Below are 110,994 nucleotides of genomic sequence, written 5' to 3'. Positions count from 1 at the left end.
GAGAAGGGGCGGCACGTTGTGATCGGCACGTCGGGGCTGGGTGCGACCGATTTCGGCGAGATCGACGCTGCAGCACGCGCCAATCGTGTCGGCGTCATTGCAGCCGGCAATTTTTCGATCACCGCCACCCTGATGAAGCGGTTTGCCCTGATGGCGGCGAAATACGTGCCGGATGTCGAGGTGATCGACTATGCCAGTGCCAAGAAACCCGACGCGCCATCCGGCACCGCGCGCGAGCTTGCCGAAGCGCTGGCCGATGTTCGCAAGGCTTCGACCGCGAGGCCGGTCTCGGAAGTCTCGGGTGTGCCGGGAACCCGCGGTGCGGCGGTCGGTACGGGCGAGGGGGTGCAGGTGCATGCGCTTCGCCTGCCTTCCTACATTCTGTCCTGCGAGGCGCTGTTCGGCCTGCCCGACGAGCGGCTGACCATTCGTCACGACGCCGGCTCGTCCGCTGCTCCTTACGTGGCCGGCACGCTGCTCGCTATCAGGCGGGTACAGGAGATCACAGGGCTGGTGCGCGGTCTCGATGCCCTGATGGACTGATCCAAATTGGCAGGAATCGGGTGGGAGACGCTGGCGCAGCGGCGTAATTTCCGGTCGACGACACCGGAGATTTCGCCATGACCATCCAGTTCAAAGCCTTGCCCACGGAAGATGTCAGAGCCTTGCAGCGCGGCGCGCCAGACGCCTATGGCCTGATACCAGAGCGGAAAATATCCGACGGCGACGGCGTGCCTTGCCGCCACTGCCTGAAGAACGTGGCCGCCGGCGACGCCTATCTCATCCTGGCCTACCGGCCATTCCCGGAATTGCATCCTTATGCCGAGACGGGGCCGATCTTCCTGCACGCCGAGGAATGCGAGCGCGCTGCCGAAGCCGAGGCGCTTCCCGAAATGCTCGAAAGCACCGACTACATCGTGCGCGGCTACGGCAAGGACGACCGCATCGTCTATGGCAGCGGCGGCGTCATCCCGACGGGTGCCATCGCGGCGCGGGCCGAAACCTTGTTCGAGCGCGACGATATCGCCTATGTGCATGTCCGCTCGGCGCGCAACAATTGCTACCAGTGCCGTATCGAGCGCGCGTGACGATCCGGGCGGTATTCATCGGTCGCAGCTGTCGTACGCCTGTCGCATTGTCGCGTTACGGAATGATTGTCGATCGATTTGCCGACCGCGGATGAACCGGCGGGAAGTCTCGATATCAGAGGAAGCGGGGCTTTGGCTCCGCTTTTTGTTGCCCGCCCTGTCCGCCACGCATTTCTTCCGCCCCAAAAGAAAAAGCCCGCCGGAATGACCGGCGGGCTTTTACTGTTGTCTGGACGGTTTTAGTTGAACTTGTACTTCGCGCCGATGCGGACGGTATGGAACGAAGGCGTGGAGGTGAGAGTGTCGTCCGGCAGCCCAAGTTCCGACGAAAAATCCTTCTCGGAGAACTGCGAATAGCGGTATTCGAGGCCGACGGTCACGTTGCTGGACATGGCCGTTTCCAGACCACCACCCACCGAGAAGCCGCTGGAGTCCCAATCGAGGATATCGCCGATGGGTGAAGACGCGTTCAGATCGAAGTGCTGCCAGCTGTAACCACCGAGCACGTAGGCGAGGGTTGATTCGTTGACTTTCATACCGACACGGCCAAGCACGTCGAATCCGTAATCAGTATCCAGATTGATCGACCCGCCCGGGACCTCAAGTTCCGAAGTCATGCCGGAGTAACCGGCATCCACCATGACGCCTGCGACCCAACTGCCGAAATCATGGTCGTAGCCGACGTTCAATTCGCCGAACACGCCTTCGCCGCCGATCCCGTTGAACTCGAGGTCGCCAGCCGGCGGAACGTCGATCTGATGGACCGATGCACCCGCACCGCCGGCGCCGCCGACGTAGAAGCCGGTCCAGTTGTAGGCAGGAGCCTCAAAAGAGGCGATGCCACCATTCTGGGCGCCAAAGCGATAGTTGGCCGCAACCTGGAACGTATGCCGCGACGTGTCGAGGTTGAGGGTGCCATCCGGCACACCGAAATCGGAAAGGAGATCATCATTAGTACCGAAGCGGGTATAGCGATATTCTGACTTGATGGTCCAGTTGCTGTTGATGGCCGTTTCAACGCCAGCTCCGACGAAATAGCCGCTCTGGTCCCAATCGAAATCAAAACCAGCGTTCGTGTCGAGTTTGTATTTCTGCCAGGAATAGCCGCCCAGCACATAGCCCAAAGTGTTTGGCGTGAAGAGATAACCAAGCCGCAATCCAGCGTCGAAACCGTAGGTCTCGCGGACCGAAGCATCAAAGCCAGCAACATCGAGCGTGGTTTCAATGTTGCCGGCATGGGCATCCAGAAGTCCGCCGATCAGGAATCGCGGCGAGACCATATAGTCGTACCCAACGGTCAGTTCACCGTATACGCCTTCACCACCAATGCCGTTGAACGAGAAGCCAGGAACCAAATCGCTGCTGATCTCGTGGACATTGGCGCCGGCGCCAACACCAAAGCCGACATAGAGGCCACTCCAGTTGAAGGCCGACGTCTCGACGACCGGCACAACCGCGTCGGCGGCATGGGAAACCGATCCGAGCGCCAGAACGGAAACTGCGCCAAGAAGAAGAGATTTTGCTAATCGTTTGCTGGTCATTGCCCCTACCTTTTGAAAACCCAGCAACCGTCTAGCACCCGCCCATGCTGGCGGCTGTAACAAAAAAGCCACAGGAAAGACACATTGCAAGCATGACGGGCAAAGCCGGTCAGCCAATCGCAAACCGGGAAATTTGCTTGTGGAAAAAAGAGCCGCCGAGGGCGTCGGCGGCTCTGTCGGGAGAGGATTGAGCGGCGGTTCAGGCGGCGAGAACGGCCTTCGGCTCGACCAACTCATAGCCGAGTGCTTCGGCCACCGCGCGGTTGGTGATCTTGCCCTTGTGGACGTTCAGGCCGTTGCGCAAATGATGATCGTCGATCAGCGCCTTCAGGCCCTTGTCGGCGAGCTGCAGGCCGTAATGCAGCGTTGCGTTGTTGAGGGCGTGGGCCGAAGTGACCGGCACCGCACCCGGCATATTGGCGACGCAATAGTGAATGACGCCGTCGACCTCATAGGTCGGCGCGGCATGAGTTGTGGCGTGCGAGGTCTCGAAGCAGCCGCCTTGGTCGATGGCGACGTCGACAAGCACCGAGCCTTTCTTCATGCCCGACAGCATCTCGCGCGAAACGAGTTTCGGCGCGGCAGCACCCGGAATCAGCACGGCGCCGACGACGATGTCGGCCGAAAAACATTCCTCTTCCAGTGCCTCGACGGTCGAATAGCGGGTGTGGACGCGACCGCCGAAGATATCGTCGAGCTGGCGCAGGCGCGGGATCGAGCGGTCGATGATAGTGACGTCAGCGCCAAGGCCGGCCGCCATCCGGGCGGCATGCAGGCCGACGACGCCACCGCCGAGCACAGTGACCTTGCCGGGCAGCACACCGGGCACGCCGCCGAGCAGCACGCCGCGGCCGCCATTGGCCTTCTGCAACGCGGTGGCGCCGGCCTGGATCGACAGGCGGCCGGCGACTTCCGACATCGGCGCCAGCAGCGGCAGGCCGCCACGGTCGTCGGTGACCGTCTCGTACGCGATGGCCGTCACACCCGAGGCCAGCAGGCCCTTGGTCTGCTCGGGGTCCGGAGCGAGATGGAGATAGGTGTAGAGGATCTGGCCGTCACGGAGCTGAACCCATTCGCCGGGCTGCGGCTCCTTGACCTTGATGACCATGTCGGACTTGGCGAACACGTCGGCGGCCGTCTTGGCGATGGTGGCGCCGGCTGCGCGATAGGCGTTGTCATCGGCGCCGATGCCGGCGCCTGCGCCGGTCTCGACCAGCACTTCGTGGCCATGCGCGACATATTCGCGGACCGATCCCGGCGTCAGGCCGACGCGGTATTCGTGGTTCTTGATTTCCCGGGGGCAGCCGACGCGCATCTTCTTCTCCTCCTGATCCGGCCCTTTGAGGCACATTCCCTGTTTCGAGATAGTGAACCACGAATCATCCCGTAAGTGTTTGCGAATGCGCTTGCGCAGAAGGGCACGGCTCGGTAATTGTTGCGCAAGACAGCTGGATTGTCGTAGGAATCCCGAAAAATGCCGCTCGACAGGATCGATCTCGCCATTCTCGAGACCTTGCAGAAGGATGGGCGGATACCCAACGCGGCGCTTGCCGAGAAAGTCGGCCTGTCGCAGTCGGCCTGCTCGCGGCGGTTGGACAATCTGGAGAAATCCGGAACCATCCGCGGCTATCACGCCCGGCTTTCCAATGCCGCTCTTGGCCACCAGATGACGGCGATCGTGCATATATCGCTGTCGGGGCAATTCGAGAAGACGCTCTCGGATTTCGAGGCGGCGATAAAGCGTTGCCCGAATGTCCTGTCCTGCCACCTGATGTCGGGCGAATACGATTATATCCTGCGCATCGCGGCAAAGGACCTCGTCGACTATGAGCGCATCCACAAGGAATGGCTGTCGGCGATGCCGCATGTGACGAAGATCAATTCATCCTTCGCCTTGCGCGAGATCGTCGACCGGACGGCGGTGGGGATGAAGCCGGAACTTGCTTAGGCCTTAAAGGCCTCCGTCACCACTCGGTCCATCGGGATGTCGTGCGACTGCGGATAGATGGTGGCAATGCGCTGCAGTTCATAGCCGACACCCATGACCAGCGGCTTGAACGGCATCGCCGCCAGTGTGCGGTCGAAGAAGCCACCGCCATAGCCGAGCCGATACTGTCCCGGATCGATGCCGACGATCGGCGAGATGACGATGTCGGGCAGCACCGGATCGCCTTCAGCCGGGATCGGGATTTTCCAGACGCCCTTCTCCAGTCGGTCGCCCGGTGTGTAGGCGCGAAAGACAAGCGGCCGGCCTTTCTCGATCACAACAGGCAGTGCGGTACGGCCGCCGCGCTCATTGACGGAAGCCATCCATGGCCGCAGATCCGGCTCGCCGCGGAACGGCCAGTAGAGGCTGACCACGCGGCCGGCGACGTCGCCGATAACCGCGTCGAGGCTTTCGCCGATGCGCTGCGACATTGCCGTTCGCGCGTCAGCCGAGACAGCGAGGCGCGCCGCAATCAGCCGCTCGCGCTCGGCCTTGCGCCATCGTTTCACGTCGGTCCAGTTGGATAGGGGCGCCCGGAATTCCGGGTCGAGCTCGTGCATGAAGCAAGGCGGCGAGGAATATTGCCCCGGACCTTCATCGTCATGATCGCTATCCAAGTTCCACTCCTGTCGTCAGTTTCAATGAAATTATACTCGGCGGCAGGATAGGGCATGTACATTCGCGACATCTTGGGGCGGGCAATCGGCAAAGTCGGATGTTGTTGCAGTGCACAAAAGTCTCTACATCAGCCTTGGGCGAAATTGCTGTCCAACCTGCTCTCCCGCCAACCTGCTCTCCCGGCCAACCTGTTCTCCCGGAGTGAATGAGATGAACGGATCCAGCCATCATGTCGTCGTCGTCGGGGCGGGCTTTGGGGGGCTCGAATTCACCCGCGCGCTTGACGGTGCGCCGGTGCGCATCACCATGATCGACAAGCGCAACCATCATCTCTTCCAGCCGCTGCTCTACCAGGTGGCGACCACGGCGCTGGCGACCTCGGAAGTCGCCTGGCCAATCCGCCATCTCCTGCGCAAGCGCAAGGACGTGACGACGCTGCTCGCCACCGTCAGCGGCGTCGACCGCGTCGGCAAGCGCGTGCTGTTCGATGATGGCGGCGCGGTCGCCTACGACACGCTGCTGCTGGCCACCGGCGCCCGCCACGCCTATTTCGGCCATGACGAATGGGAGCCTTTCGCGCCAGGGTTGAAGACGCTGGAGGATGCCACCACCATTCGACGGCGCATTCTGCTGGCCTTCGAGCAGGCCGAGCGGGAAACCGATCCCGCCAAGCGCCAAGCGCTGCTGACGCTGGCGATCGTTGGTGGCGGACCAACCGGTGTGGAACTGGCCGGCACCATTGTCGAACTGGCGCACGACATGCTGCGCGATGAGTTCCGCAATATCGATACGCGGCAGACGCGCGTGGTTCTGATTGAGGCCGGTGACCGCATCCTTCCCAATTTCGCGCAAGAACTCTCCGACTATGCCAGCAAGGCGCTTGAGCGGCTTGGCGTGACGGTCGAACTCGGCCGGCCCGTTACACGCTGCGATGCCGAGGGCGTCGTCTTTGGCGACACGCACCTGCCGGCCAGGACTATCCTGTGGGCAGCAGGCGTCGCCGCTTCGCCGGCCGCCGAATGGCTGGGGGCGGCAGCGGACCGCGCGGGCAGGGTGCTGGTCGAGCCCGATCTGACGGTGCCGGGCAGCCCGGAGATTTTCGTCGTCGGCGACGCAGCACACGTCCTGCGCCCAGATGGCCGCATGGTGCCCGGCGTAGCACCCGCTGCCAAGCAGCAGGGCCGGCATGTCGCCGCGACGATCAAGGCCCGGCTTGCCGGCGACATGACCCCGCAGCCTTTCCGCTACAAGCATGACGGCGATCTGGCGACGGTCGGCAAGCGCGCCGCCGCGATCGATTTCGGCTGGATCAAGCTCACCGGCCGGCTGGCCTGGTGGCTGTGGGGCCTGGCGCACATCTATTTCCTGATCGGCTTCCGTAACCGGCTTGCGGTTTCGCTGAGCTGGTTATGGATTTACGCGACAGGTCAGCGCAGCGCGCGGCTGATCACCCAAGGCGACGACGACAGGAACTGACGTCTCCGCCCGCGCACATTCATCCGTATGTCATGCTCCTGATGGACTCGACTGGATTTCAGCGCGAAGCTTTGCTTCGGGCAGGACTTGGGCACGTCGTCGAAGCTTAGCACATCGTTGAACAGGAGGCCGGTTCGAACCGCGTCCTTGACTTGATGTTCGACGGCGAACCAATTGATCCCATGCGAAAATTCGTCGTCGCGACCAACAATTACCGCGCTGGCGGCGGCGGCAATTTCCCGGAGGTCAACGCATCGAAGATCATCTACGAGGCGCCGGACACCAACTGTGCGTGATCGTGCGCTACCCCATCAGCCAAAGGCACGATCAATCCGTCGGCGGACGCCAACTGGTCATTTGCACCGCTGCCCGGAACCAGCGCCGTGTTCGAGACCGACGCCAAAGCGAAGGATTTTATTGCGCAGGTGAAGTCGCTGAAGATCGAACCGGCGGGTGAGGGCGAATCAGGCTTTGCCAAGTATCGCATCACCCTCTGAAAATCGTCTCGCGAGAACGAGGCTCGCGCATCCGTTGAAACCCACGCGCCTAAAGGCGGCGTGGGTTTGGCGTTTCAAGCTGGCGGCGCGAAACGCCGCTTGATCACGGGCATGACCAGATCCAGCGCATCCGTGGAAATGCCGCCGGAATAACCGTCGGACAACTAGTCGATCAGTTCGGGATCGTCGAGCCCTTGCGAAAAGCCGCCGCCGGCATAGGGGCCGAGCAGGTAGATGCGGGTATCGACGCTATCCATGCGGTCCAGAAAACGGTCGGGCCAGCCCCATGGGGCGACGTTGATCGGGATGAGCAGGGTGCCCTGCCGGCACGCCTCCGGAACGTAGCCGCTCCAGCCGAGCGCTGCGTAGCGCAGGATGCATCGGGTCAGAGATGCGCGGCTCAGCGTATGCATGTCCGGCAGCACCGCCTTGACCGCCGCGATCGGCCTGTCGCCACCATACACTGTCAAGCCGGCACGCTCGGCTGGCGCCAGCGTGGCGAGCCAACCGGCCAACATCTCGCCTTCTTTGGGATCGTTGCTTTTGATGTTGATGTTGAAACGGCTGTTCTGGAAGTGCTGCAGGACCTCGTCCAGCGACGGCATCATGCCGATCCCTTTGCCGCGAAACGGAAAGGTCTTGCCGCCATCCGGCGTGTAGCCATAGCCGACATCGAGCGTCCTCAACTCGGACATGGCATGCGCGCGTGTTTCTCCCTTGCCTTCAGTGCGGCAATCCAGCGTCCAGTCGTGGAAGACCGCTAACTTGCCGTCCGTGGTTGGGTGGACATCGAGTTCGAGCGCGTCCGCGCCAAGGGCGAAGGCGGCCTCCATCGAGGGGATCGTGTTTTCAAGGAAAGGATGGCGTGGCGGCAGCATGCGTTCGGCCGTGCAGGTGTCGGGGCCAATATCCTTGCGGTCGAAATCCTGGGCCATGCCGCGGTGGGCGAGCACCGCCGGCGTGCCGGCCGGACGGCTCGACAGCAGCGAACTGTTGTTGAGCCAGATGCCGCCCGCAGCGACAAGAATGGCAACGAGGAAGACGGTCCGTTTGCGCATGATGTGATTCCGCTTCTTTCTTGCGGCCGCATCTTGCGTCGGGACCGGACTTTTCACGGCGCCAGATGATGTGACGGACCCAGGAGATTCAAACAACACCACGCTGTCAGCCATGATCGCATGGCTGCAAAATCAAGCGATGATGTCGCCGGACTGACCTAAGAGATCGTTTGAAAACGGGGTGGCGGTTTGAGGGCGGTCCATGATTCAAGCTTCTGATGTGGACAGCAGCGAATCGGGCCCCGGATGGCCGCCATCGAAGAGTAGTAACGCGGTCATACCCACATGTAGACAGGCCTCAATCAGAAACCCTACCCCCAGGGTCACGATGCTGTCGGCCGGTGGCTATCACTGCTCGCAGAATTGTAGACATGTGGACACGACCGCACGTCCACATGTCTACATCTATCGGTGTTGGGGGGCACCTCAAGCGTCCGTTGTTAGACTAGGCGACACCTTGTAGATTGGAACGACACCTTGGAGATTGGAAACATGGCGCTCAAGCGGATGGACAACGTAGGAATCGTCGTCGAAGACCTCGGAGGGACGATTGATTTCTTTCGTGAACTCGGCCTTGAGCTCGAAGGGCGGGCCACGATCGAAGGAGAGTGGGCCGGACGTGTCACTGGACTGGGCGATCAGCGTGTCGAGATTGCCATGATGCGCACACCGGACGGCCACAGCCGGCTCGAGCTCTCCCGCTTCGTCACGCCGCCTGTCGTCGCAGATCACCGGAACGCCCCGGTCAACGCCCTAGGCTACCTCCGCGTCATGTTCGCCGTGGACGACATCGACGAGACGCTTGAAAGGCTCCGCACGCGCGGCGTGCAGCTCGTAGGCGAAGTAGTCCAGTATAAAGACGCGTATCGGCTCTGCTACATCCGTGGGCCTGAAGGGCTTCTCATCGGACTCGCCCAAGAACTCAGCTGAGCGCAATACGAAGACAAATGGCGAAGAGTGACCAATGTCAGCGAGCGCGTCCGAGTTCGACCCGCCTGTTCGAGGTCCATCCCTCCACGGTCGGCCGCGTTCTCGCTAAGCACGATTAGGTCGTCAACCCGGGCCGGGTCGCCCGCGAAAGCCGCCGTCAGCAGCCCTAAGCCCTGTAAACTACCTGGCGGACATCGATGTAGCTGGCGCGGAAGCCAGCTTCGCAATAATGCAGATAAAATTCCCAGAGCTTCTTAAAACGGTCATCGAAACCGAGCGGGACGATCTTTACCCATGACCCCCAAAAGCGGTGGCGCCATTCGGCGAGCGTGCGGGCATAATCGTCCGGGAAAATGCGCTTGCGCAGATGAGCAAGGCCATGGTCCTTGCCGAGCGTTTTCAGGATCGACGGCGTCGGCAGCATGCCGCCCGGGAAGACGTAACGCTGGATGAAATCCGGCCGGGCGCGATAGGTGTCGTAGGCTTTCTCGTTGATGGTGATGATCTGCAGGCCGGCGGTGCCGCCTAGCCGGAGGCAATCCTTCATCTTGCCGAAAAACACCGGCCAGTATTTTTCGCCGACAGCCTCGAACATCGATCGAGGCGATGCGGTCGTAGGATCCGGTTTCGTCGCGGTAGTCCTGCAGCTTGATGTCGACCTTGTCGGCAAAGCCAGCCTTCTGGACGCGTGCTCTGGCGAAATCATGTTGCTCGCGGCTGATTGTCAGCCCGGTGACGCGGCAGCCGATCTTGCGTGCGGCGAACTCGGCAAAGCCGCCCCAGCCACAACCGATTTCAAGCACGTGGTCTTTCGCGCCGATGCCCGTGTCCTTGGCCAGCGCGCGATATTTGGCGGCTTGCGCGCTTTTCAGATTGTTGGCGCCAGCCGCATAGAGCGCCGACGAATAGGTCATGCTCGGATCCAGCCATTCCTTGTAAAAGGAGCCGAGATCGTAATGCGCCGAAATGTTGCGCTTCGAGCCGGTGCGGGTGTTTTGGTTGAACCAGTGGCGGACACGCTGGACGGCGTTGATCAGCCAGCTGGCGCCGGCGATGCGCTCTCCGATTTCTGAATTGACTACGAACAGTTCCAGGAAACTGGTCACATCGGGACTGTCCCAATCGCCGTCCATGTAGGATTCGGCGATGCCGATGGTGCCGCCGGTGAAAGCGCGGCCGGGCAAGCGCCAGTTCTTGAGCACTAGTTCGGCGTCCGGACCCGGGCCCTTGCCGCCGACGAGGACGGCGCGGCCGTCCGGCATCCTCACCTTGAGCGAGCCTCGCGGCAGGTTCATCGCCGCCGACAGCACCATGCGCGCCTTGGCCGGCAGGCCTTTGGCGGTCTCGGCGAAATTGAATTCGTCCAATCTGACCGCGTCGCCCGACGCGACGCCGGTGTCTTCCTTGTGAGCCATGTCACGCCCCCGGGACTTCTGCGGCGCCGGCGCAAAATGGCCGGTTTCCACTCTCTCGCAGTTCATTCGCCAGGGCGCGAACGCCGCTTCCCGATGAATCCTCGCAGCAATTTTTCACGTCATCAAGGGGAACTTCAGGAGCCAAGGCAAGCGTACACGGATCAATGGATGGATTTTGGAGGGCGCTGCTCAACGCCGGAATCACTATGGTTGCAGCCACCCAGATGCAGTAGTTTCACGCATGCGTTATGTCATCGTCATCTGCGCCGTCACGTTCTTCCTGATCTGGGACGGACTCTACAATCAGGGCAGCTATCTCGACACCACGGTCAGGGAGATAACGCGCATCGTGCGCTACATCACCAGTTTGGTGTAGGTTTCTTTCCCCACCCAACGCGTTGTCGCCGCGACATCGTTGCCGGTTGACGCGACCGTTTTGCCCACACAAAACACGCTTGCACATCGATCGAGGAGGCTGGGGTTGATCCGGCATATCGTTTTCTTCAGCGCGCGGCACAAAGAGGATGTCGAGGCCGTACGCACAGGCTTGCTGGCGCTGGGCAACATCCCCCATTCCTGTCTTTTCGAGGTGACGCTCAACAGCAAGGTCGACCCGCTTTCGGACGAGATCGACGTGGTCGTTTATGCCGAGTTCGAGGATGATGCCGCTCTGGCCGCCTACAAGGCGCATCCGCTCTATGCCGAGACGACCAGCCAGGTCAAACCGCTGCGCGAATTGCGATATTCGGCGGATGTTGTGGCTGCAACCTGAAGAGAAAGTGACCGAAAGAGGAGCAACGTTACTCCGTCTGAGCGGCGGTCGGTTCAGTCGGGTCGGCGCCCGGCCGCTTTGGCGCATCCCAGACCAGCATGGCGACAACAGCCATCGCGACGACCGCTGCCGTTATGAACAGGATCTTTCTCATTTGGATCACGTAGGTTGGTTTCCAGCAGCGGCAAGTATTCGGAGGTTCGCCTAATGCGGCCACGCCATCCTTCGGCGTCAGGTGAGGCTCTTGAACCAAATTCCGGAATGATGCACACCGCGCCGGCATGACCGAGACGATGACAGCAGGCTCTTATCCGCCAGGCCCCTATCCGCTTGACCATCTTGTGCTGCCGACCGCGAGCCTCGATGTGGCGCGGGCGCGGCTGGTTTCGCTTGGCTTTGTTGTGGCGCCGACCGGCATCCACCCTTTCGGGACGGAAAACTGCTGCGTCTTCCTTGAGGACGGCACCTATCTCGAGCCGCTGGCGGTGGGCAACTGGCAAGCGGTGGCGAAAGCGATTGCGGACGGCAACGTCTTCGTCGCGCGCGATCGTGCCTATCGCGACAGGTGCGGCAATGAGGGATTTTCCGCCCTTGTCTTGGGCACCGAAAATGCGGATGCCGATCACGCGCGCTACATCGAAGCCGGCCTGTCTGCCGGAGACATGCTGAGCTTTTCGCGCGCCTTCACCGACGCGGCGGGAAAGAGCGACGCGGCATCGTTCAAACTGGCCTTCGCCTCCGGCACCGGGGCGACGGACGCATTCCTGTTCGCCTGCGAGCGGATCAATGCGCCGAAAGTAGACCGCACCGCGTTGCAGATCCATGCCAATGGCGCAACCGGCATCATCGAAGTCGTGGCGGTCAGCGACGAGCCATCTAAACAGCACCGATTGATTTCGATCGCGACGCGCAGCCCGGCTGCCGGACAAGAGAGCAGCACTGCGTTTGGCCTGCCGAACGCAACCTTGACCCTGCTTGACCCCGTCGCTTTCGAAACGCGGTTCGGCATCCCTGCCGGCGCGCCATCGGAACTCCGTTTCGCCGGGATAGTGTTTTCGGTTCGTTTCGCAGACACGGTCGCCAAGCTGTTTGCAGCCGATTCCGTCAAACACGAAATACGCGGCGCTGATATTGTCGTACGGCCGGCATCCGGGCAGGGTGCGACCTTCATTTTCCGGGAGATAGCATGAGCAAGCCCAATTCCTCCGTGACCGTCGGCAATGTCGTCTTCGGCAACACCGCGCCGCTGTCGCTGATTGCCGGCCCGTGCCAGCTTGAATCGCGCCAGCACGCCTTCGACATGGCTGGCGCGCTTAAGGAACTGACCGAGAAGTTGGGGCTGGGCCTCGTCTACAAGACCAGTTACGACAAGGCCAACCGCACCTCGCTTGGCGGCACGCGCGGCGCCGGGCTCGATGCGGCATTGCCCGTCTTCGACGATTTGCGCAAGACGTTTTCGCTGCCGATCCTGACCGATATCCACACCGAGGAACAGTGCGCGCTTGTGGCGCCGCATGTCGATATCCTGCAGATTCCAGCTTTTCTCAGCCGCCAGACCGATCTGCTGATCGCGGCGGCAAGAACCGGCAAGGTCGTCAACGTGAAGAAGGGCCAGTTCCTCGCACCGTGGGACATGAAGAACGTTGTCGCCAAGATCACCGGTTCCGGCAACGCCAATGTGCTGGTCACCGAGCGCGGCGCGTCCTTCGGCTACAACACGCTGGTGTCCGATATGCGCGCCCTGCCGATCATGGCCGAGATCGGCGCGCCGGTGATTTTCGACGCCACGCATTCGGTGCAGCAGCCGGGCGGCCAGGGCGGCTCCTCGGGTGGCGATCGGCGCTTCGTCGAGACGCTGGCGCGCGCCGCGGTTGCGGTCGGTGTCGCCGGCGTCTTCATCGAGACGCATCAGGATCCCGACAACGCCCCCTCCGATGGTCCTAACATGGTGCCGCTGAAGGACCTTCGGGCGCTGCTTGAAAGGCTGATGGCATTCGATCGCGTCGCCAAGGGCTGAGCAAGTTCAGGGGTCCCGACCTAAACTTGTGGTCAACAGGTGCCGGTTTACGCTTGCCCAGGCAACCGAGTGCCTTGGAGGAGGAAGCCATGTCCGTCGCCTGCGTCACCGAAATCACATCATCGTCGATTAAGAGCTTTCAGGACGCCATCGAAGTGCGGATTGCGCGCGCCGCAAAAACCCTAAAGAACGTCGAAGGCGCCTGGATACAGGACCAGAAGGTCGTCGTCGAGGAGGGAAAGATCTCCGCCTACCGCGTCAACATGAAGGTCACCTTCATCCTCGCTGAGTGATCGATTAGCGTCGAAAAGTCTGGAACCTTCATCCGCGCCCCTCATTGTCAGGCATAGCGTCAACGACAACGAGGAGTACACAATGACAACCCAGACAGGACACACTGAAGCCATCGCTGCCTCGCGGGTCATCGGCACATCCGTCTACAACACGGAAGGCACGCACATCGGCGACATCGAGGATGTCATGCTCGACAAGTTGTCGAATGGAATCATGTTTGCCGTGATCGGCTTTGGCGGATTTCTCGGCATCGGCGAGAAGTACCACGCCGTTCCGTGGGCGAGCCTCGACTATGACGAGGACAAGGGCGGCTACGTCGTGCCGTTCACGAAGGAGCAACTGAAGGCTGCTCCCGCCTATTCGATCAACGAATTGACGGGTGCCGACGGCGAGGCCGCGCGTGATGCTTCATACAGTTACTACAAGGTCGAGCCTTATTGGCATTGACCTTGCTCTGCCGGAATCAAAAAGGCCCCCGGTTGAACCGGGGGCCTTTTCTGCAGGATATCTACTCCGCTGCAAGGGTCGACAACTCTACCGCGCCCTGCTGAGGCTGCTGAGTGTCACACGACGTCAAAAACGCCGCCGCGATCAGGAACAAACTCACAATACCGCTCAACTGAGACATGGCGAAACTCCTCCTGTTTCGCCCCGCGCAGCGCGAGCATAAACCAGAAAGCCGCATGCCGCCAAGACTTATGACTGACATGACTTACGATGACAGCAATTTGTGCTTCGTGAATCGATGTCGCGGAGGTGGCGGCAATATTTGCGGACGCCCCGATTGCGTTTTGCAGCACTTTGGCTAAGACGTGCCCGACGCTTCGTCAGATCAATCGGGGACATCGCAATGACTGCCATCATCGACATTGTCGGGCGTGAAATCCTGGACAGCCGCGGAAACCCGACCGTCGAGGTCGACGTCGTGCTCGAAGACGGCTCGATGGGCCGCGCTGCGGTGCCCTCCGGCGCCTCGACCGGCGCGCATGAGGCGGTCGAACTGCGCGACGGCGGCGCCCGCTACCTCGGCAAGGGCGTCCTGCGGGCGGTAGAGGCCGTCAATGGCGAGCTGTTCGAGGCGATCGGCGGTATGGAAGCCGAGAACCAGATCCACATCGACCAGACGATGATCGAGCTCGACGGCACGCCCAACAAGAGCCGGCTCGGTGCCAACGCCATCCTCGGCGTCTCGCTGGCTGTCGCCAAGGCTGCGGCGGAAGCGGCCGGCCTGCCGCTCTACCGCTATGTCGGTGGCACCAAGGCCCATGTGCTTCCAGTGCCGATGATGAACATCATCAACGGTGGCGCCCATGCCGACAACCCGATCGACTTCCAGGAATTCATGATCCTGCCGATCGGTGCGCCGACGCTGCGTGACGGGGTGCGCTGGGGCTCGGAAATCTTCCATACGTTGAGGAAGCGGCTGAAGGACGCCGGCCACAACACCAATGTCGGCGACGAGGGCGGCTTCGCCCCTAACTTGAAAAGCGCGCCCGCTGCGCTCGATTTCATCATGGAATCCATCGAGCAGGCTGGCTTCAAGCCGGGCGAAGAGGTTGCGCTCGGCCTCGATTGCGCCGCGACCGAATTCTTCAAGGACGGCAACTACGTCTATGAAGGCGAGAACAAGACCCGCGATCCGAAGACCCAGGCCAAATATCTGGCCAAGCTCGCGGCGGACTATCCGATCATCACGATCGAGGATGGGCTAGCCGAAGACGACTGGGACGGCTGGAAATCGCTGACCGACCTCATCGGCAAGAAAACCCAGCTGGTCGGCGACGATCTGTTCGTCACCAATACGGCGCGGCTGCGCGACGGCATCCGCATGGGCGTCGCAAATTCTATCCTGGTCAAGCTCAACCAGATCGGCTCATTGACCGAAACGCTCGACGCCGTCGAGACCGCGCACAAGGCCGGCTACACCGCGGTAATGTCGCACCGCTCGGGCGAAACCGAAGATTCGACCATCGCCGATCTTGCCGTCGCCACCAATTGCGGGCAGATCAAGACAGGGTCATTGTCGCGCTCGGATCGGATGGCCAAGTACAACCAGCTCATCCGCATTGAGGAAGAGCTCGGCAAGCAGGCGCTCTACGCCGGCAAGTCGATCGTGAAAGGCTGAGCCCACCGAAAATATCCGGAATGAAAAGGGCGGGGCATTCCTCGCCCTTTTTGTTTCAACACCGCCAAATCCGGTCCTCCGTAACCGTCCATTAAGCACAATCGGGCGAGAAAGGGCTAGGTCGCAGAGTGTTAGAGCGTTCTTTGGGCGTCCAAGGGGACGCGCGGCACTCTAAGGGATTTGGATCATGTGGACACGTCAGCACAAGCAGAGAAACACCGGTCGGCTGATCATTCCCTCGCTCTGCGTGGCATTCCTGGCCTATTTCGGCTTCCACGCCTATCACGGCGAATTCGGCATCTATTCCAAGTATAGATTGGAAGCCGAAGCCGTCGATCTGCAAAGTAGGCTCGATGCCGTCAAGGCGCGCCGGATCGAGCTCCAGCGGCGCGTTCAGCTGATGCATCAGGGCACGCTGGAGAAGGACATGCTCGACGAGCAGGCGCGCAGGGCGCTCAATATGTCCCATGCCGACGAAATCACCATCATGTTACCGGCCACAGCAAGGTAACCAATTTCAAGTTAATCGCCGATATTTTCAATGATTTTAGCCGCTTAGACGCATGTCAGCCATGCATTTTTCAGCATGGCGAAACGCTTTCCCGCGTGTTAGCCTTTCCCAAATCGGTGGGGAGAACTGATCTCCCTCAGTGTCCGCAAGAGACGCCAACAGGGAGTGATGCATGGCCACCGCCGCCAGAAAAGCGCCTGCCAAATCCAGATCCGACGGCAAATCGACGGGGCTTTCAGCCCCCAAGCCTGTCGACTTCACCAAGGACGAGGAGCTTGACGCCTACCGGCGCATGCTGCTTATCCGCCGCTTCGAGGAAAAGGCCGGCCAGCTCTACGGCATGGGCTTCATCGGCGGCTTCTGCCATCTTTATATCGGCCAGGAAGCGGTTGTCACCGGCATGAAGATGGCGCTGATCGATGGCGACCAGATGATCACCGCCTACCGCGACCATGGTCACATGCTGGCGATGGAACTGTCGCCGCGCGGCGTAATGGCCGAGTTGACCGGGCGCCGCGGTGGCTTGTCCAGGGGCAAGGGCGGCTCCATGCACATGTTCTCCAAGGAGAAGCATTTTTACGGCGGCCACGGCATTGTCGGCGCGCAGGTTTCGCTCGGCACCGGCCTCGCCTTCGCCAATCGCTATCGCGGCAACAACAATGTGACGTTGACCTATTTCGGCGACGGCGCCGCCAATCAGGGCCAGGTCTATGAAAGCTTCAACATGGCCTCGCTGTGGAAGCTGCCGGTGATCTACATCATCGAGAACAACCGCTACGCCATGGGCACCTCGGTTTCACGATCGTCGGCCGAGACGGATTTTTCGCACCGCGGCGCCTCCTTCAAAATCCCCGGCATCCAGGTCGACGGCATGGACGTCCGCGCGGTCAAGGCAGCCGGCGATCTCGCCACCGAATGGTGCCGCGCCGGCAAGGGGCCGCTGATTCTCGAAATGCAGACCTACCGCTATCGCGGCCACTCGATGTCCGATCCGGCAAAGTACCGCTCCAAGGAAGAAGTGCAGAAGATGCGCTCCGAGCGTGACCCGATCGAACAGGTCAAGGCGCGCCTGCTCGACAAAAAGTGGGCTGATGAGGACGAGCTCAAGACCGTCGACAAGGAGGTTCGCGACATTGTCGCCGACGCCGCCGAATTTGCCCAGAACGACGCAGAGCCGGACCCGTCCGAGCTCTGGACCGACATCGTATTGTAGCGAGAGGGCAAGGACATGCCGATCGAAATTCTCATGCCCGCTCTCTCGCCGACTATGGAAGAGGGCAATGTTTCCAAATGGTTGAAGAAAGAGGGCGATAAGGTCGTCGCCGGTGACGTCATCGCCGAGATCGAGACCGACAAGGCAACGATGGAAGTTGAGGCCGTCGACGAAGGCACGCTAGCCAAGATCGTGGTTCCTGCCGGCACCGAAGGCGTCAAGGTCAACGCGCTGATCGCTGTGCTCGCCGTTGACGGTGAAGACATCGACAAGGCAGGCGAAGGCATCGGCGAGGAACCTGCCAAGGCTGAAGCAGCAGCGCCAGCGGCTGCTCCGGCTAAGAGCGAGGCGGCAGCACCTGTCGCCGCGACGCCGAGAACCGAAATCGCCGCCGATCCCGACATCCCGGCCGGCACGGAAATGGTCTCGACCACGGTGCGCGAAGCGCTGCGTGACGCGATGGCCGAGGAAATGCGCCGTGACGGCGACGTCTTCGTGATGGGCGAGGAGGTCGCCGAGTACCAGGGCGCTTACAAGATCACGCAAGGGCTCCTGCAGGAATTCGGGCCGCGGCGCGTCGTCGACACGCCGATCACCGAGCATGGTTTTGCCGGCGTCGGCGTCGGCGCGGCGATGGCCGGCCTGAAACCGATCGTCGAGTTCATGACCTTCAACTTCGCCATGCAGGCGATCGACCAGATCATCAACTCCGCCGCCAAGACGCTCTATATGTCCGGCGGCCAGATGGGCGCGCCCATCGTGTTTCGCGGGCCGAACGGCGCGGCTGCCCGCGTCGCCGCCCAGCATTCGCAGTGCTATGCCGCCTGGTACAGCCACATCCCCGGCCTGAAAGTGGTGATGCCTTACACCGCCGCCGACGCCAAGGGGTTGCTGAAGGCCGCGATCCGCGACCCGAACCCGATCATCTTCCTCGAGAACGAAATCCTCTACGGCCAATCCTTCGACGTGCCGAAGATGGACGATTTCGTGCTGCCGATCGGCAAGGCGCGCATCCACAAGTCAGGTAAGGATGTCACCATCGTCTCCTTCGGCATCGGCATGACCTACGCGGTAAAGGCCGAGGCCGAATTGCGCGGCATGGGCATCGATGCCGAGATCATCGATCTCAGGACCATCCGTCCGCTCGATTTCGATACCATCATCGCCTCGGTCAAGAAGACCAATCGGCTGGTGGTGGTGGAGGAAGGATTTCCGCAGAGCTCGGTCGGCGACCATATCGCCAACCAGGTGTCGCAGCGCGCCTTTGATTTCCTCGACGCGCCGGTCATCACCATTGCCGGCAAGGACGTGCCGATGCCCTATGCAGCAAACCTCGAAAAGCTGGCGCTGCCCAATGTCGGCGAGGTCGTCGAGGCGGTCAAAGCCGTCACATATCGCTGAGCAGGGCGGGAGGACAACATGCCGATCAACATCACCATGCCGGCCCTGTCGCCTACGATGGAAGAAGGCAATCTTTCCAAGTGGCTGGTCAAGGAGGGCGACAAGGTTTCGCCGGGCGACGTGATCGCCGAGATCGAGACCGACAAGGCGACGATGGAAGTCGAAGCCGTCGATGAGGGCACGGTGGCCAAGCTGGTCGTTCCGGCCGGCACCGAAGGCGTCAAGGTCAATGCGCTGATCGCCGTGCTCGCGGCCGAAGGCGAGGATGCGGCGGTTGCCGCGAAGAGCGGTGACGGTGCTGCGCCGGCAAAGGCCGATGCTCCGAAAGCGGATGCCCCCAAAGCTGAAACACCAAAGGCAGAAGCGCCGAAGCCGGAACCTGCCGCCGCACCTGCGCCCAAGGCGGAAGCGGCTCCGGTTGCCAACGGCCATGCAAGCGGTGAGCGCACCTTCGCCTCGCCGCTTGCCCGGCGCATCGCCAGGGAAGCCGGCGTCGATGTGTCGGCGGTGACCGGCTCCGGCCCGCATGGCCGCGTGGTCAAGGCCGATGTCCACGCAGCGATTTCCAGCGGCGGCGCCAAGCCGGCACCAGCCGCGAAAGCGGCACCTGCCAGCGCTCCGGCATCTGCAGCGGCGGCCAAGCCAATGTCGGACGACCAGGTGCTGAAACTGTTTGCCGAAGGCTCCTACGAGCTTGTCTCGCACGACAACATGCGCAAGACCATTGCACGCCGGCTGGTCGAGGCCACGACCACGATCCCGCATTTCTACCTGACGCTCGACTGCGAGCTCGACGCGCTTCTGGCCCTGCGCACGCAGATCAATGCGGCCGCCCCGGCGAAGAAGACCGACAAGGGTGAGGCGCCGGCCTACAAGCTGTCGGTCAACGACATGGTCATCAAAGCGATGGCGATGGCGCTGATGGCGGTGCCGGATGCCAATGCCTCGTGGACCGAGAGCGCCATGGTCAAGCACAAGCATGCCGATGTCGGCGTCGCCGTGTCGATCCCCGGCGGGCTGATTACGCCGATCATCCGGCGTGCCGATGAAAAGACGCTGTCGGTCATCTCCAACGAGATGAAGGATCTTGCCAGCCGTGCCCGCAGCCGCAAGCTAAAGCCGGAAGAATACCAGGGCGGCACCACGGCGGTGTCCAATCTCGGCATGTTCGGCATCAAGGACTTTGCCGCCGTCATCAACCCGCCGCATGCGACGATCCTGGCGGTCGGCGCCGGCGAGGAGCGCGCGGTGGTCAGGAACGGCGAGATCAAGATCGCGACCATCATGTCGGTGACGCTGTCGACTGATCACCGCGCCGTCGACGGCGCGCTCGGCGCCGAACTGCTCGTAGCCTTCAAGCGCATGATCGAAAACCCGATGGGCATGCTGGTCTAGAAGGAAGAAGGCGGTGCGGAGAGTCTTCACCAGCCTTTTTCCCTTCAGCTTTCCAGGCATCGCAACGATCATCGTGCAATGCTGTTCGTGGGCTGGCGGGTGAGGCACGCGCGGACAGACTTTGGCAGGAGCGGGGTAAGCGCATGAAGACGGTCCTTTGCTACGGCGACTCGCTGACCTGGGGCTATGATGCGGCAAGTCTGGATCGCCACCCGCTCAAGGACCGCTGGCCCAGTGTGCTGCAGGCGACGTTGGGGGACGGTATCGAGGTCATCGCCGAAGGTCTGAACGGTCGCACGACGGCTTTCGACGACGATCTGGCCGGCGCCGACCGGAACGGCGCCAAAATGCTGCCGACGATCCTGATGACGCATGCGCCGATCGACCTGATCATCATCATGCTCGGCGCCAACGACATGAAGCCGTGGATCCATGGCAATCCGGTGGCTGCCAAGCAAGGCATGCAGCGACTGATCGATATCGTGCGCGGCCACGACTACCCGTTCGACTGGCCGGCGCCGCAGATCCTTATCGTCGCGCCGCCCGCGGTCAGCCGTACGGAAAATGCCGAATTCAAGGAAATGTTCGCCGGCGGCGATGAAGCGTCGAAGCGGCTGGCGCCGCAATATTCCGCCCTTGCCGACGAGGCCGGCTGCGGCTTTTTCGATGCCGGCACGGTGGCCACGACCACGCCGCTCGACGGCGTCCATCTTGATGCGGAAAACACGCGCAGCATTGGCGAGGCGCTGGCACCGCTGGTGCGCGTGATGTTAGCGACATGTTAGTCGACGCAGGTCTGATCATTGGCCTTTGGTTGGCTGTGCGTTGGCAAGACCGTCGAAGTCGGCTTCTTGCAGGTTACGCATTTCTGGGGCTCTGGGTATCCGACGCCGCTTCGATCCTGATGCACGAGCCAGCTTTCGCGCCTCCAACACGGAGGTACGAGCCAATTTCGATACCGAAGCCTTCTTTCGGTGAAGCCTCGCTTCAATAAGGACCACATAATGGCTGAGAACTACGACGTCATCATCATCGGCTCCGGCCCCGGCGGCTATGTCACGGCGGTGCGTTCCGCCCAACTCGGCTTCAAGACGGCGATCGTCGAGCGCGAGCATCTCGGCGGCATCTGCCTCAACTGGGGCTGCATCCCGACCAAGGCGCTGCTGCGTTCGGCCGAGATTATGCACTATTCCGATCATCTGAAGGACTACGGCTTGAAGATCGACGGCAAGGTCAGCGTCGATACCGCTGCCGTGGTCGACCGCTCGCGAAAGGTCTCGCTGCGGCTCAACGGCGGCGTCGCCTTCCTGATGAAGAAGAATAAAGTCGACGTCATCTGGGGCGAAGCCAAGCTCTCCAAGGTGGCTTCCGGCGATAAACCGGGCGAGATCGTCGTGTCGAAAACGTCGAAGAAGCCGATGGAGCCGCAGCCGCCGGCACCCAAGGGCGTCAAGGGTGAGGGCACTTATACCGCCAAGCACATAATCCTGGCGACCGGCGCCAGGCCGCGCGCGCTGCCCGGCATCGAGCCCGACGGCAAACTGATCTGGACCTATTTCGAGGCGATGGTGCCGAAGGAGATGCCGAAATCGCTGCTGGTGATGGGTTCGGGCGCCATCGGCATCGAGTTCGCCTCGTTCTACCGCACCATGGGCGCCGAGGTGACGGTGGTCGAGCTGCTGCCGGCGGTAATGCCGGTCGAGGACGCCGAGGTCTCGAAATTCGCGCAGAAGCAGTTCGAGAAGCAAGGCATGAAGATCATTCTCGAAGCCAAGGTGACCAAGGTCGAGAAGGGCGCGAATTCGGTCACCGCGCATGTCGAGATGAAGGACGGCAAGGTTGAGAAGATCACCGCCGACCGGATGATCTCGGCCGTCGGCGTGCAGGGCAATATCGAGAACCTCGGCCTCGAAACGCTCGGCGTGAAGACCGAACGCGGCTGCGTCGTCGTCGACGGCTACGGCAACACCAATGTGCCCGGCATCTATGCCATCGGCGACGTTGCCGGCCCCCCTATGCTCGCCCACAAGGCCGAACATGAAGGCGTGGTGTGCGTGGAGAAGATCGCCAATTTCCCCGGCGGGCATGCCACTGACAAGCTGAAGATTCCGGGCTGCACCTATTGCAACCCGCAGGTTGCCTCTGTCGGGTTGACCGAAGCGAAAGCCAAGGCCGAGGGCAAGGACATCCGCGTCGGCCGCTTTCAATTCGCCGCCAACGGCAAGGCCATCGCCCTCGGCGAGGACCAGGGTTTCGTCAAGACCATCTTCGACAAGAGGACCGGGCAGTTGCTCGGCGCGCATATGGTCGGGGCCGAAGTGACCGAGCTGATCCAGGGTTTTGTCGTGGCGATGAACCTGGAGACCACCGAGGAAGAGCTGATGCATACGATCTTCCCGCATCCGACGCTGTCGGAGATGATGAAAGAAAGCGTGCTCGACGCCTATGGCCGTGCGCTGAACGCATGATAAATTGACCGCGTGAGACTCGACACGTAAGGAACTCAACGGCAAGGTAACTCGTTTCCGGAGGCATTCATCACACAAGGAGAGGGCATATGGACGTGAATGGCGTGGGCTGGATCGCAGCCATCATCATCGGCGGTTTGGCGGGCTGGCTTGCCGAGATGTTCATGAAAAGCAACATGGGCGTCTTGATGAACATCGTTCTGGGCATCGTCGGCGCGATCGTGCTGAATGCCATCCTGCAGGCGCTCAACATTGGCCCGTTCGGCGCGGGCTGGATCGCCTATCTGATCACCGGTTTCATTGGCGCCTGCCTGCTGATCTTGGTAGGGCGCATGGTGCGCCGTTAGTTGCTGAATTCTTGCCATGCGAAAACGGCTGTGGGGGCATACGCCGCCGCGGCCTTTTTCTTTGCAGCGAAAAGTCCTAGATGACTTGTGAAAGCGAACGCCGGAAGGCGATCGCGAATGAGCTGGATTTCTGATGGTCACCGTCCTCGACACGATCGCCAATGCGCCGCGCCTGCGGCATCCTGAAAAGGCGCACAAGCCTGACCAGGATGTGCTGCGCAAGCCCGACTGGATCCGCGTCAAGGCACCGATGTCGAAAGGCTATGCCGAGACGCGCGAAATCGTGAAATCGCACAGACTGGTGACGGTCTGCGAAGAGGCCGGTTGCCCGAATATCGGTGAGTGCTGGGAGAAAAAGCACGCCACTTTCATGATCATGGGTGAGATCTGCACGCGCGCCTGTGCCTTCTGCAACGTCGCCACCGGCATTCCGACAGCGCTCGATCCCGATGAACCGGCGCGCATCGCCCATGCGGTCAAGCAAATGGGTCTGAGCCATGTCGTCATCACCTCAGTCGACCGCGACGATCTCGCCGATGGCGGAGCTCAGCACTTTGCCGAGGTCATCCGCGCCATCAGGGCGGCAACGCCTTCGACGACGATCGAAATCCTGACGCCCGACTTCCTGCGCAAGGAAGGTGCGCTGGAGATCGTGGTGGCGGCGAAGCCGGACGTGTTCAACCACAATCTGGAGACCGTACCGTCGAACTATCTGACGGTCCGGCCCGGCGCCCGCTATTTTCATTCGATCAGGCTCCTGCAGCGGGTCAAGGAACTCGACCCGTCGATCTTCACCAAATCCGGCATCATGGTTGGCCTCGGTGAGGAGCGGAACGAGATCCTGCAGTTGATGGACGATCTGCGTTCGGCCAATGTCGACTTCATGACCATCGGCCAATATCTGCAGCCGTCGAAGAAACACCACCCTGTGATCCGTTTCGTCACGCCGGAGGAATTCAAGTCCTTCGAGACGATCGGCAAGACCAAGGGCTTCCTGCTGGTGGCATCGAGCCCGCTGACGCGTTCGTCGCATCACGCCGGCGACGATTTCGCCAAGCTGCGCGCGGCACGGGAAGCGTTTCTCAGGAAGTCCGCCTAACACACTGGTTTCATGCCACAATTCGAAGCCCATCGCCGCGTTGCGCATACGCCGGAGCAGATGTTTGCTCTGGTTGCCGATGTCGAATCCTACCCGCAATTCCTGCCGCTTTGCGAGGCGCTGACGGTTCGCTCGCGCAAGGAACGCAACGGCCGCACACTGCTCATCGCCGACATGAGCATCGGCTACAAGGCGATCCGCGAGACTTTTACCACGCAGGTGCTGCTAAAGCCTGACGAGAACGCCATCGACGTCAAATACATCGACGGTCCGTTCAAATATCTGAGCAATGTCTGGCGCTTCGAGTCGGCCGCCGGCGGTTGCAATGTCTGCTTCTTCATCGACTACGAATTCAAGAGCCGTATCCTGGGTGCGGTGATGGGAGCGATGTTCGATCGCGCCTTCCGCATGTTTTCCGAGGCGTTCGAGAAGCGCGCTGACGTCATCTATGGCGCAGCGCCGGCAGCCTGATCCGCGGCGAGTGCGCGCAAGCCCAGTTCAAGCGCATGCCTGACCGTCTCCTGGCGGATGAAATTGCGGCCTTTGTCGGCGAACAACTGGCATTCGCTGACGACCGGCCGGCCAGTCAAGGCGATACCGAACCAGACCAGGCCGACGGGCTTTTCCGCCGAGCCGCCGCCCGGACCGGCGATGCCGGTCACCGCAAGGGTGAGTCCGGCGCGCGAATGGGCCAAGGCGCCGGCCGCCATCTCGATTGCCGTTTCCCGCGAGACCGCGCCGTGCGCCTCAAGCGTGGCGGCGGAAACGCCGAGCATCTCAGTCTTGGCCTCGTTAGAATAGGTGACGAAACCCCGATCGACCACCGTGGAAGAGCCGGCGATGTCGGTAAGGGCGGCGATGATCATGCCGCCGGTGCAGCTCTCGGCCGTCGCCAGCATGATGCCGCGCTGCTGGCAGGCTCGAAGCAGGGCATCTGCGAGATCGCTGTTGCTCATTCGGGGACATCCCCTGGAAACACGACACTGGCGGTCGCGATGGCGGCTATGCCTTCCTCGCGGCCGATAAAGCCGAGCTTTTCGTTGGTTGTCGCCTTGATCGAGACACGGTCTGCGGAAATTCCCAGCATTGCCGAAAGGGTTTCGGTCATTGCTTCGCGATGTGGGCCGACGCGCGGCGCCTCGCAGATCAGCGTGATGTCGGCATTGGCGATGCGCCCGCCACGCGTGCGCACCAATTTTGCCGCATGTTCGACGAAGATCCGCGAGGCCACGCCTTTCCACTGCGGATCCGACGGCGGGAAATGCGTGCCGATGTCACCGGCGCCGCAGGTGGCGAGCAGCGCGTCGGTCAATGCGTGCAGGCCGACATCGGCGTCCGAATGGCCGGACAGTTTCTTGTCGTGCGGGATGGAGACGCCGCACAGGACAACATGATCGCCGGGCTCGAAGGAATGAACGTCATAGCCATTGCCGGTGCGGCTGTCCGGAAAGCGCGACCGCTCGCCAGAAAGCCGCTGATCCGCCATCGAGATATCCCTTGCCCAGGTGAGTTTGACATTATCCGGCGAGCCCGGAACGATGTTCACCGGAATATGCGCCCATTCGGCAATCGCGGCATCGTCGGTGAAGTCCGCCTTGCCTAGATGATGGGCCTTTTCGTGGGCAGCCAGGATCGGCCAGAACGGAAAGCCTTGCGGCGTCTGTGCGGCATGAAGCCCGTTCCTGGAAACCGTCTCGCCGATCATGCCGGCAGCCGATTCACGTTTCAGCGTGTCGGCGACGGGCAGGGTAGGCAGCGCTCCCTGGCGCTCGCCGATGGCGGCGATCGTACGGTCTATCAATTCCGCGTCGACGAACGGGCGGACGGCATCATGGATCAGAACCTGGCGCGGCGCATGGCCTCTCAGCGCAAGCAGCCCGAGCCGAACGGAGTCCTGCCTGGACGCGCCGCCGGTCACCGTGACGACCCGATCGGCGTTGGCCCCCGCGGCGCTGCGAAAAAGCACGCTATCCTCGGCGTGGATGGCCACGACGACAGGACCGATTCTCGGATGCGTCAAAAACACGTCCAATGTGCGCGCGATGACGGCACGGCCACCGATCCTTTGGTATTGCTTCGGCCCGTCGGCCTGACCGGCGCGCGCGCCGCGGCCGGCGGCGACAATAACCACGGCAACCTTGTCGTCCGCAGCCAAAGCTTGCTCTTCGCTTGCATCTGTCATGCCGAGACGCTTAGCGCATGAACCCGAAAAGTGGAATCGCTTTTGAGAGAATCATGCGCAGATGCAAAGTGCCAAGGCGTGCTTCCCCAAGGACGCATAGCGATTTGGGCGCGGGTATGGGCCGAAGGCCAGCATTTTCCCAAATGCGCCTTATTGTGACGTCATTGCGCGTTGCACATCGCTGTCATTCTGGCTAGAGAATGTGCAGCAATAAAAAATGCTTGGTTTTTGTGCATGCTTGACCTGACCAAATTGGCTTCGCCGCTGGACGTGGGTAGTGTGAGAATCCGCAATCGCGCTTTTCTCGCGCCCATGTCGGGCATAACAGATGAGCCGTTCCGGCAGCGTGCCTATGCGCATGGCGCCGGATTGGTGGTGTCGGAGATGGTGGCGAGCGGCGAGCTTGCCAGGGGCAGAGCCGGTTGCGGCCTGCGCATCCGCCATTCCGGGCTGCCGGTGCACATGGTCCAGCTTGCCGGCCGTGAGGCAGCGCATATGGCAGAGGGCGCCCGTATAGCCGCGGGCGAGGGCGCCGACATCATCGACATCAACATGGGCTGCCCGGCCAAGAAGGTAACGGGCGGCTATGCCGGTTCGGCGCTGATGCGCGATCTCGATCATGCTTTGTCGCTGATTGAGGCGGCGGTCGGCGCCGTCGAGGTGCCGGTCACGGTGAAGATGCGGCTCGGCTGGGACGAAAGCGCGCTCAACGCCCCGCTGCTGGCGCGCCGCGCCGAGCAGGCGGGCGTCAAGATGGTGACGGTGCATGGCCGCACGCGTTGCCAGTTCTACCAAGGCAAGGCGGACTGGCGCGCCATCGCGCGCATAAAGCAGGCTGTGTCGATCCCGGTCGTCGCCAATGGCGATGTGGGCTCGCCGGCGGAGGCAGCAATGATCCTCGACCAGTCGGGCGCCGACGCGGTGATGATCGGCCGCGCGCATTATGGCGCGCCCTGGACGGCAGGCAGCATCGCGGCAGCCGCGGCAAAAGAGACGACGCTCGGCGGGCCCGAAAGTCCGCCAGCGCTGGCCGACTACATCGTTGCCCACTACGAGGACATGCTAACGCTCTACGGCATCGAAAGCGGCGTGCGCCAGGCGCGAAAGCATCTTGGCTGGTATCTCGACCGCCACGCCGTTGGCGTCGTTGATGAGCAGCGAAAGGCCATCCTCACCTCCTTCGAGCCCGTCCGCGTCCTTGCCGCGTTGCGTGAGGTGTTTTCACGCGCTGCCGAGGCGATGAACCTGCGGAGCGCAGCATGAATGCCACCGTTGCACAGAGCATGGATATGGCGGACGCCGCCCACATCGTACTCAACACCATCCGCCGCCCGGTGATCATGGTCGATGCTGAAGGGGTCATCACCTTCGCCAATGCCGATGCCGAAGATTTCTTCCGCTTGAGCGCGACCATGCTCGCCCGCAACACATTACCCAAGCTCATTCCCTTTGGCAGCCCACTGCTGACGCTTGTCGACCAGGTGCGCGAGCGCCGGGCACCCGTCAACGAATACCGGGTCGACGTATCCTCGCCGCGCCTCGGCATCGAGAAGGTCGTTGATCTCTATGTCGCGCCGGTGTCGGAATTTCCGGGCTCTGTCGTGGTGATGTTTCAGGAACGGTCGATGGCCGACAAGATCGACCGGCAGATGACGCATCGCGGTGCGGCACGCTCGGTGACCGGCCTTGCCGCGATGCTCGCCCACGAGATCAAGAACCCGCTATCCGGCATCCGGGGTGCTGCCCAACTGCTCGAACTGTCCGCTTCCGACGAAGACCGCGCGCTGACCCGGCTGATCACCGACGAGACCGACCGCATCGTCTCGCTGGTCGATCGCATGGAGGTGTTTTCCGACGAGCGGCCCATCGACCGCTATCCGGTCAACATCCATGTCGTGCTCGACCATGTGAAGGCGATTGCCAAGAACGGTTTTGCCAAGCGGATCAAGATATTGGAGGATTATGATCCCTCATTGCCTCCGGTTTTCGCCAACCGCGACCAGCTCATCCAGGTGTTCCTCAACCTAGTCAAGAATGCGGCCGAGGCCATTGGCGGCGATCCGCAAGGCGAGATCACTCTGTCGACCGCGTTCCGGCCGGGCATCCGTGTTTCCGTTCCGGGAACGCAGGGCCGCGTGTCGCTGCCGCTGGAATTCTGCGTGCGCGACAACGGCTCTGGCGTTTCCGAGGATATCCTGCCGATCCTGTTTGATCCCTTCATCACCACCAAGCCTAACGGGTCGGGGCTTGGTCTGGCGCTGGTCGCGAAAATCGTCGGCGAGCATGGCGGCATCATCGAATGCGATTCAACGCCGCGCGCAACCACCTTCCGCATCCTGATGCCAGCCTGGAAAGAAACGCCGTTCGGCACAGACGACGATGGCGAAGGAGACCGCAAATGACGGTTCGCGGCAATATTCTCGTCGCCGACGACGATGCGGCCATCCGCACGGTCCTCAATCAGGCGCTTTCGCGCGTCGGCCATGAGGTGCGCGTGACGTCCAACGCCTCGACGCTGTGGCGCTGGGTGGCGGCGGGGGAGGGCGATCTCGTCATCACCGACGTGGTCATGCCGGACGAGAACGCTTTCGACATGCTGCCGCGCATCAAGAAGGCACGGCCGGAACTGCCCGTCATCGTCATGAGTGCCCAGAACACGTTCATGACCGCGATTCGCGCCTCCGAGACCGGCGCCTACGAATATCTGCCGAAACCGTTCGACCTGACCGAGCTTCTCAACATCGTCAACCGGGCGCTTTCCGAGCCCCGACGGCCGAAGATCGACGCGCGGGCGGACGAGCCGCCGGAAACGATGCCGCTGGTCGGCCGCTCGGCCGCCATGCAGGATATCTACCGGATGCTGGCGCGCATGATGCAGACCGACCTGACGGTGATGATTTCAGGCGAATCGGGCACCGGCAAGGAACTGGTGGCGCGCGCGCTGCACGAATACGGCCGCCGCCGCGGCGGCCCGTTCGTCGCGATCAACATGGCGGCAATTCCACGCGACCTGATCGAATCGGAACTGTTCGGGCACGAGAAGGGCGCCTTCACCGGCGCGCAGAACCGCTCCACCGGCCGTTTCGAGCAGGCCGAAGGCGGCACGCTCTTCCTCGACGAGATCGGCGACATGCCGATGGAAGCGCAAACGCGCCTGTTGCGTGTCCTGCAGCAGGGCGAATACACCACCGTCGGCGGCCGTACGCCGATCAAGACCGACGTGCGCATCGTCGCCGCCACCAACAAGGATCTGCGCACGCTGATCAATCAGGGGCTTTTCCGCGAGGATCTGTTCTATCGCCTGAATGTCGTCCCGCTAAGGCTGCCGGCGCTGCGCGAGCGGTCCGAGGACGTTCCGGATCTCGTCCGGCACTTCTTCAAGCTCGGCGCCAGCGAAGGCCTGCAGACCAAGCGCATTTCCACAGGCGGCATCGAACTGATGAAGCGCTATCCGTGGCCAGGCAACGTGCGCGAGCTCGAAAATCTTGTCCGCAGGCTGGCCGCGCTCTATTCGCAGGATGAGATTTCCGCCGAAGTCATCGAGGCGGAACTGAAGACCGGCGAGAGGCCGGTCGTTCCTGGTGGCGGCAACCTCATTCCCGACGATCTCTCCATCGGCCAGGCAGTGGAACATTTCCTGCAGCGCTATTTTGCTTCGTTCGCCGGCGATTTGCCGCCCGCCGGCCTCTATCAGCGTATTCTCTCCGAGGTCGAATATCCGCTGGTCCTGGCCTCGATGACGGCAACACGCGGCAACCAGATCAAGGCTGCGGAGCTCCTTGGGCTCAACCGCAACACGCTGCGCAAGAAAATTCGCGAACTCGGCGTCAACGTCTACAAATCGACCAGGCAGGCTTAAAGCGACATCCGTCCGTTCGGACGTGCAAAGTTCGCACTAACACTTTGAGCTTGCGCATCGTGCTTTTCGAAAAAATCGATTCCGATTTTTCGGGCTGGTGCGACAGAGCGAAGTCTTTTCGGGGGATCGATCGCCGAAACAGTTCCGTCCAGGTCACACTTGTTGCATAATCGCCACAATGCGTTGCATACATCCGACGCAATCACTGGCTCTAGACGGCGACATGGCTTCACAGGCACCGACACCGAGCGAAACGCTTTTCAGCGAACCTGGCACACGGGACGGGCGCCGGCTGCTTGCGCTGCCGGGCGTGGTGGCAATTGCCGGTGCGCTGGTTACGGCAGCGATCTCCTTTGCCATTCTCGTCGGCGCTACGCCGATCACGCCGGACGAGAGGACGACGCTGGCGCTTATCGCTCTCAATGCGGCGTTCATCCTGTTCCTGATCGCGCTGGTCGGCCGCGAAGTGCATCGCATTTTGATGGCGCGCCGGCGCGGCAAGGCGGCGTCGCGGCTGCATGTGCGGATCGTCGCCATGTTCGCGCTGGTCGCCGCGATTCCCGCCATCATGGTGGCGATCATCGCCTCGATCACGCTCGATATCGGTCTTGATCGCTGGTTCGAGATCCGCACCAAGACAATCGTCAATTCGTCGCTGTCGATCGCCGATGCCTATGTGCAGGAGAACGCGCGCAATCTCCAGGGGACAACCCTGTCGATGGCTTACGATCTCGACGCCTCCCGCACACTCTACGGCCTCGATCGAACCGGCTTCCTCGATCTCATGAACAAGGAAGCAGTCGGACGCTCGCTGGCCCATGCCGCACTGGTCAGGCCCGACGGTTCATTCGTCATGAGCGCCAAGACCGACGCCGATTTTGCCATGCCGGAGCCGCCGGAAGGCGCCATGAGCAGTGCCGCCGACGGCAGGCCGGTGCTGATCGAGCCGAAGACGCGCAACATCATGGGCGCAATCGTTAAGCTGCGCGAGATCGAAGGGCTCTATCTCTACACCATCCGGCTCGTCGATCCCGAGGTGATCAAGGCGCGGCAGATTGTCAGATCCAACACCGACGAATATCGCGGTCTGGAAGCCAATCGCCGCACCTCTCAGGTGGCCTTCGCACTTCCCTACCTGTCGCTGACGCTGATCATCATTCTGTCCGCCATCTGGACCGGCATTGCCGTGGCCGACCGCCTGGTGCGGCCGATCCGCCAACTCATCGGCGCAGCCGACGAGGTCGCGACCGGCAATCTCGACGTTGCGGTGCCGGTTCGGCCCTCCGACGGCGACGTCGCCTCGCTCGGCGACACCTTCAACAAGATGCTGCTGGAACTGAAATCGCAGCGTAACGAGATTCTGTCCGCCAAGGATTTGATCGACGAGCGGCGGCGTTTTTCGGAAGCCGTGCTTGCCGGTGTCACCGCCGGCGTCATCGGCGTCGATCCGTATGGCATCGTCACCATCGTCAACCGCTCGGCCGAAACGATGCTGGCCATATCCGCCACCGCCGCACTCGGGCAAAACCTCTCCGCCGTGCTGCCGCATGTCGGCCGCGTCTTCGAGATCGGCCGCAAGTCGGGCAAGCCTGTCCACCGCGAGCAGGTGACATTCTATCGCGCCGGCACGGAGCGCACCTTCAACGTGCAGATCACGGTCGAGGCCGACGACGATGGTTCGGAGGAGAAATCCTATGTCGTGACGGTCGATGACATCACCGATCTGGTCCAGGCCCAGCGTTCCTCGGCCTGGGCGGATGTGGCGCGGCGCATCGCCCACGAGATCAAGAACCCGCTGACACCGATCCAGCTTTCCGCCGAGCGCATCAAGCGCCGCTACGGCAAGGTCATCACCGAAGACCGCGAGGTTTTCGATCAGTGTACCGACACGATCATCAGGCAAGTGGAGGACATCGGCCGCATGGTCGACGAGTTCTCCGCTTTCGCACGCATGCCCAAGCCCGAAATGAAGGCCCTCGATTTGCGCGAATCGTTGCGCGAAGCCTCATTCCTCGTCGAAGTGAGCCGCTCCGATATCACCTTCGAGCGCGTGTTCGGCAACGAACCGCTCAAAGGCACTTTCGACAGCCGCCTGATGGCGCAGGCTTTTGGCAATGTCATCAAGAACGCGGCCGAGGCGATTGACGGACTTGATCAAAAGGACCGCTCGCACGGCATAATTCGGATTCAAGCCGGGCGCCAGAATGGTGCGATTCGCATCGACGTCATCGACAACGGCAAGGGCTTGCCGCGCGAGAATCGCCAGCGATTGCTCGAGCCTTACATGACGACACGCGAGAAGGGCACGGGGCTTGGCCTCGCTATCGTCAAGAAGATAGTGGAGGACCATGGCGGCCGGCTCGAACTGCATGACGCGCCGGCGGACTTCCACGGCGGGCGAGGCGCGATGATCAGCATCATCCTGCCGCTTGCCGCCACTGTGCCGTCGCTCGGCGAAGGCAAGACGGAACACGAAAGAGAAACTGAAAAGGTCGGTAATGGCGTCTGACATTCTCATCGTCGATGACGAGGAAGACATCCGCGAACTTGTCGCCGGTATCCTGAGCGACGAAGGTCACGAAACCCGCACGGCATTCGATGCCGACAGCGCCCTGGCGGCAATCGCCGACCGGGCGCCGAGGCTGATTTTCCTCGATATCTGGCTGCAAGGCTCACGTCTGGACGGACTGGCGCTGCTGGACGAGATCAAGACAATGCACCCGAGCCTGCCTGTGGTGATGATCTCGGGCCACGGCAACATCGAGACGGCGGTCTCGGCCATCCGCCGCGGCGCCTATGACTTCATCGAAAAACCGTTCAAGGCCGACAGGCTGATCCTCATCGCCGAACGTGCAATTGAAACCTCGAAACTAAGACGCGAGGTTTCGGATCTCAAGCTGCGCAGCGGCGAAACCTTCGACCTGATCGGCATGTCGTCGGCGATGAGCCAACTGCGCCAGACCATCGAGCGCGTCGCGCCGACCAACAGCCGCGTCATGATCATCGGCCCGTCCGGCTCGGGCAAGGAACTCGCGGCGCGCGCCATCCACACGCTGTCGGCGCGCAAGAGCGCACCATTTGTCACGCTGAGCGCTGCCAACATCACGCCCGAACGCATGGAGGTCGAGCTGTTCGGCACCGAATCAAACGGTGTCGAACGCAAGGTCGGCGCGCTTGAGGAAGCCCATCGCGGCATTCTCTACATCGACGAAGTGGCCGACATGCCGCGCGAAACGCAAAACAAGATCCTGCGCGTGCTGGTCGAACAGCAGTTCGAGCGGGTAGGGGGGACCAAACGGGTCAAGGTCGATGTCCGTATCATCTCGTCGACCTCGCAGAACCTGGAGGCGATGATCGCCGACGGTCGTTTCCGGGAGGATCTCTATCATCGGCTGGCGGTGGTTCCGGTCATGGTGCCGGGATTGGCCGAGCGGCGGGAGGACATCCCCTATCTTGTCGACAATTTCATGAAGCAGATCGCCCGCCAGGCCGGCATCCGGCCGCGGCGCATCGGCGACGACGCGCTGGCGGTACTGCAGGCGCACAACTGGCCAGGCAACGTCCGCCAGTTGCGCAACAACGTCGAGCGACTGATGATCCTGGCGCGCGGCGATGATATCGATGCACCGATCACCGCCGATCTCTTGCCTGCCGAGATCGGCGATGTCATGCCGCGCACGCCCAACCAGTCCGATCAGCACATCATGGCGCTGCCGTTGCGTGAAGCGCGCGAACAGTTCGAGAAGGACTATCTGATCGCCCAGATCAACCGTTTTGGCGGCAACATCTCGAAGACGGCCGAGTTCATCGGCATGGAGCGCTCGGCGCTTCATCGCAAGCTGAAGTCGCTGGGCGTCTAATAGCCAATCCAATGGTGGCCTACGCAATTATCGGTTACGGCGCCGGTGGAATCGCATAAGAAAGCGCCGCGCGTCTTTTGGCACGGGCAAAGGACGCTGTAGCATTTTTGATTTTTGCGCATGACCCGGAAAATCGATTCCGATTTTCGGGGTCATGCGCTGACTTCTCCAGGGGTGACCTCATGCCGCGCATTGCCTATGTGAACGGGCGCTATGTCGCTCACGCCGACGCTTTCGTGCATATTGAGGACCGTGGCTATCAGTTCGCCGATGGCGTCTACGAGGTCTGCGAGGTGGCGCGCGGCTTCATCGTCGATATGCCTCGACATCTCGGACGGCTGAACCGCTCGCTGACCGAATTGTCGATCGACTGGCCGGTCACGCCGGGCGTGTTGCCGATTATTTTGCGCGAGGTGGTCCGCCGCAACCATGTCACCGATGGCCTGGTCTATCTCCAGGTGACGCGTGGCGTCGCCAGCCGTGACTTTATTTTCCCGGCGGCGGGCACGAAGCCGTCGCTGGTGGTGACCGCCAGGAAAGCCGACCCCGCTGCTGCCGCGAAGAGGGCCGAAAGCGGAATCAAGGTTATCACCGTGCCGGAGAATCGTTGGGACCGGGTCGATATCAAATCGGTCGGTCTGCTGCCAAATGTGCTCGCCAAGCAGAAGGCCAAGGAAGCCGGCGCCCAGGAGGCATGGTTCGTCGATACCGACGGCACCGTCAAGGAAGGTGGATCGTCGAACGCCTGGATTATCACCAGGAATGGCGTGCTGGTCACGCGTCCGGCCGAGCACGGCATCCTGCGCGGGATCACCCGCACCACGCTGTTTGAAGTGGCCGCCAAGCTCGGCCTGAAAATCGAGGAGCGCGGCTTTTCGGTCGCCGAGGCCAAGGCCGCGCGCGAGGTTTTCATCAGCTCCGCGACCACGATCGCCATGCCAATCGTGGCGATCGACGGTGCACCCGTCGCCAATGGCCATCCGGGCTCGATAACACTTTCCTTGCGGCAAGCCTTTTTTGACGTTGCGGAAAAAAGTCCAGCCTGATAACCGCACAGGTGGAATGAACATCAATATATCTCGTTCTGCTTGTCGTTATTGACGGCAAGATGGTGTTTGCGTGCTTGACACGTGCCGGGTAATTTGGCGCATTGGCTTGCAAACCGAAGGGGATCGGCGAAAGACAAGAACAATGGCGGAACGATCGCAAAATCTTCAGGACCTGTTCCTGAATTCAGTTCGCAAAAGCAAAAACCCACTCACCATCTTTCTCATCAACGGCGTGAAGCTGACCGGTGTGGTCACTTCGTTTGACAATTTCTGTGTTCTGCTGCGTCGAGACGGCCATTCCCAGCTCGTCTACAAGCACGCCATTTCCACGATCATGCCGAGCCAGCCGGTTCAGATGTTCGATGGTGAGGAAAGCCAGGGCGCCTGATTGGCACGTAAGAAAGACGCGGACCGCAGCGTTCGCGAAAAACCATCACATCAGCCGGGGACGGAAGCCGAAGGCCGGACTCGGGCCGTGGTTATTGTGCCCGTGCTTACCCGCCAGCCGCGCGGCGACGAAGAGACGAATCGTCCGCGCCTGACGCGGTCCGCCGAAGCTCGCCACGACGAAGCGGTTGGCCTTGCCCAAGCCATTGACCTCGACCCGATCCATACCGCGGTGGTGACCGTCAACGATCCGCGCCCGGCGACCTTGCTCGGCAGCGGCAAGGTTGCGGAGTTCGCCGAGATCGTCAAACAGGGCCATGCCGAACTGGTCATTGTCGACCATCCGCTGACGCCGGTGCAGCAGCGTAACCTGGAAAAGGAATTAAACGCCAAGGTGCTGGACCGCACCGGGCTGATCCTGGAGATTTTCGGCGAGCGTGCGCGCACCAAGGAAGGCACGCTGCAGGTCGATCTCGCGCACCTCAACTATCAGAAGGGCCGGCTCGTGCGAAGCTGGACCCACCTCGAGCGCCAGCGCGGCGGCGCCGGGTTTCTCGGCGGCCCTGGCGAAACGCAGATCGAATCGGATCGCCGTGCCCTGCAGGATAAGATCAAGAAACTGAAACACGAGCTGGAAACAGTGCGGCGCACCCGCGACCTGCACCGCGCCAAGCGCAAGAAGGTGCCTTTCCCGGTGGTGGCGATCGTCGGCTATACCAACGCCGGCAAGTCGACGCTGTTCAACAGGCTGACCGGAGCAGGGGTGCTGGCCGAGGACATGCTGTTTGCCACGCTCGACCCGACACTGCGTCGGGTGCGACTGCCGCACGGCACGCCTGTCATCCTTTCGGACACGGTCGGTTTCATTTCGGACCTGCCGACGCATCTGATCGCAGCCTTCCGGGCCACCCTGGAAGAAGTGGTCGAGGCCGATCTCGTCCTCCATCTGCGCGATATTTCGGACCCCGACACCGCCGCCCAGGTCGAGGATGTTGAGCGCATCCTTGCCGATCTCGGTGTCGATGCCGGCGACAGCAAGCGCGTCATCGAAGTGTGGAACAAGATCGACCTGCTCGACGAAGGCAACAGGGCTCGGCTTCTTGCCGATGGCGCCGATGGCAACAAGACGCCGCCGATTGCCATATCGGCCGCCACCGGCGAGGGCATCGATGTGCTGAAGGCGATCATCGAGACAAGAGTTTCAGGCGAACTGGAAACGCTGACTGTCACGCTCAAGGCTAACCAGCTCGGGCTCGTCGACTGGCTCTACCGCAATGGCGACGTCGTCTCGCGCACCGACAATGAAGACGGCGGCGTGACCGTCGCGCTCAAGGCGACGCAAAGCGCGCATGAAGAGATAGAAAGCAGATTACGCCGTAAAAACAACGGGTAATCGCTGTTACTTCGCGCTCTTGGCTTGCTGCCAAAGCGCCTCCATCTCGTCGAGCGTCGCCTTTTCCAGCGTGTTTCCGGACGCTTCCAGCGCTTGCTCGACATAGTGGAACCGCGACCGGAATTTCTCGTTGGTGCCGCTGAGCGCCGCTTCGGAATCAACCTTGAGATGACGCCCGAGATTCACGACGGCAAACAGCATGTCGCCGAACTCGTCCTTGATCGAAGCCGTATCGCCCTTCGCAAGGGCCTGGCGCAACTCGCCGATCTCTTCCTCGATCTTGTCGAGGATCGGCGTGGCCTCGCTCCAGTCGAAGCCGACGCGGGCCGCTTTTTCCTGCAGCTTGAGCGCCCGGGTCAAAGCGGGCAGGGCGACCGGTACGCTGTCAAGAAAACCGTTGCCATGATCCTCAGGATCGTGCCCGCGGGTGAGGCGGGCGTTTCGCTTTTCCGCTTTTTCCTCGGCCTTGATCTTCTCCCACATGCCCTTGGCCATGCCGGCGCTGCGCGCCTTCTCGTCGCCGAAGACATGCGGATGGCGGCGGATCATTTTTGTGGTGATGGCCTGGACCACGTCGCCAAAGGCGAATTCACCGGCCTCCTCGGCCATCTGCGCATGGTAGACGACCTGCAGAAGGAGGTCGCCGAGCTCGTCGCGCAGATCGTCCAGGTCGCCGCGCGCGATCGCGTCCGCCACCTCGTAGGCTTCCTCGATCGTGTAGGGCGCGATGGTCGAGAAATCCTGCTCGATATCCCACGGGCAGCCGGTTTCCGGCGCCCGCAGCGCCGCCATGATTTCGATCAGCCGGGAAATGTCTTTCGAGGGTTTCATCTGTCGAATGCTATCGTGCACCGATCACTCGGCAAACGCTGTCAGCCGGCAAGGGCGCATTCTCCACAGTTGCGTAGCGACGGTCGGCTCAATCGAGCACTGAGACAATCGCCTTGGCGAGCGCGTCCATGCCGTCCTCCGGCAGGCCGGCGACGTTGATGCGGCTGTCGCCGACCATATAGACGCCGTGCTCGGCGCGCAGCCGCTCGACCTGCGCTTCGGACAGGCCAAGCCGGGAAAACATGCCGCGATGGCTGGCGACGAAATCGAAGCGATCGGAATTGGACTGCCGCCGGAGCGCTTCGGCGAACTGCACCCGAAGCCGCAGCATACGTAGGCGCATCTCCTCGAGCTCCGCTTCCCAGTCGGCGCGCAGCGCGGCGTCTTCAAGCACGATGCGCACCGCGGCAGCGCCATGGTCCGGCGGCATCGAGTACATGGCGCGCGCCGCCGACAGCATCTGGCTCATTGCCACATCCGCCTGCGCGCTGTCTTTGGCCAGGATCATCGCCGCGCCGACGCGGTCGCGGTAGACCGCGAAATTCTTGGAGCAGCTCGAGGCAACGACCATTTCCGGAACTTTTGCCGCCAGCAGGCGCAAGCCGACGGCGTCGGCGTCGAGGCCCTCACCAAAACCCTGATAGGCAATGTCGACAAAGGGCAGCAGGCCGCGCTCGACCACAAGGTTGGCTGTTTCAGCCCACTGCGCGGTATCCAGATTGGCGCCTGTCGGATTGTGGCAGCAACCATGCAGCAGCACCACGTCGCCGCTCTTGGCGGTCGCCAGCGCACTCATCATGTCCGCGAAGCGAACAGCACCTGAGGCGGCATCGAAGTAGGGATATTCGCGTATCTGCAGGCCGGCGGCGCGCACCACCGGCATGTGGTTCGGCCATGTCGGGTCCGACAGCCAGATCGTCGCGTCGGATCGCGTCCTCTTGAGCAGTTCGGCCACCAGCCGTAGCGCGCCGGAGCCGCCGGGTGCCTGAGCCGCGCGGATGCGCGAAAACTCGGCCGCAGGGCCAAAGACCAGCTTCGCCATCGCTGTGTTGAAGCCGGTATCGCCAGCAAGGCCGAGATAGGTCTTGGTATCCTGGCTATGCAGCAACCGTTTTTCGGCTTCGCGCACGGCGCGCATCACCGGCGTTTTGCCATCGCGATCCTTGTAGACGCCGACGCCGAGGTCGACCTTGCCGGGGCGGGGATCGGCGCGATAGAGGCCGATCAAGGCAAGGATCTTGTCGGCTGGGGCAGGCTGGAGGTCTTCAAACATCGGCGCGGTTCCGGTGGCGGCGGAGTGATACGCAAATCAGCCGTGCTGCGCCAGCGGTTTCATTTGCACTAGGCTGAAAACCGCCAAACCAGGAGACAGAACGCAGAAATTCATAGCATGCCTTGAGGAAAGGCTCGCACGCGGCGAAAGCCTTGACGGCACGGCTCGTCGACGCCGTTCTATGACGCCAGCTTGAGGGCAGCAGACGGCAAGGCGGCGACAGGTTGCTGCTTCTTGCCGCCGCAACCGATCCGCTGCAGCCATTCGAGGTAATAGGCGAAGCCGAACTGCAGCGCGATGCCTGTCGAGATCAGGACTGCGTCGTAAAGGAGCCCGCCCGGGCTGACGACCTTCATGACCTGCGCGATCATGGCGAGGATCGTTCCGGCGATGAAGACCGGCAGCGAATGCTTGCCGAGAACCGCGAGCGGGTGTCCGGGCCTCGTCTTCGCCAGGTTGGAAAGCGCCGGGATCGCCACGATCAGATAGGCGATCGCCAGAATGTGCATGAGGCGTGACAGCGATAGGAATGTCTTGTCGAAGCCGGTCAGCACGGTAGGCAGGCCGGAGGCCGTCTCGATGCCCCACAGCGGCAGCCGCACCCAAATCAGCGCGCCGATCAGATATCCGACGGCCGCGCTCGCCATCATCCAGTTGAAGCGGATTTCGCCGCCGCGCTTGACATGCAGCATGCCGGCGATCCCGATGACGAAAAGAAACTGCCAAGAGAGCGGGTTCAGGAACCAGAAGCCGTCGCCGGGAAAATTCGAAGGCGCGATCTGGAAAATGCCGACGATGAGCCAGAGGAGAGCGGACGCAGCGAGCATCAGGCGCAGGCTGAACGTGCCGATCCACAGGAAAAGCGGCATCATCAGAAGTACGACGGCATACATGGAAAGAATGTTGTTGTAGCCGATCTGATGCCCGAGCGCGGCGATGCCGAGCAGCGCTTCCGGCGTGTCCTCGATGATCATCTGGATGTTGATCAGCTTCAAAAGATCGGGCCGCGAGAAATGCAATGCAGCCGCCGAGAAGATCGCCAGCGTCGCGACAGTGGTCATGACGTGGGTGACATATAGGACACCGGCACGCCGCCAGGCTTTCAGGGTGATGAGCAAACGGTTCCCCGGCTGAAACTTCAGTCCGTAGGCGAGCCCAACGGCAATCCCCGAAATCAGCACGAAGGCTTCGGCCGAATCGGAAAAGCCGAAATTCTTGTGCGTGAAATACTCGAAGATCGTCCCCGGGACATGGTTGACGAAGATCGTCAGTAGCGCTAGCGCGCGGAAGACATCGATGCGGGTATCCCGCTGGGTTGGCACATTGTTTGTCATGTCGGTCGATAATTCGTTGAACAAAGCGGGGCCCATAGGGGCCGTCGGCGAAGGGAGGATTCGGCGGTGAATGTTTCCTGCCTATAACTCGTAGGTGCCCCGAAAAAGATGACACCTTCGCGATTTTCCGTGTCACAAATTAATTCAGCTATAAACATCGAAATCCCCGGGGTGCTAAAAACCGCGCGGCGAATTGTGGCGGCTGAGAGGAGGGCTGCTCGTTTGCGGACAAAGAAGCCGTACGCGCGATGGTGGCATTGTACCGGTGATGCCAGACCTTCCCGGATCGTAAAAAACTCAAAGAGCGGGATTAAAAACCTGCCGTGCTCCGTAAACAGGACATGAGAGGGTCGATGCCACGCTTCGATATCATAGGCCAGCTTGGTTCCCTGCGGCGCTACGCGCGTTCGCTGACGCGCGACAGCGCCGAAGCGGAGGATCTGGTGCATGACGCGCTGGTGCGTGCCTATGAGCGGCGCGGCACATTCCGCTCCGGCGGGAACCTGCGCGCATGGCTGCTGTCGATCGTCCACAATGCTTTCATTGACGGTTTGCGGTCCCGCAAGTCCGAAGCGGCGCGCGTCGAGCAGGCCGGATATCTTGTCGACGCCAGCGTGCAGGCTCCCCAGGAGCATTCCGTCCGGCTGGCACAGGTGCGCGAAGCTTTTTTCAAATTGCCGGATGAGCAGCGTTCGGCGCTGCATCTCGTCGCCATCGAGGGACTTACCTACAGCCAGGCGGCCGAGGCCAGCGGCGTGCCGCTGGGAACGCTGATGTCGCGCATCGGCAGGGCGCGCGCGACGCTCCGCGAAATGGAGGACAAATTGCCGGCACGTGCGAAAAGCCACCTCAAGATCGTGGGAGGCCCGTGATGTCTGTGATGAGCGAACTGCGCGACCCGGTGACCGATGCCGACCTTGACGCCTATGTCGACGACCAGCTGGACGTTGCCCGCCGCATCGAGGTCGAGGCGTTTCTTTCCGCCCGTCCGGAGGCGGCCGCTCGCGTGATGTCCGACCTCAGGACGCGCGACGAACTGCGCGTAGCGCTTGCTGGATCCAGGGGCATGGCGCGGCCGGCAACGGCCGATGCGGCACGGCGGCTGGAGCGGGGGTTGGCCCGGGGTCGCGCCTTACGCACGTTGCAGCGGGCTGCGGCGGTCGCAGTCTTGGTGGCCGCGGGCTGGTTGGCGAACGGGATCGTCGGGCCGATATCGGTGACGAAAGTCGTCGCCTCGACCCAGCCGCCTGTCTATCTGGAGGAGGCGATCCGGGCCCACAGGACGACGATCATGCGCGAGGCCATGTCATCCCAGCCCGAAGCGCCGAATTACGATGCGGACGAAATCCGCGCCGCCACGGCGATCGTCATGCCGTCGCTGCCCAAGGGCTGGAAGGTCCGTGACGTGCAGATCTATCCGTCGCAGTTCGGCCCGAGCGTCGAGATGGCTGTCGAAACAAGGGACCTGGGGCTGGTCTCACTGTTCGCGATCAGGCCCGGAACATTCGACGTGGTCCAGCCGACCGTCGCCCCCTCTGGCGAAATTTCCTCGGCCTATTTCCAGATCGGCGAAGTTGCTTACGCAGTCGTCGCCCGAAGCGGTGTCCGCGATCTCGATCGCACCGCAGAAACGCTCGCCAACACGCTTTACTGACGCTCACAAAGGAGAACCGGCATGAACACCCCCAATCTAGGATACCGCACCGGCGTCGGAGCCCAAACCGGCGCCGTCTATGACGAAGGCCTGCGCCAGCACATGCTGCGCGTCTACAACTACATGGGCGTTGGCCTCGTCGTTACCGGCGTGATCGCCTTCGTGGTGGCTTCCACGCCAGCCCTCTACGTGCCGATCTTTTCCAGCCCGTTGAAGTGGGTGGTGATGCTGGCACCGCTCGCCTTCGTGCTGCTGTTCTCGTTCCGGATACAGACGATGTCGGCGGCCGGCGCTCAGGCGATGTTCTGGGCATTCTGTGCGGTCATGGGCCTGTCTCTGGCGTCCGTGTTCCTGGTCTTCACCGGGACCAGCATCGCGCGCACCTTCTTCATCGCCGCCACGATGTTCGGCGCGACCAGCCTTTACGGCTACACGACCAAACGCGACCTGACCCAGTTCTCGTCCTTCCTGATCATGGGCCTGATCGGCGTAGTGATTGCCAGCATCGTCAACATCTTCCTCGGCTCGACTGCGCTCCAGTTCGCCATCTCGGTGATCGGCATCGCCGTCTTTATCGGTCTCACCGCCTGGGATACGCAGACGATCAAGGAGCAGTTTGCGGAAAACTTCGGCGCGGAATCGCAGCAGAAGCTCGCCGTCTTCGGTGCATTCTCGCTCTATCTGAACTTCATCAACATCTTTCAGCTGCTGCTGAACTTCACCGGCGAGCGCGAATAACCGGTCAAATCAATGCATGTCGCGGCAGCGGTTTGGAGCAGCGGCATGCATAAAACAGAGACTTAAAGCGCGTCGCGAAAAATCTTGGACGCGGCGCGCCTGGATAACCGGAGTTGCTTCCCATGGACAGGAACGACCAGCAGGCGATCGGGACTCTTTTCGAGAAACTTGAGAATGTCGAGCGGCAGGCGCCGCCGCGCGATGCCGAAGCGGAACGCTTCATCAACGATCAGATTGCCCGGCAGCCCGGCGCGCCATACTACATGGCGCAGACGATCGTTGTGCAGGAGCAGGCTCTGAACGCGGCGCAGTCCCGCATCGAAGAACTGGAACAACAGGCACAGCAGTCTACCGGCGGCGGATTGCTTGGCGGCCTCTTTGGCGGCAGCGGCGCCAGGCGCTCGGGTTCGGTCCCGCGGGTCGGGCGTAGCACTGCCGCTGCGCCGCAGGAACCGCTTTCGGGCAATGATCGGCAGAGGGCAGGCGGCGGTTTCCTCGCCGGAGCCGCGCAGACTGCGATGGGCGTGGCCGGGGGCGTGCTTCTCGGCAACGCCATCGCCGGCATGTTTGGCGGAAGCGAAGCGCAGGCAACCGAGCCGGCGGCATCACAGCCAGACGAAGCCGATGCCGACCAGGCAGGCGACGCCGGCTCCGATGGCGGCGCCGACTTTGGCGATATTGAATTTTGACACGAGCGCGGAGGGCGGTCTGACGGGGTATAGGCCGCCCGGCCTATCCGGTAAGCTGGCCAGGATTGCGGTGGCGAGCCTTCCTTGCGCCGACAGAAGCGCCCGACCCGCGTCAGCTGGATTGGGTTGCGCAGACGGTCGGGGCGATGTTTCAACCCTGCCGAACGATGGTGCCGATCACATTGACGAGAAGGCGCGCGGCGGTCAGGGCCGACAAGACGTCAATATCGGCCGGAGGATAGAGCTCGACAAGGTCGAATCCGGCGATCCTGGCCCGCTTGCCGAGGCCCGCGATCAGATCAATCACCTGCGTGTAGGTGAGGCCGCCGGGCGTACGCGCCGCCACACCCGGCATGATGCCGGGATCGAGGCCGTCGCAGTCGAGGGTGACGACGACCCGCGCTCCTTCCGGAATATGCCGGAGAGCGGCTTCGACACCGTGGGCGTGAACTTCGCGAGCGGTCACGAAGCGGCTGCCATAGTGCCGCGCCGCTTCGATTTCGCTGAGGCGTGCGCTGCCGACGCCACGGGTGCCGACCTGCACGATGCCGGCGACATGCGGCATCTCGCTCGCCCGGCGCATCGGGTTGGAATAGCCGTAGCGTTCGCCGTGCAACTCGTCGCGCCAGTCGATGTGAGCGTCGATCTGCAGAATCCAGACCGGCCCGTGATCCGCAAAGCCGGCGAGGAAGGGAATGGGCACAGAATCGTCGCCGCCGAGCAGGATCGGTACGGCCGGCAATGCCAGGATCTCGCGCGTCTTCGCCTCAATCCGGGCTCGGTTGCCGGGATTGTCATGCATGGCGGTCGGGATGTCGCCGTCGTCGATGCAGCAGATCGGCTTGCCGTCGAACAGCGGGCCGCCGAGATCGAAATCCCAGTGCTCGACGAGCTCGGCATCGACCTGGCTCGCAGCGCGGATGGCATCGGCTGCCAAGGCATAGCCGCTGCTGTCCTTGCCGGGATAGGTGCTGCCGTGACCGGCTCCGAAGATCACCGCACGGGGCATGTGGCCATTGGCGAGGCGATCGGGAAAGCCGAGGAAAGGAGGCGAAGGGGTCATCTCTGGATGGGCTTGATGATGGTTCAGCTGAAATTTCGGTATTGAGGGGTGCAGGATCGGGTCGCTTGCGGTAGGGGCGAAATCCTACGCTAAGCCAATCGACGCAAAAATCAGAGAGGCTTTCGTCGGTTCACGCGGAGATTTCCACCCCATCTGAAAGTCGCATAAGATAGATTATGGAACTGAGATGCATTTTTATTGCGTTGCTTTTCGGCCCAACCGCAGTTCCTTGTTTCCCTTGGAACCAGCGGAACTGCGGTCGGTAGCGTTTCGTCTCCTGGGACGCACACAGGTCCTACGCCGCCTGCGGCACGCAGGCCTCACAGATCGCCGCGATGTGCCGGTGGTCGGTGCCGCAGCAGCCGCCCAGGATGCGCATCGTCGGAAACGAAGCTGTCAGCCTGCTGTAGCGCCGCCCGAGATCGTCCGGATCGCCCGCGTCGAGCGTTTCCGATTCGTCCAGTTCGGCATGGCTTTTGGCCGAAGCATTCGCCTTCACTCCATAGACGCGGTCTAGCCAGCGCTCGCCCTTTTTCAGCGCCTGGATAAAATGCGTCGGATGGGCGCAGTTGATCATATAGTAAGCCGGCGCACCGTCTGTCGCGTCGTCGACCCTGTCGATCGCCTCGCCGAGGGCCATGCCGGTCACCAGCTTTCCGTCCGTCTCCACGGTGAACGAGATCATGCAGGGCATGGCATGCGCTTTGGCCGCCCGCGCCACGCCGATTGCCTCTTTGAAATTGGTGAGCGTATAGGCCGCCACCATATCGGCTTCGGTCCGCGCGAAACTCTCGATCTGCGCCGCGTGATAGGCTTCTGCCTCGTTGGCGTCCATCTTGCCGGCTTTGTAGCCGTCGCCGCGCGGTCCGATCGCGCCGCTGATGACGCAGGGCGTTTCGGCGGTCTCGAACTCCTTGCGCAGGTCGAGAAGAAGCTCGATCGAGGCCTCGTTGACGGCGCGTAGCGCTTCCGGCCCGTAGCCGAGCAAGGTTCCCCAATCTGGGTTTGCTCGCCACGTCGGCGTGTCGAGGATGAAGCCGGTCCCGCTTCTGCGCGCAATGGTCAGATAACGGACGTAATATTCCCTCAGCTTCTGCCGGCCTTCAGGCGTTGCCATCAGCGTGAACGAAGCAAAGTGCGGAAGGTCGAGGCCTTCGTGAAAGATGAGAGTCGTTTCCATGCCGCCATCGCTCAGGAATGTTCTGTTGGCGAGTTGCGGCAGATTCTGGCGGTACTTGGCCATGTGTGTCTCCAGTGGTAAGATGACACCGTGTCGCCCTGGTGGCGGCCGGTTCGGAATAGCCAAGTTTTAGCAGCACGTGCCGCCGGTGCGGTAGAAGGCTTGTGGTCCGGTACTCCACCGAAGCGGAACCCGCAGCAGTTACAGAGGGATAGCCGCGCTGGGCCGCTCGTATTGCTATCGGTGCCGACGTTGGCGTGTGTGAAAACCATACCGCCGGTACAGTAAATTTGAGGGCATTCGGTCATGCGCAAGGGTGCGGAAACGCGCGAACGCATTCTGGAGATCGCCGAGGCCTCGGTGCTCGCCAAGGGGTTCGGCGCGACTTCCATCGAGGAGGTGATCGCCGAAGCCGGCATCACCAAGAGCGGCTTCTTCTATCATTTCAAGGACAAGAACGAACTCGCCCGCGCCTTGATGCTGCGCTACGTCGAGGAGAACGACCGCATCTTCGATGATGTGTTTCACCGCGGCCGGCAATTGTCCGATGATCCGTTGCAGTCGTTCCTGATCACGCTCAAGCTGCTTGCCGAGCTGATGGGTGACCTGCCGAACGGCCACCCCGGCTGTCTGATCGCGACGTTCACCTATCAGGAGCGCCTCTTCGACCGCACCGTTCGCGACATCGCCGCCGACGCCGTCCGCTCTTGGAACGGGCGGTTTCGCGATGCGCTGAACGAGATCGCGGCCGTTTATCCTGTTCGCAAAGGCATGGACCTCGACGACGTGGCCATCATGTTCTCCTGTGTGGTCGACGGCGGTATCATCATGTCGCGGGGGCTCGGCGATCCCCGTGTCCTCGAACGCCAGATCCTCGCCTTCCGCAGCTTCGTAAAGATGTTGTTCGCGCCGGCTGCATCCGACATCATGCTGCCGTCCGCGCCCGCCGCCATCGCTGCCGAATAAGGCCTGGCCCGTTCGATTCAGGCGCTCAGCGCCGCTACGACAGCCTGCGCTGCCTTGACTATTGCGTTTGGCTCGGCGGCAAACACGGCGTCGTGGGCGCCGGCCGCTGCCCATACGCGATCGAAACTGAGCAGCGTTTCGTCGGCGAACGCCGGGATCGCAATCAGATGACCGATCGGCGCCACGCCGCCGATGGCAAAGCCGGTCTCGTCGCGGATCTGCCGCGGGGTCGGCGCGCTCCAGCGGCTCGCCGGTCAGTGCGGCAGCCTTGGCTAGATCCAGCTGATTGGAGCCGGAAACCAGGAGAGAAACAGCTTTCCGCTGGTTTCCCCCTGGAACACCAAAACGATGTCGAGGCCGGCATCGGCCGCTGCCTTGGTCACACGATCAATGCTGCCAGCCATGAAGAACCGAACCTATCATGATGGTTCAAAAGGGATTTCTATCATCATGCCATCATAGGCCGGCTCGACATCGGCCGGCGTCTCGGCTATCACCGTGGCATAGTCGAGCGGCACATGCATGTGCGTCAGAACGGCCTTTTTCGGCGCCAGTTTTTCGATCCAGCCGAGTGCCTGGCCGAGCGACAGATGGCTCGGATGCGTCCTGTATTGCAGCGCGTCGATGACCAGCACGTCCAAATCCCGCAGCCGTTCGGCGGTGGCGTCCGGGAAATCACTGACATCGGGGCAATAGGCGAGCCCGCCTATGCGAAAACCAAGCGATATGATGTCGCCGTGGATCTGCGGCAGCGGCTCGAGGGTGAGGGCACCCCCCTCGCCTTCGATTACGACCGGTCTGGCGTGGTCGATGATATGCGGCTCGACGATGGGCGGATAGGAACTGCCCAGCGGTGTTTCGAAACAGTAGCCGAAAGCTTCCCTTAACCGCAGCATGGTGGGCTGGTCGGCGTGGATATCGATCAGATGACGCTGCTCGAGCACAAAGCCACGCAAATCGTCGATGCCGTGGATATGGTCGGCATGCGGATGCGTATAGACGACCGCATCGATACGCCTGACCGATGCCAGCAGCATCTGCTCGCGGAAATCCGGCCCGGTGTCGATGACGACTGTGGTTCTGTCACCGTTCGCCGCGATCCGCTCGACGAGCGCTGCGGTGCGCATGCGCCGGTTCCTCGGATTGGCTGGGTCGCAATTGCCCCAGTCCCCAGTGATGCGCGGCGTGCCCGGCGATGAGCCGCAGCCGAGAATGGTGAGGCGCAGCCGGTCGCTCATGCGTCAGGAGCTCAGCGGGTTTGGGCGCGGCATCTTGCTGAACAGCCGGAAGAAATTGTCGGTGGTGATAGCGGCGATTTCGGCCTCGCTGACGCCGATCGTTTCGGCCAGCACCTTGGCCGTATGCGCGACATAGGCAGGCTCGTTGCGCTTGCCGCGAAAGGGTATCGGCGTAAGATATGGCGCGTCGGTTTCGACCAGCAGTCGGTCGTGTGGCACGTCGGCAGCGATGGCGCGCAGCTCGGCCGAATTCTTGAAGGTCAGGATGCCGGAAAAGGAAACGTACCCGCCGAGCGCCACGCCGACTTCGGCTAGTCTACGCCCGGACGAAAAACAGTGCAGGATGAAGGGGAAGGCGCCCTTCCCTGTTTCGTCCTCGAGGATATCAGCCATGTCGCTGTCGGCATCGCGCGCATGGATGACCAGCGGCAGGCCCGTTTGACGCGCGGCGGCGATATGGATGCGAAAGCCCTGCGCCTGCGCATCGCGCGGCGCATGATCGTAGAAATAGTCGAGCCCGGCCTCGCCGATCGCCACCACTTTGCGATGAGCGGACAGCCGGACAAGCTCCTCGACAGTCACGTCCAGCTCCTCGGCGGCATTGTGCGGATGGGTACCGACCGAGCAATAGACTTCGTCGAAAGATTCAGCGATCTCAAGAACTTGTTGGAACCGCTTCACACGCGTCGAGATCGTCACCATGCGACCGATTCCAGCGGCCAAGGCGCGGGCGACGACGGCCGCCCGCTCCTCTGCGAAATCCGGAAAGTCGAGATGGCAGTGACTGTCGACCAACATCAGATGTTCGCGTCCGACTGCTCGACGTAGCGTGGAAACACGCCCTCTGGCGCGGGCAAAGCAACCCCTGATACCAGCGCATAGTCCGCGTGGACATGCGTGAAATCGCGGCCGTCCGCCGGTACGGCCAGCAGGTCGAGCAGCTTAGCGGCCGATCCCGGAATGAAGGGCTGGCACAGCAGCGCCACGCGTCGGACGACTTCCGCGGTCGTCCACAGCACCGTTTCCATGCGCGCCGGATCGGTCTTTCCGAGCGCCCAGGGTTCCTGCGAGGCGAAGTAGCGATCGGCCTCCGCCACAACGCCGAAGATCGCCGCCAGCGCTAGGTGGATGCCCTGCTCCGCCATCACCTTGCGTGCAGTAGCAAGCGCCTCCACCGCCTGGTCGAGGATCGCCCTGTCGGCCTCCGCCAGATCGCTGCGTTTCGGCACTATGCCGCCGCAGTTCTTGGCGATCATCGACAGAGAGCGTTGCGCCAAATTGCCAAGGCCGTTGGCGAGGTCGGCATTGGTGCGGTTGACGATGGCATCGTGACTGTAGCTGCCGTCCTGGCCGAACGGCACTTCGCGCATGAAGAAATAGCGTACCTGATCTAGACCGTAATGCTCGATCATCGCAAACGGATCGACGACATTGCCGACCGACTTCGACATCTTCTCGCCGCGGTTGAATAGAAAGCCATGCGCGAATACGCGCTTCGGCAGTTCGATCCCTGCCGACAGCAGGAAGGCCGGCCAGTAGACGGCATGGAAGCGGACGATGTCCTTGCCGATGACGTGGACGTTCGCCGGCCAGAAGGACCATCTGTCATCGGCCGCATCCGGATAACCGGCAGCCGTGATGTAGTTGGTCAGCGCATCGACCCAGACGTACATCACATGCTTGTCGTCGCCCGGCACCGGCACGCCCCATTTGAACGTGGTGCGCGAGATCGACAGATCCTTCAGCCCGGATTTGACGAAGCTGATGATTTCGTTGCGCCGCTCCGCCGGTCCGACAAATTCGGGACTGTTCTCGTAGAGCGCGAGCAACCTGTCCTGATAGGCGGAAAGGCGGAAGAAATAGCTCTCTTCCTCGGTCCATTCGACGGGCGAGCCGAGCGGTTCGCGGCGTACGCCGTCGTCGCCGACCTTGGTTTCGGCCTCGTCGAAATAGGCTTCCTGCCGCACCGAATACCAGCCGCTATAGCGGTCGAGGTAAATGTCGCCATTTTCCGCCATGCGCGTCCAGATTGCCTGGCAGGCCTTGTAGTGGCGCTCCTCGGTGGTGCGGATGAAGACGTCGTTAGAGCAGCCGGTCGCTTCGAGCATCGAGCGGAAGATCGCCGAATTGCGATCGGCAAGCGCTTTCGGCGTCAGGCCTTCGGCGTCCGCCGTCTGCTGCATCTTCAAGCCGTGCTCGTCGGTTCCCGAGACGAAGAAGACGTCCTTGCCATCGAGCCGCTGGAAGCGGGCCAGCGTGTCGCTGGCGATGACATTGTAGGCATGACCGATATGCGGCTTGCCGTTCGGATAGAAAATCGGCGTCGTGAGGTAGTATTTTTCGCGTGCCATGGATGAGCCGTCATGAATGTCTGAATGAAAGATGTCGGTGAGATATCGCATCGAAACGGCGATTGCCATCCCGATGGGCCGTCACATTCGCATTGCAGAATTCAGGCGGTCGATCATGGTCAAGGCATGCTGCTTCTTGTCGAGATTGTAGGTGTCGGTTTCAGATATAGCGTTCAAAGCCTCGTGCCAAGTATCCGACAGCGTTTTGGCCCGCGCCAGATCGCCCGCCAGCGCGGCCTGGCTTGCACCGGTCGAGAGCAGGTCGAGCGCACGGCGATTGAAGATATCGAACTGGATCGCCTGGTCGCGCCCGGCGACGGCCTCCGCGAGGCGATAGGCGCCGGCAACATCGCTCTTTCCCGCCGTCGCCAGGGCGTCGAGCGTCTCGGCGATTTCCAGCCCGCCATACTGGGTCAACAGGATTGCGGTGCGCGCGCTGCCCGCTGCCCGCTTGGCCAGTGCTGCGCGCGCCGCGGGATCGTCCGGTGGCGGTGGTTCGACGCTCTCCAGAACCGTCATCAGGCTCTCGGAATCGAGCGGCGTCAGCCGCACCATCTGGCAGCGCGAGCGGATCGTCGGCAGCAGGCTGCCCGGCGCATGGACGATGAGGATGAACAGTGTGCGTGCCGGTGGTTCTTCAAGATTCTTCAACAAGGCGTTGGCCGCATTGGTATTCATGTCATCGGCCGGATCGACGATCACCACCCGGTAGCTGCCGTCATGCGAGGTCAGCGACAGGAAGCGGCTGACCTTGCGGATCTCGTCAACGGTCACGACCGTCTTGAAGCTCTTCGTCTTGTCGTTCGGCGGGCGGGTCAGATGCAGCACCGAAGGATGTGCGCCGGTGGCGATCTGGCGAAACAGCGATGACGCCGGATCAGGAACGGCGAGAACGGCCGGCGCCTGTTCGAATGCGGGATGCTTCAGCAGATGATGCGCCAGATGGAAGGCGAGCGTCGCCTTGCCGATGCCAACCGGCCCGACAAAGATCAGTGCATGCGGCAGCTTCCCGGAACGATAGGCTGACGCCAGCATGTTCGCCGCTTGGCCATGCCCGACCAGACGCGGGGTCTCGGACGGCTCCGGTACGCCGTCGAGCGTGTCGTGCTGTTCTGGCGCGATCCGTTCGAAAATCATCCCGGCGCCTGCTTCCTGTGCGCCGGCGTCATTGTCTCCAGCGCCGCGAACACGGCAGCGGTGACGACATTCTCCACGGTGTCGGGGTCGGCGGAGGCGTCAACGACAATGCAGCGCTCGGGCTCCGCCGCGGCGATCGCCAGAAAAGCTTCGCGGCGGCGCTGATGGATATCAAGCGTTTCCTTTTCGAAGCGGTCGGCGCCGGCATCAGTGCCCCGCCGTGCCGTGGCGCGCCGCAGTCCTTCGGCCGGGTCGATATCGAAGATCAGCGTCATGTCGGGCACCATGCCGTTGATGGCGACCTTTTCCAGCGCGCCCATGAACACCGGGTCGAGGCCGCCGGTGACGCCCTGGTAGACCCGCGAGGAGTCCATGAAGCGATCACAAAGCACGATCGAGCCGCGTTCGACCGCCGGCCGGATGACCTGCTCGACATGGTCGGAACGCGCAGCGGCGAAAAGCAGCGCCTCCATCCTGGGGCCGAATGGCTCGGCAGCGCCTGAAAGCAGCACATGCCTCACCGCCTCCGCGCCCGGCGAGCCGCCCGGCTCACGCGTGACAAGGACATCGTATTTCTTGGCACGCATCTTACTGGCCAGCCGTTCGATCTGCGTCGACTTGCCTGCCCCTTCTCCCCCTTCGAAGGTGATGAAAAATCCGTATGCCAAAGCCCTTATCCATGCTGCGGGACCGTAATAGTCCTGACTTGAGAAAAGGTCCACGCCGTGGTGCCACAGCGCGTCGCGTCTGAAGATATCCTACGCGCTCTAGACCCTTTTCACGCATGTCGTTACCCAAAACCGCCGCGCACTTTGGGCGACATGCATTAACGCAGCCAGCCGACGGCCAGTTCCTTGGCGGCATCGAGCGCGCGTTGCGGCAGCGAGCCGACGCCAACCGATTCGGCAGCGAAAAGCGGCGTCTCCTGGCTCAGCGTATCACCGATCCAGACCCGCAGCGCACCCACTGGTTGTCCCTCCTCCACGGGGGCTGCAACCGGCCCGTCATAGACGATCTTGGCGGTCAGCTTGTCGCGGTTGGCGATGGGCAGGAAGATGACCACGGGCGCTTTTGCCTTCAGCGCCACACCGGATTTCGCACCGCCGAAAACCTGCGCCTCGCCGACCACCTCGTCCTTGGCGAAAATCTCGGTCTTCTGGAAGGAACGAAGGCCCCAGTCGAGCAGCTTTCGCGCTTCGTCGGCGCGCTCGCGGTCGCTTGCCAGGCCGCTCATCGCCGCAATGACCCGCCTGCCACTGTGGCTGATCGACCCGACGACGCCAAACCCGGATGCCTCGCTCCTGCCGATCGCCAGGCCGTCGGCACCGATATCCATCGCCAGCAGCGGGTTGCGGTTTCTCTGGGTGATCTTGTTCCAGGTGAAATCCTTCTGGCCGTAATAGCGATAGAGGTCCGGATACGAGCGCCAGATATGCAGGGCCAGAAGCGCAAGCTCTCGAACCGTCGTCTGCTGGCCGTCGGCCGGCAGACCGGTTGAATTGACGAATGTCGATTTCTCGAGGCCAATCTGCCTTGCGCGCTCGGTCATCTCAGTCGCGAAATTCGCCTCCGATCCTGCAAAACCTTCGGCGATGATGATGCAGCCGTCATTGGCCGCCTGAACCGTCACGCCCTGGATCAGGTCTTCAAGCCGGATCGTTGACTTCAGCTTGGCGAACATTGTCGACGTTCCGGATGGCGCCCCGCCCGTGCGCCATGCGTTCTCACTCACCACGAACGTATCGTCGAGCGTCACGCGCCCGGATTTGATGGCGTTGAACACCACCTCCATCGTCATCAGCTTGGCCAGCGAGGCCGGCTGAATCGGCCTGTCGGCATCCTTGGAAAACAACACCGTTCCGGTTTCGGCATCGATCATGAATGCCTGCGCGGCCTTGATCTCGAAAAGCTGCGCCGCGGCCGGAGCCAGCGAAAGCAGCAGGAGGCCAAAACCCAGAAGCCCGGCGAGAGGCGCGGCGAAGCGAAATTTCATGAGAAGTTCGACCTGTCAGCCGGTATTTCTGGGCAAGCTCTATCAGGCTTTGTCCTGGCCGATCAACCGCGCGATGGACAACTGGGCAAAACTTCAGGTTTTGCCGGTCAGTTCCGAACCACGAGCGCGTCCGGTGCGCCATGCGACCATGCCGCCTGCAGCATCTCATCCAGGCTGCCATGGCCGTCCGGATAGAGATTGACCGAATACCAGTCCTTGCCCTCGAATTCGGAGCGCTGGATTTCGGTCTTGCCGAAGCCGGAAAGCTGGGCTGCCACACGCTGCGCCTCGGCGGCATCCTCGAACGAGCCCGCCGCGATATAGTCCGTGGGCGAAGCGGCCGAAGGAACTTGCCGCTTCCACGATTGAAGGATTTCGGCGGGCGACATGCCGGCATCATCCAGCGCGGCAAAGACATTGGAGGCGCGCTGCACGCGTTCGTTCGCGTAAGACAGCGTCGCTACGTTGAATGGCGATTGCGGCGGCAGACCGATCTGCGGGCGTTCCGGCACGATCGGCCCGAAATCGGGCAGCGTCACACTGCCAGCGGCCGGCGTCTGCGCCGCCGCGACAGGCTGTGCTGATGCGGAATTCGTCAACTGACCGGGAAAGGGAGCGGCAGCGGCCAACGCCGTGCTCGGCGACGGTCCGTTCATGGCGATCATGACACCGGTGGGCAGGCCGTCCGACGGATCCGGCGCCCTGTTGCCGGGATGGTAAGAGGCCATCAGGTACCGGTCGTCATTGCCGTCAAGCGGCGCCCGGCCGACATATTCGACCTTCACCTTGGCCGTGCCGATATTGGCATAGTCGAGCATTTCGGCGGCGCGCTTCGACACATCGATGATGCGCCCGTCATGGTAAGGGCCGCGATCGTTGACGCGCACGATGACCGAGCTGCCGGTCTTCAGATTGGTGACGCGCGCATAGCTCGGCAGCGGCATTGTCGGATGCGCGCCGGTCAAATGTGTCATGTCGTAGACTTCGCCGTTGGCGGTCAGCCTGCCGTGGAAGGCTTCGCCATACCAGGAGGCGAGACCCATCTTGGCATAGCGCTTGTCTTCCTTCGGATAATACCACTTGCCGCGCACCTGATAGGGCTTGCCGAGCTGGTCGCGTCCGCCGCCACGCTGCAGGCCCGACATTTTGAAGGTGACGCGCGGGCTGGCCTTCACGCCGTATTCGGATTCGGAAAAATATTCCTTGGAGCGGGGTTTCTTGTTGACCATCGCCTTCGGCTGTGGCGGCGCGGCGCAAGCCGCCAGCAAGGCAGCCGACAAGGCAAACAACGCGAAAGCGGAAGCGCGACGAAGACGCGGGCGCGCCGTGCTTTGCATTTTTCGATTGTCCCCTCTCAACAAAGGCACCGCAACTTGACCGTCGGCAGGGCCAAAACCCACTCGACAAATGCCTGCGCCACCTTGATTCGCAATCCCTTGTGCACAGGAATTGTTTATCACCGTATTAACCGATTGTGGTCGGAACCGGGCGAGATTGTGGCACAAACCGTCGCGGCGATCGCTGTGAAAAATCACCCGCTTTTCGACCCTCGGCGCTCGCTGTTCGCCTTGCTTCAGTCTCGCCGTCAAGCGTCGATGCCCTGACGCTGGCACGAACGGGCCGCGGCCGGTTGACAGGACTTCGCTAGGCGCACTAGAGCATTGAGGCGCGGACGATCTCTAGGCGCAAGCAGCGTCTACCGGTACGAGTTGGAGATCAGGACGAGCATCCAAGTGGTTGAACACGATGGAGGGATGGCCGAGCGGTTTAAGGCACCGGTCTTGAAAACCGGCGTGGGTGCAAGCCCACCGTGGGTTCGAATCCCACTCCCTCCGCCAGATGCCATTGATATTGCTGGATGATCTACAATAACAGCATACCTACGTGCAATTCCGCGCACGGGTTGCTTTCGCTTCTGAACCTGCCCCTATAAGCTTGGGAACAAGAGCGGTGCCCAGTGCTCTCGGCCGTGCAACTAATCCGGCTTCGTCGCCTCCAGATATGACGCCGCCAACCACAGCGCCTTCGTCATGTCCCCGATGATCATACATTCGCGCATTGGGATCGAATGTGTCCCCGCGGCCGTGGTGATAGCCGGAGTGAGCGCGAATTTCTGGAGGCAGTCCGGTCGTCGCTCAAAGGGCACAGAGAAAGCGCACTAGTTTGGCGGCGTTACGAGGCGAATAGTTCTAGTCCCGCTTTGGCACAGCCGGATTGGCATCTTAATTGCCCATTGAGTCTCGCCAGAGTGTAGCCACAGCGCTGGCGAAGGAGATGGAAATGGGTTTAGCCGAAGACTTATGTGATGTTGTCTTCACATTCGACTGTCCGGATTGCTCGCATCCGGCGGTAAGGAAGGGCTCTGCGTTGAGAACGATCGCGCACTTCAGATGCGACGGGTGCAACGCCAAGGTGCGGATCACGTATCCGCAGAAGCTAGCGATCTTCGAAAAGCACAAGCTATTGGCCGCGCAAGGGCGTTGCAATAACTCAACCCTGCTTTGCGGTTAAGAGCCTGTTTTGAAAGTCGCTCACCATGCCCATCACCCATTTTCGGTCATAGCTCATGTCTGACAGATCGAGTGCTTTGGTTCCGTGCCGTCGAACGCTTTTTTGCATGGATTGACCGTAATCGCAGACTGGCAAAGGACTTTAAAGCAACCATCAATTCCGACGCAACTTTCGGAGCGCATGATCTCGGGACCTGGCGATCTTCGCCGATGCCATCGGCCTGTTCATCGGCAGCCCAAGCGAACTCGACGGAGGAATCCTGCTCGACGCGGTCCGGGTCGCGCTGCTTGCAGCCGTGCTCGAGACCACGGTCGCCATGGCTCGTGAAGCGAGTGGCGTCAGGTCCGCGGCTCGCTGACGCTGAGATAATTCGGCAGCGCCGAGTAGAGGGCGATCGATAGCGTGAGGCTGCTCGCCGCAGGCGGGATCGAAAAGCTGGCGGCCATCGGTGCCGGTTTGCCGGGTTCCGTCGCCGCGAATGCCATGCCGCCTCACAGGGAGCGCTGCTGGGCCTTCGAATATTGCTTCCTGACCGCCGGATCGGCAAATAGGGTTGGCCGCCATTCGCGACCGCTGCCATCGGAAAGCCGCACCTCGCATGGAACGGAGCCGAGCGCTTTCGGGTCAGCAGCGAGAGCTTCGAATTCGGCAAGGACGACGGCGCTTCCCGCGCTGCCTGCGAGTCTGGTGAGGCGCGTCACGGTCCAGCTAGCGCCGGCATAATCGATCGGTTGCCCCAAGGTCGCAGATACCGGCTGACGCAAATGTTGGGAGCGCCAGCCATTGATGCTTCCCCACGTTTGCGCGGCTAGCGCGGCAGGCAGTGCGACCACCAGCGCCATCATGCTCAGCCAGTAGCCTCGCCGCGTTGACGTCACCTTTGCGGGAGAACTGTCCATGGCGGCCTTTCTTCGTTGCGGCGGATGGTGATCGCGGGCTCGATGTCTTTGCCGGAAACGTCGGTGGCGATGCGGACCTCGTCGTCGAGCGGCAGCAATTTTGTGCGTGCGACCACGACGGTCCCGCCAGCGACAGCATCCTCCGGCACTTCGAACACCAGGAGGATACGGCGTGGCAGGCCGGGCTGGTAGACATCGCCCGGCATCATTTCGATCGTCGCCGGCACGCGGTCGGTCAGGACATGACGGACCCCGCTGCGGCTCAGCCACTCGCCCGATGTGAGACCCAAGGTTTCGAATTTCGCCAGGCCATCGTCGTGCGTTCCGGCATATTGGGGTTGAAATATCCTGCCAGAGACTTGTCGCGATCCAGATAAACCGTTGGCATCGGCAGCTTTTGCCCCGGCGCCCTGAGCGTGACGACGCCATAGAGCACGTTGTTTGGAGTGGCGGAACGGTTCACCACATCCAGATCCACCATCATAAGCTGCACGGGCCGCGATGGCGGAACGCCTGTCGGCGGCACCGTTCCGACACGTGCCCTTCGCAAGGTTACAAACCAGCGACCGGTATCGATCTGCGGGCCTGCTTGCACGACAGGCACCTTTGGCGGATGGGCAGCTTCGTAGAGCGTCATCGAAAACGAGATTGCCGATGGGGCCAGCCCGCCCAGGCCAGCGATCAAAAAAGCATACAGTCTTTGCCGAACTGTCGTTCGTGTCGGTTCCGTCATGCGCGGTGCGGTATGCGATGGTCCTCAGGCCAGCCCTATACGATGCGGGTGCTATGCCGTCGGACAATAATTGTTACATCGCTTAAACAGCAGCGCCGGCACCTTAAGGTGGTTCAGTGCAGGGACAGCCAGCCGCGCAATCGGACTTTGGTGGCTCGCCGAGTCAGTTCAATATTCGCTGCTGGCGCTAGGAGCGGCATTAGTCCCGATGGCCCGCCCAAACCATTCGGAAAGAGGCGCCGGGCTCGGCTCGGCGCCCCCTCACCTCTTCACTTATCCGACCACACCGCGAGCTCGTAGCCCATCGAGTGCGGCCGGAGGACCGAACTCGCGGTACTCCCCGATCGCCCCGGAAAGGACGGGTTTGTTGTCGTCAGACGTCACGAGCCTCTCCCGTGAGGGAACATTTTCGCAGGCATCGTACTCTTCGGTCCCGAAACTATTGCGGTGGCGGCGCGCTTCAACCCTATCCTTCGCTCTTCAACCCTCGTTTAGGCCTGCACTGTGAGCGGGCGGTCTAGCTAATGGTGCCATGGGTCGTGATCCTTTTCGGACCGATTCCGGTTTTCCGGGTCATGCGCCAACATGTCTCGATCATCGCAGCTTTCACCGGCTCTCGGCGATTTCCACCGCGATCAGGCGGTTTGCCGGCCTTGTTCTCAAGCCGTCTCTTGACGCGCGGGAACCATACACGTTACGCGTCCGAATACTCGACGCCGACGGTCGGCAAACAAGCAAGGAACTTCCCGTTGGAGGAAATTTTTACCGCCGCAGGCTTCTCCGCCCTGCTCCAGGTCATCGCCATCGACCTTGTGCTTGCCGGCGACAATGCCATCGTCATCGGCCTTGCCGCGGCAGGCCTGCCTTCGGACCAGCGTAAGAAGGCGATTCTCGTCGGCATTGCAGCGGCCACCGTGCTTCGCATCTTCTTCGCTCTGATCACCCAGTGGCTCCTCACCATCGGCCCCATTCTTCTCATAGCCGGCGGCCTGCTGCTGCTTTGGGTGTGCTGGAAGATGTGGCGCGAACTCCGTGTCAGCCACGAGCAGGAACATGACGCGACAGAATCGCTGTCGAATGTCGATTACGACAAAAGCGGGACGATTGGCGGCAAGGGACCGCGCAAGACCTTCGCTCAGGCAGCCTGGCAGATCGTCATTGCCGACGTTTCGATGTCTCTCGATAACGTCCTTGCAGTCGCAGGCGCGGCGATGGACCATCCGACGGTCCTGATCATCGGCTTGGCGCTGTCGATCGCGCTGATGGGCTTCGCCGCTTCGTTTGTCGCACGCCTCCTGCATAAGTACCGCTGGATTGCCTATATCGGCCTGGTGATCATTCTCTACGTCGCCGTGAAGATGCTTCTGGATGGTGCCGTACAGCAGTTCCCCGAACAGTTTGCGTTCCTGGCGCCCTGGTTCGGACCGGGCGGTCATTGAACCTGACCCTTGGCAGTGCAGGCCCGCCGAGCGGCACTAAGCCATTCCTCGGTTTGCTTGATTGCGGAACTATGCTATTGCGCCGTGCAATTGAGCTTCTGCGAAAGTTCAAAAGATCAACATGTATCGAGACTTCCGGGCCGGGCCTTAGGGTTTCCGGCCCGCGTCCATTGGAAACCGCACATGTCTGCCCCTCGCGTCAGTTTCGTCAGCCTTGGATGCCCGAAAGCCCTCGTGGATTCAGAGCGCATCATCACGCGCCTTCGCGCCGAAGGCTACGAGATCGCGCGCAAGCATGACGGCGCCGATCTGGTCGTCGTCAACACCTGCGGCTTCCTCGATTCGGCTCGCGATGAATCGCTCAATGCCATCGGCTCCGCCCTTTCGGAGAACGGCAGGGTCATCGTCACCGGTTGCCTCGGCGCCGAACCGGACGTCATCCGCGAAAAACATCCCAACGTTCTCGCCATCACCGGTCCGCAGGCCTACGAGAGCGTGATGGCTGCGGTGCATGAGGCCGCGCCCCCGAGCCACGATCCCTATGTCGACCTGTTGCCGCCGCAAGGCGTCAAGCTCACGCCGCGCCACTATGCCTATCTCAAGATTTCGGAAGGCTGCAACAACCGCTGCACCTTCTGTATCATCCCGGCGCTGCGCGGCGACCTCGTCTCGCGGCCGGCGGCCGACGTTTTGCGCGAAGCCGAGAAACTGGCCAAGGCCGGCGTCAAGGAAATCCTGGTCATTTCGCAGGACACCAGCGCCTACGGCATCGACATCAAATACCAGACCAGCATGTTCGGCGATCGCGAAGTGCGGGCGAAATTCCTCGATCTGTCGGAGGAACTCGGCAAGCTCGGCGTTTGGGTACGCATGCACTATGTCTACCCCTACCCGCATGTCGCCGATGTCATCCCGCTGATGGCCGAAGGAAAGATCCTTCCCTATCTGGACATCCCGTTCCAGCACGCCTCGCCGCAGGTGCTGAAGAACATGCGCCGGCCCGCCCATGGCGAAAAGACGCTCGACCGCATTCGCGGCTGGCGCGAAATCTGTCCGGATCTGGCGATCCGCTCCACCTTCATCGTCGGCTTCCCCGGCGAGACAGACGATGATTTCGAGATGCTGCTCGACTGGCTGGACGAAGCCAAGATCGATCGCGCCGGCTGTTTCAAATACGAGCCGGTCAGGGGCGCCCGCTCCAATGATCTCGGCCTCGAACAGGTACCGCAGGAGATCAAGGAAGCGCGCTGGCACCGCTTCATGCAGCGCCAGCAGAAGATCTCGGCGACGCAGCTCGCAAGGAAGGTCGGCAAGCGCCTGCCCGTCCTGATCGACGAGGCGCATGGTACCTCGGCGAGGGGCCGCACCAAATACGACGCACCCGAAATCGACGGCTCGGTGCATATCGAGTCGCGGCGCCCGTTGCGCGCCGGCGACATCGTCACCGTCAAGATCGACCGTGCCGACGCCTACGATCTCTACGGCTCGGCGGTCTGATCGTATCTCGCTCTACCGCACCACGCGTCATTTTAGACGCGCAAAGAACGCTGTAGCACTTTGATTTTGCGCATGAGTCTTTCCGAAATCGATCCCGATTTCGGGGTCATGCGCTAAGCGAAAAGGGCGCCATGCGGCGCCCTTCCCTCTCATGATTGGCCCCGTCTGCGCTTACTGCGGCAGCTTGTCGTCGACGCCCTTGACGTAGAAGTTCATGCCGAGCAGCGTAGCGTCGTCGGCGACCTCGCCTTCCTTCAGCCATGGCGTGCCGTCCTGCTTGGCAATCGGCCCGGTGAACGGGTTCCATCCTTCGACGATCTTCTTCTCGGTGGCTTCCGCCATCGCCTTCACGTCATCGGGCATGTTGGTGTAAGGGGCCATCTTAACGGCGCCGTCCTTGATGCCCAGCCAGACATTGCCAGGCTTCCAGGTGCCGTCGAGCGCAGCCTTCACCCGGCTGACATAGTACGGCCCCCAATCGTCGACGATCGAGGTCAATTGCGCCTTGGGAGCGAACTTGATCATGTCCGAAGACTGGCCGAAGCCCTGCAGTCCGCGCTCTTCGGCGACTTGCAGAGGAGCGGTCGAGTCGGTGTGCTGGACGATGATGTCGGCACCCTGGTCGAACAGAGCCTTGGCGGCATCGGCTTCCTTGCCCGGGTCGAACCATGAATTGACCCAGACGATCTTCGCCTTGAAATCTGGCTTGATCGACTGGGCGCCGAGCATGAAGGAATTGATGCCCATCACCACTTCGGGAATCGGGAACGAAACGATGTAGCCGGCGACGCCCGACTTCGATTGCTTGGCGGCGATCTGGCCGAGGATGTAGCGGCCTTCGTAGAAACGTGCGTTGTAGATGCCGAGATTTTCGGCCGTCTTGTAGCCGGTCGCGTGTTCGAACATCACGTCGGGGAACTTCTTGGCGACCTTCACTTCGGGATCCATGAAGCCGAAGGACGTGCCGAAAATGATCTTGCATCCTTCGCGCGCCAGGCGCTCGAAGGCACGATCGGCATCGGGACCCTCGGAGACGTTCTCCAGATAAGCGGTCTCGACCTTGTCGCCGAGTGCCTTCTCTACATCCAGGCGGCCCTGGTCATGCTGGTACGAATAGCCGAAATCGCCGATCGGGCCGGTATAGACCCAACAGGCTTTCAGCTTTTCCTGCGCTTCGGCGGTCGCCGCCGCCGACAATGCTGCCGCCGTAGCTACCAGCGCAATAAGCAGTTTTTTCATCGTGTTACCTCTCTGAGTTAAGCCTTGGAGCTTCCCGTTTGTTTTTATTGTCAACGATCCGGAACGAATGGCTGCCCCAAGGAAGCCGGTGTGTTCATCATCGTCAAACGCTTGTTGCGCGAGATTAGAACGAGAACCACGATGGTTGCCAGATAGGGCAATGAAGAAAGCAGTTGCGAGGGAACCGGAATACCAAAAGCCTGTGCATGAAGCTGGCCGATCCATACCGCGCCGAAGATATAGGCGCCAGCCAGCACCCGCCATGGCCGCCACGACGCGAACACGACCAGCGCCAGCGCGATCCAGCCCCGCCCGGCGGTCATGTTCTCCACCCATTGCGGCGTGTACACCAGCGACAGGTGGCCCCCGGCAAGGCCTGCACAGGCGCCGCCGAAAATCACTGCCAGGTAGCGGTAGCGGATGACCTGGATGCCAAGGGCATGGGCCGATGTGTGGCTGTCGCCGATCGAGCGCAGCGTGAGCCCGGTGCGGGTTTTGAACAGGAACCACATGACAGCGGCGGTCAATGCGATCGAGATGTAGAAGATCGGGTCCTGGCCGAACAACAACCTGCCGATGACGGGGATCGCTGTCAGGCCGGGAATGTCGAGGTTTGGCAGCCTCGCGCCGGGCTGGCCGACAAAGCTGGTGCCCATCATGCCGGAAAGTCCGAGGCCGAGCAACGTCAGCGACAGGCCGGTCGCCACCTGGTTGGTGGCCAGCGACAGCGTCATGACGGCGAAGAGCAGCGAAAACACCGCACCCAAGGCGATCGCCGCCAACAACCCGATCCACGGCGATCCGGTGAGATAGCCGGCGCCGAAACCGCCGACCGCCCCCATGATCATCATGCCTTCGACACCGAGATTGAGCACGCCGGAACGTTCGACCACCAGCTCGCCGATCGCCGCGATCAGCAACGGCGTCGCCGCGGTTGCGATGGTCAAAAGAATGTTGACGGTGATGTCCATCAGCGGGCCTCCTCCAGCTTCGGCGCGGATTCAAGCTTCGGCGCGGCAAAGCCGATCAGACGAATGCGGTAGTGAATGAGCGTGTCGCAGCCGAGCACGAAGAACAGGAGCATGCCCTGGAACACGCGCGCCACCTTGTCGGAGATGCCGAGCGCGCTTTGCACCGCTTCGCCGCCGAGATAGGTCAGCGCCAGCACCAGGCCCGCAGCGACGATGCCGAGCGGATTGAGCCGGCCGAGGAACGCCACGATGATGGCGGCAAAGCCGTAGCCGGGCGAGATCACCGGCTGCAGCTGGCCGATGGCTCCGGAGACTTCCGAGATGCCGGCAAGCCCGGCCAGTGCACCCGACAGCATGAAGGCGAAGAACACCATCCGGTTGATACCGAAGCCGGCGAAGCGCCCTGCCCTGGGGCTTGAGCCGAGCACGCGAACCTCAAAACCTTTCAGCATGCGGCTCATCAGGACCCAGACCAGCACCGCCGCGACCAGCGCGAAGACGAAACCCCAATTGGCACGGCCGGAAGCCGGCATCAGTTCCGGCAATATGGCCGAATCGTTGAACTGTATCGTCTGCGGGAAATTGAAACCCTTCGGATCGCGCCACGGCCCACGCACCAGCCAGTCGAGGAACAGCTGCGCGACATAGACCAGCATCAGGCTGGTCAGGATCTCGTTGGTGTTGAAGCGCGTCTTGAGCACGGCGGGAATGGTGGCATAGGCGGCACCGCCGACCATGCCGAACAGCAGCATCAGCGGCAGCACCAGCGGCCCTTCAAACTGCGGAAACAGCACCGGAATGCTCGAGCCGACGATGCCGCCCAGGATGAATTGGCCTTCCGCGCCGATGTTCCAGATGTTGGCCCTGTAGCAAACCGACAGGCCGACCCCGATCAAGATGAGCGGTGCCGCCTTGATCGCCAGCTCATGCAGCTGCCAGACCTGACTGACCGGCTCGAGGAAGTAAATTTGGAACGCCTTCAAAGGATTGACGCCAAGCAGTGCGAACAGGATGGCGCCGGCAACGATCGTCAGCGCAAAGGCAATGAAGGGGGACAGCGCCGAAAACAGCATTGAGCGCTGTGGCCGTTTGACGAGTTCGAGGCGCATCATGACGTCTCCAGAGCGTGTTCGGCGTGGCCGGGCTCGGCCCCGCCCATCAGCAGTCCGATCTTTTCGAATGTGGCCTCAGCGATTGGCAAAGGCTTCGATAATTCGCCATTGTGCATCACCGCGATGGCGTCGGATATCTCGAACAATTCGTCGAGATCCTGACTGATGACCAGCACTGCGGAGCCGCTGCGCGCCAATTCGATCAGCGTCTGGCGAATGTGGGCGGCCGCACCGGCGTCGACGCCCCATGTCGGCTGATTGACGACCATGACGCTTGGCCTACGGTCGAGTTCGCGGCCAACAATGAACTTCTGCAGATTGCCGCCTGAAAGCGCTGCCGCCTCCGGGTCCGGGGCGCTCTTGCGCACATCCATCGACTTGATGATGCGCTGGGCAGCGGCATAGATCGCATCGCTTTTGACCATTCCGCCGGCGCCGACAAACACCTTGCGGTCGGTGGCATGGCGCGACAGAAGCAGGTTTTCCGAAAGCTTCATGCGGGGTGCTGCACCGTGGCCGAGCCGCTCTTCCGGCACGAAGGCAGCGCCCATCAGCCGCCTGCCGGTGATGCTGAGGCCGCCGGCATCCTTGCCGCGGATGCGCACCGATGCGGCATCCTGCTGCGGCACCTCGCCGGAAACGGATTCGAAGAACTCGCCCTGGCCGTTGCCGGCAACGCCTGCAATGCCGATCACTTCGCCGGCGCGTACCGTCAGGTTGATATTCCTGAGCGGGATCGAGAACGGCGTTGCCGGCCTGCGGCTGAGTGCGCGGATTTCAAGCAGCGGCTGCGCGGTCTCGATACCCAGGGCAGGTTCGCGCACCACCGCCTGAACGTCGTTGCCGACCATCATGCGTGCCAGCGATGCCGCGGTTTCCTTGCGCGGGTTGCAATGGCCAACCACCTTGCCGTGGCGCAGCACGGTAGCGCGGTCACAGATGCGCTTGACCTCTTCCAGGCGGTGCGAAATGTAGAGGATGGACTTGCCTTCCGAGCGCAACCGTTCGAGCGTCTCGAACAGCTTGTCGGCTTCCTGCGGCGTCAGCACCGAAGTCGGCTCGTCGAGAATGATGAGCTGCGGCGTCTGTAGAAGGCAGCGGATAATCTCTATACGCTGGCGCTCACCGACCGACAGGTCGCCGACCAGCGATTGCGGGTCGAGCGGCAAGCCGTAGCTGTAGGAAAGCGCCCTCGCCTTCGCGGCAATCGTGCTGATCGGCGAACCGTCGTCGAGCGACAGCGCGATGTTCTCGGCCGCCGTCAGTGCCTCGAACAGCGAAAAATGCTGGAACACCATGCCGATGCCGAGCTTCTTCGCAAAGCCGGGATTAGTGATCGTGACCGCCTGACCGTTCCAGAAAATCTCGCCCGAATTGGGCTCCAGTGTTCCGAACAGCATTTTAACGAGCGTCGACTTGCCGGCGCCGTTCTCACCGAGCAACGCGTGGATTTCGCCTTTTGCGACGTTGAGATCGATATAGTCGCAGGCTGTCAGCGTGCCGAACGTCTTGGTGAGGCCACGGACCTCAAGCAGGTTTGCGTCGTCCTGATTTGCACTCACAGTGCCTCCCATCTGGTTTGCCAGATTATATTCTGTGTTCCCGCAGGCATCGTATGCGCGGCCTGCTGTCATCGCAAAGCGGCACCCGTCTTGAAAGAGCTTCAAGAATTTCAGCGGAAACCTAACGCATCGGCCCGAAAATCGAAATCGATTTTCGGAAAGCACGATGCGTAGATTCAAAATGTTAGAGCGTACTTTTGTGCGTCCAGTGGACGCACGTCGCTCTAAGGGATAGCAAGGCTCAGGGGATAAGAATGGTTGTCCCGGTCGTCCTGCGGCCTTCAAGGTCGGAATGCGCCTTGCCGGCGTCCTCGAGCGCGTAACGCTGATTGATCTTGATCTCGACCGCGCCGCTGAGCACGATTTCGAACAGCGCGGCGGCGGACGCCTCCAGGTCTTCGCGCTTGGCGTTGTAGACAAACAGCGTCGGACGGGTTGCGAACAGCGAACCTTTCTGCGCCAGCAACGACATGCTGAACGGCGGGACCGGCCCCGACGATTGACCGAAGCTGGCGAACATGCCGAGCGGCTTCAGGCAGTCGAGCGAGGCCGGAAAGGTGTCGTTGCCTACCGAATCATAGACGACGTCGCATTTCATGCCGCCGGTGATGGCGAGGACGCCGGCGACGAAATCCTGCTCGCGGTAGTTGATGACATGGTCGAAGCCATGCGCCTTGGCGAGTTCGATCTTGTCGGTGGAGCTGGCGGTGCCGATCACGGTTGCGCCAAGGTGCTTGGCCCATTGGCCCAGGATCAGTCCGACGCCCCCGGCCGCCGCATGAAACAGGATCGTGTCGCCCGCCTTGACCTTGAAGGTACGGCGCAGCAGATACTCCGCCGTCATCCCTTTCAGCATCATGGCGGCCGCCTGCTCGTCGCTGATGCCGTCCGGCACCCTCACCACGCGATCGGCGGCGATCACGCGCTGCTCGGCATAGGCGCCAGTCGTCACGGCGTAGGCGATGCGATCGCCCGGCTTCAGCCAGTCGATATCCGCGCCCACTTCCAACACCACCCCGGCCGCCTCGCTGCCGGGTATCAGCGGGAAACCGCCCGGCGGCGGATAAAGGCCGGAGCGATGATAGACGTCGATGAAATTGAGGCCGATCGCCGTGTGCTTGACCAGGATTTGTCCCGAGCCGGGTTGGCCCGGATCGGCGTCCTCATAGGTCAGAACCTCCGGACCGCCATTGGCGTGGATACGGATCGCTTTGGACATTTTCTGGCTCTCTTGGGATCAAGCTTTATTGTCGTCCGGCTTGGCGCCGAGCGTTGGAAAGAGCTGCATGATACCGCCGATGCACGCGAGGTAAAGTCCGGTGACCGTGATGCCGATCTTGGTGAAGACACTGACCTGCTCACCCAAGACACCGATCTGGTCGTAGAAGGCGGCAAGAGCTGCCTGCGCCAGCGCCAGCGCTCCGAAAGCGCACCATAGCAGCGTCATGCCAAGGTTGATCGGGCGCAGCCGCACCACCCGCACCGGGTGGATGAAATTGATCGGCACGAAGGTCAGAATGCCGGCCACCACGACCACGGCGAAGGAAACCCATTGTCCGGGATCAATCACGAACAGCGTGAACACCACCATGTTCCAGACCACCGGAAACCCCTTGAAGAAATTTTCCTTGGTCTTCATGCCGGTATCGGCATAGTAGATCGCGCTCGACACCACGATGATTGCCGCCGACAGGAACGACAGGCCCTCGCCCATGAAGCCGCGCTGGTAAAGCGCGAAGGCCGGTATCAGCACGTAAGTTACGTAGTCGATGATGTTGTCGAGGAGTTCGCCCGACCATGTCGGCAGGATTTCCTTGACCTCGAGTTTCCTGGCGATCGGCCCGTCGATACCGTCGACGAACAGCGCCAGCCCCAGCCACCAGAACATCGCCGTCCAGCGCTGCTCGCTCGCAGCTACCAGCGACAGAAATGCCAGGAACGAGCCCGACGCGGTTAGCAGATGGACCGAAAACGCGCGCGCCTGCGGCCATGTGACTTTCTTCTTTGGCCTCGGAATCCTGTCAGTGATTTTCCTGGCCGTTGTTTTTTTGCTCACGGGCCCCGCCAGTCCAGCTTGCAGATTTCGGCCGAGCGGCCGGCAAAATTCCAGTTGCGGCCGAAGGCACGCATCTTGCTCTTGTCGGACCTGGCGACGATGATTTCCGGTGCGATCCAGTACTCCGAATTGCTGATCACCGTATCCTTGTCGCGGTCCTTGCCGGGGATCGGCGTCACCGCTCCGTCGATGATTTTCGGTATCTGGAAGATCCGCGTCCTGTCACGTGTCTCATAGGTGATCGGAGCTTGCTCGACGCCGAGGAACTTTCCGACCAGGATGGAGAGCAGCGAGGTGGTTCCGCCAGCCTTGCCGGTGAAAATCTTGGTCAGCGCCCTTACCGCGTAGACTGAGGCGCGCTTGTCGATGAACAGTCCGGCGGTCCAGTTGCCGCGGCTCATATAGCCGGGGATTTCCATGACCAGCCCAAGGTTGAGGCCGGACAGGTCGACCTCGCCGAAATGGCCGGCATCGATGCGGAATCCCGCCCAGGTCTGACAATAGCCCTCGGTCGGCGGATGACTGCCGAGAGACAGCACGCAAGGGCAAAAAACCGTGCAATTGCAGGAGAGCACCAGCTCTCCCTTCATTGCCCAGCCTTGATCTGCCATCGAATTCTCTCCCTATGCCGAGATTACTAGCAGGGCGGTTGCCCAGACAAGCAGTATCACACCGGCGATCCGGGTTGGCAGCCTGCCCGTCGCCTGTTTTTCGATCAAGGTGAACAGGCCGATCAGCGCCATCCAGAACACGTTCATCACACCGACGGCGAACATCACCAGCATCAGCGCCCAGCAGCAGCCGAGGCACCAGAGGCCCTGTTCCATGCCGAGCCGGAAAATCCGGCCGGGCCGCGCGCTCCAGTTCGAAAACAGGATCGAGAACGGGTTTTTGCATTTCATCAGGCAGGCTTCCTTCAGGCCGCTGAACTGGTAGAGGCCGGCAACCAAAAGCGCGGCTGCTCCGATCGCTCCGACCACCGGATCGAGTATCTGCACAGATGAGGCGTGGACGATGAGCGTCAGCGCCGCGAACGCTGCCGACGCAGCCAACCACACGCTGAGATAACCGGCGACCAGGACCAGCGGATGGACGACCGGTGCGGCCTTGATCCGCGCGGTATCGGCGATCTCGCAATAGGTGCGAATCATCGCCGCCGCCGAGGGCAGCATAGTGGCGACCGCCATCAGGAACCACATGACGATGAGCGCTCCGGCCTGCGCGCCGATGCCCCCGTCGAGCGGCGCAGGTGCAAGACAAAGGGTGAAGAAGCGCTCAAGAAAATCCGGCAGCGGCAGTTGCGGCAGATATCTGAGCAATGTGTCACCGGGTGCATCGATGCCCGGAACCCGGCTTTCGGCGCCACGAATCGCCATGGCGCCGAGAAGCAGCCAGGCCAGGACGACGCCTGCGCCCAAAACGATGTTCACCGCCAGTCGAGGATTGCGCGAGACGCTCGCCGCGGCACGGCCGAAACGGTCGAGATGACTGAAATTATGGTCTTCGGCGATCATGGCAATCGAATGGGCCGAATCGCCGCGTTGATCAAGCTGCATGATCTGACCTATAGGTCATTCAGGTCGGACCGACCCGCCTCGCATCGCAACCGGGAAGCCGAATTTGGACCATCGGGAGACAGCACGGATACTGGTTGCCGGCAGCGGCCCGGCAGGGCTGATCGCATCGCTTGGTTTTGCGGATGCCGGCTTTCCCGTGACGCTCGTCGGACCTGAGGCAGATGGCCAAGACGGCCGCACGACGGCCTTGATGAACCCAGCCCTGAATATCCTAGAACGGTTGGGCGTCCTCGATGAGGTGAGGTCCAAAGCCGCACCGCTGAAGGTGATGCGCATCGTCGATGCAACCAGCCGGCTGATCCGCAGCCCGGTGGTCATTTTTCGTGCCAGCGAAATCGGCGAGGAGCAGTTCGGGCTGAACTTACCCAACAGCGCGCTCAACCCCGCACTTGCCGGGACTGTTGCCGCGCATTCCGGCATCGAATGGCGAAAAGCGATGGTGGAGACCTGGCGCCTCGACGCCGATCATGCCCATGCGATCCTGTCTGACGGCAGCGAGGTTGCAGCATCGCTGGCGGTCGCTGCCGATGGCCGTCTGTCGCCGGCCCGCGAGGCTGCCGGCATCTCGACATCCGCGCGGTCCTATCCGCAGGCCGCACTGATTCTCAATTTCGGTCACCGCAGCGACCACGCTTTCACCTCGACCGAATTCCACACCGAGACCGGTCCGTTCACCCAGGTTCCCCTGCCCGGCAACCGGTCCAGCCTTGTCTGGGTAGTAGAACCGGAAACGGCGAAAGAACTCGCCGCACTGGACGATGCTACGTTTTCGATGCGGGTCGAACAGCGGATGCAATCGATGCTGGGCCGGGTTTCTGTCGAACCCGGCCGGCAGATCTACCCGCTTTCCGGCGTGACGCCCCGGTGCTTCGCGCGTAACCGGGTGGCGCTTGTCGGCGAAGCCGCCCATGTGTTTCCGCCGATCGGCGCGCAAGGTCTCAACCTTGGTATCAGGGATATCGATGATCTGGTTGGAATTGCTTGCGAAAACAGGGCTGACCCGGGCGCCGTCAAGGCACTCGCAGCCTATGATTTCAAGCGCCGGCCCGACATCCTGGCGCGCAGCAGTGCGGTCAATCTGCTCAACAAGTCGCTGCTCTCGGACATGCTGCCGGCACAGATGGCGCGCAGCGCCGGCCTCGGCGTGCTCGGCGGCTTCGCGCCGCTTCGCGCCTTTTTCATGCGCGAGGGCCTGCGGCCCGGCAGTGGTTTTGCGGCGCTCGCCGGCGGCTTAAGAAAACAAGTCAAGCGGTAGCACGGCCCTCGGGTTGCCCGTAGCTTGACGGGGCGTCAAGCGCTGCGGCATTGAATTGATGCGGCGTCTGCGTGAAGTAGGGCCAGGTATCAGCCCTAAGTCGGGCTCGATTTTTTGAAGCGTAATGCGTAAATTCAAAGCCTTAGAGAGTCTTTGCGCATTTCAGGACGCGGCACTCCTAGGACTTAGTGGTGAGTACGATGATGAAAACAGCCAAATTCTCGATCGGACAGGTGGTTCGACACCGGCTGTTTCCGTTCCGCGGCGTCATTTTCGATGTCGACCCGCAATTCGCCAACACCGACGAATGGTACGAGGCGATCCCCGCGGATGTGCGGCCGCGCAAGGACCAGCCCTTCTATCACTTGCTCGCCGAGAATTCGGAAACGGAATACATCGCCTATGTGTCTGAGCAGAACCTGCTCGAGGATCAGTCTGGCGAACCGGTGCGGCATCCGGAGATCGGCGAGATGTTCGACAAGAGGCCGGACGGGCGCTACGAGCCGAGACGCCAGTCAAGACATTGACCTGACGGGATTGCGGGCCTGACCGGAATCAGGAAATGGCTGGCCGGAACGAAAAAAGCGGGGCATGACCCCGCTTTTCCTTAGAAATTGCGCCTGAGGGGCGATCAGTTGGCGGTCTTCGCCTTGTCCTGCTCTTCCTTGAGCTTCTTGGCGAAGTCCTGATTGTTCTTGGCAACGAAATCCTGAAGCTTCTTCTGCCGATCCTCGATGTCCGACTGCTGCAGCGGCGGCCCGTCGAAGGCGCCGCTGAAGCCGGTCAGCGCGACCTTGATCGGGTTCGGCTGGTTCTGGAAATTGACCGAGGTGAGCGTCAGGTTCGAACCCTTCTTAAAGGAGGCGACGAGCTGGTCGGTCAGCGGCACTTCCGCCACACACCGGTCAGGGAAGCAGATCACATAATCGAGCTTCTGCGCCTTCCCGGCATCGATCTGCAGGCCAATGCCGGGAGGGACCAGGCGGCCGGTCGGAACCGTCACCTGGAACACCTTGCGGTTCACCTTGCCCTTCAATTCGATCAGGCTGACGCCGGTGACGAGTTGGCCGTTGCCGGCAGTGGTGATGTTCTGGACATTGCAGATGTCGACGTCTTCCTGCTTGGTGCAGGCTTTGAACCAGCCCTGCGGAATCTGCTGTTGCTGCTGCGCAAGAGCAGTGGGAAGTTGTGCGCCCAGAAAGCCGACCACGCCAGCGGCCATGACCGACAGGCGGTACTCGTTGCTGTTCAGGCTCGTCATATCGTGCACTTCCTCTCAAATGATCCCAGGACCGGCTTCTTCGCGCCGTGTGGTCCAGCTAACTGTTGCCGAAATGAGGCAACAGAATGACTTCGGACGGCGTGTTACACTGCAAGCGGTGCCGAATCCAGCCCGATAGTCGCAATTCTTGAGCTCGCGATTGGCCGGGAGGCGGCCGGCTCATGTTAGGGTGCGCTCCGAATCATCAAGCCGACCCAGTAAGGAGACGGTCATGGGCCGCGTTCTTGTTTGGCTGATCGCCGCGATCTCGTCTATCACCCTTTCGCTTCAGCCAGCTCTGTCGGAGCCCCAACACGCCAACCCCATGATTCTGGATCCGGCGCTGCAGGCCGTCTATACGCATTTCCACTCCGTCTATGCCGATGCGCCGTAGGGCGGCAGCTTCACGTTTTGCGTCGTCGGCAGCTTCGACAATCTCAACCCGTTCATCCTGAAAAGCCTGCGCACAACGGCACGCGGCATGATCGATAGGATCTTTGGCAATCTCGTCTTCGAGCCATTGATGCAGCGCAACGACGATGAAGCCTTCAGTCTTTATGGCCTGCTTGCCGACACTGCCGACATGGATCCGGAGCGCAAGAGCATCGAATTCCACCTCGATCCGAGCGCCAAGTGGTCGGATGGCCAACCGGTGACTGCGGAAGACGTGCTGTTCACGTACGACGTCTTTACCGAGAAAGGCCGGCCACCCTACAGCGCCCGTATGAGCATGGTCGCTAAACTCGAAAAAATCGGCGACCGCAGCGTGCGCTTTACATTCAATGACAAGGCCAACCGCGAGACCCCGTTGGTTATCGCGATGACGCCAATCGTACCGAAGCACGCTTTCGACAAGGAGACCTTCGACAGGACCACGCTAAAACCTGTGATCGGCAGCGGCCCGTACACCGTGGCGCACGTGGCGCCTGGCCAGCGCATCGTGTTCAAGCGCAACCCAAATTATTGGGGCAAGGACATTCCCGCCAAGCGCGGTTTCGACAATTACGACCAGGTCACCATCGAATATTTCCTCAATGCCAACGCCAAGCTGGAGGCTTTCAAGAAAGGCATCTGCGCCATCGATGACGACAGCGATCCGGTCAAGCGCGAGCGCGATCTCGACTTCCCGGCCTTCCACAAGGGCGACGTGATCGCCGAAACGTTCGACACCGGGATCCCGCCAGTGGTGACGGGGTTCCTGTTCAACACACGGCTGCAGAAGTTTTCCAATCCGGTCGTTCGACGCGCGCTCGGCATGCTCTACGACTTCGAATGGGCCAACAAGAACTTGTTTGGCGGCAAGTACATGCGCACCATGAGCTATTGGCAGAATTCCGAGCTTTCCGCGCTCGGCCATCCGGCCGACGACAGGGAAAAGGCGCTTCTGGCACCATACCCGGGTCGTGTGCCAGCCGATGTCATGGACGGCACCTGGCGGCCACCCGTCACCGACGGCTCGGGCCAGGACCGCAAGGTGCTGAAAGCTGCCTTCGACATATTGAAGGGCGCGGGCTACACCTTGCAGGATGGAGTGATGCTCGATCCCGACGGGAAACCCTTCGGCTTCGAGATCCTGACCGCCTCGCAGAACGAGGAGCGCCTTGCCGCCATCTACCAGCGCACGCTGGCGAAGATCGGCATCGCTGTCACAATGCGCAGTCTTGATGGCGACCAGATCCAGTCGCGCAAGCAACGTTTCGATTTCGATGTGCTGATCGGCACCAGCGGCTTCGAGAACTCGCTGTCGCCGGGCATCGAGCAGCTCGGGCGCTGGGGATCAGCTGCCGCCAATGCCGAAGGGTCATTCAACCTTGCCGGCGTCGCCGATCCGGCGATAGATGCCGCGCTAGAGGCGATGCTCGACGCCCGCAGCCGCGAAGATTATGTTGCCGCCGTCCGGGTCCTCGACAGGTTGTTGATCTCCGGCAACTACATGGTTCCGATGCAGCACAACACGCAGCAATGGCTCGCCTACTGGAGCTACCTGGAACATCCGCAAAAGACGCCCATATCAGGCTATCGACTGCCGACATGGTGGCGCAAGCCGAAGTGACCTCTTCGGAACAGGAGATCAAGATGAGCGACGAGAAGTCGATTACCGTCGATGTGGTTTCCGACGTCGTCTGCCCTTGGTGCTTCATCGGCCAGAAGCGGCTCGACAAGGCGATCGCCGCGGCAACCGATGTCGAGGTGCACATTCGCTGGCGGCCGTTCCAGCTCGACCCGACCATCCCGCCCGAAGGCAAGGATCGCCGCGAATACCTGGTGGCCAAGTTCGGCAGCGACGAACGCATCCGCGAGATCCACGCCCGCATCGAGCCACTGGGCGAAGCCGAGGGGATCAACTTCGCCTTCGCCGCCATCAAGGTCGCGCCCAATACGCTGGACGCGCACCGCGTCATCCGCTGGGCTGGTGCCGCCGGAGAGGTCATGCAGAATCGGCTGGTGCGACGTCTGTTCCAGTTGAATTTCGAGGAAGGCGCCAATCTCGGCGATCATGTCGTGCTGATCAACGCCGCCCGCGAGGCCGGCATGGATGCATCCGTGGTCGAGACGCTTTTGCCGACGGACGCCGATGTCGAGGCGGTGCGCACCGAAATCGCCACCGCTTCGCGTATGGGCATCACGGGCGTGCCGTGCTTCCTGCTTGAGGGCAAGTATGCGGTGATGGGCGCGCAGGACGCCGACACGCTCACCGACGCCATTCGGCAGGTCGCGGCGGCCAAGGCGCGGGGCGAGCTGGAGAAAACGAACTGAATAGGCGCTACTCCACCGTTACCTTGGCGTTGCTAACGAAAAATCAGTGCCCGTTGCTGCTGGTGCAGGTTGATCCCTTGGTTGATGACTTGCCCTTGGCTGACGATTTGCCCTGGTTGACGACTTGCAAGAAAGCGGCCCCTTGCTGCAGCTGTTTCCATTAGGCGAGCTTGGCGGCATCCCGGCGCAACGCTTCAGCCAACGCCATTCCGGTTACTTTTTCGGCCGCCGCTAGGTCCGACATGGCAACAAAGACGTGTCGAAGACGTCACTTTTTCGCGCGCGTCCATCTTCCGCAGCATAAAAATCGGCTGATCGGCCTCGCTCTTGCCTTCACAAAACTGTGGAAAGAGCTTCCGATGGGGAAGATGCCGGCGCCCGCACGAACGAATCAGCAAGCCATTGAAACTACACAGATAACGTTCCTTCGGGAACGACATGGCATGCCATTGCAGTCCTGAATTCTGTTGCTTGATGGCAACGGCGAGCGGATCAATCCTTCGCAAGCCGAGAAAAGATAATGGAACATGATCAATTGGTGTTACTGTCTGTAACAAAACTAAAAGAGGTTTGGGCGGGATAGTGATTCGGGTCGGTAGACCAGAGCGACATTCAATATCGGAAAAATGGCTCCGCGGTGCCGCAAGGCCGCCGCTCCTGACACCGGTTTCCTCGATGCGCAGCTTCTGGGGACTGATGCGGGCCTACTGGTTCTCGGACCGCTGGGTGGAGGCCTGGACGCTGACGCTAGTCATCGCGCTGTTTACTGCGCTCTCCAGCAAAGCCGGCGTCTGGTTCGCCGAAGCGTCCGGGGAACTGGTCAACTCGATCGCCTTTTACCACGATGCCGCGAACACCACGCCGCTCGCATCGCTGCTCACCAACGCCGGCGTGCTCATCTTTCTGGTCGTGCTCAAGGACGCGGGCTTTACCGGCATCCGCACTTTTGTTTCCGCGACGCTGCATCGTAAATGGCGCGGTTGGCTGGACAGCCGTTTCAACGAAGCGCTTCTCGACACTAATCACACGCATTTCCATGCCCAGCATGGTTCCTCCGGCGCCGCCGCTCCCGATAACATCGACCAGCGCGTCCAGGAATCGATCAAGGACATGACCGGCGGAGCCATCGGCCTCGCCATGGGGGTCATGGCTGTCGCAACATCGCTCTATTTCGTCGGCCAGAAACTGCTTGAAACCTCGGCGGAGGTGAAAGGGCTGGAGTTCCTCGGCAGCTACGGCAGCGCGGTCCTGGCTTTCCTGGCGGTCGCGATATACGTGCCGCTGAACACCTGGATCGCGGTGAAGCTCGGCAGACTGCTGGAGCGGCTCAACATCCGGATGCAGCAGTCCGAAGGCAGTTATCGCGGCGAGTTGACGACGTTCCTGCGTCGCAGTTTTCACGTCGCCGCCTCACAGGGCGAGAACGTGCAAAAGACGATGCACGACCGGCTTTATGTCGACATCGACCGCACCTGGGCACGGCTGAACATCGTCAACACCGGCTATCGTTCGTTCGAGCTGGTCTACAATTTCATCGGCGCCCGCATTGTCGCCTATGCGCCGGGCCTCGTGCCCTACATCCACAACCGTTTCGATCTCAAGGGCTACATAACCGGCTCCGAGATGGTCAACTCCCTGATCAGTCAGTGTTCGTGGTTCATCCATGTCATGCCTTCCATCGCGGCGCTGCGCGCCAACAGCCAACGCGTCACCGAACTCGCCAACGCGATCGAAAACGTCCAGCGCCCGCAGGAATTCTACAGTCTCACCGGCTGCTCCGATTTCCGCTACGATCGCCAGAACCCGGTTTTCGGCTTGACCATCCAGAAACTGGAGCTGACCCATCAGGGCGAGGACGCCACACCCTTCCTGAGCGCTGCGAATTTGCGCTTCCGACGCGGCGAGTGGACGTTCCTGAAGGGCGAATCGGGCTGCGGCAAGACATCGCTGATCAAGGCGATCAACGGCTTGTGGCCCTATGGCCGCGGTACCATCGTCTTCCCGGAAGGGGTCGAAAGTTTCTATGCCGCCCAGGAGGTCAAGCTGCAGCAGGTCTCGCTGAAGCAACTGGTCTGCCTGCCCGGCTCAGAGCGCGATTATACCGACACCCAGGTTGCATCGGCTCTGCACAGAGCGGGCCTTGGCGATTTCATCGAACACATGGCCGATGAAAGCCGCGAGGGAATGAACTGGGACCAGGTGCTTTCGGGCGGTCAGAAACAGAAGCTGGTTGTCGCTCGTATCGTGCTGCAGCAGCCCCGACTGCTGTTCCTCGACGAAGCGACCGGCGCGCTCGACCCCGAAGGGAAGATCGCCTTCCATCAAGCGATCAAGGACAATTGTCCAGACGTCACGGTGATCTCAATCATGCACGAGGCCGTGCCGCCAAGATCGCTTTCAGGCGCCGAATTCTACCACAGCATCGTTGCCATCGCCGATGGCGTCGCGACCAAAAAGCCGCTGGCGCCGAGCCTGCCGGTCGAACTCACCACCATCCTCGAGCACCCAAGGCCGGTCGAGGAAAGATGGCTGCGCTTCCCTCGCCGCATGAGGCAGAAATAGCGGCGAATAGAATATCGTTGCCCGGTATCGCATCTTATACCGGACTGGTGATCTAAAATTGCGGTCGAGTGGCGCTGCACCGTTGCCTGCGTGCATAGATGCTCCGTTGGTGACGACACGGGCAAAACGTCAGACGCGCTCGCCGTCCTTCACCCGGTAGGTCGGCTTGTACATGGTGACGAGTTCTTCCGCCGCGGTCGGATGCACGGCCATCGTGCGGTCGAAATCATCCTTGGTCAGCCCGGCCTTTACCGGAATGCCGAGAAGCTGCGCCATCTCGCCGGCATCCGGCCCGAGGATATGGGCGCCGAGAACTTTTTTCGAGGCGCAGTCGACCACCAGCTTTATCAGCATCTTTTCGTCGCGCCCGGACAGTGTGTGCCGCATCGGCCGGAAGGTGGCGCGGTAGATCTCAACATCGGAAAAACGCTTTATCGCCTCATCTTCCGACAGGCCGACCGTGCCGATCTCGGGCTGCGAAAAGACTGCGGTGGCGATCGTATCATGGTCGGGCGCGGTCGGGTTGCCCTTGAAGGCGGTCTCGACGAAACACATCGCCTCGTGGATCGCCACTGGCGTCAATTGCACGCGATTGGTGACGTCGCCGATCGCCCAGATGTTGTCGATGTTGGTGCGCGAATATTGGTCGACATTGATAGCGCCGATCTTGGTCATCTCGATGCCGACGCCCTCAAGACCCATGTTTTCGGTGTTGGGGAGACGCCCGATGGCGAGCATGACCTGATCGACCGTCAGCATCTTGCCGCCTGTGATAACAGCGTCGAGGCGACCGTCCGGACGCTTCCTGATCCATTCGGATACGGCATGGCAGAGGATTTTTATCCCCTTCTTTTCCATCGTCTCGTGCAGCATGCGCCTGAGATCCATGTCGAAGCGGGAGAGGATCTCCTTGCCGCGATAGACCAGCGTGGTGTCGACGCCGAGGCCGTGAAAGATGTTGGCGAATTCGACGGCAATATAGCCGCCGCCCTCGATCATGATCGCCTTCGGCAATTCGTTGAGATCGAACGCCTCGTTGGAAAAGATACAATGCTCATGGCCGGGCAGAGCCGGGTGCGGTGCCGGGCGGCCGCCGGTGGCGATGAGAATCTGGTCGGCGGTGACGGTGCGGTCCTCGCCGAGAAGATGCACCGCATGCGGATCGACCAGCATGGCGCGCGACTGAAACGTCTCGCCGCCGCCGCCTTGGACATTCTTCCTGTAGATGGCTTCCAGCCGGCTGATCTCGCGATCCTTGTTGGCAACCAATGTCTGCCAGTCGAAGCTCGCCTGCGGCACGGTCCAGCCGTAACCCGCGGCGTCGGCAAAATGTTCGGGAAATTGCGAAGCATAGACATAGAGCTTCTTCGGCACGCAGCCGCGAATGACGCAGGTGCCGCCATAGCGGTATTCCTCGGCAATGCCGACGCGCTTTCCGAGTGCCGCCGCCACGCGCGCCGCCCTCACCCCGCCAGAGCCGCCGCCGATGACGAAAAGATCGTAGTCGTAACCGGCCATGGTGCGGCTCCTTGCCCTTCAAAATGTTTGAGACAGGTAGGCTGCAAACCACCAAAAGAAAAGCCCGGACCACCACGCCGCGCATGCTGTCGGACGCGCAGCGGAGGCCGGGCTTTCCGGTCCAGCAGCGGTAACGCCGCCGGAAAATATGCTCAGTTCTTCGGTGCTTCCGGCTCCGTACCAGCCGCAGGAGCCGCGGCATTTGCCGGCGCTGTGGCCTTTGCTGCCGCGGCCAGCGTTTCGCCGACCTGCTGGGCGAGATCGCGAGCGACGCCGTTCTGCCAGATGTCGGCGGCCTTGAGCAAGTCACGCGTCACGGCTGGGCCGCTGTCGAGCAGCTTCTTGCCGGAATCGGAATTGTAGAAAGCGGCGATTTCGGTAAGCTCTTTTTCGGAAAATACCTTGGCATAGGCCAAGGCCGCTTCCTTCTCGAGATCGGCGCGGCGCGAGGCTAGGGCCAGAGCCTTTTCGCTGACCGTTCTGCCGATCAGTTCCTGCATGTCCGGGTTCTTTTGGATAAGCTGCTGCTGAAGCGCGGCGGCGGCCTGCGGCAGGATGTTGTCGAACGGGTCCGTCGCGTGGATCGCCGCGACCGCGGCGCGGGCCGCCTTCAGATGCCCGTCGGTGACGTCCTGCGAGAACGCCGGCGATGAAAAGGCAAAGACGGCTGAAGCTGCCAGAATGGCAGAAAAACGGCGAACCCGGTTATGCAACATCATGATCGATAGAACTCCCTGGTTTTCGGGCGGCATGGACGGTTTGGATGCCGTCGCCGGCTATGATGGCCGCTGATGCCAGCCCGATGAAAAGACCATGCTCGACCACCCCCGGAATGGCATGGAGAGCATTCGAAAGCGCTCTTGTATCCGGAATGCGGCCAAAAGATGCATCGAGGATAAAATGGCCGCCGTCTGTAACAAAAGGGTGGCTCCCCGTCATCCTCAATGTGACGGGACCGGAAAGGCCGAGCCTTCCGGCCGCCGCGGCGACCGCGATTTCCGTGGCACGCAGGCCGAACGGGTTGACCTCGATTGGCAGTGGAAAACGGCCGAGCGTCTCGACCATCTTCGAACGGTCGGCAATGACGATCATGCGGGCGGAAGCCGCCGCCACGATCTTTTCGCGCAGCAGCGCACCGCCGCCGCCCTTGATCAATGTCAGCGCCGGATCGATCTCGTCGGCACCGTCGATGGTAAGGTCGAGTTCGGGCGTTTCCTCCAGCGTCGACAGGGGCACGCCAAGTTCGCCGCAAAGGATGGCGGTGCGCTCCGAGGTCGGCACGCCGATAATGGTAAGGCCGGTGGCGACCTTTTCGGCGAGCAGCCGCACGAACTCTTCGGCCGTTGAGCCGGTGCCGATGCCGAGCCGCATGCCACCCGTCACATGGGAAAGTGCCGCCCGCGCGGCCTCGACCTTCAGTTGCCTCGCATCCATGCCTGCCCCAGATTTTCGCTTGTTTCGGCGCTCCTAGCATCTTTGCCCGTCCGGTCAAAGGCTTTGCCCTGTGGATTGACCAAGCACTGCTTGCCTGGATGGGCTGCAGCGGCTATCGCCTGCCGGCAGCGCAATCGTCACAGGACAGGCCATGACCCGACCGATCATCGTGTTCGACCTCGACGGGACGCTGATCGACACAGCGCCGGACCTGCTTGACAGCCTCAACCACAGCCTTGCCGCCAGCGAACTCGCAGCTGTCGACGAGGCCGGCTTCAAGCGTTTCGTCGGCCATGGTGGCCGGGTGATGATCGAGCGCGCGCATGCTGCGCAGCAAAGATCGCTGGCGGTAGAGGAACACGACCGATTGTTAAAGCTGTTCCTCGATCACTACACCGACAACATCCCGGGTAAATCGCGCCCCTACCCCGGCGTCGTCGAGACGATCGCCCGATTCGAAGCGGCCGGTTATCTCCTGGCCGTCTGCACGAACAAATACGAGGCCAACTCGGTGGCGCTGATCGAGGCGCTCGGTCTGGCGAAGCATTTCGCGGCGATTTGCGGTCAGGACACGTTTGCGTTCCGCAAGCCCGACCCGCGCCATCTCACCGAAACCATCGTGCTGGCCGGCGGCGATCCGCACTGCGCGCTGATGGTCGGTGATTCGCAGACCGACATCGCTACGGCGAAAGCCGCCGGCATTCCGGTGGTCGCGGTCGATTTCGGCTACACCGACCGCCATGTGCGCGAATTCGAACCGTCAGCAGTGATCTCGCATTTCGACGCACTGACGCTCGGTCTGGCCGAGCGCCTGATTGCTGCCGCAGGGCACTGAGCGACGGCGGCCGGGCCGTTCCCGGCGGGTCGCATCGGTCTTTGTCGGAACGCCGGCACATCGCCTTGACTTCCCCGGTCCGCCTCCCTTATATCGCGGCGCGCTTGGCCTTCGGGCAACGAGCGGGCGATTAGCTCAGCGGGAGAGCACACCCTTCACACGGGTGGGGTCGCAGGTTCAATCCCTGCATCGCCCACCAATACTCCACAGCTTTCGAGGCTACCTCCGGTTCTCCGTTCAGGTGGACAACAATGCGGCGCGTCGACACGGCGCTAGATTGTCGCGCCCATTGCGGAATCCGGAACAAACCTGCATGGCCGCGAGTTTTTACTCCTTGAAGAGTGAGGGAAAGCCATGTCCAGACGTGTTTTGGCGACAGGTGTCGTAGTCCTCCTTCTCGGCGGACCGGGCCTTGCCGCAGACGGAAGCCCGCTGCCGCCGCAGAACGCCAGGAAACTGTCGGAAATAATCGCCAAGGTCGAGCAGCGCGACGACTTTCGCTACGTCGACGAGGTCGGCTGGGACAGCGGCGCCTACACCGTCACCTATTACACGACCGACAAGGCGAAGGTCGAAATCACCTACGATCCGGTGACAGCGGAGCCGAAATAGATCGCGGCTACCGTCCTCCAGGAGATACGTACGGCCGGCTTATCTCAAAGGACCGGGAACAATTCCGGCAACCAGCTTACAGCGCAGCCTGACGACGATCCCCCGGAAGCGGGCGGCGGCGTGGCTTCATCAAGAGCGGGGCGACGGTTCCCGCACGCTTTTCGGCATCCCCTTGCACCGATACGGCTTGATGGCTGACTAGGCGTTATCATTGAGCCGCACGGGGGGTGGGCATGGCGACGGCAAAGCATGTGGCAAAACGCGTTCTTATGATGCTCGCAGGCTATTTCGTTGCGGTGCTGGTCGGACTGATTGCCGTGGCCACGATCTATGGTGCATTGAGTTCGCTGCCTGATGCACCGGCGTATTTCGATTTCATGGGGGTCTCCCCCATCGCGGCGCTGGTCGTGCCGCCGCTCGGCATATTCATCTATTTCCTGACAATCGTACTGACCGGCCTGCAGACGCTGATATTCGCGCTGATCGCCGAATTGTTTTCGCTGCGCAGTTTTTGGCTGCATATGGTCTTCGGCGCCGCAGCAGCGGCTGCCGGCTTCGTTCTGATTTGGCCGAGCGCGCCGGAGGACCTGAGCCCCGAGCGCTGGGCCGATATCGGCATCATCGCCGCCGCCGGCCTCGTCGCCGGTCTGGTCTACTGGCTGATCGCCGGGCGCGAAGCCGGGTTCCGGCGCCCGCTCTCCCTGCGTTGGCGTCCTCAGCTCGCCGGCGAGCGCACCGCTTCCGTGCTGTCGAGTGCCTGCTGCAGCCGCGTGTCGCGGTCATAGACGTCCCTGAAATATTCGACTTTGCCGGACATGTCCGGCCAGGCGGTGAAATAGGCGACATAGACCGGGATCGTGCGCGCCACCTTTTCGGTCGAATGTCCGTGCTTCAGCTTCTCCGCAATGTAATCGACCGAGGTGCCGAGCACGGCCGCCGCCATGCCGCGCGGATCCTGCAGACGAACGCAGCCATGACTGAGCGCGCGCATGTCACGCTGGAAAAACGACTTTTGCGGCGTATCGTGCATGTAGATTGCGTGCTTGTTGGGGAACAGGATCTTCAGTTCGCCCAGCGCATTGGCCTCGCTCGGCAGTTGACGCACGCCGTAAGGTATTTTCGCGCCATAGGCACCCCAGTTGACCGAGGAGGAGGGAATGCGCTTGCCGCGCGCGTTGACCACTTCGTAGCCGGCGCGGTCGAGATAGCCGGGATCCCTGCGCAGCCGGGGCAGCATCTCGTTGACGAGAATCGACTGCGGCACACCCCAATAGGGATGGAAGTCGACCTGCTCGACCTGATCGTAGAAGAAGGATGTCTGGTTCGTGGTCTTCCCGATGACGACGCGGGTCTTCAGCTTCTCCTCGCCATTTTCGATGTAGCTCGCCGTGAAGGCCGGCTGGTTGATGAAGACGCGCGGACTGCCGAGATCGGATGGCAGCCAGCGCAACTCTTCCAGCGCGACCTGCACCTTCTGAATCTTGTCGGCCTTGGACGTTCCGACCAGCGCTGCGACGGTCCGCGGACCGATGACGCCGTCGCCCTTCATGCCAGCCTTCTTCTGCACCGCCTTGATAACCGGCACCAGTTCCGGATCATAGACCTCGCTGGTGGCGAGCCTGGCCAATATCTCGCCATAGGCGCCGCCCATCTCGTCGTCGAGATTGCGCGCGATCTTGGTCAGTAGCTTCGGCAGTTCGGGGCTGGTCTGCCCCGGTTTCAGCAACAGCTTGGGGTCAACGACGATCTCGTCTTCGGCGCTGGCCTGAAGCGATTCCAGTTCGACGCGCAGCGCCTGATATTCCGCGTTCTGCGGATGCCGTGATTCGAGATAGGTGCGCACTTGCTGAGTGCGCGCCAGCGTTTTCAGCACGCCTTCCGTGTCGAGCGGCTTGGCGGGGAAATCATAATAGCCGGTGATGCGATTGGGATCGACGCGGCCGCTTTGCGCGTCATGGACATAGCGCAAGACGCGCGCCGACAGTGCCATCTCGAAGCGGACGGCCCCCTTCAGCCGCGCATCGGCGCCGCCGGTGGATGCGCCGGCGGCAGGCACTTCAACCGTATAGTCGGCGGGCGTGAGGCCATAGCTCGTCGCCTCGCCAAGCACCCGCACCGCATCCTGCGCGCGGCTATTGGCACTGGCTCCCGTCATCCAGATGAAATCTGGATTGGCCGAGTAATAGGCGATGAGCGCCTTGGCGATGTCCTTCTCAGCGTAGAGTTCGTAGTCATCGAGTCCGGCAATCGATTCGCGGAAGGCAGCACTGGTGGCGGAAGACGGCTGGAAGGCGGCGTCCTGCGGCATTGCCGGCTCCGGCGTCGCCGTCAACGTCGAGAAGTCGACGCGCACGAGCGGATCGCTCTTGTAGGTGTAGTAGGACGGGCTGCTGATACGAGAGGCAGCGGGCGCCATTGCATTTGGCTTGTATTTCGGCTTCTGCCTTGATGGCGGCGGGGGGAAATCACCTTGCGGCGTGTGCCTGATGCCACCGCCGAAAAGCCTCTCGAAAAGCCCTTGCGCGTCTGCCTGCGGCACGCCGAAGGCCAGCATTGCCGCGACTGCAGCAAGCGGCATCGCGGTTGCTTTGTTTCCGAGGAATTTCATGGATCACCCGCTCCGGCTGCAACCGGTTCCCGTTCCGCATCGCTTGACGGTCTCGCCCACCGTACGGCGGATGTAAGACGCGACCACATCGATTCATACCGATTTCGTTAAGCTTTCATAAATTTCGGAAGGTCTGTTGCAGAACAGTTTCACAACACCGTGACAACCGAAGCGAACTGGGTCCGCTCCGGTTCCAGGAAATAGTGCACGGGTCAGGCGTTGGCGCCGCCGTCGATAGTCAGTGCGGCGCCTGTCACAAAGCGCCCTTCGGGACCTGCCAGCCAGGCGACCATGCCGGCGATCTCTTCAGCCTTGCCGAAGCGGGGCGTTGCCATCTTCTGTCGCTGGTGCTCCGCGTGCGGGCCACTGGCCGGGTTCATATCGGTATCGGTCGAGCCAGGATGAACGACGTTGGCGGTGATGCCGCGCGAACCGAGGTCGCGCGCCAATGCCTTGGTCAAGCCGACCAATGCCGCCTTGCTGGCCGAGTAGGCGCTGAGGCTGGTGTCGGTGACACGCTCCGCCAGATTGCTGCCGATCGAGATGATCCTGCCACCCTCGCCCATATGCACGGCTGCCGCCTTCGAGGCCACGAACGGGGCTCTGACATTGACCTCCATAGTTTCATCAAAGTCGGCGAGCGGCAATTCATCGATCGGCGCGGCGCGCCAGATACCGGCGCTGTTGATGAGGATGTCGAGCCGCCCGAAAACTCTCACTGCCTCGCTGACCGCCTCTTGGATTGCGGCGGCGTCGCGATTGTCGGCCTTGAGGGCAATGGCGCGACCGCCGGCTGCCTGAATATCCTCGACGACAGCATGGGCCTGCTCCTGACCTGTCACATAGGTGAGTGCGACGCTGGCGCCGTCGGCCGCGAGCCTTCGCGCAATCGCTGCGCCGATGCCGCGGCTGCCGCCGGTGACGAGCGCAGCCTTGCCATTCAAGCCTTGAGATGACATTCGGTTCTCCTTTTTGTAATGATTGATACATAAATATCTGCCAGCCTTGCCCGGGTGCGTCAACAAATTTATGTATTAATCAACACAGAAAGGATGCCATGCCCGAACGAGGCCGCCCCCGCACCTTCGATCGAACCGCTGCCTTGCGGCGCGCAATGGAGGTGTTTTGGGCCAAGGGCTACGAGGGCGCATCGATGAGCGAGCTGACCGCGGCGATGGGCATCAACTCGCCCAGCCTCTACGCCGCCTTCGGCAGCAAGGAAGCGCTCTTCCTCGAAGCGGTCGAGCTCTACACGCACGTCGAAGGCACCGATATCTGGTCCGCACTTGAAAAGGCTCCGACGGCGTGCCAGGCGGTCGAGCGCTTCCTGCGCCAGACGGCCATGGCCTATTCGCAGACCGATCGTCCGCAAGGCTGCCTGATCGCACTCGGCGCGCTGCATCAGGACTCAAGCCGCGGCGCCATCTGCGATGACCTGCGCCGCCGTCGCGCCGAAAACCGCGCAGCCTTGCTGAGACGGCTGGAACGTGGCGTGGCGGAAGGCGAATTGCCGGAAAATTTCGACTGCCGCACGGCCGCGATCTTCTATGCGACGGTGCAGCACGGCATGTCGATCCAGGCGCGCGACGGCGCATCGCGCGCCGCCCTTCTGGCGACGGTGGCCGGGGCCATGGCCGCATGGAAGGTGATGGCCGGCACGGACGCGGCATGACAACGCCGACTGTTATGGCGGCCGGACTGCCGGTTAGGTCCGGACAAACAAGATATTCAGGTCAATGCAGCAGCGACGGTTCCCGGTGTTCGGCAACGAAACCGATCGCACGCTCGACCACGCCGCTATCGGCGAGAATGCGGCGATGGCCGAGCCCGTCGGCCCAGTAAAGCCGCACATGATCGCCGGCGCCGGCATAGAGCCTTGCATGGTCGGCGGACACTTCGCGGTCGTCCGGCGCATGGATGACCAGCGTTGGCACCGGCGTGCTGGCAAGCTGGCGGTCGCCGATGAATTCGTGCAGTGGTCGGCCAGCGATATGTTCGACCCGGTCGGCCATGGCGGCCTGCGAGCGTGGGCCGACGCTGAGCATGCGGCTGAAATCATCGAAGATCGCCGGCAGGGAACTCGGCGCCGCGATCAGCACCAGCCGCTCGGCCGCCAGCGGCGGAATGTTCTTGACCGAACCGACGACGGCATTGGCGGCGACGGCACCGCCGAAGGAATGGCCGACGACCGCCACGAACGGGCCGAACCATTCGCCGGTCAGCCGTGCGGCTTCGACAGCGCTGACCAATGTGAGCCGGCGGCCCTGCGATTGGCCGTGGCCCGGCAAGTCGAGCGAGACAACCTTGTAACCGGCGTCTCGATAGCCTTCGATCAGCGTGCGCATATATTCGGTGCGCGAACGCCAGCCATGGATGACGAGCACCGTGCCGGCGGCCCGCCTGCTCGGCTCTGGCCTGAATTCATGCACCATGACGCACCCGTTTTTGGTCTTCAGCCGATGATGGCGAGCCTCGGCCATGAAGCCGGCGGCGCGGTCGACGGCGCGTCGCTCGCCGTCGCTGAGAATTTTGGCGTTCGGCGTGCGGCAGAACAGTTCGAACGCCGCGCGCCCTGTAAGGCGGGGAGCGACGTGTTCGGCAGCGGCAAACACGCCCCGGATGACCTTCAATCCAAATGATGCCATAGTGGCGATCCATCCATTCGTTCAAGCATGAACATAATAGTTCAAACATGAACATTAAACAAGAGCTACCCTGGGACAACCTGCGTTTTCGCAACTGGGTCGCGGTGGCGCGCGCCTGCCATGTGCTGGAGCGGACTCTGGCGGTGAAGCTCGCGCCGCTGGACCTGAAGCCGGCGCAGCTCGACGTGCTGATGAACCTATACCGCCATCCCGGCATGTCGCAGCACGATCTCGCCCGCCGACTGCTGGTCGGCCGCTCCAACATCAGCATGCTTTTGCCGCAACTCGAGACACGCGGCCTGCTGCGCCGCGAAGGCGATCAGAAAGACAAGCGGGTGCTGCGACTGACCTTGACCGAAGCCGGCACGGAACTGCTGATGCAGGCGCTGAAGGTCCATATGGCGCTGATCGAGAAAGCGATGAGCCAGTCGACGCCGGAGCAATGCGACATGATCGGCGAGCAGATGCGCAAGATTGCCGACGTGCTCAAGGAAGCGTGACCGGAGCATCGGACCCAAAAGTGGAACCGGTTTTGGGAAAATTCGATGCTCAAACAAAAGGATGGAGTTCGTGCAGCGATCCGCTCACCACATCGACTTTTTCGCGCGGTCCGGCCATTCCTTGTCGTAAGCCTCGCCGTCGATGCCTTTCCGGCTGGTGATTTCCAGGATCTTTCCGGGTGTCGGCAGTGATTTCGGGTCGACATGCCTCGCCGGGTTCCACAGTTCCGACCGATGGACGGCGCGAGCGCACTGGAAATAGACCGAATGGACCTCAATGACCGTGACCGAGCGCGCCGGGCGGCCGTCGACGCTGAACGAGGCACAGAGCGCGGCATCCGTGATGATGTGGGCGCGGCCGTTGACGCGCAGCGTCGTGCCGGAGCCTGGGACTAGGAACAACAGGCCGACGCGCGGATCGCGAATGATGTTTTTTAGCGAATCGGCACGATTGTTGCCGCGCCGGTCCGGCATCATCAGGGTTTTCGGATCGTGGATGCGGACGAAGCCGGCGAGATCGCCGCGCGGCGAGCAATCCAGCCCTTCCGGCCCGCTGGTCGCGAGCGCGGCAAAAGGCGAGGCCTCGATGAAGGCGGCGTATTCGGGAATCACATGGTCGAGTTCCTTGACCAGCGAGGTCTCGCCGGGCAGGCCATAGAGTGCTTCGAGCTGTTCGACCGTGGTGATGACGGACATGTTTTCGTCTCCGTGGATCCGCCGCGCCGCTACTCGATATCGGTGACGTTTTGACGACGGGGCCTGGGCCGGCGCTACCGATCGCGGCTTAGCCCCTTTTCTTCCAGCTCGGCGAGATAGGCGGCCCAGCGTGCGTCCTTCTCATGACCCAGCGTATGCAGGTAATTCCAGGTGAAGATGCCGGTATCGTGGAAATCGTCGAAGGTGATGCGGACGGCATAGTTGCCGACTGGTTCGATCTTCAGGATCGCAACGTTGCGCTTGCCGGGAACGGTGACGCGCTGTTCGGGCGAATGGCCCTGCACTTCGGCCGATGGCGAGGCCACCCGCAGAAGCTCCGCCGGCAGTTCGAACGGCTGGTGATCAGGGAACGTCACGGTAAGCAGCCTGCGGTCCTTTGAGACCCTGAGTTCCTTCGGCGCCGTCATGGTGATAAGTTCCGTATCATCTGTCCTTTCCCTACGCCGCTTCGCGCAGCGGGAAAAGGCCGCTTCGAAAACTTCCGACACGATCTGTCGGCGGCGCGATGTTACCCAGGATCGAAACTTCTATCTTGAATGACAGGTTGGATCGTATCACATAGCCATATATAACGAAGCCATACGCAGCCACGGGAAACGCACCAGCATGGACATGACCGATCCTTTTGGTCGCACGATCAGCTATCTGCGCGTGTCGGTCACCGACCGCTGCGACTTCCGCTGCACCTATTGCATGGCCGAGGACATGGCGTTCCTTCCCAAGAAGGATCTGCTTTCGCTGGAAGAGCTCGACCGGCTATGCACGGCTTTCATCGAAAAGGGCGTCAGGAAACTGCGTCTTACCGGCGGCGAACCGCTGGTGCGCAAGAACATCATGCACCTGGTGCGTCAGATTTCGCGTCATCTCGAAAGCGGCGCCCTGGAAGAACTGACGCTGACCACCAACGGCTCGCAGCTTTCGCGCTTTGCCGTTGAACTCGCTGATTGCGGGGTCAAGCGGATCAACGTCTCACTGGACACTCTGGACCCGGAAAAATTCCGCCAGATTACCCGCTGGGGCAATCTCGACAAGGTCATGGATGGCATCGACGCTGCGCAGGCAGCGGGGCTGAAGGTAAAGCTCAATGCGGTGGCGCTGAAGGATTTCAATGACGCCGAGCTGCCGGAGATGCTGCGCTGGGCGCACGGCCGCGACATGGAGTTGACGGTCATCGAAACCATGCCGATGGGCGAGATTGACGCCGACCGTACCGACCAGTATCTGCCGCTGTCGCTGCTGCGCGCAGCACTCGAGCGGCAGTTCACGCTGACCGATATCGCCTACAAGACCGGTGGTCCGGCCCGCTACGTCCACGTCGCCGAGACCGGTGGCAGGCTCGGCTTCATCACGCCGATGACGCACAATTTCTGCGAAAGCTGCAACCGCGTCCGGCTGACCTGCACCGGCACGCTCTATATGTGCCTCGGCCAGGAAGATGCCGCCGACCTGCGCGCACCGTTGCGCGCCTCCGAAGGCAACGAACTGGTCGCCGACGCCATCGATGAAGCCATTGGCCGCAAGCCGAAGGGCCATGATTTCATCATAGACCGCCGCACCAACCGTCCATCGGTGTCGCGGCACATGAGCGTCACCGGCGGCTGATCTTCTCGGTCACCGAACTAGATCCTCCCGCCTGCGAGGAGGTTGTAACGAGCCGCCCAAAGGCCGTGGACCAGCCCTTTGACGTTGCTGTTTTGCAGCCGGCTGGTAGAGGCTTGATGCAGAACCACAGTGGTAACGCCCTTGCTTCTTTCCCCAAATCTTCGCGGCGCGCTGATCATGGTGGTGGCCATGATCGGTTTCACCCTTAACGACGCGATCACCAAAGTCTCGTCGGAATCCATGAACATGGCGCAGGTCATGCTGATCCGCGGCGCTTTCGCCACGCTTTTCGTGGGCCTGCTTGCCTGGCAGCGCGGTGCGCTTGCCCTGCCCGGCTCGATGCTGCAGCCGATGGTGGCGATACGCGTGATCGGCGAGCCGGTGCTACCGTGTCGTTCCTGGTTGCTTTGGCGCATCTGCCGATCGCCAACGTCTCGGCCGTGCTGCAGGCGCTGCCGCTGGCGGTGACGATGGGCGCAGCACTTGTCTTCAATGAAGGCGTCGGCTGGCGGCGCTGGCTGGCCATCGCCATCGGTTTTGCCGGCGTGCTGATCATCGTGCGGCCCGGCTTCGAGGGATTCAGTGTCTATTCGCTGCTGGCGCTGGCCTGCGTCGCCTGTTGTGCAGTGCGTGACCTTGCCACCAGGCGGATACCGCAAGCCATTCCGACATTGCTGGTGTCGACCACCACGGCACTCGCCATGACAATGCTAGGCGCGGCGCTGCTTTTGCCGATGGGTGGGTGGACACCGATGACGGGAGAAAGCACGGCGTTGCTGGCATTGGCGGCAGTGCTCGTGGTCATCGGTTACCAGTTCATCATCATGGCGATGCGGGAAGGCGACATCTCGTTCATCGCGCCGTTCCGCTACACAGCCCTGCTCTGGTCGATCCTGCTTGGCCTGTTGATCTTCGGCGACGTCCCCGACATGCCGATGATACTCGGCGCTACCGTCATCGTCGGCTCCGGCCTCTACGCACTTTATCGCGAAACGATCGTCGGTCGGCGAAAGACAGCCGCCGAAAGCGCTGGACCGGACATGGCGCCGGACGGCATATAGGCTTGCCGTTCGCGACGAGCGACCGCATGGACGATAGACGATGACTAAAGAGATTGCCGGCGTCATTCTGGCCGGTGGCCAGTCGCGGCGAATGGGCGGCGGCGACAAGGGCCTGCTTGCGCTGGGCGGCGGCAGCCTGCTGGACCATGTCGTTGCGCGCTTTGCTCCGCAGGTCGGTCCGCTGGTGCTCAGCGCCAATGGCGACCCGGCACGGTTTGCCGGGGTTGGGCTTCCGGTGGTTGCCGATACGGTGAAAGGTTTCGCCGGGCCGCTCGCCGGGATCCTGACCGGCCTCGAATGGGCTGCCGCGAACCCGACTTGCGAGGCACTTGTCACGGCTGCCGGCGATACACCGTTCCTGCCCAAAAATCTGGTTGAACGGCTGGCCGCGGCGATCGATGAACGTCCCGACGCGATCGCCGTCGCCTGTTCCGGCGGCAAACGGCATCCGACATTCGCGCTCTGGCCGCTGGGGCTCCACCAGGTTCTGCGGCGTTTTCTGGTCGATGAGGATAACAGGCGGGTTTCCGCTTTTATCGACCGGCATGACTTTGTCGATGTGGAATTCCCGATGCTGATCTCGGGGGGCCATCTGCACGACCCTTTCTTCAACATCAATACATCAGGCGACCTTGCCCGGGCCGAGGGTCTGTTGCAGAGCATGAAGCCATGATGAGACGCGTCTTCGGTATCACCGGTTGGAAGAATTCCGGCAAGACGACACTAACCGAAAAGCTGGTCGCCGAACTCGTTCGGCGTGGCTGGAAGGTGTCGACGGTGAAACACGCCCATCATGATTTCGACATCGACAAGCCGGGAGCGGACAGCTTTCGCCACCGACAGGCCGGAGCCACGGACGTTGCCATCGTGTCGGACAGGCGCTGGGCCTTGATGCACGAATTGCGCGACGAGGACGAGCCGACGCTGGACGCGATCCTGTCGCGGCTCGGCACCTCCGACATCGTGCTGGTCGAAGGCTACAAGCGCGAGGCGCACAGCAAGATCGAGACGCGGCGACTGGAGGCTAAGGACCGGGTACCGCTTTCGGCAACTGATCCGCATATCGTTGCCATCGCCGCCGACTTCGCCATAGCGGGCCAAAGCCTGCCTGTCTTCGATCTCGACGACACGAAATCGATAGCCGACTTCATCGAGCGCACGACAGGTTTGACGCGCTGAGCGTACTGCCGAACGAGCACTCGGGCCGTCCCTTTTTCCTCGTTGGCATGCCTGCCCCAACGTCAGCATTGTCTGGGAATGCGAAACCCGCAAGCAACGGTTTTACAGTTGCTTTTTCTTGGGAAAGAATGGGAGTATCGCGCTAGCGGGCGGTCAAAAGAACCGCCCACAGAGCCGTTTGGAACGACGGCAGGGAACATACAGAGAGGACCATCATGCGTACTGCACTGCGTATAGCGCTCGCCGCATCGGCTGCGCTGCTGACATTGGGCGTTGCCCAGGCTCAGGAGAAAACCTTGAGGATCGGCACGGAGGGAGCCTATCCGCCGTTCAACAACCTGACTGCCGATGGCCAGCTCGTGGGCTTCGACATCGATATCGCCAAGGCGCTTTGCGACGAGATGAAGGTGAAGTGCACTTTCGTCGCGCAGGATTGGGACGGCATCATCCCGGCGCTTCAGGCCGGCAAGTTCGACGCCATCGTCGCCTCGATGTCGATCACGCCGGAGCGTGCCGAGAAGGTCGACTTCACCAACAAATACTACAACACGCCGCCGGCGATCGCCGCGCCCAAGGACAGCGACATCAAGGGCGTGACCAAGGAGGACTTGGCCGGCAAGACGATCGGCGTGCAGGCATCCACCACCCATTTCAATTATTCAACCAAGGCTTATACCGACAGTACAATCAAGCCATACCCGACCGCGCAGGAATATCAGCTCGATCTCGCCAATGGCCGCGTTGATGCGGTCAACGACGATATCACTGTTCTCGAAGGCTGGCTTGCCACGCCGGACGGCGCCTGCTGTAAGCTGATCGGTGCGATCACGCCCGACATCGAGATCCATGGTCCGGGCGCCGGCATCGCCGTACGCAAAGGCGAGACCGAGTTGGTCAATGAGTTCAATAAGGCGATCGATGCCATCCGCGCCAACGGAAAGTACAAGGAAATCAACGACAAATACTTCAAGTACGACGTCTACGGCGGCGAGTCCTAATCCTTCCGGGTTGACAGCGAACGGCGGGACATCCCCGCCGTTCGCGCAAGGAGCGGCGCGGGAGGGGTGACGCCGCGCTCTCAAAAAAAGCCAGAGGAGAACAGGCAGGCGGATGCAAAGCGTTTGGACGCTGCTCAGTTGGGGACCCGAAGGCTGGCTCGACGACATCGCCTATGGTGTTTTCATCACCGTTTCGCTTGCAGCCGCGACCCTGCCTGTCGGCCTTGTGATCGGCTTTCTGGTTGCACTGGCCAAGCAATCCAACGAGCCGTCGATGCGGCTGGCCGGCAATATCTACACCACGATCTTTCGTGGATTGCCCGAGCTGCTGACCTTGTTCATGATCTTTTACGGCGCGCAAATCGGCATCCAGCAGTTGATGCGCTTATATGACCCGACCGCTGCGGTCGAAGTGAATGCATTTGTTTCCGGCATGATCGCGCTCGGCGTCGTCTTCTCGTCCTACGCCAGCGAGGTTTTCCTCTCCGCGTTCCGCGCCATCCCGAAGGGACAGTATGAGGGCGGCTATTCGGTTGGCCTGTCGGGCTGGCAGACGATGCGACTGGTGGTGCTGCCGCAGCTTGTCCGTATTGCCCTGCCGGGTCTTGCCAATCTGTGGCTTATCCTGCTCAAGGATACCGCCCTGGTATCCGCCATCGGTCTTGCCGACATATTGCGGCAAGCGGGTGTCGCCGCCCGCGTCACCAAGCACGCATTCCTGTTTTTTGGGGTCGCTGCTCTTATCTATCTGCTCCTCGCCATCATCTCGTCCTTCGGCATCAATGCCATTGAACGCAGGGTTGGCCGACAACAGGCGCAACGATGAGCGCGGCAGCAGCCGACGTGGCGACCAAGGTCGAAAAACCGCCAGCAATCCCGCGCGGCTGGTCCCGGCAACGTGTATTGGGATATGCGTTGGTCGGTCTCTGGATCGTGCTCGGCATCGGCATGATTGTATACTTGGTCGAGGCTTGGAATTCCGAATTCTTCCAAAAATACGCCCCGGGCTACATCTCTGGCCTTGGCGTGACTCTCGCGCTTGTCGCTGTGTCGATCGTGTTGGGAGCCGTCCTCTCAGTTCCTGTCGCCTACGCGCGGATGTCCAGGAACCGGATCCTGTCCAGCTTTGCCTACGCTTATGTCTACTTCTTCCGCGGCACTCCGCTTTTGACCCAAGTCTTTCTTATCTACTATGGCGTGGGTTCGTTTCGACCGGCACTTGAAGCTGTCGGCCTGTGGGGCTTTTTTCGTGAAGCCTGGTACTGCGCCATTTTCTCGTTCACCCTCAATACAGCAGCCTATCAGGCTGAGATCCTGCGCGGCGCAATCGAGAGCGTCCCCAGAGGTCAGTGGGAAGGCGCTGCCTCGCTTGGCCTGCACAAACTGCAAATACTGCGCAAGATCATCCTGCCACAGGCGCTGATCGTGGCGCTGCGTCCCTATGGCAACGAGATCATCCTGATGATCAAAGGCTCCGCTATCGTGGCCCTCATCACCGTCTATGATCTGATGGGCATTACGAAGCTCACCTATTCGCGCACTTTCGACTTCCAGTCCTATATCTGGGCGGCGATCATCTACCTGATCATTGTCGAGATACTCCGCCACGCGGTCGAGTGGATAGAACGGCGCATTACCATACATCTGCACCGCTGACTCCCATAGCTTTGCCTGATCCGCTAAGAAGGCCGGAACACAGGCTTGAAGGGATTCGAAACATGGCATCGGTGGCATTTCTCGGTCTTGGCGTCATGGGCTATCCAATGGCCGGACATCTCAGAAACAAGGGCGGCCACGACGTCACCGTCTATAACCGCACCAAGGCAAAGGCCGAGGAATGGGTTGCCCAGCATGGCGGCAGCGTTGCCAACACGCCGGCTGAAGCGGCTGACGGCAAGGACTTTGTCTTTTCCTGTGTTGGCAATGATGACGACCTGCGCGCGGTGACGATTGGAGCCGAGGGTGCGTTCCAGACGATGGAGAAGGGAGCCATCTTCATCGACAACACCACGGCCTCGGCTGAAGTCGCGCGCGAACTGGCTGAGAAGGCGCAAATGCGCGGGTTTTCATTCCTCGACGCACCGGTCTCCGGCGGTCAGGCCGGCGCCGAAAACGGCGTGCTGACCGTCATGGTCGGCGGCGAACAAAAGGCCTTCGAACAGGCGAAGCCTGTCATTGATGCCTATGCCCGCATGGTCGGGCTGATGGGCCCGGCCGGCTCGGGCCAGCTCACCAAGATGATCAACCAGATCTGCATCGCCGGTCTTGTCCAAGGGCTGGCCGAAGGCATCCATTTCGGCAAGAAGGCCGGGCTCGACATCGAAAAAGTCATCGAGGTGATCTCCAAGGGCGCGGCCGGCTCATGGCAGATGGAGAACCGTCACAAGACAATGAATGCCGGCAAATATGATTTCGGCTTCGCTGTCGACTGGATGCGCAAGGATCTCGGCATCTGCCTGGCGGAGGCCGACCGCAACGGCGCCAAGCTGCCGCTGACGGCACTTGTCGACCAATTCTACAAGGATGTGCAGGGGATGGGCGGCAAACGCTGGGATACATCCTCTTTGCTGGCGCGATTGGAAAAGTAGGTTTCGTCTTGGCCGAGCTGTCGCCTCAATCCAGCGCCGAGGAAATTGTCGACCATCTGCGCTCGGTCGGCTCGCAGGAGAATCGCCTTGGCATGCTGCGCTACGGCATCAAGATCGAACGTGCGCTCGGTATCTCGCATGGCGTGCAGCGGCAAATTGCCAAGAAAATCAAGCGCAACCATGAGCGTGCCTTCGAGCTATGGCAGACAGGCATCATGGAAGCGCAGTTCATCGCGTCGGTCACGGCCGATCCGAAGCGGTTCTCTGCCGCGGATGCAAGACGATGGGCGGCGACTTTCGACTCATGGGATATCGTCGACGGCGTCTCCGATCTCTTTGTCGATACGGATTCCTGGAGGGAACTGATTGCCGAATTCGCAGTCGACGAAAGGGAATTCGTTCGACGCACGGCTTTTGCTATGATGGCTTGGTCGGTGGTCCACCGGAAGAATGAACCAGAGGCGACCTTTCTCGACTTCCTGTCGATCATCGAAGCGCATGCCACCGACGGCCGCAATTTTGTGAAGAAGGCGGTGAACTGGGCGCTGCGTTCGATCGGCAAGCGATCGATGAATTTGCACGGCGCTGCCCTCGCCCTGGCACAAAAGCTGGCCGATTCGACGGACAAGACGGCGTGCTGGATCGGCAAGGATGCCGCAAGGGAGCTTTCCGATGCCAAAACGCTCGAGCGGCTCGCCAGGAAAGGCTGACTGGGACGAAATCCTCTTTACGGAGGTGACACGATCGACATACGCCGATTTCGAAAATCTGTTCGAGCAGGCGGGCGGCCCGAAGTATTGCTGGTGCATGGCTTGGCGCAACCTCGATAACCGCGAGCACGTGGGCGACGATGAGAGGAAACGGGCCATGATGGCGCTCATCGCGGCCGGCACACCGGTCGGCATTGTCGCTCATGCGGAAGGCAAGACAGTCGGTTGGTGCTCGATCGCGCCGCGCGAGACCTACCGCAGGCTGTCGCGGCACCAGGACGACAGCGAGACGGGCATCTGGTCGATCGTCTGCTTCTATGTGCTGAGGGTATTGCGCGGCCGCGGGCTGGCAACCGCATTGCTCGACGCGGCCATCGATCACGCCTTCGCCAAAGGCGCCAGGACGATCGAGGCCTATCCGGTCGACCAGGCATCGCCGAGTTACCGTTTCATGGGCTTTCGAGACATGTTCGTGGCCCGCGGATTCCACGAGATCGGCATGGCAGGCTCGCGCCGGCATGTGATGCGGCTGGAACGTTGACGCTGTCGACCACGGCAGCTTTACTCCTGTCAAATGGAGAGCACACGATGAGCAATCGTCTCAAATCGACGACGGCGCTGGCGGCCGTGCTGATTTCCGTAGTGGCGGGCAGCGCTTCCGCCGAAACCGCGCGCATATTCTGGAAGGACCTGCGCCCGGCGACGCAGCCCGCTGCCGAAAGTGTCGGATTGCCGATGATCGCGGCAAAAATGCCTGACCGTGGCGAGACGCTGTCTCTCAATTTGCGAGACAAGACCGTCCAACTGGCGGGGTACGCGCTGCCGCTCGATCGCGACGGCGATCTCGTCTATCAGTTCCTGCTGGTGCCGTGGACAGGTGCGTGCAGCCACATGCCGACGCCGCCGCCCAATCAGATCGTCCTCGTCACGCCGGCCCGCCCCTACAGGATGTCGGAAGCCTATCAGCCGGTGTCCGTGACCGGCGCCCTGGAGCTGGGCATGGAGAAAAGTCAGCTCTTCATCCTCGACGGTGTCAGCGTGATCCAGTCGGGTTATACCGTACGCAAGGCGGAGGTGGTGAACGTCGATGTGGTGCCGGACACCATCACGCTGCCGGCAAACTCGCCCTGGACTTTCCTCAACAAAAAGAAGAACTAAGCAAAAAACCCTCAGGCAGCGTTGGCGCCCGATTCCTTGTCCAGAACCATGTAGTCCAGCGGCATTTCGGTCGTATACTTGATCTGCTCCATGGCAAACGACGACGAGACGTCGCGGATCTCGATCTTGGCGATCAGCCGCTTGTAGAAGGCGTCGTAAGCAGCGATGTCGGGCACCACCACGCGCAAGAGGTAGTCGACGTCGCCGCTCATCCGGTAGAACTCGACCACTTCCGGAAATTCCTGGATGACCTCCGAAAAGCGCCGCAGCCATTCATGGCTGTGCGAATTGGTGCGGATCGACACAAATACGGTGACGCGCACATTGACCTTTTCATGATCGAGGATGGCGACGCGCCGCTTGATGACGCCCTCCTCCTCGAGCTTCTGAATGCGCCGCCAGCAGGGCGTGGTCGACAGTCCGACTTTCTTGGCGACATCGGCTACCGCGAGGGTCGCGTCCTCCTGCAAGAGGCGGAGGATTTTTCTGTCAAGACGGTCCATTGGGTGCTCCCACAGGGTAGACTAGGAATGGATTGGCTATAGTCCTTCTTATTTAGGCCATTCACAAGAAAGAAATTCTGCCAGATGGCGTAAAAGCAAGTGATTTCTTGCTTACGCCTCAGTCGAGGCGATAGCGGATTTCCGATCTCAGAAACGGCAGCAAATCGATTTCAAACCACGGATTGCGCTTCAGCCAGCCGGTGTTGCGCCACGACGGATGCGGCAGCGGCAGCACTTTCGGGTTGGTGGGCGCATCCCAGATGGTGCGCCAATCCATCACCGTCTCCGTCAGCGAGGGCCGGCGCGCGGCGCCCATGTGCCAGAATTGCGCATAGCTGCCGATCGTCAGCACCAGGTCGATGCGCGGCATCAGCGCCATCAGCGGCGCACGCCAGGCCGCAGCACATTCGCGGCGCGGCGGCAGGTCGCCGCCCTTGGCATCCTGGCCGGGAAAGCAAAAGCCCATCGGCACGATAGCGAATTTTGTCGTGTCGTAGAATTCTTCGCTGCTGACGCCCAGCCAGTCCCGCAACCGATCGCCGGAGGCGTCGGTGAACGGCATGCCTGACATATGCACCTTGGTGCCCGGTGCCTGGCTGGCAATCAGGATGCGGGCGCTTGACGACGGCCTGAGCACCGGGCGCGGCTCGTGCGGCAACGGGCGGCCGATTGGGTTTTCGACGCAGATACGGCAGGCGCGTACCCCCGCCGCGAAGTTTTCCAGGTTTTCGCTCATTCTCGGGAACTCATTCTCAGGCGGCAGCGCTCGGCCGGCTGGAGATCGCCTGATGCCAGCGCAGCACGTTGGCACAGTCTTCCGGCACCTTGATACGCGCCGGCTTCATGAAGTCGATGGCAATCAGCCCCGTGATGTCGGCGATCGAATAGGCGTCGCCGGCGACGAATTCCCGGTTCGCCAACTCGTCGTCGAGGAGTTTCAGGAATCCGACGGCTTTCGGCTTGTTGGCCTCGCCCCATTCAGGGATTTGTGGGATCTCCCATTCCTTCATCGCCGGATGGATGTGCCGGAACGCGGCAGTGACGCAACCGAGCAAGTTGAGCTCCATGCGTCTTTGCCACATCTCGACCAGCGCTTTGCCGAGCGCGCCGCGGCCGAACAAAGCCGGTTCCGGATTCAGTTCCTCAAAATAGCGGCAGATGGCGACGGATTCGGTGATGACGGTGCCGTCGTCGAGTTCGAGCACCGGCAGGCGCTGCAGCGGGTTGCGCGAACTAACCGGCTGCTTTCTGTGCTCCAGCGCGCCCATGTCGACGGGCACCAGAGAAACCTCAAGCCCCTTTTCGGCAACGAAGACGCGAACCCGCCGTGGATTGGGCGCCCGGCCGCCATCGAAGAGTTTCATTCCTTTCCTCCTATCGGATCGGCCCGAAAACCGGAATCGATTTCCGGAAAGCACGATGCGAAACAAGAATCTTAGCGCATGTCTGATCAGGTCTGTTGCAACAACTATAGGATTGACCATCACCAGAAGCGAAAAATTTCTCGCAAGCCATCGCCTATCGAAGCCAAAGTACCGTGCTTCCTTTCGGTCACTTCGTGATCATGGCTCTCGCGCCAATCGTGCGGCTCGTCAAACGTGCCGGCCCAGATGCCGGCTTTGCCAGCGCGGGCGGCGGCTTCCTCGGTTTCGAAATTGCCATAGGCAACCGCCCAGCCGGCCTCGACCTGGGCGCGGTTGAGATCCCTGCCGCCGGCATTGCAGTCGCCGAGCAGCCGGCCGTAGCGGTCGCGCTGCCAGCCGGCGCAGGAGACGGGTTTGCCTGATATCAGCCGCATCAGCGACTGCCGCGCCAGCTTACCGCAGGGATAGTCGGCGCCGTCCTTGCGGCAGACTTGCGAATATTCGGGCGCGTCAATGCCGCGCATGCGGATGCGTTCGGTACCGAGGGTGATCGTATCGCCGTCATTGACGACGGCGGCACCCTCTGTCTTGCGCGTCTCGATCCGGTCAAGGCGCGCCGCCAGAAGGATCAGCAGACCGAGAACGAGGACGGTCAGTGCGTAGTCCACCAGCCGGCGCCAAAGGCTTCGCGGCCGCGGCGAGACATATCGCTGACGCGGCCGCCGCGACCACGAACGGCTCATACGGCAAACCGTTGCTTAATCATTCGGACGTAGCTTAACAATTTGAAACCGCTGCCCGCATAAATTGAAGTCTCCATGCCCGTGCAACGCTCGACCACAGCGGACAAGTTTATTGTGGACCGCAGGAAACCCCATCGCAACAGTGATGTGGCGCGCGCGGTGCGCAAGACGCGCGACCGTCTTTCGCAGCAGGTCGGAAATCCTGATTTCGACCGCGAGCTTTTGAAACTCCACGCCCGTGCGATGATAGGCGGCGCGATCGTCGTTCCGCTTCTCGTCCTGGCGACCGCCGCGACAGGTCTGTTTGCTGGAATGGGTAAGGAAATTGGCGTCTGGGCGCTTTTTACACTCATCTGCTACACGATCGTCGTGTTCATGGCGAGGCGCGTCGACCGAACGGAAGCTGCCGAACTCAACCCGCTGCAAACGCACAGTGATTTCCTTATAGGCCATTTCCTTTGCGGCCTGGGCTGGGCCTGGTTCGCCTGGCTCGCTTGCGACGCTTGCCAGGTCGACCAGTTCCAGTTGATCAAGGCGGTGGTGCTGCTGCTTGCGATGGCGGCGACCGCGATCACGGCCTCATCGCTGCGCGGAGCGTTGCTGGCGACCTTCGCCGTTCCAGTGGCGGCCTATGCCTATGCCGGCAGCAGGCAGTGGATGCCGGTCGAACTGATCATGGCCGGGTTGCTGATCGCCTCGCTGCCCTTCTTCGCCTATGTGGCGCGCTACCTCAATCGCTCGTCCTTGATGTTGCTCTCGTTCCGCTCCGAAAAGGATGCGCTGATCGCCGAATTGGACACGGCGAAATCGATGTCGGACGAAGCGCGGCGACGGGCGGAGGACGCCAATCTGGCAAAGTCGCGGTTTTTGGCCTCGATGAGCCACGAGCTGCGGACGCCGCTCAACGCCATTCTCGGTTTCTCCGAGGTGATGGCGAACGAGGTGCTCGGCCCGATGAGCAACCCGACCTATCGCGACTATGCTCGCGACGTCCATGACTCTGGCCAGCATCTGCTCGATCTTATTAACGAAATCCTCGACCTGTCGCGCATCGAAGCGGGCCGCTACCAGCTCAACGAAGAGCCGATGATGCTGCTTTCCGTCGTCGAGGATTGCTGTCACATGATGGAGCTGAAGGCGCGCAACAAGGATATCCGGATCGTCCAAGATTTCGAAAACGCCTTGCCGCGCCTGTTCGCCGACGAACGCGCAGTGCGACAGATCGCACTCAATCTTTTGTCGAACGCCATCAAGTTCACCGGAACTGGCGGCGAGATCCGCGTGCGCGTCGGCTGGACGGCGGGCGGCGGGCAATACCTCTCCGTCAAGGACAACGGGCCTGGCATACCGGAAGACGAGATCCCGGTCGTGCTGTCCGCCTTCGGCCAGGGCTCGATCGCCATCAAGAGCGCCGAACAAGGCACCGGGCTTGGCCTGCCGATCGTCCAAAGCCTGCTTGCCATGCACGGCGGCCAGTTCGAACTCCATTCCAAACTGCGCGAAGGCACCGAGGCGATCGCCATCTTCCCGTTGAGCCGGGTGATGGAGGAATTGCCGGCGCTGCCGACCAGGGCCGTTGCTGCGCGCCGGCGATAGACGCTTAATGAACCGCCGCCGCCATACCCGAGCTGGTGAGAGCAGCGGCTTTGACCAGGCCCGCCGCGAGGGCCGCCCCTGCCCCCTCACCGTGGCTCACGCCGAGATCAAGCAGCGGGCGCAAGCCGAGCCGCTCGGCGGCCCGAGCATGCGCAGGCTCTGGCGACAGGCTGGCAAGCAGGCAATGGTCGAGCGCGGCCGGGGCGGCGGCATGTAGCGCCGCCGCCGCGGCTATCGCCACGAATCCATCGAGTAGGACAGGGATCTTCTGCACCCGGGCGGCGAGGATGGCGCCGGCGATCGCCGCGAACTCACGGCCGCCGATCCGGCGCAACGCTTCCAGAGGGTCCCTGAGACCTGTGCCGTGGAAGGCTAGGGCGGCATCGACCACTTCCGCCTTGCGCGCCCGCATCGATGCATCGGCGCCCGATCCGGATGTGACCCAATCTGCGCCACTGCCTCCGAAGAGTGCCGCACACAAAGCCGCTGCAACGGTGGAATTGCCGACACCGAGGTCGCCAAGGCAAAGCAGATCGGTGCCGCCGGCGATCGCCTCCATACCGAAGGCCATGGTGGCAGCGCAGCCGCGCTCGTCAAGTGCTGCGTCCTCGGTGATGTCGGCGGTCGGAATGTGCAGCGCTAGATCGAACACTTTCAGCCCGAGATCATTGGCGATGCAGATCTGATTGACCGCCGCACCCCCGGCCGCGCAATGCTCGACGGCATTCGCCGTGGCAGCGACAGGCCGTGGCGAAATGCCGTGCCGAGCGACACCATGATTGCCGGCGAAGATCGCCACCAGGGGCCGGTTCACCGCCGGCGGCGCACGGCCGGTCCAGGCAGCGAGCCACGCGGCGATGTCCTCGATGCGGCCGAGCGAACCTTTGGGTTTGTCGGCCTTGGCAAACAGCGCACGGACGCGGGCTTCGGCCGCCGTGTCGGCCGGCGGCAGGATCGCCAGGAGATTGCGAAAATCGTCGAAGGGCAGTGCGCTGATCATGTCGTTGGTGATCATTTCCCGGAGTTGGTGAGCGGCATAGCCGCCTTGCTCGGCCGGCACAACTGCCTGCATTGACGCGAAAGCGGTTGCCGGCGGCGCAATCCGGAGGGCTTGCATTGGCTTTGCTGTTACACCATGTGGAGGCGAGACAAGGGATTCCTGACGGAAATCCTGAGAGAATATTATGACGGCCATCGAATCCCCATGCATCCTGGTCTGTTCGATCGATATGAAAACCGGCTTCTGCTTCGGTTGCGGCCGCACGCGCGAGGAAATCGGCGCCTGGATCGAGATGACCCCTGAGATCCGCCGCAGCGTCATGGCCGAGCTGCCGGCCCGGCTGGAAACGGTTGAACGCAGACCGCGCCGGGAAACCCGCCGCACCCGCCTCGCGCGCGAACGCGACGCTCTCTCGTGAGCCAGCTATGAACCGATTTTTCTGGGTTTTGATGATCGCGATCGGGGCAGGCGTGGTCCTGCTCATGTTCAACGATTCCGCGGGCAGGACATTCGGCGTCGAGAATTACGATTTCAGCCGGCTGATCTGGCTTGGCGCATTGGTCGCGCTCATCGGTGCCAGCCTGCTCAGATCAGGCAGACCCTTGGGCGCGATGGCCCGCAATCTCGGCACCTGGGCCGTCATCGTGCTCGCACTGATCGCCGGCTACCAGTATCGTTATGAATTGCAGGATTTCGCCAGCCGGGTAACGGCCGGCCTTGTTCCCGGCAGTCCGCTGGCATTGGGCCTTGAGGACGGCCATGCCACGGTGACCCTGGACAAGGCCGGCAATGGCCATTTCGAAGCGCGCATCATGATCAACGGCACGCCGGTCCGGGCCGTGGTCGATACCGGCGCCACCAGCACCGTGCTGACCGCGCAGGACGCGCAAGCGGCCGGATTCAATCCAGCCGCTCTCAATTTCACCATACCGGTTTCCACCGCCAACGGCATGGCGCGCGCCGCCGCCGTGAGAACCGACGAATTGGCGATCGGCGGGATCGTGCGCAAGGACATGCCGGTCATGATCGCCGCGCCCGGCATGCTCGGCCAGAGCCTGCTCGGCATGAATTTCATCGGCTCACTGTCCGGTTTCGACGTGCGCGGCGACCGCATGATCTTGCGCGATTGAACAGTCGGCTGCTTCGGCGCCGCTCAATGAGCGTTGAGCACCTCGACCGCTTGATCAAACCGGCCGTCCCGCTCCGCCCAGCGCAGGAAGCCGACGCGCTCCACCAGTATCTCCTGGGGCGTCGGCTCCCGGCTAAACAACGCCATCGCCTCGTCAATGAACGCATTGAGCGGCATATACTCGTCGCGCGTCGACTGGCCGGGAGTGAGTTCAGTGCGAACCGCGGGCGGCGCAAGCTCGATCACTTCGACCTTGCCCCTGAGTTGCTCGCGCAACGACACCGTATAGGAATGGATCGCCGCCTTGGTGGCATTGTAGGTCGGCGTGCCACTCAGCGGCACGAAGGCCAGGCCTGACGAGACGTTGACGATCACGGCATTTCGCCGGGCCGCCAGATGGTCGACTAGCGCGTTGGTGAGGCGGATCGGCCCGAACAAATTGGTGACGATCGTCTCCTCCGCGTCGCGCAGATCGCGGGCCCTGGTGAGATCCTCGCGGCGCATGATGCCGGCATTGTTGATGAGCACGTTGAGCGCCGGGTGCTCGGCGACTAAGCGCTTGGCAAATGCTGTGATCGCTCCTGGGTCTTCGACATCGCCGACCATGGCGTGCATGCCTTCACGCCCGGCGATCGTCCGCTCGAGCGCCTCGTTGCGCCGTCCCGCCACGATCACAGTGTTTCCAAGCGCATTGAAGCGTAGCGCCAGTTCCCGCCCGATCCCGGATCCGCCGCCGGTGATAAGGATCGTATTTCCGGTCATTTTCATCGTTCTGTGCTCCATCTATTCCAACCAATCGGGTCAAACGATCCCGCCGTTAGTGAATACCGTCTGCCCGTTGATCCAAGCCCCGTTCCCGCTGCAGAGCGCCGCGATTGTACCGCACTTAGGTCGCTGACGTCGGCCTGCACCCAGATGGCGCGCCCACCAGCTGCCTCGATATCCCGGACTACGCCGGCCGCGAGATCGTGGTTCTTTTCGCAATTGACGGTGACGGCGCCTGGCCGGTCGTTTGCGCGCCGGCGGCGCCCACCGCGCGTGCTACGGGAGCCATGGCGACAGCCGCCAGCACGGCGCGTCTCGGTACCTCGTTCTGCCCAAGCATATGAATTCCCTTCCTTATCGAGCGGGCTTGTTTGGTTGGGACATTTCCTACCGGGCGATGCGGTCGACAGCTTGCCAACGCATGCGCAAAACTTGCTCGATCCTGCAGCCCACGTGATGTTTGTCCGCCCGCATGCTAGGATCGCCAGGATCGCGCCGCTGCAGGAGACATTGCATGGACGTCCTCAAACATGCCGTTCACACCTATGCCGCCCGCCATGCAAACCGGGACGGTTTGGCGCTGACGCCAGTGCCGGGCCTGCGGATGATGTGCGTCGAGTCACCACATGGCGACTTGCATTCGGTCTATCGGCCGCTGGTTTGTTTGGTTCTGCAGGGTGCCAAGCTGATGACCGTGGGCAGAGAGCAGCAAGTCTTCTCCGCTGGGCAATCCGTGATCGTGAGCGCGGACATGCCGGTCGTCGGACGGATCGTGCAGGCAAGCCGGCGCGAGCCCTATCTGGCCGTCGCAGTCGAACTCGAGATGACGCTCCTGCGCGAGATCGCGGCGCAGTTGGGCAGCGTGCGTGCGCAGCGCCCGTCAGAGACACGCACCTTGTTCGCTGAAGACACCAATGCGCCGATTCTAGATTGCGCAGTGCGGCTAATGCGCTTGCTGGACCGACCGGATGCTACGTCGCTCCTGCGCCCCGGAATTATGCACGAACTGCATTATTGGCTCCTCTCGGGTCAGCACGGCGCGGCTCTGCGGTCGCTTGCCGATCCGGACGGCCACGCGAGCCGTCTCGCTGCGGCCATCGCGATTCTTAGAACCGAGTATCGATCGCGTGTTCCCGTCGAGCGCTTGGCGGCCGCAGCGGCGATGAGCCTTACGGCCTTTCACAAGCACTTCAAGCACATGACGTCACTGACGCCGGGACAGTATCAGAAGCGGCTTCGCCTAATCGAAGCACGCCGCCTCATGCTCGATGAAGGCTTTTCGGCAACCAGCGCTGGGTTCGAGGTGGGCTACGAGAGCATCTCGCAATTCACCCACGAATATCGCCGTACATTCCAGGCGCCGCCGAAGCGCGATGCGCTGCGCACTCGATCCATGTCGCACGCGATCAAAGAAGAAATGCAGGACGCCGAGCGGGCGAGCGCCGCTTAGTTTGACGGCTTTGCCTCAGCTATCGACGGTCCTCTAGATTGCTGAACGGACCACGAACCAAGCGCGCATGATCTTGCGCGATTGAACAGTCAAGCTGCTTCCGCGTCCGTCCCGCCGAAATCGACTGCAGCGAAAGCCGCCTTCAGCACATCCGGTCGGGCGCCGGGCCTCGTCGCATCGGTCGAAAGGATCTGCCGGTAGCGGCGCGCGCCGGGCAGACCGTGGAACAGGCCGACCATGTGACGAGTGACATGGCCAAGCCGCCCGCCCCGCTCAATATGGCGTGCCGCATAATCCGCCATGGCATCGATCAGCGTGGTAAAATCGAACGCGTTGGGTTTGTCGCCGTAAAACGCGGCGTCGACACCTGCCAGAATGCCCGGCGTGTGATAGGCGGCGCGGCCAAGCATGGCGCCGTCGACATGATCAATGTGGTCAAGCGCCTCTTCAAGCGATTGAATGCCGCCGTTGATGCCGATGAATTTGTTTTGGTTTTTGGCTTTCAGCCGATAAACCCTGTTGTAGTCGAGTGGCGGGATGTCGCGGTTTTCCTTCGGGCTTAGTCCTTCCAGCCACGCCTTGCGGGCATGCACCCACAGCGCGTCGGCGCCGGCCGCGAAAACTCCGTTCGCCAGCGCATCGAGCGCCGGCTCAGGGTCCTGCTCGTCGACGCCGATGCGGCATTTGACGGTGACGGGGATGCTGGCAGAAGCCTTCATCGCGGCGACGCAATCGGCGACAAGGAGCGGTGCTTTCATCAGGCAGGCGCCGAACGTACCCGACTGGACGCGGTCGGACGGGCAGCCGACATTGAGGTTGATCTCGTCATAGCCGAAGGCTTCGCCGATGCGGGCCGCCTCGGGAAGCTTCCGCGGATCGGAGCCGCCGAGCTGCAACGCGACCGGATGTTCCGTATCGTCGAAGCCGAGCAAGCGCTCGCGCTCGCCCTGGATGACCGCGTCGGCCACGACCATCTCGGTGTAGAGCAATGACCGGCGCGTCAATTGGCGATGGAGGAACCGGCAATGCCGGTCCGTCCAGTCCATCATCGGTGCTACGACGAATTTCCTATATTTTTCAATCATCAGTTTTTAAACCACATTGAGATTGGACAGACTGACATTGCCGGCCTCTATGGTATGTGACTCATTTCATTCTATTTTTCAAAGCGGAACCATCAATGTCACTCAACACCGCTTTTCTGCTCATGGCGCAATACGGTAAGGCCATCATTCCGCTCGATGAGGTCCGTCGCGATTTCTTTTCGCACCTGACGCTCCCGAAATTTCTTCGCAAGCTCAGTTCAGGCGACATTTGCCCTGCCGCTCATGCGAATAGAAACAAGTCAGAAATGTGCCAAGGGTGTCCATTTGCAGGATTTGGCAGACTACCTTGATAAGCGCAGACAGGTGCCTCCCAAGAGCCGGGGTGGGTACTGGGTGGGTATGGAACTCGCCCCATCCCAGTAAGAGATAGGTACCTTCGCAATCTGCCACGGGCCGTTGCAACCCATTTGTAACCCAAGCCGGACTGGGTTTCAGGGCGACACAGGAGCTAAGATTTTGAAAAGCATTGGCGCGCCGAAGAGATTCGAACTCCTGACCCCCAGATTCGTAGTTCAATGGTCTAAATAATTCTTTAAAATCAACTGCTTAAATCCGCGGTACGCATCGGCAGCGACAAGTCTCGGGGTGTGGAACGCCTTTTGTGCTCTGGAACAGCCGTAAGGAGCATGTGTTTCGCGGACGACATTTCAGCCGTACCGAGCAATCGCGGGAATATCAGGGAAGATCGCGATCCCATCCTTCGGCGAGCGTGGCTTCCCAAGCGGTTCAAACCGGGCCTCTCCCCCGTTGGCCAGCCTCAGAGGCCCGTCGCCCACACATCTAAACCCGCTGCAATGCGATAGCGATTCCCTGCCCCACGCCAATGCACATCGTCGCCAAAGCGTATGTTTTCCCAAGGGTGGTGAGTTCGAGAGCCGCGCTTCCAGTTATTCTCACGCCGCTCATACCCAGGGGATGTCCCAGGGCAATTGCGCCACCGTTGGGATTCACGTGGATTGCGTCCTCAGGGATGCCCAGGTCGCGAAGTACGGCGATGGCCTGACTCCCGAAAGCCTCGTTGAGTTCAATGACCTCGAACTCCGCCGGTGTAAGCCCAAGGCGAGCGCATAACTTCTTGGTGGCTGGTGCAGGACCAATGCCCATGATGCGAGGTGGCACGCCAGCGGCCGCGCCACCCAATATGCGGACGATCGGCGTAAGCCCGTAGCGCTTGGCCGCTGCCTCAGACGCGATGATGAGTGCCGCAGCGCCGTCGTTCACTCCCGAGGCATTGCCGGCGGTGACACTGCCGTCTGAGAACAGTGGCTTGAGCTTGGCCAAGGTTTCAATTGTGGTGCCGGCTCGAGGGTGCTCGTCCCGTTCGACGCGAACCGCGTCCCCCTTCTTCTGAGGAACCATTACGGGGACGATTTCCTGAGCAAGCCTGCCGCTCTTCTGCGCGGCAATAGCCTTGTTCTGGCTGCACACCGCAAATGCGTCCTGGGCTTCGCGCGACACGCCGAACTCCCGAGCGACGTTCTCACCGGTCTCGGGCATTGAATCCACGCCGTACTGCGCCTTCATCAGCGGGTTGACGAGGCGCCAGCCGATGGTCGTGTCGTAGATCTCTGCATTGCGAGAGAAGGCCGTGTCGGCCTTGGGCAGCACGAATGGGGCTCGGCTCATAGACTCGACACCGCCGGCGATGAGCAACTCTGCTTCACCTGACTTGACCGCGCGAGCGGCGGTGATAACGGCATCCATTCCAGATCCGCACAGGCGATTAATTGTAGTGCCAGGGATGCTCACTGGCAGGCCGGCCAGGAGCGAACTCATACGAGCAACGTTCCGGTTGTCTTCGCCGGCTTGATTGGCACATCCGAAAATCACGTCGTCGACTGCGTCCCAATCAACACCTGAGTTCTCAGCGACCAGTGCCCTGAGGGGAACGGCACCTAGATCGTCCGCTCGAACCGAGGACAGGACGCCGCCGAAGCGGCCGATGGGCGTGCGCTTGTAGGCGCAGATAAAGGCTTCGCTCATTCCTAAACCTCCGGAACAATCAGGTCGTCAACCGTGCCGTCGACGACAAGCTCGGCACCAGTTACCGCTTGCAGGGAGTCGAGGCTGAGCTTGGGCAGTTTCTCGCGCAGCACGAACCGCTGACTCACGATGTCAACAACGGCAAGGCTGGTATAGACGCGTGTCACGCAGCCAACCCCGGTCAGCGGCAGACTGCAGCGCCTGACCAGCTTGGGGCGTCCTTCCTTCGTCACGTGGTCGGTGATCACAGCAACGCGCTCGGCGCCATGCACCAGATCCATGGCACCGCCCACAGCCGGCACGGCCTTAGGGCCCGTCGACCAATTAGCGAGGTCACCGTTCTCCGCAACTTCGTAAGCGCCCAGGATGGCCACATCGAGATGGCCGCCCCGAACCATGGCGAAGCTATCGGCATGGTGGAAGAAAGATGCGCCGGGCTTGAGCGTGATTGCCTTCTTGCCCGCGTTGATCAGGTCCCAGTCTTCCTCGCCTTTCGCAGGAGATTCCCCGAAGTTGAGCACGCCGTTCTCGGTGTGAAAGATCGCTTGCCGGCCGAAGGGCTGGAATTTCGCGACCATCTCGGGAAAACCGATGCCCAAGTTCACATAAGCGCCGTCGGCAATGTCCTGAGCGGCTCGCCAGGCGATCTGAGCGTTGGTGAGTTTCTCAGTCATGCGTAGGCCACCCCAGCCCGCATCAGGGCTTCCTCCTGTTGGGCATCGGCGACTTGCACGATGCGGTCGACGAAAATTCCGGGTGTAATGACCTGCTCGGCGTCGATTCCATCAGGCAACACGATCGTTGAGGCCTGGACGATGGTCACCCGGGCAGCGGCGGCCATCAGAGGCGAGAAGTTTCGCGCCGCTTTGCGGTAGGTGAGGTTGCCCATGGTGTCCGCCAGTTCCGCCTTGATCAGGGCTGCATCCGCCTTTAGCCAGCGTTCCTGCACGTACATACGACCTTCAAACTCGGCGACCGGCTTGCCCTCGGCCAAATCGGTGCCGAAGCTGGTCGGCGTATAAAAGGCTGGAATGCCTGCACCGGCGGCGCGGATGCGCTCGGCCAGCGTTCCCTGCGGCACGAGTTCGAGCCCGATTTGGCCGGTATGGTACTTCTCAGTGAAGGCGCGAGGGTCGGCTGAGCGTGGAAATGAGCAAATCATCTTCGCAATCATGCCAGCGTCGATCATCGCCGCGATGCCGATCCGCCCATTGCCAGCATTGTTGTTGATCACGGTGAGTCCCGTAGGAGACCCGGTGCCGCGAAATCGATCGATCAGAGCATGGATGAGTTCGATCGGGGCGCCTGAGCCGCCAAATCCACCAATCATCAGCGTCATCCCGTCTTGGATGTCGGCTACTGCTGTGGCGAGATCGGGAACCGTCTTATCCATAAAACCCTCCTTCACGGCGCAGGCCGCAACCCAATCGACGTTGCATAACTGGGCGCACTGGCACGTGCCTGTGCCCCATAAACTCACCGGGCGGATAGCCTGAGCTCCGGTGACGTAGGACGCCTCGTCGCTAGCGAGGAACAGGATAACGGCAGCTACCTCGCCTGGCTCGCCGATGCGGCCCCATTGCAAAGAACGCGACCTTCTCTCAGAGGTGCTACATGCCAGGCTGGCGCGATAAAGCGTGCGAATTTGGAAACAGTCTTGCACCCCGCGCAAAAATGAACTCATAAAAGGGCCTGCTACCTAGGAGGTTCGGGCTCTGACCTAAGGTGGCCTTAAAACGTCAACGATACTTCAGCGCCTGCCAATTCAGACGACTTAAACATGGCTTCAAGGAGCCGGTTGATGTTGTGAGCATGGGTGGCTGGTACAATGGACGACGATCCCGTGCGCAGCGATGTAACAAAAGCGGCCGCCTCGCGGTTGAAGTAGATAGGGTTACCAATCTCGGCGATTTCAGGCGAATAGACGGTCTTCTTCGTCGCCCAGATTTCGGGGAAACTCGTCTCGCGCCACTCCGTCCATCCTTGCTGATGACCGTTCTTCCCACTGTCGTAGATTTTGTACGACGCCGGCACAGGGCATGAATGCATTATTCCCTCGGTCCCGTAGGCCGAGAGTTCCCAACTCTCCGTCCATGACAGCGGATCCCATGACATGAAGTCGACGGTGACCAGCTTGTCGCGGTAGTTGAGGATCGCGCCGCCGGCGTCTTCCCTGGACTCGGCGCCGAACACCAACGGAAACTTGGTAATTCTGGCGTTGACTGTATCGGGCATGCCAAAATGGAGCAGGATGCGATCAATGAGGTGGCAGGCGATTACGAACATCGCTCCACCTATGTCTCCAGGCTGATTCATGTGGGCGGTAGCTG

111 protein-coding genes, 2 tRNA genes and 10 pseudogenes (2 of these 123 running past the window's edge) are annotated in these 110,994 nt (G+C 61.6%); 68 read left to right on the top strand and 55 right to left on the bottom strand.

Going from position 1 to position 110,994, the window contains the following annotated elements:
* Together dapB and NKH36_RS08080 are read left to right on the top strand one after the other, a co-directional pair.
* Positions 1–543: the 3' portion of a 4-hydroxy-tetrahydrodipicolinate reductase gene (dapB, locus tag NKH36_RS08085; RefSeq protein ID WP_352960551.1), read on the top strand. It extends 264 nt beyond the left edge of the window; the window shows 543 of its 807 coding nt (coding positions 265–807); its start codon lies beyond the left edge, outside the window; its stop codon occupies positions 541–543.
* A gap of 77 nt (positions 544–620) precedes the next feature.
* On the top strand, positions 621–1,088 hold the full coding sequence (locus NKH36_RS08080; RefSeq protein WP_352960553.1) for a DUF1203 domain-containing protein: 468 nt from the start codon (positions 621–623) through the stop codon (positions 1,086–1,088).
* 239 nt (positions 1,089–1,327) lie between these two features.
* Here the strand turns inward: NKH36_RS08080 and NKH36_RS08075 are convergent, their stop codons facing one another.
* Together NKH36_RS08075 and ald are read right to left on the bottom strand one after the other, a co-directional pair.
* A complete protein-coding gene (locus NKH36_RS08075; RefSeq protein WP_352960555.1) occupies positions 1,328–2,629 on the bottom strand; it encodes an outer membrane protein in 1,302 nt (433 codons plus the stop codon).
* A gap of 199 nt (positions 2,630–2,828) precedes the next feature.
* The gene (gene ald / locus NKH36_RS08070) at positions 2,829–3,944 is read right to left on the bottom strand and encodes an alanine dehydrogenase (RefSeq protein ID WP_352960557.1); all 1,116 of its coding nucleotides are present in this window, start codon (positions 3,942–3,944) and stop codon (positions 2,829–2,831) included.
* 159 nt (positions 3,945–4,103) lie between these two features.
* On the opposite strand from ald, the gene NKH36_RS08065 reads away from it, so the two are divergent.
* Positions 4,104–4,577 carry an Lrp/AsnC family transcriptional regulator gene (locus tag NKH36_RS08065; RefSeq protein ID WP_352960559.1) on the top strand — a complete coding sequence of 158 codons (474 nt, stop codon included), beginning with the start codon at positions 4,104–4,106 and terminating at the stop codon, positions 4,575–4,577.
* Here NKH36_RS08065 and NKH36_RS08060 read toward each other — a convergent pair.
* The gene (locus NKH36_RS08060) at positions 4,574–5,176 is read right to left on the bottom strand and encodes a 5-formyltetrahydrofolate cyclo-ligase (protein ID WP_502911994.1); all 603 of its coding nucleotides are present in this window, start codon (positions 5,174–5,176) and stop codon (positions 4,574–4,576) included. The genes NKH36_RS08065 and NKH36_RS08060 overlap by 4 nt on opposite strands.
* Before the next feature lie 268 nt (positions 5,177–5,444).
* On the opposite strand from NKH36_RS08060, the gene NKH36_RS08055 reads away from it, so the two are divergent.
* Together NKH36_RS08055 and NKH36_RS08050 are read left to right on the top strand one after the other, a co-directional pair.
* Positions 5,445–6,710, top strand: a complete 1,266-nt coding sequence (locus NKH36_RS08055) for an NAD(P)/FAD-dependent oxidoreductase (RefSeq protein WP_352961026.1) — start codon at positions 5,445–5,447, stop codon at positions 6,708–6,710.
* A 128-nt stretch (positions 6,711–6,838) separates the two neighbouring features.
* Positions 6,839–7,207: pseudogene (locus NKH36_RS08050) on the top strand (5'-nucleotidase C-terminal domain-containing protein); the annotation flags it as partial.
* A gap of 74 nt (positions 7,208–7,281) precedes the next feature.
* Here NKH36_RS08050 and NKH36_RS08045 read toward each other — a convergent pair.
* Positions 7,282–8,268 (bottom strand): annotated as a pseudogene (locus tag NKH36_RS08045) (glycerophosphodiester phosphodiesterase family protein).
* Between the two features lie 489 nt (positions 8,269–8,757).
* Here NKH36_RS08045 and NKH36_RS08040 point away from each other — a divergent pair.
* Positions 8,758–9,195, top strand: a complete 438-nt coding sequence (locus tag NKH36_RS08040) for a VOC family protein (protein WP_352960565.1) — start codon at positions 8,758–8,760, stop codon at positions 9,193–9,195.
* Between the two features lie 166 nt (positions 9,196–9,361).
* On the opposite strand, the pseudogene NKH36_RS08035 reads toward NKH36_RS08040, so the two are convergent.
* Positions 9,362–10,610, bottom strand: a pseudogene (locus NKH36_RS08035) (class I SAM-dependent methyltransferase).
* Between the two features lie 241 nt (positions 10,611–10,851).
* Between NKH36_RS08035 and NKH36_RS08030 the strand changes: the two are divergent.
* Entirely contained in the window at positions 10,852–10,986 is a 135-nt protein-coding gene (locus NKH36_RS08030) for a hypothetical protein (protein WP_276316413.1), read from the top strand.
* A gap of 105 nt (positions 10,987–11,091) precedes the next feature.
* Complete coding sequence (locus NKH36_RS08025) at positions 11,092–11,382, top strand: Dabb family protein (protein ID WP_352960567.1); 291 nt, start codon at positions 11,092–11,094, stop codon at positions 11,380–11,382.
* Between the two features lie 28 nt (positions 11,383–11,410).
* Here the strand turns inward: NKH36_RS08025 and NKH36_RS08020 are convergent, their stop codons facing one another.
* On the bottom strand, positions 11,411–11,536 hold the full coding sequence (locus NKH36_RS08020; RefSeq protein WP_352960569.1) for a hypothetical protein: 126 nt from the start codon (positions 11,534–11,536) through the stop codon (positions 11,411–11,413).
* Positions 11,537–11,663: 127 nt separating this feature from the next.
* Here NKH36_RS08020 and NKH36_RS08015 point away from each other — a divergent pair, with 127 nt between their 5' ends.
* From NKH36_RS08015 to NKH36_RS07950, 14 genes are all read left to right on the top strand, one after another.
* Positions 11,664–12,572, top strand: a complete 909-nt coding sequence (locus NKH36_RS08015) for a VOC family protein (RefSeq protein WP_502911989.1) — start codon at positions 11,664–11,666, stop codon at positions 12,570–12,572.
* Positions 12,569–13,399, top strand: coding sequence for a 3-deoxy-8-phosphooctulonate synthase (gene kdsA, locus NKH36_RS08010; protein ID WP_352960573.1), 831 nt, complete (start codon positions 12,569–12,571; stop codon positions 13,397–13,399). Before NKH36_RS08015 ends, kdsA begins: the two co-directional genes overlap by 4 nt.
* An 89-nt stretch (positions 13,400–13,488) precedes the next feature.
* Positions 13,489–13,692: a dodecin family protein gene (locus NKH36_RS08005; RefSeq protein ID WP_352960575.1), complete on the top strand. Its 204-nt coding sequence runs from the start codon at positions 13,489–13,491 to the stop codon at positions 13,690–13,692.
* 82 nt (positions 13,693–13,774) lie between these two features.
* Positions 13,775–14,140 carry a PRC-barrel domain-containing protein gene (locus tag NKH36_RS08000; RefSeq protein WP_352960577.1) on the top strand — a complete coding sequence of 122 codons (366 nt, stop codon included), beginning with the start codon at positions 13,775–13,777 and terminating at the stop codon, positions 14,138–14,140.
* A 403-nt stretch (positions 14,141–14,543) separates the two neighbouring features.
* Positions 14,544–15,818, top strand: a complete 1,275-nt coding sequence (gene eno, locus NKH36_RS07995) for a phosphopyruvate hydratase (RefSeq protein WP_352960579.1) — start codon at positions 14,544–14,546, stop codon at positions 15,816–15,818.
* A gap of 187 nt (positions 15,819–16,005) precedes the next feature.
* Positions 16,006–16,329: an FtsB family cell division protein gene (locus NKH36_RS07990; RefSeq protein ID WP_352960581.1), complete on the top strand. Its 324-nt coding sequence runs from the start codon at positions 16,006–16,008 to the stop codon at positions 16,327–16,329.
* Between the two features lie 172 nt (positions 16,330–16,501).
* On the top strand, positions 16,502–17,542 hold the full coding sequence (gene pdhA, locus NKH36_RS07985; protein WP_352960583.1) for a pyruvate dehydrogenase (acetyl-transferring) E1 component subunit alpha: 1,041 nt from the start codon (positions 16,502–16,504) through the stop codon (positions 17,540–17,542).
* Between the two features lie 15 nt (positions 17,543–17,557).
* Positions 17,558–18,943 (top strand): pyruvate dehydrogenase complex E1 component subunit beta, encoded by a 1,386-nt coding sequence (locus NKH36_RS07980; protein WP_352960585.1) that lies wholly within the window; start codon positions 17,558–17,560, stop codon positions 18,941–18,943.
* 18 nt (positions 18,944–18,961) lie between these two features.
* Positions 18,962–20,338, top strand: a complete 1,377-nt coding sequence (locus tag NKH36_RS07975; protein ID WP_352961021.1) for a pyruvate dehydrogenase complex dihydrolipoamide acetyltransferase — start codon at positions 18,962–18,964, stop codon at positions 20,336–20,338.
* Between the two features lie 143 nt (positions 20,339–20,481).
* On the top strand, positions 20,482–21,123 hold the full coding sequence (locus tag NKH36_RS07970; protein ID WP_352960589.1) for an SGNH/GDSL hydrolase family protein: 642 nt from the start codon (positions 20,482–20,484) through the stop codon (positions 21,121–21,123).
* 219 nt (positions 21,124–21,342) lie between these two features.
* Entirely contained in the window at positions 21,343–22,806 is a 1,464-nt protein-coding gene (gene lpdA / locus NKH36_RS07965) for a dihydrolipoyl dehydrogenase (RefSeq protein WP_352960591.1), read from the top strand.
* An 89-nt stretch (positions 22,807–22,895) separates the two neighbouring features.
* Entirely contained in the window at positions 22,896–23,153 is a 258-nt protein-coding gene (locus NKH36_RS07960; protein WP_352960592.1) for a GlsB/YeaQ/YmgE family stress response membrane protein, read from the top strand.
* Between the two features lie 133 nt (positions 23,154–23,286).
* Positions 23,287–24,252, top strand: coding sequence for a lipoyl synthase (gene lipA, locus NKH36_RS07955; protein WP_029352336.1), 966 nt, complete (start codon positions 23,287–23,289; stop codon positions 24,250–24,252).
* 12 nt (positions 24,253–24,264) lie between these two features.
* Positions 24,265–24,723: a type II toxin-antitoxin system RatA family toxin gene (locus NKH36_RS07950; protein ID WP_352960595.1), complete on the top strand. Its 459-nt coding sequence runs from the start codon at positions 24,265–24,267 to the stop codon at positions 24,721–24,723.
* Here NKH36_RS07950 and NKH36_RS07945 read toward each other — a convergent pair.
* Both NKH36_RS07945 and NKH36_RS07940 read right to left on the bottom strand, forming a co-directional pair.
* A complete protein-coding gene (locus tag NKH36_RS07945) occupies positions 24,699–25,208 on the bottom strand; it encodes a CinA family protein (RefSeq protein ID WP_352960597.1) in 510 nt (169 codons plus the stop codon). The two genes, NKH36_RS07950 and NKH36_RS07945, sit on opposite strands and share 25 nt — an antisense overlap.
* Complete coding sequence (locus tag NKH36_RS07940; protein ID WP_352960599.1) at positions 25,205–26,434, bottom strand: bifunctional 2-C-methyl-D-erythritol 4-phosphate cytidylyltransferase/2-C-methyl-D-erythritol 2,4-cyclodiphosphate synthase; 1,230 nt, start codon at positions 26,432–26,434, stop codon at positions 25,205–25,207. The genes NKH36_RS07945 and NKH36_RS07940 overlap by 4 nt, the downstream gene beginning before the upstream one ends.
* A gap of 234 nt (positions 26,435–26,668) precedes the next feature.
* On the opposite strand from NKH36_RS07940, the gene dusB reads away from it, so the two are divergent.
* The 8 genes from dusB to hflX all read left to right on the top strand — a co-directional run bounded on the left by dusB (position 26,669) and on the right by hflX (position 36,982).
* Positions 26,669–27,697, top strand: coding sequence for a tRNA dihydrouridine synthase DusB (gene dusB / locus NKH36_RS07935; RefSeq protein ID WP_352961016.1), 1,029 nt, complete (start codon positions 26,669–26,671; stop codon positions 27,695–27,697).
* Complete coding sequence (locus NKH36_RS07930) at positions 27,694–28,836, top strand: two-component system sensor histidine kinase NtrB (RefSeq protein WP_352960603.1); 1,143 nt, start codon at positions 27,694–27,696, stop codon at positions 28,834–28,836. The genes dusB and NKH36_RS07930 overlap by 4 nt, the downstream gene beginning before the upstream one ends.
* Positions 28,833–30,293 carry a nitrogen regulation protein NR(I) gene (gene ntrC / locus NKH36_RS07925; protein WP_023799224.1) on the top strand — a complete coding sequence of 487 codons (1,461 nt, stop codon included), beginning with the start codon at positions 28,833–28,835 and terminating at the stop codon, positions 30,291–30,293. The genes NKH36_RS07930 and ntrC overlap by 4 nt, the downstream gene beginning before the upstream one ends.
* A gap of 223 nt (positions 30,294–30,516) precedes the next feature.
* A complete protein-coding gene (locus tag NKH36_RS07920; protein WP_352960605.1) occupies positions 30,517–32,802 on the top strand; it encodes a sensor histidine kinase NtrY-like in 2,286 nt (761 codons plus the stop codon).
* Positions 32,792–34,153 (top strand): nitrogen assimilation response regulator NtrX, encoded by a 1,362-nt coding sequence (gene ntrX, locus NKH36_RS07915; protein WP_123151463.1) that lies wholly within the window; start codon positions 32,792–32,794, stop codon positions 34,151–34,153. Before NKH36_RS07920 ends, ntrX begins: the two co-directional genes overlap by 11 nt.
* Positions 34,154–34,335: 182 nt before the next feature.
* Entirely contained in the window at positions 34,336–35,199 is an 864-nt protein-coding gene (locus tag NKH36_RS07910) for a D-amino-acid transaminase (protein ID WP_352960607.1), read from the top strand.
* Between the two features lie 145 nt (positions 35,200–35,344).
* Positions 35,345–35,590, top strand: coding sequence for an RNA chaperone Hfq (gene hfq / locus NKH36_RS07905; protein WP_006202172.1), 246 nt, complete (start codon positions 35,345–35,347; stop codon positions 35,588–35,590).
* Positions 35,591–36,982, top strand: coding sequence for a GTPase HflX (gene hflX / locus NKH36_RS07900; RefSeq protein ID WP_352960609.1), 1,392 nt, complete (start codon positions 35,591–35,593; stop codon positions 36,980–36,982). It abuts the gene before it with no gap.
* Between the two features lie 6 nt (positions 36,983–36,988).
* On the opposite strand, the gene mazG is transcribed toward hflX, so the two are convergent.
* Positions 36,989–37,813, bottom strand: a complete 825-nt coding sequence (gene mazG, locus NKH36_RS07895) for a nucleoside triphosphate pyrophosphohydrolase (protein WP_352960611.1) — start codon at positions 37,811–37,813, stop codon at positions 36,989–36,991.
* Between the two features lie 88 nt (positions 37,814–37,901).
* The gene (locus NKH36_RS07890; protein ID WP_352960613.1) at positions 37,902–39,086 is read right to left on the bottom strand and encodes an amino acid aminotransferase; all 1,185 of its coding nucleotides are present in this window, start codon (positions 39,084–39,086) and stop codon (positions 37,902–37,904) included.
* 72 nt (positions 39,087–39,158) lie between these two features.
* Between NKH36_RS07890 and NKH36_RS34805 the strand changes: the two are divergent.
* A pseudogene (locus NKH36_RS34805) lies at positions 39,159–39,212 on the top strand (polyketide synthase docking domain-containing protein); the annotation flags it as partial.
* 53 nt (positions 39,213–39,265) lie between these two features.
* Here NKH36_RS34805 and NKH36_RS07885 read toward each other — a convergent pair.
* A complete protein-coding gene (locus NKH36_RS07885; protein WP_352960615.1) occupies positions 39,266–40,420 on the bottom strand; it encodes an OpgC family protein in 1,155 nt (384 codons plus the stop codon).
* Between the two features lie 353 nt (positions 40,421–40,773).
* Between NKH36_RS07885 and NKH36_RS07880 the strand changes: the two genes are divergently transcribed.
* The 4 genes from NKH36_RS07880 (at position 40,774) to NKH36_RS07865 (ending at position 43,501) form a co-directional block, all read left to right on the top strand.
* The gene (locus NKH36_RS07880) at positions 40,774–41,292 is read left to right on the top strand and encodes a sigma-70 family RNA polymerase sigma factor (protein WP_352960617.1); all 519 of its coding nucleotides are present in this window, start codon (positions 40,774–40,776) and stop codon (positions 41,290–41,292) included.
* A gap of 8 nt (positions 41,293–41,300) precedes the next feature.
* Complete coding sequence (locus NKH36_RS07875) at positions 41,301–42,074, top strand: anti-sigma factor family protein (RefSeq protein ID WP_352960669.1); 774 nt, start codon at positions 41,301–41,303, stop codon at positions 42,072–42,074.
* A gap of 21 nt (positions 42,075–42,095) precedes the next feature.
* Positions 42,096–42,812, top strand: a complete 717-nt coding sequence (locus tag NKH36_RS07870) for a Bax inhibitor-1/YccA family protein (RefSeq protein ID WP_029352369.1) — start codon at positions 42,096–42,098, stop codon at positions 42,810–42,812.
* 122 nt (positions 42,813–42,934) lie between these two features.
* Positions 42,935–43,501: a DUF2076 domain-containing protein gene (locus tag NKH36_RS07865; RefSeq protein ID WP_352960620.1), complete on the top strand. Its 567-nt coding sequence runs from the start codon at positions 42,935–42,937 to the stop codon at positions 43,499–43,501.
* A gap of 151 nt (positions 43,502–43,652) precedes the next feature.
* Here the strand turns inward: NKH36_RS07865 and NKH36_RS07860 are convergent, their stop codons facing one another.
* Positions 43,653–44,564, bottom strand: coding sequence for an agmatinase (locus NKH36_RS07860; RefSeq protein WP_352961011.1), 912 nt, complete (start codon positions 44,562–44,564; stop codon positions 43,653–43,655).
* A 295-nt stretch (positions 44,565–44,859) separates the two neighbouring features.
* Positions 44,860–45,807: a homocysteine S-methyltransferase family protein gene (locus NKH36_RS07855; RefSeq protein WP_352960624.1), complete on the bottom strand. Its 948-nt coding sequence runs from the start codon at positions 45,805–45,807 to the stop codon at positions 44,860–44,862.
* Between the two features lie 243 nt (positions 45,808–46,050).
* Between NKH36_RS07855 and NKH36_RS07850 the strand changes: the two genes are divergently transcribed.
* Positions 46,051–46,710 (top strand): TetR/AcrR family transcriptional regulator, encoded by a 660-nt coding sequence (locus NKH36_RS07850; RefSeq protein WP_352960626.1) that lies wholly within the window; start codon positions 46,051–46,053, stop codon positions 46,708–46,710.
* 17 nt (positions 46,711–46,727) lie between these two features.
* Here the strand turns inward: NKH36_RS07850 and NKH36_RS07845 are convergent.
* The 9 genes and pseudogenes from NKH36_RS07845 to NKH36_RS07805 all read right to left on the bottom strand — a co-directional run.
* A pseudogene (locus NKH36_RS07845) lies at positions 46,728–46,937 on the bottom strand (YbaK/EbsC family protein); the annotation flags it as partial.
* Positions 46,938–46,982: 45 nt separating this feature from the next.
* Positions 46,983–47,114 carry a hypothetical protein gene (locus NKH36_RS07840; RefSeq protein ID WP_352960630.1) on the bottom strand — a complete coding sequence of 44 codons (132 nt, stop codon included), beginning with the start codon at positions 47,112–47,114 and terminating at the stop codon, positions 46,983–46,985.
* 15 nt (positions 47,115–47,129) lie between these two features.
* Entirely contained in the window at positions 47,130–47,948 is an 819-nt protein-coding gene (locus NKH36_RS07835) for an MBL fold metallo-hydrolase (protein ID WP_352960632.1), read from the bottom strand.
* A gap of 3 nt (positions 47,949–47,951) precedes the next feature.
* A complete protein-coding gene (locus NKH36_RS07830; protein ID WP_352960634.1) occupies positions 47,952–48,746 on the bottom strand; it encodes a TatD family hydrolase in 795 nt (264 codons plus the stop codon).
* Positions 48,746–50,350 (bottom strand): methionine--tRNA ligase, encoded by a 1,605-nt coding sequence (gene metG / locus NKH36_RS07825; RefSeq protein WP_352960670.1) that lies wholly within the window; start codon positions 50,348–50,350, stop codon positions 48,746–48,748. The genes NKH36_RS07830 and metG overlap by 1 nt, the downstream gene beginning before the upstream one ends.
* A gap of 30 nt (positions 50,351–50,380) precedes the next feature.
* Positions 50,381–51,436, bottom strand: a complete 1,056-nt coding sequence (locus NKH36_RS07820) for a DNA polymerase III subunit delta' (RefSeq protein WP_352960636.1) — start codon at positions 51,434–51,436, stop codon at positions 50,381–50,383.
* Entirely contained in the window at positions 51,433–52,104 is a 672-nt protein-coding gene (gene tmk, locus NKH36_RS07815; RefSeq protein WP_192356600.1) for a dTMP kinase, read from the bottom strand. Before tmk ends, NKH36_RS07820 begins: the two co-directional genes overlap by 4 nt.
* A 158-nt stretch (positions 52,105–52,262) precedes the next feature.
* A complete protein-coding gene (locus NKH36_RS07810; RefSeq protein WP_352960638.1) occupies positions 52,263–53,429 on the bottom strand; it encodes a D-alanyl-D-alanine carboxypeptidase family protein in 1,167 nt (388 codons plus the stop codon).
* A 107-nt stretch (positions 53,430–53,536) separates the two neighbouring features.
* Entirely contained in the window at positions 53,537–54,766 is a 1,230-nt protein-coding gene (locus tag NKH36_RS07805; RefSeq protein WP_352960640.1) for a septal ring lytic transglycosylase RlpA family protein, read from the bottom strand.
* Between the two features lie 411 nt (positions 54,767–55,177).
* Between NKH36_RS07805 and NKH36_RS07800 the strand changes: the two genes are divergently transcribed.
* A tRNA-Ser gene (locus NKH36_RS07800) sits at positions 55,178–55,267 on the top strand.
* 762 nt (positions 55,268–56,029) lie between these two features.
* Positions 56,030–56,113, top strand: a pseudogene (locus tag NKH36_RS34800) (IS5/IS1182 family transposase); the annotation flags it as partial.
* 165 nt (positions 56,114–56,278) lie between these two features.
* Here the strand turns inward: NKH36_RS34800 and NKH36_RS07795 are convergent.
* From NKH36_RS07795 to NKH36_RS07780, 4 genes are read right to left on the bottom strand one after another with little or no spacing between them, the layout of a single operon-like run.
* Complete coding sequence (locus NKH36_RS07795; RefSeq protein WP_352960642.1) at positions 56,279–56,425, bottom strand: hypothetical protein; 147 nt, start codon at positions 56,423–56,425, stop codon at positions 56,279–56,281.
* Positions 56,426–56,431: 6 nt separating this feature from the next.
* On the bottom strand, positions 56,432–56,839 hold the full coding sequence (locus tag NKH36_RS07790; RefSeq protein WP_352960644.1) for a hypothetical protein: 408 nt from the start codon (positions 56,837–56,839) through the stop codon (positions 56,432–56,434).
* A complete protein-coding gene (locus tag NKH36_RS07785) occupies positions 56,815–57,129 on the bottom strand; it encodes a hypothetical protein (protein WP_352960646.1) in 315 nt (104 codons plus the stop codon). Before NKH36_RS07785 ends, NKH36_RS07790 begins: the two co-directional genes overlap by 25 nt.
* Positions 57,102–57,476, bottom strand: a complete 375-nt coding sequence (locus NKH36_RS07780; RefSeq protein ID WP_352960648.1) for a hypothetical protein — start codon at positions 57,474–57,476, stop codon at positions 57,102–57,104. The genes NKH36_RS07785 and NKH36_RS07780 overlap by 28 nt, the downstream gene beginning before the upstream one ends.
* An 845-nt stretch (positions 57,477–58,321) precedes the next feature.
* Here NKH36_RS07780 and NKH36_RS07775 point away from each other — a divergent pair.
* Both NKH36_RS07775 and rimO read left to right on the top strand, forming a co-directional pair.
* Positions 58,322–59,011: a TerC family protein gene (locus tag NKH36_RS07775; protein ID WP_352960650.1), complete on the top strand. Its 690-nt coding sequence runs from the start codon at positions 58,322–58,324 to the stop codon at positions 59,009–59,011.
* 183 nt (positions 59,012–59,194) lie between these two features.
* Positions 59,195–60,508, top strand: coding sequence for a 30S ribosomal protein S12 methylthiotransferase RimO (gene rimO, locus NKH36_RS07770; protein ID WP_352960652.1), 1,314 nt, complete (start codon positions 59,195–59,197; stop codon positions 60,506–60,508).
* Positions 60,509–60,679: 171 nt separating this feature from the next.
* Here rimO and NKH36_RS07765 read toward each other — a convergent pair whose 3' ends face one another.
* The 8 genes from NKH36_RS07765 to NKH36_RS07730 all read right to left on the bottom strand — a co-directional run bounded on the left by NKH36_RS07765 (position 60,680) and on the right by NKH36_RS07730 (position 69,004).
* Positions 60,680–61,747 carry a BMP family ABC transporter substrate-binding protein gene (locus NKH36_RS07765; protein WP_352960654.1) on the bottom strand — a complete coding sequence of 356 codons (1,068 nt, stop codon included), beginning with the start codon at positions 61,745–61,747 and terminating at the stop codon, positions 60,680–60,682.
* A 50-nt stretch (positions 61,748–61,797) separates the two neighbouring features.
* Positions 61,798–62,718, bottom strand: a complete 921-nt coding sequence (locus NKH36_RS07760) for an ABC transporter permease (RefSeq protein ID WP_029352466.1) — start codon at positions 62,716–62,718, stop codon at positions 61,798–61,800.
* Positions 62,718–63,830: an ABC transporter permease gene (locus tag NKH36_RS07755; RefSeq protein WP_352960656.1), complete on the bottom strand. Its 1,113-nt coding sequence runs from the start codon at positions 63,828–63,830 to the stop codon at positions 62,718–62,720. The genes NKH36_RS07760 and NKH36_RS07755 overlap by 1 nt, the downstream gene beginning before the upstream one ends.
* Positions 63,827–65,404 carry an ABC transporter ATP-binding protein gene (locus NKH36_RS07750; protein WP_352960658.1) on the bottom strand — a complete coding sequence of 526 codons (1,578 nt, stop codon included), beginning with the start codon at positions 65,402–65,404 and terminating at the stop codon, positions 63,827–63,829. The genes NKH36_RS07755 and NKH36_RS07750 overlap by 4 nt, the downstream gene beginning before the upstream one ends.
* Positions 65,405–65,633: 229 nt before the next feature.
* A complete protein-coding gene (locus tag NKH36_RS07745; protein ID WP_352960660.1) occupies positions 65,634–66,611 on the bottom strand; it encodes a quinone oxidoreductase family protein in 978 nt (325 codons plus the stop codon).
* An 18-nt stretch (positions 66,612–66,629) separates the two neighbouring features.
* Positions 66,630–67,409, bottom strand: a complete 780-nt coding sequence (gene pcsA / locus NKH36_RS07740) for a phosphatidylcholine synthase (protein ID WP_473594253.1) — start codon at positions 67,407–67,409, stop codon at positions 66,630–66,632.
* A 35-nt stretch (positions 67,410–67,444) separates the two neighbouring features.
* A complete protein-coding gene (locus NKH36_RS07735) occupies positions 67,445–68,059 on the bottom strand; it encodes a DUF1326 domain-containing protein (protein WP_352960664.1) in 615 nt (204 codons plus the stop codon).
* Positions 68,060–68,071: 12 nt separating this feature from the next.
* Complete coding sequence (locus tag NKH36_RS07730) at positions 68,072–69,004, bottom strand: DUF2182 domain-containing protein (protein ID WP_352960666.1); 933 nt, start codon at positions 69,002–69,004, stop codon at positions 68,072–68,074.
* 64 nt (positions 69,005–69,068) lie between these two features.
* Between NKH36_RS07730 and NKH36_RS07725 the strand changes: the two genes are divergently transcribed.
* On the top strand, positions 69,069–70,280 hold the full coding sequence (locus tag NKH36_RS07725) for a UbiH/UbiF family hydroxylase (RefSeq protein ID WP_352960667.1): 1,212 nt from the start codon (positions 69,069–69,071) through the stop codon (positions 70,278–70,280).
* A gap of 203 nt (positions 70,281–70,483) precedes the next feature.
* On the top strand, positions 70,484–70,807 hold the full coding sequence (gene hspQ, locus NKH36_RS07720; protein WP_352960671.1) for a heat shock protein HspQ: 324 nt from the start codon (positions 70,484–70,486) through the stop codon (positions 70,805–70,807).
* A gap of 104 nt (positions 70,808–70,911) precedes the next feature.
* On the opposite strand, the gene NKH36_RS07715 is transcribed toward hspQ, so the two are convergent.
* Positions 70,912–71,541 carry an invasion associated locus B family protein gene (locus NKH36_RS07715; RefSeq protein ID WP_352960668.1) on the bottom strand — a complete coding sequence of 210 codons (630 nt, stop codon included), beginning with the start codon at positions 71,539–71,541 and terminating at the stop codon, positions 70,912–70,914.
* Positions 71,542–71,773: 232 nt separating this feature from the next.
* Between NKH36_RS07715 and NKH36_RS07710 the strand changes: the two are divergent.
* The 3 genes and pseudogenes from NKH36_RS07710 (at position 71,774) to NKH36_RS07700 (ending at position 76,860) form a co-directional block, all read left to right on the top strand.
* Positions 71,774–73,594 (top strand): annotated as a pseudogene (locus NKH36_RS07710) (extracellular solute-binding protein).
* Between the two features lie 23 nt (positions 73,595–73,617).
* Complete coding sequence (locus NKH36_RS07705) at positions 73,618–74,298, top strand: DsbA family oxidoreductase (protein ID WP_352961000.1); 681 nt, start codon at positions 73,618–73,620, stop codon at positions 74,296–74,298.
* Between the two features lie 675 nt (positions 74,299–74,973).
* A complete protein-coding gene (locus tag NKH36_RS07700; RefSeq protein WP_352960998.1) occupies positions 74,974–76,860 on the top strand; it encodes an ABC transporter ATP-binding protein/permease in 1,887 nt (628 codons plus the stop codon).
* Between the two features lie 129 nt (positions 76,861–76,989).
* Here NKH36_RS07700 and gor read toward each other — a convergent pair whose 3' ends face one another.
* The 3 genes from gor to rpiA form a co-directional block, all read right to left on the bottom strand.
* Positions 76,990–78,378 carry a glutathione-disulfide reductase gene (gene gor / locus NKH36_RS07695; RefSeq protein ID WP_352960996.1) on the bottom strand — a complete coding sequence of 463 codons (1,389 nt, stop codon included), beginning with the start codon at positions 78,376–78,378 and terminating at the stop codon, positions 76,990–76,992.
* 152 nt (positions 78,379–78,530) lie between these two features.
* Positions 78,531–79,097 (bottom strand): DUF2059 domain-containing protein, encoded by a 567-nt coding sequence (locus NKH36_RS07690; RefSeq protein WP_352960994.1) that lies wholly within the window; start codon positions 79,095–79,097, stop codon positions 78,531–78,533.
* The gene (gene rpiA, locus NKH36_RS07685; RefSeq protein ID WP_352960992.1) at positions 79,084–79,812 is read right to left on the bottom strand and encodes a ribose-5-phosphate isomerase RpiA; all 729 of its coding nucleotides are present in this window, start codon (positions 79,810–79,812) and stop codon (positions 79,084–79,086) included. The genes NKH36_RS07690 and rpiA overlap by 14 nt, the downstream gene beginning before the upstream one ends.
* Before the next feature lie 151 nt (positions 79,813–79,963).
* Between rpiA and NKH36_RS07680 the strand changes: the two genes are divergently transcribed.
* The 4 genes and pseudogenes from NKH36_RS07680 to NKH36_RS07665 form a co-directional block, all read left to right on the top strand.
* On the top strand, positions 79,964–80,647 hold the full coding sequence (locus NKH36_RS07680; RefSeq protein ID WP_352960990.1) for a phosphoglycolate phosphatase: 684 nt from the start codon (positions 79,964–79,966) through the stop codon (positions 80,645–80,647).
* A 124-nt stretch (positions 80,648–80,771) separates the two neighbouring features.
* Positions 80,772–80,846: transfer RNA gene (locus tag NKH36_RS07675), tRNA-Val, on the top strand.
* 155 nt (positions 80,847–81,001) lie between these two features.
* Positions 81,002–81,259, top strand: coding sequence for a PepSY domain-containing protein (locus NKH36_RS07670; protein ID WP_352960988.1), 258 nt, complete (start codon positions 81,002–81,004; stop codon positions 81,257–81,259).
* A 233-nt stretch (positions 81,260–81,492) separates the two neighbouring features.
* A pseudogene (locus NKH36_RS07665) lies at positions 81,493–81,960 on the top strand (hypothetical protein); the annotation flags it as partial.
* A 14-nt stretch (positions 81,961–81,974) separates the two neighbouring features.
* Here the strand turns inward: NKH36_RS07665 and NKH36_RS07660 are convergent.
* Complete coding sequence (locus tag NKH36_RS07660) at positions 81,975–83,867, bottom strand: L,D-transpeptidase family protein (RefSeq protein WP_352960986.1); 1,893 nt, start codon at positions 83,865–83,867, stop codon at positions 81,975–81,977.
* A 212-nt stretch (positions 83,868–84,079) separates the two neighbouring features.
* A complete protein-coding gene (locus tag NKH36_RS07655) occupies positions 84,080–84,826 on the bottom strand; it encodes a 3-oxoacyl-ACP reductase family protein (protein ID WP_352960984.1) in 747 nt (248 codons plus the stop codon).
* A 98-nt stretch (positions 84,827–84,924) separates the two neighbouring features.
* On the opposite strand from NKH36_RS07655, the gene NKH36_RS07650 reads away from it, so the two are divergent.
* Positions 84,925–85,539, top strand: a complete 615-nt coding sequence (locus NKH36_RS07650) for a TetR/AcrR family transcriptional regulator (protein ID WP_352960983.1) — start codon at positions 84,925–84,927, stop codon at positions 85,537–85,539.
* Between the two features lie 61 nt (positions 85,540–85,600).
* Here NKH36_RS07650 and NKH36_RS07645 read toward each other — a convergent pair whose 3' ends face one another.
* Complete coding sequence (locus tag NKH36_RS07645) at positions 85,601–86,512, bottom strand: alpha/beta hydrolase (RefSeq protein ID WP_352960981.1); 912 nt, start codon at positions 86,510–86,512, stop codon at positions 85,601–85,603.
* Positions 86,513–86,559: 47 nt separating this feature from the next.
* Here NKH36_RS07645 and NKH36_RS07640 point away from each other — a divergent pair, with 47 nt between their 5' ends.
* The gene (locus NKH36_RS07640) at positions 86,560–87,012 is read left to right on the top strand and encodes a MarR family winged helix-turn-helix transcriptional regulator (RefSeq protein WP_352960979.1); all 453 of its coding nucleotides are present in this window, start codon (positions 86,560–86,562) and stop codon (positions 87,010–87,012) included.
* 84 nt (positions 87,013–87,096) lie between these two features.
* Here the strand turns inward: NKH36_RS07640 and NKH36_RS07635 are convergent, their stop codons facing one another.
* Together NKH36_RS07635 and NKH36_RS07630 are read right to left on the bottom strand one after the other, a co-directional pair.
* A complete protein-coding gene (locus tag NKH36_RS07635) occupies positions 87,097–87,708 on the bottom strand; it encodes a pyridoxamine 5'-phosphate oxidase family protein (RefSeq protein WP_352960977.1) in 612 nt (203 codons plus the stop codon).
* Positions 87,709–87,782: 74 nt separating this feature from the next.
* The gene (locus NKH36_RS07630) at positions 87,783–88,136 is read right to left on the bottom strand and encodes a gamma-butyrobetaine hydroxylase family protein (protein WP_095492986.1); all 354 of its coding nucleotides are present in this window, start codon (positions 88,134–88,136) and stop codon (positions 87,783–87,785) included.
* Positions 88,137–88,335: 199 nt separating this feature from the next.
* On the opposite strand from NKH36_RS07630, the gene moaA reads away from it, so the two are divergent.
* From moaA to NKH36_RS07575, 11 genes and pseudogenes are all read left to right on the top strand, one after another.
* A complete protein-coding gene (moaA, locus tag NKH36_RS07625) occupies positions 88,336–89,331 on the top strand; it encodes a GTP 3',8-cyclase MoaA (protein ID WP_352958171.1) in 996 nt (331 codons plus the stop codon).
* A gap of 141 nt (positions 89,332–89,472) precedes the next feature.
* A pseudogene (locus NKH36_RS07620) lies at positions 89,473–90,392 on the top strand (DMT family transporter).
* Positions 90,393–90,432: 40 nt separating this feature from the next.
* Complete coding sequence (mobA, locus tag NKH36_RS07615) at positions 90,433–91,065, top strand: molybdenum cofactor guanylyltransferase MobA (RefSeq protein WP_352960975.1); 633 nt, start codon at positions 90,433–90,435, stop codon at positions 91,063–91,065.
* Positions 91,062–91,571, top strand: a complete 510-nt coding sequence (mobB, locus tag NKH36_RS07610; RefSeq protein WP_352958174.1) for a molybdopterin-guanine dinucleotide biosynthesis protein B — start codon at positions 91,062–91,064, stop codon at positions 91,569–91,571. The genes mobA and mobB overlap by 4 nt, the downstream gene beginning before the upstream one ends.
* A gap of 215 nt (positions 91,572–91,786) precedes the next feature.
* On the top strand, positions 91,787–92,569 hold the full coding sequence (locus tag NKH36_RS07605) for an ABC transporter substrate-binding protein (protein WP_352958176.1): 783 nt from the start codon (positions 91,787–91,789) through the stop codon (positions 92,567–92,569).
* 112 nt (positions 92,570–92,681) lie between these two features.
* Positions 92,682–93,395: an ABC transporter permease gene (locus NKH36_RS07600; protein WP_352958178.1), complete on the top strand. Its 714-nt coding sequence runs from the start codon at positions 92,682–92,684 to the stop codon at positions 93,393–93,395.
* The gene (locus NKH36_RS07595; RefSeq protein WP_352958179.1) at positions 93,392–94,225 is read left to right on the top strand and encodes an ABC transporter permease; all 834 of its coding nucleotides are present in this window, start codon (positions 93,392–93,394) and stop codon (positions 94,223–94,225) included. The genes NKH36_RS07600 and NKH36_RS07595 overlap by 4 nt, the downstream gene beginning before the upstream one ends.
* A gap of 62 nt (positions 94,226–94,287) precedes the next feature.
* Entirely contained in the window at positions 94,288–95,157 is an 870-nt protein-coding gene (locus NKH36_RS07590) for an NAD(P)-dependent oxidoreductase (RefSeq protein ID WP_352958181.1), read from the top strand.
* A gap of 8 nt (positions 95,158–95,165) precedes the next feature.
* Positions 95,166–95,867 carry a DNA alkylation repair protein gene (locus NKH36_RS07585; RefSeq protein WP_352958183.1) on the top strand — a complete coding sequence of 234 codons (702 nt, stop codon included), beginning with the start codon at positions 95,166–95,168 and terminating at the stop codon, positions 95,865–95,867.
* Positions 95,830–96,408: a GNAT family N-acetyltransferase gene (locus NKH36_RS07580; protein WP_352958184.1), complete on the top strand. Its 579-nt coding sequence runs from the start codon at positions 95,830–95,832 to the stop codon at positions 96,406–96,408. Before NKH36_RS07585 ends, NKH36_RS07580 begins: the two co-directional genes overlap by 38 nt.
* A gap of 47 nt (positions 96,409–96,455) precedes the next feature.
* Positions 96,456–97,025 carry a DUF3299 domain-containing protein gene (locus tag NKH36_RS07575; protein WP_502911993.1) on the top strand — a complete coding sequence of 190 codons (570 nt, stop codon included), beginning with the start codon at positions 96,456–96,458 and terminating at the stop codon, positions 97,023–97,025.
* An 11-nt stretch (positions 97,026–97,036) separates the two neighbouring features.
* Here the strand turns inward: NKH36_RS07575 and NKH36_RS07570 are convergent, their stop codons facing one another.
* The 4 genes from NKH36_RS07570 to NKH36_RS07555 all read right to left on the bottom strand — a co-directional run bounded on the left by NKH36_RS07570 (position 97,037) and on the right by NKH36_RS07555 (position 99,635).
* Entirely contained in the window at positions 97,037–97,528 is a 492-nt protein-coding gene (locus NKH36_RS07570; RefSeq protein ID WP_006333679.1) for an Lrp/AsnC family transcriptional regulator, read from the bottom strand.
* Between the two features lie 118 nt (positions 97,529–97,646).
* Positions 97,647–98,264, bottom strand: coding sequence for a uracil-DNA glycosylase family protein (locus NKH36_RS07565; protein ID WP_352958187.1), 618 nt, complete (start codon positions 98,262–98,264; stop codon positions 97,647–97,649).
* Between the two features lie 16 nt (positions 98,265–98,280).
* Positions 98,281–98,892: a glutathione S-transferase gene (locus NKH36_RS07560; protein ID WP_352958189.1), complete on the bottom strand. Its 612-nt coding sequence runs from the start codon at positions 98,890–98,892 to the stop codon at positions 98,281–98,283.
* Positions 98,893–99,011: 119 nt separating this feature from the next.
* Positions 99,012–99,635 (bottom strand): thermonuclease family protein, encoded by a 624-nt coding sequence (locus NKH36_RS07555; RefSeq protein ID WP_352958191.1) that lies wholly within the window; start codon positions 99,633–99,635, stop codon positions 99,012–99,014.
* A gap of 75 nt (positions 99,636–99,710) precedes the next feature.
* Here NKH36_RS07555 and NKH36_RS07550 point away from each other — a divergent pair, with 75 nt between their 5' ends.
* The gene (locus NKH36_RS07550; protein WP_352960970.1) at positions 99,711–101,231 is read left to right on the top strand and encodes a sensor histidine kinase; all 1,521 of its coding nucleotides are present in this window, start codon (positions 99,711–99,713) and stop codon (positions 101,229–101,231) included.
* Between the two features lie 4 nt (positions 101,232–101,235).
* Here the strand turns inward: NKH36_RS07550 and NKH36_RS07545 are convergent, their stop codons facing one another.
* A complete protein-coding gene (locus tag NKH36_RS07545) occupies positions 101,236–102,231 on the bottom strand; it encodes a nicotinate-nucleotide--dimethylbenzimidazole phosphoribosyltransferase (protein ID WP_352961068.1) in 996 nt (331 codons plus the stop codon).
* A 184-nt stretch (positions 102,232–102,415) separates the two neighbouring features.
* On the opposite strand from NKH36_RS07545, the gene NKH36_RS07540 reads away from it, so the two are divergent.
* Entirely contained in the window at positions 102,416–102,649 is a 234-nt protein-coding gene (locus tag NKH36_RS07540) for a DUF1289 domain-containing protein (protein WP_095492971.1), read from the top strand.
* A gap of 7 nt (positions 102,650–102,656) precedes the next feature.
* Positions 102,657–103,361 (top strand): TIGR02281 family clan AA aspartic protease, encoded by a 705-nt coding sequence (locus NKH36_RS07535; protein WP_352958195.1) that lies wholly within the window; start codon positions 102,657–102,659, stop codon positions 103,359–103,361.
* Between the two features lie 23 nt (positions 103,362–103,384).
* On the opposite strand, the gene NKH36_RS07530 is transcribed toward NKH36_RS07535, so the two are convergent.
* The gene (locus tag NKH36_RS07530) at positions 103,385–104,128 is read right to left on the bottom strand and encodes an SDR family oxidoreductase (RefSeq protein ID WP_352958196.1); all 744 of its coding nucleotides are present in this window, start codon (positions 104,126–104,128) and stop codon (positions 103,385–103,387) included.
* Positions 104,129–104,639: 511 nt separating this feature from the next.
* Here NKH36_RS07530 and NKH36_RS07520 point away from each other — a divergent pair.
* Complete coding sequence (locus tag NKH36_RS07520) at positions 104,640–105,575, top strand: AraC family transcriptional regulator N-terminal domain-containing protein (RefSeq protein WP_352958197.1); 936 nt, start codon at positions 104,640–104,642, stop codon at positions 105,573–105,575.
* Positions 105,576–105,664: 89 nt separating this feature from the next.
* Here the strand turns inward: NKH36_RS07520 and dusA are convergent, their stop codons facing one another.
* Positions 105,665–106,660 (bottom strand): tRNA dihydrouridine(20/20a) synthase DusA, encoded by a 996-nt coding sequence (dusA, locus tag NKH36_RS07515; protein ID WP_502911986.1) that lies wholly within the window; start codon positions 106,658–106,660, stop codon positions 105,665–105,667.
* 95 nt (positions 106,661–106,755) lie between these two features.
* Between dusA and NKH36_RS07510 the strand changes: the two genes are divergently transcribed.
* Both NKH36_RS07510 and NKH36_RS34795 read left to right on the top strand, forming a co-directional pair.
* Entirely contained in the window at positions 106,756–106,971 is a 216-nt protein-coding gene (locus NKH36_RS07510; RefSeq protein ID WP_502911992.1) for a pyocin activator PrtN family protein, read from the top strand.
* Entirely contained in the window at positions 106,904–107,044 is a 141-nt protein-coding gene (locus NKH36_RS34795; protein ID WP_502911985.1) for a pyocin activator PrtN family protein, read from the top strand. The genes NKH36_RS07510 and NKH36_RS34795 overlap by 68 nt, the downstream gene beginning before the upstream one ends.
* 417 nt (positions 107,045–107,461) lie before the next feature.
* Here NKH36_RS34795 and pcaF read toward each other — a convergent pair whose 3' ends face one another.
* From pcaF to NKH36_RS07485, 5 genes and pseudogenes are all read right to left on the bottom strand, one after another.
* Positions 107,462–108,664: a 3-oxoadipyl-CoA thiolase gene (pcaF, locus tag NKH36_RS07505; RefSeq protein ID WP_352958199.1), complete on the bottom strand. Its 1,203-nt coding sequence runs from the start codon at positions 108,662–108,664 to the stop codon at positions 107,462–107,464.
* Positions 108,665–108,666: 2 nt separating this feature from the next.
* On the bottom strand, positions 108,667–109,338 hold the full coding sequence (locus NKH36_RS07500; RefSeq protein WP_352958200.1) for a 3-oxoacid CoA-transferase subunit B: 672 nt from the start codon (positions 109,336–109,338) through the stop codon (positions 108,667–108,669).
* The gene (locus NKH36_RS07495) at positions 109,335–110,057 is read right to left on the bottom strand and encodes a 3-oxoacid CoA-transferase subunit A (protein ID WP_352961066.1); all 723 of its coding nucleotides are present in this window, start codon (positions 110,055–110,057) and stop codon (positions 109,335–109,337) included. Before NKH36_RS07495 ends, NKH36_RS07500 begins: the two co-directional genes overlap by 4 nt.
* 111 nt (positions 110,058–110,168) lie before the next feature.
* Positions 110,169–110,348 (bottom strand): annotated as a pseudogene (locus NKH36_RS07490) (hypothetical protein); the annotation flags it as partial.
* A 47-nt stretch (positions 110,349–110,395) separates the two neighbouring features.
* On the bottom strand, positions 110,396–110,994 hold the 3' portion of the coding sequence (locus NKH36_RS07485; RefSeq protein WP_352958202.1) for a Gfo/Idh/MocA family protein. Its footprint extends 493 nt past the window's final position; only the last 599 of its 1,092 coding nucleotides appear in the window; its start codon lies beyond the right edge, outside the window — the gene reads right to left on this strand; the stop codon is at positions 110,396–110,398.

It is taken from the genome of Mesorhizobium sp. M1312 (assembly GCF_040318115.1).
Classification (GTDB): domain Bacteria; phylum Pseudomonadota; class Alphaproteobacteria; order Rhizobiales; family Rhizobiaceae; genus Mesorhizobium.
This window is presented reverse-complemented; position numbering and strand designations above follow the sequence as displayed.

Excerpts from the sequence above, each read along its gene's own strand:
- NKH36_RS08080 (WP_352960553.1), top strand. The coding sequence starts at position 621 with ATGACCATCCAGTTCAAAGCCTTGCCCACGGAAGATGTCAGAGCCTTG.
- NKH36_RS08075 (WP_352960555.1), bottom strand. The coding sequence starts at position 2,629 with ATGACCAGCAAACGATTAGCAAAATCTCTTCTTCTTGGCGCAGTTTCC.
- ald (WP_352960557.1), bottom strand. The coding sequence starts at position 3,944 with ATGCGCGTCGGCTGCCCCCGGGAAATCAAGAACCACGAATACCGCGTC.
- NKH36_RS08065 (WP_352960559.1), top strand. The coding sequence starts at position 4,104 with ATGCCGCTCGACAGGATCGATCTCGCCATTCTCGAGACCTTGCAGAAG.
- NKH36_RS08060 (WP_502911994.1), bottom strand. The coding sequence starts at position 5,176 with ATGCACGAGCTCGACCCGGAATTCCGGGCGCCCCTATCCAACTGGACC.
- NKH36_RS08055 (WP_352961026.1), top strand. The coding sequence starts at position 5,445 with ATGAACGGATCCAGCCATCATGTCGTCGTCGTCGGGGCGGGCTTTGGG.
- NKH36_RS08040 (WP_352960565.1), top strand. The coding sequence starts at position 8,758 with ATGGCGCTCAAGCGGATGGACAACGTAGGAATCGTCGTCGAAGACCTC.
- NKH36_RS08030 (WP_276316413.1), top strand. The coding sequence starts at position 10,852 with ATGCGTTATGTCATCGTCATCTGCGCCGTCACGTTCTTCCTGATCTGG.
- NKH36_RS08020 (WP_352960569.1), bottom strand. The coding sequence starts at position 11,536 with ATGAGAAAGATCCTGTTCATAACGGCAGCGGTCGTCGCGATGGCTGTT.
- NKH36_RS08015 (WP_502911989.1), top strand. The coding sequence starts at position 11,664 with ATGACCGAGACGATGACAGCAGGCTCTTATCCGCCAGGCCCCTATCCG.
- kdsA (WP_352960573.1), top strand. The coding sequence starts at position 12,569 with ATGAGCAAGCCCAATTCCTCCGTGACCGTCGGCAATGTCGTCTTCGGC.
- NKH36_RS08005 (WP_352960575.1), top strand. The coding sequence starts at position 13,489 with ATGTCCGTCGCCTGCGTCACCGAAATCACATCATCGTCGATTAAGAGC.
- NKH36_RS08000 (WP_352960577.1), top strand. The coding sequence starts at position 13,775 with ATGACAACCCAGACAGGACACACTGAAGCCATCGCTGCCTCGCGGGTC.
- eno (WP_352960579.1), top strand. The coding sequence starts at position 14,544 with ATGACTGCCATCATCGACATTGTCGGGCGTGAAATCCTGGACAGCCGC.
- NKH36_RS07990 (WP_352960581.1), top strand. The coding sequence starts at position 16,006 with ATGTGGACACGTCAGCACAAGCAGAGAAACACCGGTCGGCTGATCATT.
- pdhA (WP_352960583.1), top strand. The coding sequence starts at position 16,502 with ATGGCCACCGCCGCCAGAAAAGCGCCTGCCAAATCCAGATCCGACGGC.
- NKH36_RS07980 (WP_352960585.1), top strand. The coding sequence starts at position 17,558 with ATGCCGATCGAAATTCTCATGCCCGCTCTCTCGCCGACTATGGAAGAG.
- NKH36_RS07975 (WP_352961021.1), top strand. The coding sequence starts at position 18,962 with ATGCCGATCAACATCACCATGCCGGCCCTGTCGCCTACGATGGAAGAA.
- NKH36_RS07970 (WP_352960589.1), top strand. The coding sequence starts at position 20,482 with ATGAAGACGGTCCTTTGCTACGGCGACTCGCTGACCTGGGGCTATGAT.
- lpdA (WP_352960591.1), top strand. The coding sequence starts at position 21,343 with ATGGCTGAGAACTACGACGTCATCATCATCGGCTCCGGCCCCGGCGGC.
- NKH36_RS07960 (WP_352960592.1), top strand. The coding sequence starts at position 22,896 with ATGGACGTGAATGGCGTGGGCTGGATCGCAGCCATCATCATCGGCGGT.
- lipA (WP_029352336.1), top strand. The coding sequence starts at position 23,287 with ATGGTCACCGTCCTCGACACGATCGCCAATGCGCCGCGCCTGCGGCAT.
- NKH36_RS07950 (WP_352960595.1), top strand. The coding sequence starts at position 24,265 with ATGCCACAATTCGAAGCCCATCGCCGCGTTGCGCATACGCCGGAGCAG.
- NKH36_RS07945 (WP_352960597.1), bottom strand. The coding sequence starts at position 25,208 with ATGAGCAACAGCGATCTCGCAGATGCCCTGCTTCGAGCCTGCCAGCAG.
- NKH36_RS07940 (WP_352960599.1), bottom strand. The coding sequence starts at position 26,434 with ATGACAGATGCAAGCGAAGAGCAAGCTTTGGCTGCGGACGACAAGGTT.
- dusB (WP_352961016.1), top strand. The coding sequence starts at position 26,669 with ATGCTTGACCTGACCAAATTGGCTTCGCCGCTGGACGTGGGTAGTGTG.
- NKH36_RS07930 (WP_352960603.1), top strand. The coding sequence starts at position 27,694 with ATGAATGCCACCGTTGCACAGAGCATGGATATGGCGGACGCCGCCCAC.
- ntrC (WP_023799224.1), top strand. The coding sequence starts at position 28,833 with ATGACGGTTCGCGGCAATATTCTCGTCGCCGACGACGATGCGGCCATC.
- NKH36_RS07920 (WP_352960605.1), top strand. The coding sequence starts at position 30,517 with ATGGCTTCACAGGCACCGACACCGAGCGAAACGCTTTTCAGCGAACCT.
- ntrX (WP_123151463.1), top strand. The coding sequence starts at position 32,792 with ATGGCGTCTGACATTCTCATCGTCGATGACGAGGAAGACATCCGCGAA.
- NKH36_RS07910 (WP_352960607.1), top strand. The coding sequence starts at position 34,336 with ATGCCGCGCATTGCCTATGTGAACGGGCGCTATGTCGCTCACGCCGAC.
- hfq (WP_006202172.1), top strand. The coding sequence starts at position 35,345 with ATGGCGGAACGATCGCAAAATCTTCAGGACCTGTTCCTGAATTCAGTT.
- mazG (WP_352960611.1), bottom strand. The coding sequence starts at position 37,813 with ATGAAACCCTCGAAAGACATTTCCCGGCTGATCGAAATCATGGCGGCG.
- NKH36_RS07890 (WP_352960613.1), bottom strand. The coding sequence starts at position 39,086 with ATGTTTGAAGACCTCCAGCCTGCCCCAGCCGACAAGATCCTTGCCTTG.
- NKH36_RS07885 (WP_352960615.1), bottom strand. The coding sequence starts at position 40,420 with ATGACAAACAATGTGCCAACCCAGCGGGATACCCGCATCGATGTCTTC.
- NKH36_RS07880 (WP_352960617.1), top strand. The coding sequence starts at position 40,774 with ATGCCACGCTTCGATATCATAGGCCAGCTTGGTTCCCTGCGGCGCTAC.
- NKH36_RS07875 (WP_352960669.1), top strand. The coding sequence starts at position 41,301 with ATGAGCGAACTGCGCGACCCGGTGACCGATGCCGACCTTGACGCCTAT.
- NKH36_RS07870 (WP_029352369.1), top strand. The coding sequence starts at position 42,096 with ATGAACACCCCCAATCTAGGATACCGCACCGGCGTCGGAGCCCAAACC.
- NKH36_RS07865 (WP_352960620.1), top strand. The coding sequence starts at position 42,935 with ATGGACAGGAACGACCAGCAGGCGATCGGGACTCTTTTCGAGAAACTT.
- NKH36_RS07860 (WP_352961011.1), bottom strand. The coding sequence starts at position 44,564 with ATGACCCCTTCGCCTCCTTTCCTCGGCTTTCCCGATCGCCTCGCCAAT.
- NKH36_RS07855 (WP_352960624.1), bottom strand. The coding sequence starts at position 45,807 with ATGGCCAAGTACCGCCAGAATCTGCCGCAACTCGCCAACAGAACATTC.
- NKH36_RS07850 (WP_352960626.1), top strand. The coding sequence starts at position 46,051 with ATGCGCAAGGGTGCGGAAACGCGCGAACGCATTCTGGAGATCGCCGAG.
- NKH36_RS07840 (WP_352960630.1), bottom strand. The coding sequence starts at position 47,114 with ATGGCTGGCAGCATTGATCGTGTGACCAAGGCAGCGGCCGATGCCGGC.
- NKH36_RS07835 (WP_352960632.1), bottom strand. The coding sequence starts at position 47,948 with ATGAGCGACCGGCTGCGCCTCACCATTCTCGGCTGCGGCTCATCGCCG.
- NKH36_RS07830 (WP_352960634.1), bottom strand. The coding sequence starts at position 48,746 with ATGTTGGTCGACAGTCACTGCCATCTCGACTTTCCGGATTTCGCAGAG.
- metG (WP_352960670.1), bottom strand. The coding sequence starts at position 50,350 with ATGCGATATCTCACCGACATCTTTCATTCAGACATTCATGACGGCTCA.
- NKH36_RS07820 (WP_352960636.1), bottom strand. The coding sequence starts at position 51,436 with ATGATTTTCGAACGGATCGCGCCAGAACAGCACGACACGCTCGACGGC.
- NKH36_RS07810 (WP_352960638.1), bottom strand. The coding sequence starts at position 53,429 with ATGAAATTTCGCTTCGCCGCGCCTCTCGCCGGGCTTCTGGGTTTTGGC.
- NKH36_RS07805 (WP_352960640.1), bottom strand. The coding sequence starts at position 54,766 with ATGCAAAGCACGGCGCGCCCGCGTCTTCGTCGCGCTTCCGCTTTCGCG.
- NKH36_RS07795 (WP_352960642.1), bottom strand. The coding sequence starts at position 56,425 with ATGGCATTCGCGGCGACGGAACCCGGCAAACCGGCACCGATGGCCGCC.
- NKH36_RS07790 (WP_352960644.1), bottom strand. The coding sequence starts at position 56,839 with ATGGACAGTTCTCCCGCAAAGGTGACGTCAACGCGGCGAGGCTACTGG.
- NKH36_RS07780 (WP_352960648.1), bottom strand. The coding sequence starts at position 57,476 with ATGACGCTCTACGAAGCTGCCCATCCGCCAAAGGTGCCTGTCGTGCAA.
- rimO (WP_352960652.1), top strand. The coding sequence starts at position 59,195 with ATGTCTGCCCCTCGCGTCAGTTTCGTCAGCCTTGGATGCCCGAAAGCC.
- NKH36_RS07765 (WP_352960654.1), bottom strand. The coding sequence starts at position 61,747 with ATGAAAAAACTGCTTATTGCGCTGGTAGCTACGGCGGCAGCATTGTCG.
- NKH36_RS07760 (WP_029352466.1), bottom strand. The coding sequence starts at position 62,718 with ATGGACATCACCGTCAACATTCTTTTGACCATCGCAACCGCGGCGACG.
- NKH36_RS07755 (WP_352960656.1), bottom strand. The coding sequence starts at position 63,830 with ATGATGCGCCTCGAACTCGTCAAACGGCCACAGCGCTCAATGCTGTTT.
- NKH36_RS07750 (WP_352960658.1), bottom strand. The coding sequence starts at position 65,404 with ATGGGAGGCACTGTGAGTGCAAATCAGGACGACGCAAACCTGCTTGAG.
- NKH36_RS07745 (WP_352960660.1), bottom strand. The coding sequence starts at position 66,611 with ATGTCCAAAGCGATCCGTATCCACGCCAATGGCGGTCCGGAGGTTCTG.
- NKH36_RS07735 (WP_352960664.1), bottom strand. The coding sequence starts at position 68,059 with ATGGCAGATCAAGGCTGGGCAATGAAGGGAGAGCTGGTGCTCTCCTGC.
- NKH36_RS07730 (WP_352960666.1), bottom strand. The coding sequence starts at position 69,004 with ATGCAGCTTGATCAACGCGGCGATTCGGCCCATTCGATTGCCATGATC.
- hspQ (WP_352960671.1), top strand. The coding sequence starts at position 70,484 with ATGAAAACAGCCAAATTCTCGATCGGACAGGTGGTTCGACACCGGCTG.
- NKH36_RS07715 (WP_352960668.1), bottom strand. The coding sequence starts at position 71,541 with ATGACGAGCCTGAACAGCAACGAGTACCGCCTGTCGGTCATGGCCGCT.
- NKH36_RS07705 (WP_352961000.1), top strand. The coding sequence starts at position 73,618 with ATGAGCGACGAGAAGTCGATTACCGTCGATGTGGTTTCCGACGTCGTC.
- NKH36_RS07700 (WP_352960998.1), top strand. The coding sequence starts at position 74,974 with ATGCGCAGCTTCTGGGGACTGATGCGGGCCTACTGGTTCTCGGACCGC.
- gor (WP_352960996.1), bottom strand. The coding sequence starts at position 78,378 with ATGGCCGGTTACGACTACGATCTTTTCGTCATCGGCGGCGGCTCTGGC.
- NKH36_RS07690 (WP_352960994.1), bottom strand. The coding sequence starts at position 79,097 with ATGATGTTGCATAACCGGGTTCGCCGTTTTTCTGCCATTCTGGCAGCT.
- rpiA (WP_352960992.1), bottom strand. The coding sequence starts at position 79,812 with ATGGATGCGAGGCAACTGAAGGTCGAGGCCGCGCGGGCGGCACTTTCC.
- NKH36_RS07680 (WP_352960990.1), top strand. The coding sequence starts at position 79,964 with ATGACCCGACCGATCATCGTGTTCGACCTCGACGGGACGCTGATCGAC.
- NKH36_RS07670 (WP_352960988.1), top strand. The coding sequence starts at position 81,002 with ATGTCCAGACGTGTTTTGGCGACAGGTGTCGTAGTCCTCCTTCTCGGC.
- NKH36_RS07660 (WP_352960986.1), bottom strand. The coding sequence starts at position 83,867 with ATGAAATTCCTCGGAAACAAAGCAACCGCGATGCCGCTTGCTGCAGTC.
- NKH36_RS07655 (WP_352960984.1), bottom strand. The coding sequence starts at position 84,826 with ATGTCATCTCAAGGCTTGAATGGCAAGGCTGCGCTCGTCACCGGCGGC.
- NKH36_RS07650 (WP_352960983.1), top strand. The coding sequence starts at position 84,925 with ATGCCCGAACGAGGCCGCCCCCGCACCTTCGATCGAACCGCTGCCTTG.
- NKH36_RS07645 (WP_352960981.1), bottom strand. The coding sequence starts at position 86,512 with ATGGCATCATTTGGATTGAAGGTCATCCGGGGCGTGTTTGCCGCTGCC.
- NKH36_RS07640 (WP_352960979.1), top strand. The coding sequence starts at position 86,560 with ATGAACATTAAACAAGAGCTACCCTGGGACAACCTGCGTTTTCGCAAC.
- NKH36_RS07635 (WP_352960977.1), bottom strand. The coding sequence starts at position 87,708 with ATGTCCGTCATCACCACGGTCGAACAGCTCGAAGCACTCTATGGCCTG.
- NKH36_RS07630 (WP_095492986.1), bottom strand. The coding sequence starts at position 88,136 with ATGACGGCGCCGAAGGAACTCAGGGTCTCAAAGGACCGCAGGCTGCTT.
- moaA (WP_352958171.1), top strand. The coding sequence starts at position 88,336 with ATGGACATGACCGATCCTTTTGGTCGCACGATCAGCTATCTGCGCGTG.
- mobA (WP_352960975.1), top strand. The coding sequence starts at position 90,433 with ATGACTAAAGAGATTGCCGGCGTCATTCTGGCCGGTGGCCAGTCGCGG.
- mobB (WP_352958174.1), top strand. The coding sequence starts at position 91,062 with ATGATGAGACGCGTCTTCGGTATCACCGGTTGGAAGAATTCCGGCAAG.
- NKH36_RS07605 (WP_352958176.1), top strand. The coding sequence starts at position 91,787 with ATGCGTACTGCACTGCGTATAGCGCTCGCCGCATCGGCTGCGCTGCTG.
- NKH36_RS07600 (WP_352958178.1), top strand. The coding sequence starts at position 92,682 with ATGCAAAGCGTTTGGACGCTGCTCAGTTGGGGACCCGAAGGCTGGCTC.
- NKH36_RS07595 (WP_352958179.1), top strand. The coding sequence starts at position 93,392 with ATGAGCGCGGCAGCAGCCGACGTGGCGACCAAGGTCGAAAAACCGCCA.
- NKH36_RS07590 (WP_352958181.1), top strand. The coding sequence starts at position 94,288 with ATGGCATCGGTGGCATTTCTCGGTCTTGGCGTCATGGGCTATCCAATG.
- NKH36_RS07580 (WP_352958184.1), top strand. The coding sequence starts at position 95,830 with ATGCCAAAACGCTCGAGCGGCTCGCCAGGAAAGGCTGACTGGGACGAA.
- NKH36_RS07575 (WP_502911993.1), top strand. The coding sequence starts at position 96,456 with ATGAGCAATCGTCTCAAATCGACGACGGCGCTGGCGGCCGTGCTGATT.
- NKH36_RS07570 (WP_006333679.1), bottom strand. The coding sequence starts at position 97,528 with ATGGACCGTCTTGACAGAAAAATCCTCCGCCTCTTGCAGGAGGACGCG.
- NKH36_RS07565 (WP_352958187.1), bottom strand. The coding sequence starts at position 98,264 with ATGAGCGAAAACCTGGAAAACTTCGCGGCGGGGGTACGCGCCTGCCGT.
- NKH36_RS07560 (WP_352958189.1), bottom strand. The coding sequence starts at position 98,892 with ATGAAACTCTTCGATGGCGGCCGGGCGCCCAATCCACGGCGGGTTCGC.
- NKH36_RS07555 (WP_352958191.1), bottom strand. The coding sequence starts at position 99,635 with ATGAGCCGTTCGTGGTCGCGGCGGCCGCGTCAGCGATATGTCTCGCCG.
- NKH36_RS07550 (WP_352960970.1), top strand. The coding sequence starts at position 99,711 with ATGCCCGTGCAACGCTCGACCACAGCGGACAAGTTTATTGTGGACCGC.
- NKH36_RS07545 (WP_352961068.1), bottom strand. The coding sequence starts at position 102,231 with ATGATCAGCGCACTGCCCTTCGACGATTTTCGCAATCTCCTGGCGATC.
- NKH36_RS07540 (WP_095492971.1), top strand. The coding sequence starts at position 102,416 with ATGACGGCCATCGAATCCCCATGCATCCTGGTCTGTTCGATCGATATG.
- NKH36_RS07535 (WP_352958195.1), top strand. The coding sequence starts at position 102,657 with ATGAACCGATTTTTCTGGGTTTTGATGATCGCGATCGGGGCAGGCGTG.
- NKH36_RS07530 (WP_352958196.1), bottom strand. The coding sequence starts at position 104,128 with ATGAAAATGACCGGAAATACGATCCTTATCACCGGCGGCGGATCCGGG.
- NKH36_RS07520 (WP_352958197.1), top strand. The coding sequence starts at position 104,640 with ATGGACGTCCTCAAACATGCCGTTCACACCTATGCCGCCCGCCATGCA.
- dusA (WP_502911986.1), bottom strand. The coding sequence starts at position 106,660 with ATGATTGAAAAATATAGGAAATTCGTCGTAGCACCGATGATGGACTGG.
- NKH36_RS07510 (WP_502911992.1), top strand. The coding sequence starts at position 106,756 with ATGTCACTCAACACCGCTTTTCTGCTCATGGCGCAATACGGTAAGGCC.
- NKH36_RS34795 (WP_502911985.1), top strand. The coding sequence starts at position 106,904 with ATGCGAATAGAAACAAGTCAGAAATGTGCCAAGGGTGTCCATTTGCAG.
- pcaF (WP_352958199.1), bottom strand. The coding sequence starts at position 108,664 with ATGAGCGAAGCCTTTATCTGCGCCTACAAGCGCACGCCCATCGGCCGC.
- NKH36_RS07500 (WP_352958200.1), bottom strand. The coding sequence starts at position 109,338 with ATGACTGAGAAACTCACCAACGCTCAGATCGCCTGGCGAGCCGCTCAG.
- NKH36_RS07495 (WP_352961066.1), bottom strand. The coding sequence starts at position 110,057 with ATGGATAAGACGGTTCCCGATCTCGCCACAGCAGTAGCCGACATCCAA.